Below are 113,262 nucleotides of genomic sequence, written 5' to 3'. Positions count from 1 at the left end.
GCATCAAAAGCGCGTTCGTTCTTTACTGATTTGGTCGTCCGTCAGTTGGACGGCGGCATTCAGCCCGCCGCTGCGCGTGTTCGCGCCGAAGACAGTCTGAAAACCCTGCTCGACAATCTGACCATTCTACCGCCTGCCGTCCGTTCGGTAGGTTTGGATGCTTCGGACGACGACATCCGCGGTCTTGCTGATAGCGCAGCCAAGGACATCTATTTTAAACAACGTATCGGCTGGAGTCTCGCCGGTCTGATCCACTATGCCGCTTCCGAATACGGCATCGATACCCAAAAAATATTCAAGGACAAAATCCCCGAAGCCATCGAAGCCCGCCTGAAAGCTCCTAAATTCTGGCGTCGCCAGCTTCGTCGCATTTTCGCGCGCGCCGCCGAACGCTACCGTCGAGAGGCTGGCTTTGTATCCCGAAAAACGGGGCTTTATGCCTCTGATGAAGCAGTTTTCCGCCGCTTGTCTCAAAAGCGTCGCAATCTTGCCATGTTGCAAACCATGATTGCCATCAATGAGCTGGGGCAAGAATTCACGCTCGAGGCACTGTCTGAAGTCTCTGTATCTAATCCCGCCCTGCGTCGCGCCGAATTGATGGTGCGTATTCGCGGCTTCGAGGAAATCGCCCGTCTGAAAAACCACGTCGGCGAATTTTTTACGATTACCTGCCCTTCCCGCATGCACCGTATGCACCACTTCGGCAAGCCAAACGAGAAATTCAGCGGCGAAACGCCGACGCAGGCGCAGGAATACTTAAATAAAGTATGGGCGCGTGTCTGTGCGGAATTAGGCCGTCTGAAAATCAAAATCTACGGTTTCCGCGTTGCTGAGCCGCATCATGACGGTACGCCGCACTGGCACGGCCTTGTCTTCATGGAAGAGCAACACCGCCTTACCTTCCGCCGCGTCGTGGCAAAACACGCTTGCCGCGAAAACCGCGAAGAGCTGGGTTTGAAATACTTGGCGACTGCGAAAGAAGCGGACGCGGAAGCCCGCCGAATCCAATCAAAAATCCGTGAAAAACAAAGCAGCGCACCTACGCTCGCCGCCATCCGCGCCGGTCTGAAAACCGAGGCGAAATTCTGGGAATCCAAATATTTTAAATTTTGGAAGCAAAGCCCTGCCTCTGCCCGCGTTGACTTCGAAGCCATCAACTGGGCGCACGGCTCGGCTGCCGGTTATATCGCCAAATATATCGCCAAAAACATCGACGGCAAAAGTCAAAGCGGCGATGGCTTGGGCGTTGACTATGAGTCTGACGCGCTGTTGAGCATGGCGGAAACCGCCGTCCGCGTAGACGCATGGGCAAGTCATCACGGTATCCGCCAGTTCCAGCAAATCGGCGGCTGCCCCGTTACCATTTGGCGCGAGCTGCGCCGAATCAACCCCGACGCTTCAGACGACCTTTTAATGCTTGCCCAACAGGCTGCCGACATGGGCGACTGGATGCGTTTTACCGTCCTTTTGGGCGGCGAGTCCGTATCGCGCAAAAACGTCCGTCTCGGACTATACCGCGAAGAGGCGAAAGAGCCGAACTGCTACGGTGAAATCCCTGCCGACCGCATCATGGGCGTTTACGAAAAAGCCACCGGACGCGTCGAAATTTCGCGCGTCCATTCGTGGGTTTTGAAAAAAAACGGCGGCACCGCCGCCGCTTGGACTTGTGTCAATAACTCTACGAAAATGAAATTCGACCCTGAATCTGCGCAAAATTTAATCAATCGCCCAGCAGCTGCAACCCTGGCCGACCTAGAAAAAACCGAGCCTGTAGAATGGCTTATTTGGAAACACGGATTTTCGGTGCAAACCGCCGTTGATTTAGTTCAGACAGGTTTAAGTCCTGAATTGGCGAAAGAATATAAAAAAGACATGCTCGATTTAGACAATATCGAAGAGCTGAGATACATGAGCCGTGAAACCCGCGAAAAAATCGAAAAAGCGGCGAAAGATAATGCCTTCCATAGCGAATCAGCCAGCAAAAAACAAAGAAACTACCGCGAATACATCCGCAGTATTGAAAAACTACGCCGTCCGCTCGTCAGCGGACTGACTCCGCAAGAACCTATTTTTGACTTCGCCGCCATCAAGGCCGCAAACGAAGCCAATATCCGCGCCAAAACCGTCCGCTACACCAAGCCGCAGTACGACACCGTTGAAAGCGCCATCGAATCTGCCCGCGCCGCCATTAAAGCGTCGCAGGCGATGAATGACAAATTGATTAACCGAAACTGAATGACAAATTGATTAACCGAAACTGACCAACAGGAAAGGAACAAAAATGGGTGAATACATCACGTTGGATGAAGTGAAAAAACTATGGACAATACCGGGCAAAAAGCCGCCGTCCACGACAACCATTTGGGCGCGCCGCCGGGCGGGGCTGATACCGCAGCCGAAGCTGCTAGGGCGGGACAACCTCTATAAGAAGGATGATGTTATCAGAATGAGGGATGAGTACTTCGCCAAATAAAAAAGGCCGTCTGAAAAGTTTCAGACGGCCTTATCCTATTTCTCCACCTTGGCCGTTGCCAAAGTGTACGGCTTAAATTTAAAAACCTCCGCGCCGAATGCGTCGTTTGCTTCGAGAAACGCCGCCTGTATCGGCTCGATTTCATTCGCGGCGAATACTTCCGCCGCCGTCCGGGCATCACCCAAGCCGCCCGCCGCCGTCGGGACGACCCCCATCAATGAAGGAGGCATGCGGTGTATTGTCAGCATATCTTGAGAGGTTACTCCTTTAATATTTAAAAATTCATCCTTGGCGGCGACCTCTGAAATCGGAATCAATTTGATACCTTCAGGTTTACCGTCAGGCGAGCGCAAAAAGACATTGCGGAAATTGCCTTCGCGTTGCGCTTTTTTAAATTGGTCCTTGAGATTATTCCAGTCATCGTTATTCATATTGTTGTCGGTTGCGTACACGATAAAGCCTGCATGGCTGCCGTTGTCGTAGTAGCGCCGTCTGAATGTCGTGGCCGAGTGGTTAAGCTCTGCCGAACTTAAACCCGCTAAATAATCGGGGATGCCGTAAATCTCCTGCACCAAATCCGGTTGCATCAAATGAATAATATCTGATTTCGGGATAAAGTCCGAAGTCTCGAAAACATGGTCGCGCAGGTAGAAATAGCCGTCTTTGTCGTATTTTTTCGAAGAGCGGCGCATATAGACGGACAGTCGGTTTTTAAATCCCAAGACCTTGCCGAATCGGTTGCGCTCCGCCGCCAGATAGCCGTTGCCGGTGACTAGGAAATTAAATGCCAGCTTTTTAAATTCGGCGCGGCTCAAAAGCTTGGTTGGTTCGAATGTGGAAGTTAGGACGTTCAGTTTGCAATGTAGCGCAGACGAATGATGTACACCTACTCGGAGTAAACCAATCAAGTCCTCCTGATTGACGGGCAGTTCATAATAATGGCCGTTGTCGGTACACTCCCACGCCGCACCGAGCCAAGACAAACGCTCGTCGTAGCCCCAACTGAAAATCTCTAAATCTGTACGTGGTTCATTGCCTGTCGAATTTAAATCAGACATAAAAATCCTTTAACTATCAATCTCAAATCGTCCGCTGACAACATTGTCCAACGGCTCTTGATAAAACAACATCATCGCTGCCCAAGCCAAGTCGCCATGACTGGCAGCTTGGCTGCGCGTCGATTCGTAAGTGATGTTCCGTCCGCTGGCGGTAATTGCGCGTCGGACGGACATAAACGCCATCTGCAAATCAATTTTGCCCGCGTCCCACTCGATACGTTTGTTTTTGAGCAGGTTCTGCGTTTTTAAAACCATCATCCCTTTAATGTCGGGCGTGTAAGTCATGCCGATGGCGGGCGGGTAGAATTTTTTAACAAGGTCGTACACCGCCGCGCCGATACCGTTTGCGTCGATGACGATTTTGGTAACGTTGAATTTCTCCGTCATGCCGCGAATGATTTGGGCCTGTGATTCGAAATCCGCCCCGTTAATCATGTGTGTTTCTAAAATTCGGAATGGTTCGCCGTTGCGTTGCGGCGGGACGGCGACCACCAAGCCGGACGCGTCGCCGGTATAGCTCGGGTCGTAGCCTATCCATACGGGGATATTCCCCGCCGGACGCATCATGTCAGGTTTGTACCAAGTCCAATCCCACGATTCGACACCGCAGGCTTGCAGGTCGGCAAAGTGAAACACGCCCTCGCCGTCCGGGACGAATTGACACTCAAAGAGCTGTGCGAACTTGTCGGGCGAGTTGCGCTGGCGCAGATAATCAATATCGAAGAGGTTGCAGCCCGACTCCTGCGCATCATGAATCGTAACGATTTGCCGCCATTGCGCGTCGGCATCCTGACGACCGTTTTTTAAAGCGGCATGACTCAAATCGAGCTTGATATGCTCGCTTCGAGGGCGGCCTTCGTTAAACATCGCGCCCGACCAAAAACCATAAGCGGGGTGGCCTTCGGATGACGGCGTGGAGAAATAGGTCGTCTTCAGGTGCTTTTGACTCGCCATCGGCTCGGCCAGTGTTTGCAACCGCTCGAAATCGGGAATCCAGAAGTATTCGTCGACGTACAAGTTACCGTTGCGACCTTGTGCCGTCCGTGAATTGGTGCCTAAAAAATGCAGTTCCGCGCCATTGTGCAAAGAAATCACATCCCCGCCTTTAAGCTCGACATCGACCATCTTGCAGAGGTTGAGGATGTATTGCTTGAACTGATAGGCCTGTGCGCGGGACGCAGACAGGAAAATGGAGTTGATGCCCGTTTTTAGGCTGGTTAGGAAGGCTTCGCGGGCAAAATAGAAAGTCGCGCCGATTTGGCGGCTTTTTAAGATATTTCGAAAACGGTGCGTCCGATAAATCTCGCCCCAATACCGCTGATAATCGAAACACTGCTCTTCAAAAATCTCAACCATGCGCTGCTGCTGCTCGGGTGCGATATAGTTTTTCGGCGGTTTTTCGACGGAGCGGGTGCGGCTGCGTTCGGTGCGCTCGGTACGTTCACGCGGTGGGCGATCTATGGTCGGCACGCTGTCAAAAGGCGGCTTGTCTGCGCCGTCAAATCGGTTGTTTTTCGGCGTTTCCGATTTTTCAGACGGCCTTTTGCCTTCGCCGCCCATTAATGCGGAAAGTTGGCGCATTTCTTTGTAAACGCCGTCTGATTTGTTCGGCAGGTTGACGAGTTGGATCAGGCGCGCTTCAATAGATGAGGCAACACGCTGCATCGGTGTTCCGCCATCCCAGTTTTCCCGTTGCTTCCAAGAATGTACCGTGGCGGGCTTCAGTCCCAAATGCCGCCCGATGGCGGTAATTTTCCATCCCTGCCAGTAAAGAGACCGCGCAACAAGGCGCGGGTCGATATTTTGGGCAATTTCAATATTCTGACGTTTTTCCATGTCTTCAAAAAATAGCGGCAATACCCGATTTTCGGGCAAAAATGCCAATCCTACCCGTGCCGCATGACTTGAAAAACCCACCTAAAACCCCTGTCGCTTGCCGTCTTTTCCGTAAATGCCAAAATAAAACGGACAAACACCCGAGCGCATACGCATGAATAAATCCGCCAAAAATTCCACCGAAAAATTCAGCGACCGATGGTTCTGCATCGGCAAATCCGGTGCAACTGCCGACGGTCGAACGATCGAATCAGCCGACCTCATCGCCGCCGCAGAAGCTTACGACCCACAAATCTACGGCGCACGCATCAACCTTGAGCATTACCGCCCATATTCTCCCAAAAACGACTATTCAGGCCTGGGGGACGTCCTCGAGCTGAAAGCAGAGACTTCAGACGGTATTACCCGCCTTTACGCTCGCATCGACCCTACTGAAAAAATGTTGGGCTACATCAAAGAGCGCGAAAAAGTCTATACATCCATGGAAATCATGAAGCCATTCGCCGACACCGGCAAAGCTTATCTGGTCGGCCTTGCGATGACGGACAGCCCTGCATCTCTTGGTACGACTATGCTCAAGTTCCGTCAGCTCAATCCGGAAGACACCAACTACACCGCCGCCTACACCGAAATGGAAAGCCTGCCAATGACCCAACCTGCCAACCAACCCCAACACGAGAAAAAAGGCTTTTTTGCCGCCCTCCACGACAAAATGTTCAATAAGAAATCAGATCCCGCCCCTGTCGAAACAGAAAAAAACGACTACACCCAAGCCTTTGCCGACCTGAACAAAGAATTGGAGCAGTCTGCCCAAATTACCCAAAAACTCGCCGATGACTACACTGCCCTGCGCAAAGAATTCGATGCCTTTAAGGCCGCTATTGAATCCGCTCCGATCAATCAGGCAGAGCCGCATACCGGCGCGAATACAACCCCTGCTTCCGAATTTTAAGAAAAGGTAAGCCATGCACCCGTATATCCAGCAATATATCAACGCCGTCGCCAAAGCCAACGGTACAACTGCCGAAGGCGTATCCCGCCATTTCAGTGTAACGCCCGCCGTTTCTCAAAAAATGCGCGAAGCCGTCCGCCTGGAGTCAACATTCCTGCAAAAAATCAACATCATCAGCAAAACCGAAATTGCCGGCTCAATCATTGGTTTATCAACAGGTCTGAATGCCTCGCGAACTGATACTAAAAACGGCGACGGTACTGTACGCCGTCAGCCCAAGCCATATCACAACCTGACTGACCGCCAATATTTGTGTAAAAAAGTAAATTTTGACACTCAAGTCAGCTACGACGATATGGACTCTTGGAGCAGTCAACCTGAATACGTCAAGTTGATCAATAACCAGCTCATCAAATCCAAAGCTTTGAGCCTGATTGCCATCGGTTTCAACGGTACGTCTGCCGCCGCTACATCCGACTTTGCGGCAAATCCTCTCTTGCAGGACGTACAAACCGGCTGGTTGCAGCATATGCGTACCAATGCAGCATCCAACGTCATGGGCAGCGCAACCAATGCCGTCGAAATCGGCGAAGGTAAATCCTATACCTCTCTCGACCATTTGGTTACGGACGTTGCCGAAAGCTTGATTGACGAAGAGTTCCACGACATGCCGGGCATGACCGTTATCTGCAATCAATCTTTGCTGTCTGAAAAATACTTTGCCGTTATCAAAGAAGCAGGCAACAAGGCAAGTGAGCTGCGTCCTGCCGACATCATCATGTCTGAAAAACGCTTGGGCGGTCTGCCGGTCGTAACTGCACCGTATTTCCCCAAAAATACGATTTTGGTTACTCCGCTGAAAAACCTGTCCATCTACTTCCACAAAGGCGGCCATCGCCGCAAGCTGGCGGACGAACCTGAATTCGACCGCATCGCCGACTACCAGTCAGAAAATATCTGCTATGTCGTCGAAGAGTACGGCGCAGCAGCTTTGGTCGAAAACATCAAAATCGTGAAGTAGAAAAAAAGGCCGTCTGAAATTTCAGACGGCCTGATGAAAGGGATCCAATGACTCCAGCCCAGGCACACAAACAACAGGTTTTAGCAGAGAAGGCAGCAAAAAACGGCGAAAACATCCATGTCGCCGAACCCTACCGCCGACTGTTGGCAAGCCTTAACACCGATCGCGCCTTCCTACACCAAATTAAATCCGTATCCGACAAAATCCAAGCCAAAAAAGGAATGGTAGAAAAATATCTTCCATGGCTGGAAGACGTCTATCTCTCCGGTTCGGCCGCTGAAACCGATCCAGTCTTCACTACCGCCCTGCTTTGGTTGATTGACATTGGCGAGCTTGACCAAGCCGTGCCATACATCCTATTTGCCATCGAGCATGACATGAAAGTCAAAGATGACTACCGTCGTGATCTGCCCGACCTCTTAATTGAAGAGCTGGCTGAACAGTATGGATACGGTGCTGACTTGAGTAAAGCCAACCATACTGATCTGCTCACACTCATCAGCACCGTCAACCCAGACACGGGTATGCATACCTTAAATCTGACAGACATCATCCGCGCCAAGTTCTACAAAGCCTCTGGAGAACGTGCGGAAGAAGCCGAAGACCTCGAAAGTGCGGCGAGTTACTACGAAAACGCACTGAAGTATTCTGAAAAAATCGGTGTCAAATCCCGCCTTGCAGCCATCAAAAAACAGCTTAAAGGCTGACCTAGCTCCCCTCGCCGGGCGCAAGCCTGCGGCAAGTCCTCCAGAAATATCATGGACGGCCTTAGCATGCAAAGCCTCTGCGCCTCCTTTCCAAAGCCCGCCTAAATATCGGGCAGGCTTCTTCCGTAAGGAAATGAATCATGACTATTGTTTTCGCCGACACCCCAGATCAAGGGCGGCAAGCATTAGACCAATCTGAAGTTCGCAGTATTCCTTTTTTCCCAATCATCGACCTTGCCAACTTTCGCGAAGTAATGAGGATTGAAGCGAACATTTCAAGCAGCCGTGTTTACCATGCCGTCCTCGAAGCCGTCGCACACGTCAACGGCCAGCTTAAGAAATACCGCATTGCCGCCGTACAGGTTGGCAGAGGCACTCTTGCCGAAACAGGCGATTCAGACGACGTCATTAATGGCGAATCGGTTAAAGCCATCCATTACCGCCGCGCCGTCTATTGCTATGCCAAATCACTTCTGCTGGAAAAATACGCAGATACAGAACCATCGGGAAAAGCGGGCGAGCGTGCCGAAATGAAACAACATCAAGCCGAAGACTTCCGCCGTGAAGCACACTATGCCACCGCGGCAGTCATGGGCGAGCGCCGCTGCGATTCGGAATTAATTTGATGGAATACACGACCCGTGAAGGCGATACCGTCGCCAATATCGCTTGGAACCATTACGGGACGTCCGCAGGCTACACCGAACAAATCCTGACCGCCCCTGAAAATTACGGCTTATCGAAATATCCTGCCCTCCTACCTGCCGGTTTGACTATCCGACTGCCTCAAGCCAACCACGAAGAAGCACAACAAAAATCCACCCTGAATCTATGGGACTGAAAACGTCATGACCCAAGACAAAACTACCACTGCTGTCAACGCCGCCGTAATTATCATCGGCAGCTACCACGTCCACGCCTCCGTAGCCTTCGGTGCACTCATAGGCGCATCGCTGTTCGTATTAAGCCAAAAGGCAGAGCGACCGATTAATAAGGCATGGCTTTTTGCTGTGTCTTTCATCGGCGGCATTTTCGGTTACGACGGCGCAGAAGGCCTAATCAACTGGCTGCTGCCGGGTGAAACACTGACCATCAATAGCTTTACCGCCGCTGCCATTTTTTCTGCCGGACTGGTTTTAGGTTTACAGCGTGTCATGCGCCTGATTGAAAAAGGCCGTCTGAAAACCCTGGAAGAGGAAAAAGAATCATGAATACAGTCCAATCTGCTGCCGTCATTGCCCTGTCCCTGACCGCGGCCATTCGTATCATCCTTTTTGACACCCGCGGGAAAACACATAAGCCGTTAAGTGCGGCAATCGCCTATTTATCTATCGTATGGTTTTGCAGTCTCGCCCTGGCCGCTGCCTTTTCCATTAAATCACTGACTATATGGTTGCTTATCTTCGGACTGGCCCTGCACACGGGCGCAGTGCTATGGAGTGGCGGCAATATCAGCAAAATCCACCCAAAGAAAACACGACCAAGCACAGAAAATCAAGGTTTTTTGAACCGCGTATCAAAAAAAATACCGCAAGAAAATATTTAAACACACGAATAAAAAAGGAAGAAAGCATGACTGAATTGCCCTGGATGGCAGAAGCCCGCCGACACGTCGGATTGAAAGAAATCGTCGGCGCGAAACATAACCCGATTATCCAATCTTGGCTCAAAGAAATGGGAAACTTTCCCAATGCGGCAAAAGCATGGTATGCGGACGATGAGACACCATGGTGCGGCCTATTTGTTGGTTACTGCCTCGGTAAAAGCGGCCGCGGCGTTATCAAAGATTGGTATCGCGCCAAGGCATGGGCGGAGGCTGGTCTGACTAAGCTGGCTAAACCCGCCTATGGCTGTATCGCCGTGAAATCCCGCAAAGGTGGCGGCCATGTGTTTTTCGTCGGTGGCAAAAACGCTAAAGGGCAAATTATGGGATGGGGCGGTAATCAGGGCAATGCCGTATCAATCGTGCCGTTTAACGGTGCAGACATTGATGGCTACTATTGGCCGTCTAAATTGGTTGATGGTAAGCCGGTTAAATCGTACCCATCCGCAGAACGTTACAACCTGCCTATTGTTACCGGCACTGCGGCAGCAGGCGTAAGCGAAGCCTGAAACGGAGGAATCATATGAAAACAGCTATTGTTGTTGCCGTATCTTATATCCTGACCGTCGCCGTCCTCGGATATAGCTTGATGCACATGCGCAAAAGCAATAAGGCACTGACACAAACAGTCGCCGCGCAGGAAGACGCCATCAAATCAAAAGACGCAACAGTCAAGATTTATAAAGCCCGCGCCCAAAGCTTGCAGGCGCAGGTAGACCAAATGATGAAGGTGCAGGCTGAAAAAAACAGCCAAGTCGAAGCAGCACTGACTAAGCATCATGAATGGTCGTCTGAAAAACTGCCCGAAGATGTAGCCCAAACCATCAATAAAAAATAACAGCGGGGCGCATGATCGCGCCCTTTTAAACATCAAACTATGAAAGATAAAAATGAAACGTCTCTCCGTTCTCGTTGCCGCCGTTGCCCTTGCTGCCTGCGCCCATAATCCGCCGGTATCCGTACAGGCTGCCGAGTCATGCCCGCCGGTGCCGAAATGTGAAGCCTACCCGCCTGAAGAGATTGCAACCAATGCGGACATGGTTCGCGCATTGATTGCCTATCGCTCGGCTTTTGAGCAGTGCCGCCTCTATCGGGACGCTTTGTCAGCCTGCCTAAAAGGGGACGGACACCATGACTGACATCATCGACCAAGCCTGCGACTTAGAGCAAAAAATGCGCGAATACTGGTTATTACGCCACAAAGAACAAGAATCCGCCGCGCCATCCGCCCAAGAGTGCGAAGAGTGCGGCGAAATCATCCCCGAAGCCCGCCGAGAAGCCGTGCCGGGGTGCCGTTTATGTATAGACTGCCAGCGCGAAGAAGAGCAACGGTGGAAATTCAAAAGATAAGAGGCCGTCTAAAATGGAAAAGCCAAAAAGCCTGCGTCTTGCTATCCAGGAAACACTGCTGGAATTTAAAGCTGCACCTGACCGTCTTCGTATGATAGTTTTGTCCGGACAGATTATTCCGAAACGCAATACATTGAGTTATGAAGCGAAGTACACGCTTAATATTTTTGTTCAGGAGTTCCATCGCGATCCTGCGTATCTCTTTTTGATTGTGAATAAGTGGCTGCAAGAAAATCAGCCGGATATTTTGTGCCCGGGCGCAGACGCATCATCAAGAGCCTTTGTTTTCGAGGCAGAGCCGATAGAGTCGGATGTCTGGGATGTAATGATCGAATTAAAATTGACAGAAACAGTCATTGCCGGTTTGGATGAAAACGGCTTAGTCTCCTACAAAACAAAATCCGAGCCGCCGCGCCCCGTTTTTTAAACAGATAAAGGACGCATAATGCGTCCTTTGCTTCAAGTGCAAGAGGAAATATGGAAGAACTGGAAGCACTCGTTGCCCAAATCGAACATTTAGCGCTAAAGATTCAGCCGTCTGCCCGTGCCAAACTTATGCGCAATATCGCGACGGAGCTACGCCGCCGCAACCGAAACCGCATTAAAGCCAATATCGAGCCTGACGGAAATCCGATGGCAAAACGCCAAGGCGACCGTTTTGCTTTCCGACGCCTACGGGATGGAGAGGAACTACACCGCCGCCCGTTTCGTTTTTTTGGAGAGAAATACGGAGATAGCTACACCGGCCGTATTGCATATAGTCGCACAGAAAACGGGAATGAATTGGTACGGTTCGAGGGCGAACGCAGGCTTTTGGGATTTCGGCGCGAATATTTGTACCTGAAAACGCCAACAATATCCCGTATGGTAATGTTCCGCCGTATCGGTGCCGCACGCTGGCTGCGTCAAAAAGCAGACGCGAATCATGCAAAAATCGGATGGTTTGGAGGTAAAGCCGCGCAAATTGCAACAGAACACGAAGACGGTAGTACGGCAAAAAACCTGCCATCCCGCCTGCTATTGGGCTTACCGAAAGAAGACTTGGAGTACATTACAGACCAAATACTAAACGCCATAAAAATGGAGTAAAAAAGGCCGTCTGATTTATTTCGGACGGCTTTATTATTATATTTTACAAGTAGCGCATAAATCAGCATAAAAATGTTAAATCTTGCATAAAAACGCATAAAAAACCAGTGTTCGAAAATCGCCGAAAACCCTATGAAATATCAGGATTGCAGTAGGGGCCGCCGCTGCATAAAAAAACACACCCCCACAGAGTCCCCGCGGAGGGAGGGGGAGCGCGCGCCACCTGCTGTCAGTGTAGAACAGAGAGACCTTCCTAAATTCAGTAAGGCTGGTTTAATCCATATCGTGGGAAATAAGATTTTATATGTTACCTTATGTGTTACTTATACTTTTCAAAAAAATAATCATCAATAAATCATATAGGTATGATTAAATTTCAATCCCTTCCTCTCTGCCAGATACTAAAGACACCAGCTAACGGTGTCTTTTTTCATATCCGCCCTTCTTAAAAATATTACACCACACTTTTATTTCTATTACCCTCTAATCAGAAACCTGCCACTCATTCTTATCTTATACTAAACCTTAATGATTAAAGGCCGTCTGAAAGTTTTCAGATGGCCTCTTTCTTAAAATCTACCAAATCCCGAACCATTGTTTATCAGACTGCTTTTTATCACCGTTCTGCTGCTCATGATTTTGACGGCGAAATTGCCAAGGCTCTTGCGGATTGTCTTTTTTCCATAAGCCTTTACGCTTTTCCTTGGCTTGTTTTTGCGCGGCCGAATAGTCGGTGTAGGCGGTTTTACTTTGTTGTTTTTTGGCATAACTTTCATAATGCCATGCGGCGCCATCCCTTATCTGCATCAAATTCAGGTCAATCGTGCCGACTGATACTTGGGCGACTTCGCGCTGATAGCGGTCGCTTTCAAACACGCGCACTTTAGCTTTTTTACTCAATGCGGCATCAATCAGATTGTCTCGTGATTGCGTACCATAGGCTTGATTGATTTCCGGTGCATCAATATAAGCCATACGGATTTTGTGTTTCCGGCTGTCGCTATCGATAATATGCACGGTATCGCCATCATGGATTTTGATTATTTTTCCGTTGTATGTGTAGGATTGTCGCGATGGCTTTTGTTTTTGTTCCGGTTTGGGTTTAGCTTCGGCTTTGGTATCAGATGTGGCTTTGACGACATTTTCTCCCAGCCATTCATTGACCTTTTCCAAACCGATATTGTCGCCTTGTGCCAATGTTGCAGCAACGCTTACCCCGGTACGAATCAACTCGGTATCGCGTGAGCTGTAACCAAGCGCGCCCAAAACGGATAAAACAACGGGCAACCATTTTATAATTTTACTGATTTGCATATTTTGCCAAATTGAAGGCCGTCTGAAAGACCTGATGCACTTTCAGACGGCCTTTAAGATTGATTAATCTCCATTAATCCTGACAAGGCAGGATGACTTTTGCTCCTTCTGCCGTACCCAAAACCAACACATCGGCGGCATCGCGAGCAAAAATACCGTTTTCGAGTACGCCGGTGATTTTGTTGATTTCGTCTTCCATTTTCAGGGCTTGGTCGATATTGAGGCCGTGAACATCAACGATTTGATTGCCATAGAAAGTAGTATAACCGACACGCAGCTCAGGCTGTCCGCCCATCGCAAGCAGTTTGCGCGACACCAGCGAACGGGCATTTTCAACCACTTCTACCGGCAATGGGAATTTACCCAAACGAGAAACATATTTGCTTTCATCGGCGATACAGACAAATTTATCGGATGCGCTGGCCACGATTTTTTCGTTCAAATGCGCACCGCCGCCGCCTTTAATCATTTGCAGCGCGTGGTTGACTTCGTCTGCGCCGTCAACATAAACCGCCAAACCCATCACTTCATTCAGTGAAACTTCTGGAATCTCGTATTTTGCCAAAAGCTCGCTGGATTTTTTAGAAGTAGACACGGCACCCTTAATTTTCTTACCGCTTTTACCCAAAGCTTCGATAAAGAAGTTGATGGTAGAGCCGGTACCGATACCGATGTATTCGTTTTCAGGAACAAATTCCACCGCTTTTTCGGCGGCAATACGTTTGAGTTCGTCTTGAGTTGCCATGTTGTCAGTCTTTCAGTTTGAATAATAAAGTAATTTTAAGCTCTTAGGCCTTAATCAGCAATACTGCCGCTTGCGCTTCAATGGCTTCCATGCGCCCCAGATAGCCAAGTTTTTCGTTGGTTTTACCCTTGATGTTCACGCAGTTTTCAGGCAGACCCAAATCTGCGGCAATATTGGCGCGCATTGCCGAAATATGTGGCGCAAGTTTTGGCTTTTGCGCAATCACGGTCGTATCGACATTAACCACCTTCCAACCCAATGCCTGCACGCTTTGATAAGCCTCGCGCAACAGCACACGGCTGTCGGCATCTTTGAATTCAGCTGCGGTATCGGGAAAATGGCTGCCGATATCGCCCAAACCGGCCGCCCCCAACAAGGCATCGGTAATCGCATGCAACAGCGCATCGGCATCGGAATGACCCAGCAAGCCTTTTTCAAACGGAATGTTGACGCCGCCGAGTATCAAATCTCGGCCTTCAACCAACTGATGGACATCGTAGCCCTGTCCGACACGGATATTCATGTTTGTTTCCTTAAATAATGGGTTTTGATTGTTCAGACGGCCTTGAGCAACAATCTGACAATGTATTCGTCTTGCGGCAGCGTCAATTTCAAATTGCGCGTATCGCCCTGCACCAAGCGCGGCCGGATACCCAGTTTTTCAACCGCTGATGCTTCATCCGTAATCTCACTTAAATCATCAACCGATAAAGCACGGTCTAACAAGGCCGTCTGAAAAAGCTGCGGCGTTTGCGCCTGCCATAACCCTGCGCGCGCAACAGTTTCATCAATATGATGATTGCCGTCTGAGCGCTTAAGCGTATCGGCCACCGGTATGGCCAAAATACCGCCTTCATCATTCTCGCCTGCCTCATCAAGCAAACGCGTTAACGCTTCGGTAGGCAGGCAACAGCGCGCGGCATCATGAACCAAAATGTTATCTTGCGCCTCGGCCAAACCTTGCTCCAATAAAACGGACACACCATTGCGTACCGTTTCGGCGCGACTTGCTCCACCTACTCGAAAGACGCGTACTTTCTCAGACAGGGCCGTCTGAAAAACCGAATCTTCCGGCGAAAGAATAACAACAATTAAATCTATGCTGGGGTGTTGCTCAAAGATTTCTATGGTATGTTGCAATACGGTTTTACCATTGATTTCAACATATTGTTTTGGCTTTCCTGCGCCAAATCGCGCACCGACACCGGCAGCAGGAATCAAAGCGATATTGCGGCGCATCATGCTGACGCTCCGGCATTGGCCTCATCTGGTGTTTCGGCCTTGCGCCATACACACGCATCGCCCAAATCATCCAAATATTTTTCATGTGCGGCCAGCTCATCCGCATTGGCTTTGATGACTTTCAACTGCGACGTACGTTTGGTTTCAGCAATAACGGTTTGTTTGACTTCGCCCTCTTCTTCCGCTTCACCCCCCATCAGGTCGAACTGCTGACGCGTCATGGCAAGATAGACTTCACCCAAAAGCTCGCAGTCGATTAACGCGCCGTGCAAAACCCGTTTGCTGCGGTCAACGGAAAAACGGTTACACAACGCATCCAAACTCGCCTTTTGCCCCGGGAACATTTCACGCGCCATAGCCAGCGTGTCGGTGACTTTGCAACCCAGTTCCTCGATAGAAGGCAAACCCATGCGGCGGAACTCCATATTCAGGAAGCCGACGTCAAACTTAGCATTATGGATGATCAGCTCTGCGCCACGTATAAAGTCGGCAATCTGTTTACCCACTTGGGCAAACGGCGGCGCATTCTTCGCTTCCAATACTTCAATCGTCAAACCATGCACCTTCGCCGCTTCCTCCGGCATATCGCGCTCGGGGTGGACATATAAATGAAGGTTGGAGTCGGTCATTTGGCGGTTGATCATTTCCAAGCCGGCAAATTCGACCAGACGGTCGCCGTTTTCAGGATAAAGACCCGTGGTCTCCGTATCAAGGATAATCTGACGTTGGCTCATGGTTGGTGGTTTCTGCAATTATCAAAACGCCTTGAATCATACTGAAGGCCGTCTGAAATGTATAGTCAGCAAAACTTTAGCTGCTTTTCAAATGCCCTTTTAACGCTGAATTTGTTCAGACGGCCTTTATTCTTTTTTCATCTATTGGCCAGCTATTACTCCAATTTTGAGTAGAAAACCCAATTTCTACAAAATTTTTTAAATTTAATTTCTTTAATAATGAATACCTTACTTATTATTTAAATAATAGGAACAATTATCATTTGCAAATTTAAAAAATCGCCGTATAATACAACCCATCGAAACAAAACAACCGCACAACAGAATGAAAGGAGAAGAAAATGCCCGAAAGTATTTTTAAGCAAGTCTCCCTCGACATTCTGAGACTGCATCAACAAGCCATCCGCTCTTTGATCGCCACCAAGTGTTGCGACGAATGCGAAGTACATGACGCAGTATTCATTACTTTAGATGGCCGATATTATGTTTGGCTCCCTTGTATGGGCAAATCGCCCCAATCAGAAACCGGCATCCTGCTGATTGAAGATGAAGACGGTAATACGCGCTTAAGCTGGGTTGCCGGTACACGCGAAGTCAAACAAAAAGACAGTCTGTACAACCGCGTTGTGTCCGCCCTGCAAAGAAAAATGCAGCGCACGAAAAACAAGTTTATCCAGTCGGCAAACGCCCGATTGCTTGAACTTACGCCTCAGCAAGGCCGTCTGACGACAAATAGCAAAGATTTCTCGCTTTCACCACATGACTTGATGAAAGCACTTTATCCGGCAACACATCAAATAGGAGAATTTGCCCTGTAACAGTTTTTGGTAGTGGTTTGTGTTCCTTTTGCGCCCCTTAAAATTTTAAAGGGGCGATTTTTTTTGCCCCTACTTTTCAGACGGCCTAAACATCGGTTTTCCAGTACAATAAAGGCCGTCTGAACATTTCCTACTTTTCAACCATGCAACTGCTCAAATACATCCAATCGCAAGGCCTCGGCAGCCGCAAGCAATGCCAATGGCTGATAGACAATGACTGCATTGCCATCAACGGCGAAATCCATAATCATGCCAAAGACGATATTGACCCGTCTCAAGTGCACACCCTGTCTGTTGACGGCGAAGAAATTGCCTCCGTCCCCATGCCCCATTTCTACATTCTGCTTCATAAGCCTGCAGATTACGAGACTTCTCACAAACCCCAGCAATATCCGAGCATCTTCAGCCTTTTTCCCGACCATATGCGCAATATCGATATGCAGGCAGTCGGCCGCTTGGATGCAGACACAACCGGCATTATTCTAATTACCAACGATGGGCAATTTAACCACCGCGTTACCTCGCCCAAACACAAAGTTCCAAAGCTCTACCGCGTCACTTTGAAACATCCTGCCGACGATACCCTTTGCGCTACGCTGAAAAACGGCGTCCTCCTGCATGACGATAATGAAACCGTCGCCGCGGCCGAAGCAGTATTGGCCGACCCAACCACACTGATGATGACCATTACCGAGGGTAAATACCATCAGGTCAAACGCATGGTTGCAGCCGCAGGCAACCGTGTCGAGCAGCTCCACCGTGAAAAATTCGGCGACTGGAATGTCGATGATTTGGCCGCAGGAGAATGGAAATTTATCCAAATCTAAAAAAATTCCAAATTTTTTCGATAATTTTTTAAACAATATGGATTTTTTATATATTTAAAATCAAATATCTAAACCTTATTATTTTTATTTAACAAAATTTAACATTTCAAAGACTGAACTATTGTATAATTCGCCTGTCTGAGTAACACTTGCTTCGAAAGAAGTGAGTAAGTGAGTAAGACGTTTTCCCCGTAATGTGTTTGGCCATCTATACTTTCCCCTTAGTATAGATGGTTTTTTTTATCTAAAATTTGGCAACCAAACGAATGTACTTTCAGACGGCCTTTCTCATCTAAAGAAGCCATCATTACTAAACCTCATCTCCCACTCATTAACTTGCCATTATCCCTTTTCTCTTTCTCGTCTCTTCCGCATCAATCTGTGCCGTTCCAATTTCAGACAAATCGTTTTATAGAAAGAAAAACCATCGGCAACTATCCAAGCTAAGGTTACAGGATGTTATTAGACAACCTTAGATAGATACCATCTTTGTTGCCGGCATATTTGAAAGCACACCTTAGTGCTATCCAATCTCCTCACAACAACCCTTTCCCATATCCCACTTTTCAGACGGCCTTTATCGTTACGGCTCTTTCAATTATTCGTATCGCTTCAGACAAATTCTCTGTTTGCAGGTTTCAATACCAAGCAAACCAGAGAAACCCACTAAAAATTCTTCATTACATAGTTTTTTTAACTAATTTTCTTTTCAGACTTTAGTCAAGATTCGTTAAATCTTTGCGGTAAAATGTTGTCTTTATTTTTATGCATCTGAGTATTTATGTCTTCCAATCAACCCCGTCAAACCTGGTCCAACCGTTTGACTTACATCCTTACTGTTGCCGGCGCGACTGTCGGCTTTGGTGCAACATGGCGTTTCCCGTATTTGGTCGGTGAAAACGGCGGCGGCGCGTATGTGTTTTTGTTCTGTATCGCCATGCTGGTCATCGGTATTCCGATGATTCTGGTGGAAAACGTCATCGGCCGCCGTAAAGGCGTGAACGCGCTGGATGCGTTTGGCGGCACAATGAATGGCAAACCCGTTGCCAAAGTTTGGAAATTGGTCGGCTGGATGGGCCTGCTCGGCGCATTCGGCATCATGGCCTATTACATGGTACTCGGCGGCTGGGTTATCAGCTACATCATCAATATCATCGGCGGCAATTTGGACATTTCCAGTCCGGTTTCCGGAGAAGTCACCAAAAGCTTCTTTACCGAACACATCGAAAACAGCCCTTGGGAAATTGCGTTTTACACCTTCCTATTTGTGGTCGTAAACCAATGGATCTTGGTCAAAGGCGTGATCGGCGGTATTGAAAAAGCGGCAAAATACCTGATGCCTTTGCTGTTTTTATTCCTGATTGCCATGGTCGTGCGCAACGTTACCCTGCCGGGCGCTATGGAAGGCATTACCTTCTATCTGAAACCTGACTTCAGCAAAATTACAGCCGAACTGTTCGTCTTCGTTTTAGGACAAGTATTCTTCGCCTTGAGCTTGGGTTTCGGCGTGATGATTACGTTATCCAGCTATCTGGATAAAAACGAAAATTTGGTTCAGACGGCCGTGATTACCGCGATTACCAACACTTTGATTGCCGTGTTGGCCGGCTTTATGATTTTCCCTTCCCTCTTCAGCTTTGGCGTCGCCCCAAATTCTGGCCCAACTTTGGTGTTCCAAAGCCTGCCGATCGTGTTTTCCAATATGTGGGCAGGCCCGGTGTTTGCAGTGATTTTCTTCTCACTGCTTCTGATTGCCGCGCTGACGACTTCTCTGACCATTTATGAAGTGTTGATTACGACCATTCAGGAGAAAACCAAAATCCGCCGCGCAGCCGCGATTACCATCGTACTGGCAGGTATTTTTATCTTCGGCAATATCCCGTCCATCTTGAGCTACGGCCCATGGAAAGATATTTCCGTATTTGGTAAAAACATTTTTGATGCCTTTGACTATATCAGCGGCAACATCCTGTTTATGCTGACCGCGCTTGGCTCGGCCTTGTTTGTCGGTTTCGTGATGAAAGATGAAGCGAAGGACGAATTGCTCTACAAAGGCAACCAGACCACCGTCAATATCTGGTTTGCTTATGTAAAATACCTCGTACCGTTGGTGATTCTGCTGATTTTCATCAGCAACCTGTTCTGATAAGCAAACATATAAAAAGGCCGTCTGAAATGTTCAGACGGCCTTTGTTTTTTTACTATGCCTTATTCAGCCCAGTTTTTCTTCTTACTGGTTTTACCGATACCTGGATTGAAGCTGTTGGTCGGGTCAAGTTTTTTATAGAACTGTTTCAGTTCAGGCTTGGCTTCATACAGATGACCGACGTTGTGCTCGGCAGGATATTGCGCGCCGCGTTGGTCAAGCAGATGGAGCATTTCATGTTCCAAAGCCATGCAGTCGTTGCCTTTTTTAATGATGTAGTCCTGATGGAACACATGACACATAAAATGTCCGTAATACAATTTATGGATGATTTTATTGTCGATTTCAGGCGGCAGTGTTTCAAACCAATCACGATCATCACGGCGCAAGGCGATATCGAGTGCAACCAAATCCTCTACTTCATCATCATGTACAGAACGGTAACGGATCGCGGCAGAAGCTACGGCGAAACGATGCAACATAGCCGCCTGCGTTTCTTCAGCATTACATTCAAAGAATGCGCCGCCATGGGTTGCAAAATATTCCTTCAAGAAAGCACGCGCTTCTTCTACGCCCTCGCCACCCATTTTTAAAATCAGGTGATGTTCATATTTATCCCGATAGTTGCGCATAGACTTCGGCAAGTGATCGGGCAAAATCTTACTGACCAGCTGCATGAATTTATCAGAGAAGTGTTTTGGTAAGAAACTTATCTTTTTGCTGAATCTATCCACACGGGCCTTCAGATCAAACAGTTTCGGAAGTTGGTGGGTACCGAACGTCTTGATGATATAAAACGTATCTTTACCATAAACGGCAGCAATATCAAAAGCATGACGATGGATATACTCACCGGAAATAGGCAGGTTTTTAAACTCACTCAAAGCAGCACGACGAATATCGGTCAGCTCATTAATATCATTGGTGCCGATATAGAACACGGCAGTCTGTTTTTCTTGCGGGAAAGTATCCAAGCGTACGGCAAACACCATCAGCTTGCCCGCGCAACCTGATGCTTCGTAGTGACGCGCAGGGTCGGCATTAAAACGGGCGGCAGTCGGTTCATTCACTTGGCGGACATGATCGCAATACGCATGGTCATGCCCTTTGCCTGCATTTTGAACAATGTCTTTTTTCTGATAATGGAAACCTTGCAAGTTGGTCAAAATTTCTTCAGGGGTTTCACCCAAATCAATGCCCAAATGGTTGACCAGCTCTAGTTTGCCCTCTTCGTTGATTTGTGCAAACAGGGCCATTTCCGTATAAGCCGGGCCACGCTGTACCAATGCACCGCCCGAGTTATTACATACGCCACCCAATACAGATGCGCCGATACAGGACGAACCGATCACGGAGTGCGGCTCACGGCCTAAAGGTTTCAGCAGCAGCTCCAATTGATTCAGGGTAGAACCAGGCAGGCAGACAACTTGCTCGTTATTATTAATTGGCTGAATGATGTTCAGTCGCATGGTATTTACAATCACGATATCGCGGTCGTAATCATTGCCGTCAGGAGTCGAGCCGCCGGTCAAACCGGTATTGGCGGCCTGCGTAATCACGATAACATCAGCCTCAACACACGCCTGCAAGATTTGCCACATTTCTAACACCGTACCCGGACGGACAACTGCCAACGCCTTGCCTTCGCCAAAACGGTAGCCTTGACGGTATTGTTCAGTTTTTGCCGGGTCTGTGATGATATATTTTTCGCCGACGGTTTGCGTCAGCCGACTGATTAATTGTGTAGCATTCATTGCATACTCCTTAAGAAATGAATATATTTATTAAATTACAAACATTGTAGTAATCCCTTTTATCAAAGTAAAGGCAAACTCATTTTTAAATTCATCATTCAAATAAACAAAAGGCCGTCTGAAATTTTCAGACGGCCTTTTGTTTCAAGCTTGAACAATCAAATTATTCAGCTGCTTTCTCTTCGCGAGCAGGAGCTTCCAGCAAAGCTTTGATAGACAGGCGTACGCGGCCTCGATCGTCTACTTCCAATGCTTTCACGTTCACAACCTGACCTACTTGCAGGTAGTCGCTGACATTGCGTACGCGCTCGTGGGCGATTTGGCTGATGTGTACCAAACCGTCTTTGCCCGGCATCACGCTGACAATCGCGCCAACGTTGTTGTCGAGGATTTTAACCACAGTACCTTCGTACACTTTGCCCACTTCCACTTCGGCAGTGATTTCTTCGATACGTTTTTTCGCTGCATCGCCTGCTTCTTGAGTAGTCGCAGCGATAGTGATGGTACCGTCTTCAGCGATGTTGATTTCAGTACCGGTTTCAGCAGTAATCGAACGAATGGTTTCACCGCCTTTACCAATCACATCACGGATTTTGTCTTGGTTGATTTTCATGGTGAACAAGCGTGGCGCGTGTGCAGACAGTTCTTGCGGGCCTGCAACGGCGGCTTTCATCTGATCCAAGATGTGCAAACGTGCTTCTTTGGCTTGAGCCAAAGCAATTTGCATGATTTCTTTGGTAATACCTTGGATTTTGATGTCCATTTGCAGCGCGGTCACACCTTCGGTTGTACCGGCTACTTTAAAGTCCATATCGCCCAAATGGTCTTCATCACCCAAGATGTCGGTCAGGACGGCAAATTTGTTGTTGTCCAAAATCAGGCCCATGGCGATACCGGCAACGTGTGCTTTCAAAGGCACACCGGCAGACAGCAGGCTCAAGCAGCCGCCGCAGACGGAAGCCATAGAGGAAGAGCCGTTGGATTCGGTAATTTCAGAAACCACGCGCATGGTGTAGCTGAAATCTTCAGGTTCTGGCAATACGGCCAACAATGCACGTTTAGCCAAGCGGCCGTGACCGATTTCACGACGTTTTGGCGCACCTACGCGACCCACTTCACCGGTAGAGTATGGAGGGAAGTTGTAGTGCAGCATGAAGCGGTCGGTGTATTCGCCGGACAGCGCATCAATGATTTGCTCGTCGCGTGAAGTACCCAAAGTTGCAACAGCCAAAGCTTGGGTTTCGCCACGGGTAAACAGTGCAGAACCGTGAGTGCGTGGCAATACGCCGGTTTGAATGTTCAACGGACGGACGGTGCGGGTGTCGCGACCGTCAATACGCGGTTGGCCGTCCAAAATTTGGCTGCGGACAACATCGGCTTCCAAGTGTTTGAAAATGCCTTTGATTTCGTTGGCTGCCAAAGTGTCGGTTTCTTCGGTAATCAACGCTTCTTTTACAGCATTCCAAGCTTCGTCCAATTTGGCAGAACGCGCTTGTTTTTGACGGATTTTGAATGCTTCTTTAATGGTTTCGCCGGCAATTTCGCGTACTTTTGCAACCAATTCTTCATTGGTTTCAGGTGCTTTCCAATCCCAAACTTCCGGGTTGACTTCGTCGGCAAACTCATTGATGGCATTAATGGCCACTTGCATTTGATCGTGACCGTAAACAACCGCACCCAACATTACTTCTTCAGACAAGATGTCGGCTTCGGATTCCACCATCAACACGGCTTTAGAAGTACCGGCAACAACTAAGTCCAATTGTGATTTGGCCAACTCGGCTTTAGTCGGGTTCAGAACGTACACGCCGTTTACATAACCTACGCGTGCCGCACCAATCGGACCGGCAAACGGTACGCCGCTCAACACCAGCGCGGCAGATGCACCCAACATTGCAGGAATGTCAGAATCAATTTCAGGGTCAACAGACACCACCATCGCTACGATTTGGATGTCGTGGTAGAAACCTTCAGGGAACAGAGGACGAATCGGACGGTCGATCAGACGGCTGGTCAGGATTTCTTTTTCGCTTTGTTTGCCTTCGCGTTTGAAGAAACCACCGGGGATTTTCCCTGCTGCGTAAGTACGCTCAAGGTAATCGACAGTCAGAGGAAAGAAGTCTTGGCCTTCTTTCACTTCTTTGTTGGTAGTCACAGCAACCAAAACAACGGTGTCGCCCATGGATACTTTAACGGCAGCAGCGGCTTGGCGGGCGATTTCGCCGGTTTCCAAAGTAACGGTTTGATTACCGTATTGGAAGGTCTTAACGTGTTTATTGAACATTATTGTTCCTTTCAAAATACCGCACTGCTAAAACACTAATAATGCACACTAAAATCCGAATGTGCATAGTTAGGGTTTCAGACTGTGCGGCAGGTTATAAACAAGCTTTCAGACGGCCTTTCAGTCGCTGAAAACAACTTTCGATTATAAAGGCAACCATCCTTAAAATCCAGTATTTATACAATAAAAGGCCGTCTGAAACATATCTCTTTCAGACGGCCTTCAAACTTAAAAATCAATCCTGAGTCAGCAAAGTCAATGCTTCCTGATATTTTTCGACTGTTTTTTGAATCACATCGGCAGGCACTTTAGGCGCAGGCGCTTTTTTATTCCAACCGCTTTGCTCCAGCCAGTCGCGGACAAATTGTTTGTCAAAAGACGGCGGATTGGTGCCGACTTTGTATTGGTCTGCAGGCCAAAAACGGCTGGAGTCTGGCGTCAATACTTCATCCATCAAAGTCAGCGTACCTTCTTCATCCAAACCAAATTCAAACTTGGTATCGCAAATAATAATACCGCGAGATTTCGCATATTCGGCCGCTTCCGTGTAAAGCTGAATCGCCTTGGCGCGTACTTCCGCCGCCAGCTCTTTGCCAATGATGCGTTCGCATTCTTCAAAGCTGATGTTTTCATCATGATCGCCGACTGCGGCTTTGGTCGATGGCGTAAAAATCACTTCAGGCAGTTGTTGTGCTTCTTGCATACTTTCAGGCAGTTGAATACCGCAGACAGAGCCAGTTTTTTGATAATCTTTCCAACCGCTGCCTGCTAGATAACCGCGCACAATAGCCTCCACTTTCACCGGAGTGAGTTTTTTAGCCACGACGGCGCGTTTCTCCAAAGCTTTAGCTTCGTTTTCAGGCAAAACATCGTAAACCGTCTGACCGGTAAAATGGTTAGGCATGATATGAGCCAGTTTTTTAAACCAAAAATTGGAAATCTGCGTCAGAATCTCCCCTTTACCCGGAATCGGGTCATCCAAAATCACATCGAATGCAGACAGGCGGTCGGAAGCAACCATCAACATACGTTTATCGTCAATTTCGTACAAATCGCGTACTTTGCCAGAGTAGATTTTTTTCAAGCTGATTTCAGACATTTCGGGTATCTCTTAGGTAGACAGAAGAATACGGTATTTTAGCCCAATTTGGAATTTTTCGTCAGATTGTTTACAAAATAAAGGCCGTCTGAAACCTTATATTTTGGTTTCAGACGGCCTTATCCATTGATTTCAGAGAAGAATCCTGAAAATCACCATCCTATCAGATTACAGAAACTTGAGTCTGATCTTGGATGTGGTTTACAGCAGACAGAGAGTAGTAGTCGCCGTGGCCGGTTACTTGGTAAGTGCTACCGTCAGCAAACTTGAAGTTTTCAACTTTGTGATTGTTACCGGTGAACCAGTCGTCGATGGTGATGCTATCGTTAGTACCAACGGAAACAGTCAGGTTAGCACCAGATTTGCTCAGCAATACGTCGGAAGCTGCAACGCCTTTACCGAACAACAGGGTGTCATTACCGCTTTCCTCACGGATAGTGTCGTGACCATGACCTTTGTCGAAGAAGTAAGTGTCGTTACCGGTACCGCCGATCAGGATGTCGTTGCCGACACCACCGTCGAGGTAGTCGTTACCATCTTTGCCAACCAGGCAGTCGTCACCGGCCAAACCGTACAGATGGTTGTTGCCGCCGTTACCTTCGATGTTGTTGTTCAAAGAGTTACCGGTACCGTTCAGGTTTTGCATACCTTGCAAGAACAGGTTTTCAACGTGATCGGTCAAGGTGTAGTCAATAACGGTACGAACAGTATCGATACCGGCTTGTGCATTGCCGTACTCGATAACTTGGTCGTTGGCATTGTCAACGAAGTAAACGTCGTTACCGTCGCCACCGCGCATGATGTCAGCACCGGAACCACCGTTCAGGTAGTCATTGCCAGCACCACCTTGCAGGTAGTCTTTACCCTCTTCACCGTACAGAGAGTCACCGTCAGCATCACCGTAAATGGTGTCGTTACCAGCACCGGCGTAAATTACGTCTGTGCCGTTGCCACCGTAGATGATATCTTCGCAAGCAGTACCATAAATGGTATCTTTAGCATCAGTACCGCGGATAACGTTACCGTCTTTGCAGTCTTCAGCTCGAATGACATTACCTGGGTTTTTGTCTTCCTGACCGTATGAGTTGTTTTGGTTATGGTCGTCAACACAGTCTTTGCAGTCTGGCTCAGGTTTCGGTTCTGGTTTAGGCTCAGGTTTTGGCTCTGGCTTAGGTTCTGGTTTAGGCTCAGGTTTTGGTTCTGGCTTAGGCTCAGGTTTTGGTTGAGGTTTTGGTTCTGGTTGCGGTTCTGGTTGTGGCTCAGGTTTAGGCTCAGGTTTTGGTTGAGGTTTAGGCTGAGGTCGTGGTTTTGGTTGTGGTTTCGGTGGTGTCGGTTTGATTGGATCACAGTTGTAAGGTGGGCAAACCGGAACACATTTGTAAACGGTGGTTTTTGCTGGTGGGCAGAAAGCCGCAATAGCAGAAACCAAACCAGTTACCGCATTAACTACTGACACGCCGACGCTGGCAATGCTAGCGATGCTGCCGATAGAAACAGAAGTTTTCGCTGCAGGAGCGCAGTAGTAAGATGAGAAGGAAGCCTTAGGCGCAGGAGCGCAGTAAGAACTAACCAGGGGTCTAGCATAATACCCCCCGTAACAGTATGCCATAATAATTACTCCCAAAATAGTTAATAAAGATATTGAGCTGACGGAACGAGCAAATTCCGCCCTTGCTCAATTATTATTTTAGTAATATTTTTCAAAATATTTACTCAAAAATATCAAACGGTAGAATTTGCCGATAAAAGGACGGAGTTTCGCCTTTTTTTAAATCCCATTATCCTAGAAACAATAAAAACATTAACATTGATTCACAATCTCTCAAAAAGCATAGATCCTTTATCTATCTTGTTAAAAGCTAAATTTTAACTATAGTTATAGTAAACAAACATAATACCAATAAGAAGTTATTATTATGAATAGATAATATCGACAATTTACCCAAATACATCCGCATCCGGATTTTGTTCTACGCTAATAATGTGAATTTGTCTTATTTACACTATAATGACACGAACACCTATTCAACAGCTATCAGAGGAGATACTCAACCATGCGTACTTTATTGACCGGAGCAAAAGGTCAGCTTGCCCGTTGTCTGCGCGACCGCCTGCCCGAAGATTGGGAACTGATTGCTACCGACTCTACTTCGCTGGACATTACCGATACCGAAGCCGTGCATCACATGATCAAAAACTTCCAACCAGATGCCATCGTTAATGCCGCAGCTTACACTGCCGTCGATAAAGCAGAAGAAAATGCAGAGGCTGCTTTTGCCGTCAACGCAACCGCTGTTCACAACCTAGCCGCAGCTGCCCGCGCCACACACGCCCGCTTTATCCATATTTCCACTGATTATGTATTCGACGGCGAAGGCAAACGCCCTTACCGCGAAACCGACTACACCAATCCGCGCAGCACTTACGGTCAATCCAAAGTAGCAGGCGAGCTTTTGGCTTTAGCCGCACATCCGGAAAGTACAATCGTCCGTACTTCGTGGCTGTTTAGCGAATACGGCAGCAATTTCGTTAAAACCATGTTGCGCCTTGCTAAAGAGCGTGATTCCCTCTCCATTGTCCACGACCAAACCGGTTGCCCGACTTATGCAGGCGACTTAGCTCATGCCATCATCAGTTTATTGCAACAGTCCACTTCCCCACGCGGTATCTTCCATTACTGTGGCAACAAATCGGCAACATGGTACGAATTTACCAAAGCCATCTTTCAGACGGCCCACCAATTAGACGACAGCTTCCGCATTCCGGAACTGAACGCGATTACTACCGATCAATACCCCCTGCCCGCTCCGCGTCCTGCATACAGCATTATGGATTGCTCACGCCTAGAGACCGAATTCGGTATCAAACCGTCCGACTGGCAAAAAGCCCTGCGCGAAATTCTCCGCAAAATCAACTGATAAGTTGATTCATCTGTATCAAAGGCCGTCTGAAAACATATTTTCAGACGGCCTCTTTGTTTCTTTTATATCAAATGCTTTATCTATCCAGTCTGTCATTTGAAAAGTGCTACAATAGCCGTTTATTTTATTTTTCAGACGGCCTGACAATATGTGCAACCATCATCCTAAACATTCACACGATAACGACACCATCCGCATCCGCGGCGCGCGTACACATAATTTGAAAAATGTCGATTTAGACATTCCGCGCCACAAGCTCGTGGTGGTAACAGGATTGTCAGGCAGCGGTAAATCATCGCTGGCGTTTGATACTTTGTATGCCGAAGGGCAACGCCGTTATGTTGAGAGCCTTTCCGCCTATGCCCGTCAGTTTTTACAGATGATGGACAAACCCGATGTCGATTTGATTGAAGGCCTGTCGCCCGCAATTTCCATCGAGCAAAAATCCACCAGTCACAATCCGCGCTCAACCGTCGGCACGGTTACGGAAATCCACGATTACCTGCGCCTTTTGTACGCACGCGTCGGCACGCCGTATTGCCCCGAACACAATCTGCCGCTATCCAGTCAAACCGTATCACAGATGGTCGATGCCGTCTTGAAGCTGCCGGAAGACACGCGCGTGATGATTCTGGCGCCGGCAGTGCGCGAGCGTAAGGGCGAGTTTGTCGATTTCTTTGCCGACTTGCAGGCGCAGGGCTTTGCGCGGGTGCGCGTAGACGGCGAAGTCTATCAGCTTGACGAAGTACCGAAGCTGGAAAAAAACATCAAGCACAATATCGACGTCGTCATCGACCGCGTGAAAGTAAAAGCCGACATCAAACAACGACTGGCAGAAAGTTTTGAAACCGCGCTTCGCCACGGCAACGAGCGCGCGCTGGCAATGGAAATGGACAGCGGCGAAGAGCATTGGTTCTCCGCGCGTTTCGCCTGCCCCGTATGTTCATACAGCCTGCCCGAATTAGAGCCGCGCCTGTTTTCCTTCAACAACCCTATGGGTTCCTGCCCGACTTGCGACGGCTTGGGCAACACCAATTTCTTCGACCCCGAAAAAGTGGTCGCGCATCCCGAATTATCCTTAGCCGCAGGCGCGATTGACGGCTGGGACAAACGCAACCAATTCTATTTCCAAATGATTCAATCGCTGGCGCATCATTATAAATTTGATGTCAACGCCGCTTGGGAAACCCTACCGGAAAAAGTCAGAAAAGTTGTCTTGCACGGCTCAGGCAAAGAAGTCATCGACTTCACTTACCTGTCCGAACGCGGTACCACCTTTAACCGCAGCCATGCCTTTGAAGGCATCATCCCCAATCTCGAACGCCGCTATCGTGAAACCGACAGCGAAACCGTGCGCGAAAAACTGCGCGAATACCAAAACCACCGCGCCTGCCCGAGCTGCGGCGGCGCACGTTTGCGCAAAGAAGCGCGCTACGTTTACGTCAGCGGCGAACCTCTGCACGAAGTCTCTGCCTGGCCGCTGACCAAAACCCACCAATTCTTTGAAACGCTGGATTTGGACGGCAACAAAAAACAAATCGCCGAAAAAATCCTCAAAGAAATCACCGAGCGGCTCGGCTTCCTGATTAACGTCGGACTGGACTACCTGAATTTAAGCCGCTCCGCTGAAACCCTTTCCGGCGGCGAAGCCCAGCGCATCCGCCTTGCCAGTCAAATCGGCAGCGGCCTGACCGGCGTGATGTACGTTTTGGACGAACCCTCCATCGGCCTGCACCAGCGCGACAACGACCGCCTGCTCGCCACCCTCAAACGCCTGCGCGATTTGGGCAACAGCGTGATTGTGGTCGAACACGACGAAGACGCCATCCGCGAAGCCGATTTCGTCGTCGATATGGGCCCCGGCGCGGGCGAACACGGCGGCAACGTACTGATTGCCGACACGCCCGAAAACGTCGCCCAATGCGAAAAATCTGTTACCGGACAATACCTCAGCGGCAAAAAATCCATTGCCGTACCGTCTGAACGCACGCCCGTCAATCCCGACCGAATGCTCGTCCTCAAAGGCGCGCGCGGCAACAACCTCAAAAACGTTACCCTTGAGCTGCCGCTTGGTTTGATTACCTGCATCACCGGCGTATCCGGCAGCGGCAAATCCACCCTGATTAACGACACCCTCGCCAAAATCACCGCCCGCGAACTCAACCGCGCCCAAGAAGAACCCGCCCCATACGACGACATCCACGGCCTCGAACACCTCGACAAAGTCATCAACGTCGACCAATCCCCCATCGGCCGCACCCCGCGCTCCAACCCCGCCACCTACACCGGCCTGTTCACCCCCATCCGCGAACTCTTCGCCGGCGTACCCCTCTCACGCGAACGCGGCTACAACGTCGGCAGATTCTCCTTCAACGTCAAAGGCGGCCGCTGCGAAGCCTGCCAAGGCGACGGCGTAATTAAAGTCGAAATGCACTTCCTGCCCGACGTGTACGTCCCCTGCGAAGTCTGCCACGGCAAACGCTACAACCGCGAAACCCTCGAAATCCAATACAAAGGCAAAAACATCAGCCAAGTCCTCGACATGACCGTCGAAGAAGCCCGCGAATTTTTCGACGCCGTCCCCACCGTATCGCGCAAACTGCAAACCCTGATGGACGTAGGTCTCGGTTACATCCGCCTCGGCCAGTCCGCCACCACCCTCTCCGGCGGCGAAGCCCAGCGCGTCAAACTCGCCTTGGAACTCTCCAAACGCGACACCGGCAGAACGCTCTATATCCTCGATGAACCCACCACCGGCCTGCACTTCGCCGACATCGCCCTGCTGCTGGAAGTCATAGGCCGTCTGAAAGGCAAAGGCAACTCGATTGTGATTATCGAGCATAATCTGGATGTGATTAAAACTGCGGATTGGATTGTGGACTTAGGGCCGGAAGGCGGCGACGGCGGGGGCAGGATTATTGCTTCAGGTAGCCCCGAGGAAGTTATAAAAATCAAAGGTAGCTATACTGGGAAATACTTAAAACTCATCTTAAATTAAATACTTAAGGAGGTGATCAAATGGCCTTTAAAAAAATGATTAAAGAGACAAAAAGTTATAACTCTCCATCTGAAATATTCAGGGACTTGACGCGAAGAAAACTGCCTGATGTTCTACCACACCAAGATGAAATTATGAGGTCTTACGCTGCTGTCGCTGATAAATATTCTGATATAGCTCTGCAACTGCCAACCGGAAGTGGAAAAACTCTAGTCGGTCTACTAATTGCTGAATGGAGGAGAAGGAAAGGAGAAAAAATTGTTTATTTATGCCCAACAAAACAATTAGCACACCAGGTTGCAGAACAAGCCACAGAAAAGTATGGTTTATCTGTAGCATTATTGATTGGATCACAGAAAGATTTTAATCCTTCTGAAAGTACTGCATATAAACAAGCAGATAAAATAGCAATAACCACCTACTCTGGATTATTCAACTCAAATCCTTTCTTCAAAGATGCAGACGTGATTTTATTGGATGATGCACACGCTGCTGAAAATTACATTTCATCTCAATGGAGTGTTTTTATTGATCGTTATAATCATGAGCATAGTAGCTGTTATAACGCCCTATGTTCTTTAATAAAACCTTTCTTGGATCACATTAGTACTACCAAACTTATGGATGATGAACAGGTAGACAAGAACTGGACGGATATGTTACCAGTAACTATAAAATGTAAAATTGAAAAAGATTTGATAGATATACTTAATACATATACTAAAAAATTAGACTTGCACTACTCATGGGAGTTAATTAAATCTAACTTAGATGCATGCCAAGTTTTTTTATCTTCAATAGGCATTTTAATTCGCCCATTGATTCCACCAACTTTCACACATTCGCCTTTTTCTAATGCAAAACAACGTATTTATATGTCTGCTACATTAGGGAATGGGGGAGACTTAGAGCGTTTAACGGGAAGAAAAAATATACATAAAATTCCTACTGTTAATAGTTTGAATACTCAAGGCGTTGGGAGGAGATTCTTCATGTTTCCTGAAATGTCTTTAGATAGTAATGATTTAAAAAATTTGAGAGATGGCTTATTAAATTTAGTTAATAAAAGTGTATTTTTGGTGCCAAATTATAAGATTGCAGAGGAAATAAAGAATACTTTAGATAATTCAATTAGTAAATTTGATGCAAATGATATTGAGAAAACTAAATTGGATTTCAAACAATCATCAAAGGCTTCTGCTATTTTGGCTAATAGATATGATGGAATTGACTTTCCTGGAGATGAGTGTCGGTTACTGTTCATTGAAGGACTACCAAAAGCAACTAATTTACAAGAAAAATTTTTAATGTCCCAGATGGGAGCTCATATTTTATACAATGAAAGAATTCAGACACGAATTATTCAAGCTATCGGTAGATGTACTCGTTCTTTAGAAGATTATTCTGCTGTCGTAATTACTGGAGAAGATTTACCTGATTATTTGACAAATCAAAAATTTATTACATATCTCCAACCAGAACTCCAAGCTGAAATACAATTTGGAATCAATCAATCAAAAGATGTATCAAAAGATGATTTTTTAGACAATTTTGAAATATTTATTAAAAATGACCAGGATTGGGAAGAAGCTTATCAAGAAATAATTGAACTTCGTGAGAATGCAAAACAAAATAAATTACCATGTCTTGATAATTTATCTGATATCAGTAAATTTGAAATAGAATTTCAAGAATCATTATGGCAAAAGGATTATTTAAAAGCCTCTGACATTGCTGCTACTATAATTGGAAAATTAACTCATAATGACTTGAGGGGATATAGGGCTTTATGGAATTACTTAGCTGGTTATGTAGAATATTTAGAATATTTGTCTAGTCAAAACAATTCTATAAAAGCAAAAGCGATTCAACATTTTAAAGAATCTCATAAATCTGCTCCATATGTACAATGGTTGACTAAGTTGCAAAAGTTAGAATTAGATGATGTGTCAATTTCTGAGGATATTAATCTACAATTACTTTTACAATCTCAAATTTCTGGAATTGCTTCATGCTTGGAACATTTAGGAACTAGTCATAATAGAAAATATGACAAAATAGAGATGGAGATTCGAGAAGGGCTAAAAAAACCAGAAACTTTTGAGGAAGCACAAAAACAGCTTGGGAAGCTTCTTGGATTTAATGCTGGAAATCAAGAAAGTCAGGGAGCGCCAGATCCTTGGTGGATATGTGAAAATCGATGTATTGTATTTGAAGACTATATAAATACGACAAAAGATCAGTCATTATGTATCACGAAGACTAGACAAGCAGCCAGTCATCCAAATTGGATTAGAGAAAACTGCTTTAAAGATTGTTCTGACGCAGTTATCACTCCTGTTGTTGTAAGTCCGATTCAGCAGATTGATTCAGAGGCTACTATTCATGCTCAAAATCTATTTTTTTGGTCACAGGATGATTTCTTAAGGTGGTCAGAAATTGCGTTATCAACAATTCGTGAATTACGCCAAACATTTAATTTAGGTGGAGATTTAGATTGGCAAGCGCAAGCTTCACATATTTTACAGGATAAAAAAATAGATTTTTTGTCTATTGAACAAATGGTACGAAATAATCCAATTAATAAGGTATTAAGTAAACCATAGTCTGCTTACCCAACCGATCGCGTGTGTGGCACAGCCACGCACGCGGTTGTTTGATTGACGGTTTGCCGTTTCAACTTTTAACTTCGTTGAAGCCAGCGCTTTCAGACGACCTCAAAGGTCGTCTGAAAGCGTTAAATTTAACAAAGTTAAAACCCTAAAAAACAAACCATTCCTTTTTCAACACCCAAACCACAAACAAAAATCCTATGGCGCGTTATCGCAGAAACCTCATTGCCGGCGGCACATTCTTTTTCACCGTCAAACTCGCCAACCCGAAATCGCGCCTGCTTGTCGAACATATCGACTTATTGCGTGCGGCCTATATGGATGTGCAAAAACAATATCCCTTTGAAACCATCGCCGTATGCGTACTGCCGAACCACATTCACGCCATTTGGTCGCTGCCGCCCGATGATGCGGATTATTCCCTGCGCTGGCGGCTGATTAAAACCAAATTCTCCGCACATTTCCCTCGTGCCGAAAATCTGTCCGCCAGCAAACAGCAGCGGCACGAACGCGGTATTTGGCAACGACGTTTTTACAAACACACCGTGCGTGACGAAACGGACTTACAACGTTGCGCGGACTACATCCATTTCAATCCTGTCAAACATGGATTGTGTGGTAATGTCCGCGATTAGCCGTTTTCGTCATTTCACCGTTATGTGCGGGATGGATGGTTGCCGTTGAATTGGGGCGGAACGAAAGAAACGGCGGTAATGAGTTTTGGAGAGTGAATGCGCTATAAAACACTACCGACCGCGTGCGTGGCTACGCCACACACCCTACCTGCGAATCACACGGAACTTCAAAATATTAAAGTATCAAGCATTGTTATTTAATTTAATTAAAATCATGAAGTTGAAAGAGTCAGTCTATCTAAACAAACTAAATGCCGTCTGAAATTTCAGACGGCCTTTACTTTTTTAAGTAATCCTTTTTTCAATGATTACGCCGCTTTACGGTGATAATGCCTGAGTGCGTGCTCTTTACGTCGTCCGCTTGAAAAGGCGGATACGCGTTTCAGATAGCCGATCACTCGGGTGCCGTAGTCGATATCGTGGCTGCCGCAAGCAGAACAGGCGTGCAGGGTGCGTTTGTCGATGTGGCCGCATTCGTTGCAAATGGTGATGCGCACGTTCACGCAGAAGTAGTTGCAGCCGGTTTGCGCGGCAATGTCCAAGAGAGAGCGGTAGCCGGATTCGGGCAGGGCTTCGTCGAGGTTTAGGTGCAGCGCAGAGCCGCCGTCGAGCCAGTCCACCAGTTCTTTGCCGTGCAGCAGGAATTTGTCGAGCGCGTTGATTTCTTCGTCTTCGACAACGTAGAAATAGGAGTTGTAGCATTCGCGGCTGACTTTGTAGCCGTCGGCTTTGTCCCATTTGGCGTTTTTCACGCCGAGGTTTTCGGCAGGGACGAACTCGGTGTTGAATTTCACACCGTAGTGTTTGCTGGCGGCTTGGTTGGCTTCGAATATGGTTTTCAGACGGCCTTGGACGAAGTTGATGTAGTCGTCGTTGTAGCCGACTTTGATGCCTTGCGATTCGGCTGCTTCCGCCATGCCGTTGATGCCGATGGTGAGGAACTGTTTGTCCAGCGTGATGAAGCCTGCATCGTACACGGGCAGCATTCCGGCAGCTTGGTATTCTTCCATCAGTTTGCGGTAGGCGTATTGGTATTTGTGGATTTTGGCGACTTCGGCGGCAAGGTCGCGCCCGTCTTGTTCCAGCCGGTTCATGTTGATGGTGATGACGTTGATAGACCCGGTCGCCACGCCGCCCGCGCCGAGGGTGTAGCTGAAAGTGCGGTCTTCGATGGCGTTGCGCAGACGGCAGCAGGAAGCCAAGGAGTCGGGGTTGTCGGAAAGATAGACGAAGAAGGAATTACCTTCCGCCAATTCTTTCGCCATTTCGTCGGCAAACACGGTGTCTTTGCATTTGCCGCCATCAGTCAGCATCGCAGCGGTCACGACAGGGAAAGTCAAAACGGCTTTGGTGCGTTCCTGATTGAACCATTTGAGGAAGAAGTTTTGCAGCTTCGCCACGCTCGCCCACACCGGTTTGCTGAAATCGGGGAAGACGAAATCGCCGAACATCGCGTCAAAATAGTATTGATCGTAAACGGAAATATTCCAGAATACGCTCTGATAACCGCGTGCGGCGGCAGGCTGGTTGATGCTGTACACCACCTGCTGCATATGGTTGGCGATTTCTTTGGCATGGGTTTCCAAATAATCGTCGCCGTAGTCTTTGCGGGCGAAGTAGTCGAAATAAGTCAGAAATTCTACTGTCGCCACTGCGCCGGCAAACTGCGCGCTGATGGCAAACACCAAGTTGATAAACGAGCCGCAAAACGATGCCAGATGTTGCGGCGCTTTGGATTCGCCGCCGAGTTTGCTTAAGCCGTCGAGCAGGAAGGGATACAGCGTAACCGACACGCAATAAGGCTTGAGGCTGGTTTCGTCATGCACATAAATCTCGTGCGCCTCAATCTGACGGATGTATTCGTCGGCAACAGATTGGTCGAAAATTTCGGCGATTTTGCGCGACACTTGGGCGCGGTTAATCTGCACGAAAAAGTCTTTCATGATCTCCGCTTCCATCGTAGCGATGTTTTTCTGGGTAACGTTGGCGTTGGCATCCATTTTCGAGCCGTCCGCCGCGTTTTGCGCGCTGATGTAGTCGCGCATGAATTGTAGTTTTCCGTTTAACTGTTCGGGATGCAGCCGAATCATGTTAATTCTCCTGTATGGTTTGGTTGATTTATTAAACAATGACGGTTGGGCCGTCTGAAACATCGCTGTCAGCGAATACAATAAATTCAATTTAAATCAGTGCAATACAACACTGGGCTAAATTGAAGCCACTGGAAAAACCTTAGACACAGGTTTGTCTTTGATAAACAAGCGGTTCAACACTTCGCCCGTGCGCAAATCGATAAACTTTTGATTGGTGACCGGACTTTCTAAACCGCCTAACTCCATCTGCCAGCGGCCGGTTTTCAGATACGTCAGATAAGGCAGGATGCCGTCTGAAACCGCCTCCAGCTCTTCACGCTCCAGGCCGGTGTACAAGCAGGCTTTCAAACCCGCCTGCGTCACGATGTCCAGCATTTTCTGCAAGGCTTCCGGCTGCCATTCCCCGCCCATAAACAACACGCACGTAATCAATCCGCGATAGCGTTTCAGACGGTCTTTTAAATAATCCTCGGTCAATTCCGTACCAATACCCTCTTTCCATGTATCGGCACTGTGACAGCCTTTGCAACGCAACAGACAGCCTGAAAACAGAAATGCCAACGATACTTCGCCCGGCACTTCCTGCCATACAATTTGCTCGATTGTGAATTTCAAACCGCTCATTGCAATGCCATAAAACACAAGATATGGTGTGAATTAAAGCACAAGACTACTAGATATGGTATTTTTATTTAACAATGTATTTTACTTATATAATAGATTTTTATTATTTAACTAATTGCGAATTACTATAAAGCAGTAGTTTTAAACCAATAAAAAGGCCGTCTGAACACGATTCAGACGGCCTGTAATTAAAAAAAGAAAAGCAAACTCCGTTATAGTAAAGTCTATAAAAAGGCCGTCTGAAATCATCTTTCAGACGGCCTCTATTTCAGGTTTTAGCCCCGATTTGAGCCTTTAACCATATCCATCAAAAACAATCGGCAATCCAAGTTGCCATTAAACAGCGGAATTTTACGCTTCGGAGAAAGGCGCATAAATTTCGGCATATCGCGATCGCCGGTAAACATCCCAACCAGCCAGCCTGCGTAATGCTGTTTCAACCATGTCCCCAGTTGCGGATAAAGCGCCTGTAAAGCCTGAATTTCGGCAAGGCGCACGCCATAAGGCGGATTGGAAATCATAATGCCGTGTTCGCCGTTTGGTCGAGCGGTCTGCGCATCTTGCACGTCAAAGCGGATGAAATTATCCACTTCGGCGGCTTGGGCATTGGCCAATGCGGCGCGGATCATATAACGGTCGTTATCACTGCCGGAAATTGGCGCGACGGCTGGTTTGATTTGTTTTTCAGCCTCACGGCGCAGAGCTTGCCATTTTTCTTTGTCGAAGTTTTGCAGTTTTTCAAAACCGAAACGGCGCATCAAGCCCGGCGCACGGTGTGTCGCAATCCATGCAGCCTCAATGGCAATCGTGCCGCTGCCGCAAAACGGGTCTTGGAAAGGTTGCGTACCGTCGTAGCCAGCCAAAAGCAGCAAACCTGCCGCCAAGTTTTCCCTTAATGGCGCTTCGCCGGTATCCTGACGATAGCCACGTTTGAAGAGTGCTTCGCCGGAAGTATCGATAAAGATTTCCACATTGCGCTCATCGATAAAGGCATGAATGCGGATATCGGGATTGATTTTGCCCACGCTCGGACGCGCATCATAAATATCGCGGAAGGCATCGCAGACGGCATCTTTGATTTTCAAACCGACAAAATCCAAGCTTTTCACATTGGCGCGCTTGCCTTCGACTTTGACTTTAAAGGTCTGCTCCAGCTTAAACCAACCTGTCCAATGCAGATTTCGTGCCAGTTTGTAGATATCGTGTTCGTTGCGATAACCGCCTTTGGTCAAGCGCAGCAAAACACGGCTGGCAACGCGCGAATACAGGTTGATGCGGTACACCTGCTCCATCGTGCCTTTACATGCCACACCGCCGTCAACAGCGCGGATATCCTGACATGCCATGCTTTCGAGTTCCTGCGTCAAAGGCGCTTCCAAACCGCGAGGACAAGTGATAAAAAGTGAATAAACCGTCATATAAAACCTTTCCGGGTAGGGCTATCCGAACCACTCGGATAATAAATAAAAACAATATTATAGCCGAAAAACCAAAGGCCGTCTGAAACTTCAGACGGCCTTTGAATAAAGCTTGCTTAGTGATCCAAACTGTCGGTTTCCACCTTAACCGCTTTATCGGTTTTATCCTCCGGCAAAACCAAGTTCAACAATACCGCCATAATACCGCCGGCGGAAATTGAGTTTTGGAACAATACCGGCAGGTTTTTGAACACTTCCGGCTCAAACGCCACGCCCAAACCCAAACCGACAGAAGTAGCCGCGATGACCGCTTCACGACGGCGAATACCGTGGCTGACCAGAATCCGCACGCCGGCAATCGCAATCAGGCCAAACATCAATACCATCGCGCCACCCAAAACCGGACTCGGAATCGTGGTAAACGCACGGCCGATAACAGGGAACAAACCCAACAATACCAAAATAGCCGCGATATATTTGCCCACATGGCGCGAAGCCACACCGGTCATTTGAATCACGCCGTTATTTTGCGCAAAAGTAGTCAAAGGCAAAGAGCCCAACGCAGTCGCAATCACAGACACCAAACCATCTGCCAATACGCCGCCGCGTAGACGTTTGGTGTATTCCTCACCCTCAATCGGCTGCTCGGAGACCATCGCAGTCGCCGTCAAATCGCCCACTGCTTCAAATACGCTCAACAAGAAAATCGCACCGGCAACGATAAACGCGTGCCAATCAAATGCAAAGCCATATTTAAACGGAACAGGCAGGGTAATCAGCGGCAGGTTTTGCAGGGCGGAAAAATCTACTTTGCCCAAAAACAGCGCAACAATATAACCGACAATCAAACCCACCGCGATGCCGCTCATGCGCAGCAAAGGATTTTTCAAGCAATTGAAAACCAATACAATCAGCAACACCAGCGATGCCAGACCTAAGTTTTCCATCGAGCCGAACGTACCGTCTGCTTTCGCACCGAAGCCGCCGCCGAAATCGGTAATGCCGACATGCACCAAACTCAAGCCGATCAACATGACGACCACGCCGCTTACAGTCGGCGTAATCACTTTTTTCAGATAAGGCAGAAGCCAAGCGGAGAAGCACACCAAAAACGCGCCGACAAAGGACACACCCAAAAGCGTTGAAATCATCGCATCTTCAGTCAAACCGCCCTCTTTCATGCCGGTACCGAGCGCAATCATCACGGTAACAAAAGAGAAGTTGACCGACTGAATCGACAACATACCCGAACCGACCGGCCCGAAACGGTTGACCTGCAAATAAGTGCCGACACCGGAAGCCACCATTGCCATCGACACCAAATAAGCCGTCATTTCAACCGGCAGCTCCAACGCCCCGCCGACAATCAGTGCCGGAGTAATCATCGGGACAAAAATCGCCAGAAGGTGCGTAACCGCACTCAACAACGCATTCCCAAACGGCGGCTTATCTTCCAAACCATAAACCAAATCAAGCGGTTCCGCTTGTTTTTCAGTCATTCCGGCCATGTTGAACCTTCTCTCAAGAATCGTTAAAAAATATTAAGATGCGTATTTTAACCAATTTAAAATGTATCAGCAAATTCAAAACCATCAGGCCGTCTGAAAGTTCCGCCCAACCGTTTTCAGACGGCCTCAAACCGCCTTAACACATTTTAATTCTTGACATCATTTTTCCATCTCAAAACAAACAAACCAATGATTTAAAAATGTATTATTCATTAAGATAATGACAAGTCACCATTAAACGGCAAAGCCGCTTAGCGGATATGTTTCACACAAACAACAAAGTAAGCTACAATCCACTGCATAATTCACCCACACCATAAAATTAAAGGTTTCCGTATGTTAAAAGGCAGTCTGGTTGCCCTGATTACTCCGATGAATCAAGACGGCAGCATCAACTACGAACAACTTCGCGACTTAATCGACTGGCACATTGAAAACGGCACCGACGGCATCGTCGCAGTCGGCACTACCGGCGAGTCAGCCACCCTGCCTGTCGAAGAACATTTGGCCGTTATTGAAGCTACTGTTAAATACGTCAACAAGCGCGTTCCCGTTATCGCCGGCACAGGAGCCAACAATACTGTCGAAGCCATCGCCCTTTCCAAAGCCGCCGAGCAAGCCGGTGCGGACTACACCTTATCTGTTGTTCCCTACTACAACAAACCTTCGCAAGAAGGCATTTACCAACATTTCAAAGCCATCGCCGAAGCCACTTCGATTCCGATGATTATCTATAATGTTCCCGGCCGTACCGTCGTGAGCATGAGCAACGACACTATTTTGCGTTTGGCCGAGATTCCGAATATCGTCGGTGTGAAAGAAGCCAGCGGCAATATCGGCAACAACATCGAATTGATCAACAGCGTTCCTGAAGGTTTTGCCGTGTTCTCCGGTGACGATCCTACCGGCCTGCCTTTCATGCTGTGTGGCGGTCATGGCGTGGTAACCGTCGCAGCCAACGTTGCACCGAAACTCTTTGCCGATATGTGCCGAGCCGCCCTTGAGGGCGATATTGCGACCGCCCGTCGTCTAAACGAGCAACTTATCCCAATTTATAACACCATGTTCTGCGAGCCCAGCCCGGCCGCGCCCAAATGGGGCCTGAGCTTATTGGGCAAATGCGAACCCCATGTTCGTCTGCCTTTGGTAGCACTGACCGAAGCCGGTCAAGCCAAAGTCCGAGCCGCTCTGGAAAAATCAGGACAAATCTGATCCGGAAATAAGGCCGTCTGAATCCAAACGCCCTTTTTCAGACGGCCTCCCTGTTAAGAACTCCATCCACAGGAAAACAAGATGACCTATATTAAACCCATCGTAGTAGCCCTCGCCCTGATTAGCATGACTGCCTGTTCCGGCAGCAAAAAAGAACAACCCAAACTCGACTATCAAAGTCAATCTCACCGCCTAGTCAAACTGGAAGTACCACCTGATTTGAACAACCCAGACCAAGGCAACCTCTATCAATTACCGGCAGGCAGCGGCGCCGTCCGCGCCAGCGATTTCAACAAACGCCGCACCCAAGCCGTACAGCAGCCTGCCAATGCAGAAGTCTTGAAATCCGTTAAAGGCGTACGCCTTGAGCGTGACGGCAACCAACGCTGGTTGGTTGTCGAAGGCAAATCGCCTCGCGAAATTTGGCCTTTGCTGAAAGTGTTCTGGCAAGAAAACGGTTTCGACATCAAATCTGAAGAACCGGCCATCGGCCAAATGGAAACCGAGTGGGCTGAAAACCGAGCCAAAATCCCTCAAGACAGCCTGCGCCGTCTGCTGGATAAAGTCGGCTTGGGCGGCATCTACTCTACCAGCGAACGCGACAAGTTCATCATCCGCATCGAACAAGGTAAAAACGGTTCGACCGACATCTTCTTTGCCCACAAAGGCATGAAAGAAGTTTATGCCGACCGTAAAAAAGACACTACGATGTGGCAGCCGGGTGAAAACGACCCTAACCTCGAAGCCGCATTCCTCGCCCGCTTTATGCAATACTTAGGCGTTGACGGTCAGCAAGCCGAACAGGCTCTGACCCAAAGCGTTGCCGCCCGCAGCAATGCTTCTGAATTGGCCCGTGTGGACAACGGCACTCTGTTGCTGGCAGGCGATTACGGCCGCAACTGGCGCCGTACCGCCCTTGCGCTTGACCGCATCGGCCTGACTGTTATCGGTCAAAATGCCGAACGCCGCGCCTTCTTGGTTCAACAAGCGCCAACCGAAGGCGAAGCAGTTGCCAATAAAAAACCAGGCCTGTTCAAACGCGTATTTGGCAAAGGCAAAGCAGAAGCGCCAAAAACGTATCCTGAAATCATCGTGTATGTTGAGCCTATCAACAATGGCGCACGCCTCCATCTGTTGAACAAAGACGGCAGCCCATACAAAGGCAGCGATGCCTCCACATTGCTGAGCCGCCTGCACACAGAATTGCGTTAATCCGTTATTCGACTTAAGGCCGTCTGAAATATTCAGACGGCCTTTTTAACGAATCCGGCATGGTTTCAAATTCCCAATCTGACGTTATAATCAGAACATTTTCCCCCTCCCCCAAGCTGCCATGACCCGACAAAAAGCCTATCTGCTCCTGACCGCCCTGTTTACCCTGATGTTTATCGTACTGATTCTGTTGGGCGCTTATCTTCTGAGCATTCACAGCAAACAATTTGCCGTTGCCGCCTTTCTGTTTGCCTTTGCAGCCGTTTTTGCCCAAATCGGCAGCCTTGCCCTTTACATCCGCCACAAAGCACGCGCACAAATGGCTCGTATGCAGCAAACCGAAAACCATTAAGGAAAAACCATGTTTGAAAAAATCGTCCTTGCCAGTGGCAACGCAGGCAAACTCAAAGAATTTTCCCGCCTCTTTGCCGACTTAAACATCGAAGTCCTGCCGCAATCGCAGTTCAATACGCCCGAATGTCCCGAGCCGTACCATACCTTTATTGAAAATGCCCTGGCTAAAGCACGTCATGCCGCCCAATACAGCGGCTTACCGGCACTTGCCGACGACTCCGGCATCTGCACCAACGCCTTAAACGGCGCACCCGGTATTTTCTCCGCACGTTATGCAGGCGAAAACCCCAAATCCGATGCCGCAAACAACGCCAAACTGTCTGCCGATCTTGCCGATAAAGACGACAAAAGCTGCTACTACGTCTGCGTCCTTGTCCTCGTCCGCCACGAAAACGACCCGCAACCCATCATCGCAGAAGGCATCTGGCGCGGACAATGGCAGACCGAGGCAGCCGGTACAAACGGCTTCGGCTACGACCCGCATTTCTATCTTGCCGAACACGGTTGCACCGCTGCCGAGCTTGATCCTGAAATCAAAAATGCCGAAAGCCACCGCGCCCAAGCATTGCGTGAACTATTAAGAAAAATCGAATCCTTATAAATCAATAATAGGCCGTCTGAAAACCTGAAACGTTTTTTTAGATGTTCTAAATCCAACAAATAATGAAAGAAATCCATGTCCCCTAAGCAAATCCTGATTGTCGCCATCCGCTTGGTCGTTTTAATCGGCATCGTACAAACACTTGGCGGCATTGCTACCATATTCGCACAGTCAGAAAGCATGTATGACAGCAAACAAATTCCGCCCGTACTGATGTTCTACGGCTTGTATTTAATTGCATGGCTGCTGCTATGGTGTTTCCCTGCCACCATTGCCAACCGCCTATTGCCCGAACATCTGCAAACCGTACAGGAAGCCCCAAAACGCCCTGCACCATGGCTGACGACCGGTATTGTATTAATAGGCATATATACTGTTTTCCAAGCCATCCCCGACCTAATTTACCAGTTCTCTCTCTATCTTTTTGTACAGTCTATCGCTATCGACACACACACATCTGTTTGGGCGAATCTCGGCGCACAAAACCAAGCTGGTATACTTGCTAACATCGCGCAGCTTTTTATCGGCATTTTTCTGCTATTCGGCGCACCCAAACTCTCGTCTTGGATACGCAAAAGACTTTAATACATAAAAACAACAGGCCGTCTGAAACCTTCAGACGGCCTACCTCACATTCATTCCCATGCCCAAACCCTCACCTGAAGAATTGGCAGCCTTTGCAAAACACGTCGCTGCCTTCATCCCAACCATACCTGACGAACTTCTGCAACTCATTGACAGTCAAGAAACTGCTATCGTCTTTTTAGGCAAACCAAGCTGTTCATACTGTCGCCGTTTTGTTGCAAAACTGTCTACCGTTTCCTTAAACAAACAGCTTACCATCCACTTTACCGACAGCAGCAACAAAGCAGCTTTAAAAACTTTTCGTGAACAACACGGCATCCAAACTGTTCCCGCTCTACTCAAAATCTCACAAGGCAAAATAAAAGCCGTCTGCAATTCCAAATTATCAGAAGAAGAAATTGAAGCCTTTTTGAGCGCTTAGACTTCGCAAATTTCCTACTGATTACTTTCCCTGCCGACATTTCAGTTAAAATAACGGCCTAAAAATTTCAGACAGCCTTGAGCCTCAACACATACCATGACCCAAATCACTTTCCAACGCCCCGGCCAGCTAACCGCCCTGCCTCCTTTATCACTCTATATCCATATTCCTTGGTGCATCAAAAAATGCCCATATTGCGACTTCAATTCCCACAGCCTGAAAAACGGCCTGCCGGAAGAAGCCTATATCGATGCCCTATTAACCGACTTGCAACTTGAATTGCCCAATATTTGGGGCAGACCGGTAGAAACCATATTCTTCGGCGGCGGTACACCCAGCCTGTTTCAAGCGAAATCGATTGACCGTTTGTTAAGCGGCGTGCGTTCGCTGTTGCGTTTACAACCCGAAGCGGAAATTACTTTGGAAGCGAACCCGGGCACATTTGAAATTGAAAAATTTCAAGGATTTAAAGATGCAGGCATTACGCGTCTGTCTATCGGCGTACAAAGTTTTAACGACGATATGCTTACTCGATTGGGACGCGTTCACAATGGCAAAGAAGCCCTGACAGCCATTGATACTGCATTGAAATTATTTGACAAAGTCAATATCGATTTGATGTATGCCCTGCCAAACCAAACAGTTCAGACGGCCTTAAACGATGTGCAAACCGCTATCGCAACAGGCGTATCGCATATCAGCGCATATCATCTGACCATGGAGCCGAACACGCCTTTTGGTCATACGCCGCCCAAAGGATTGCCACAAGATGAAGCAGCATTGGATATTGAAGATGCCGTACATGGCGAATTGGAAGGCGCAGGCTTTATCCACTACGAAACATCAGCTTTTGCAAAACCTGGTATGCAATGCCGCCATAATTTGAACTACTGGCAGTTTGGCGATTACTTAGGCATAGGTGCAGGTGCACACGGCAAAATCTCCTATCCTGACCATATCGAACGCACCGTCCGCCGTCGTCATCCCAACGACTATCTTGCCGCCATGCAGAGCAATCCGCATGAAGCAGTTGAACGAAAAACCATTGCCGCCGAAGACCTTCCATTCGAATTCATGATGAACGCCCTGCGCCTGACCGACGGCGTACCTGCCGCAATGTTGCAGGAACGTACTGGCGTACCCACTGCAAAAATCATGGCACAAATCGAAACCGCCAGACAAAAAGGCCTGCTTGAATCAGACCCGACCGTGTTCCGCCCGACCGAACAAGGCTGTTTGTTCTTAAACGATTTGTTACAGTGTTTTTTATAAGTGCGATTTTACAACAGCTGACACATTTTTAGATTTGCTTAATTTTCCACAAGAAAATACAATCAGAATAATTGTTGGGAATGAACAATCCCGGCGATTATCCACTACTCCTAATCCTACATTAAGGACAAAACAATGAAAAAAGTTCTGGTAACACTGATTGCTCTTTCCCTGCCTGCATTTGCATTGGCTGATGAAACCAAAGGTTTTTATGTTCAGGCTGATGCTGGTCATGCTACTGTAAAACTGGGTGGCGCATCAATTAAAGGCTTTAGCCCTCGTATTTCTGCAGGCTACGATTTCGGCGATTTCCGTGTTGCTGCCGACTATACGCATTATAAATCTGCAAAGATTAATGTACCTTCGGTATATGCTGAGGCTAAATATCACAGTGCCGGTGTATCTGCTATTTATGATTTTGACCTGCAAGCTCCTGTAAAACCTTATGTAGGTGTTCGCCTGGGTCTTAACCACTCTACTCATAAATATCAAACAGCCGAACAAACAGCTGAACGTAAGGATACTAAAATTGGCGTAGGTGCAATGGCTGGTGTAAGTTACGATGTAACTCAAAATGTAGCACTGGATGCAGGCTATCGCTATAACCACTGGAGCAAGATCAATAACGTTAAGCTCCATTCCCACGAAGTATCTGCCGGTGTACGCGTAAAATTCTAATATTTAAATACTTGGCATGAAGTAACGATTGCTTCATGCATCAAGTAACAAAAGGCCGTCTGAAACCTGTTTCTCAGGATTTTAGACGGCCTTTAAGTTGTTTAAATATGTCTAACTTTTTGCTGCTTTTACTTTTGCTGCAAACCACAGCGCCGCAGCCGTACCTGCCATATCGGCAATGCCGTCCGCGATCGAACCCTGGCGCGTAGTAGTCAGAAATGCCTGAGCCAGCTCGCTTCCTATTGCAAACAATAAAGCGGCAAACAGAATGCCTTTATAGGGAATATTCCTATTGTCTTGAATAAATATTTTTGCGCACAGCCATGCCTGTCCGAAAAACAGTCCGAAATGGCCAACTTTATCAAAATGGGGAAATGGTGGAGCGCTATTGCCGCCCTCTTTGAAAAGTAAGGCATAAATGGCGGCGGCAAACCAGATAAAGGCAGCGGCAGTGAATTTGTTTAATGGTAAGGCTTTCATTTGTCGGCCTCTTCATCCAGCCATGTTTGGCAGATATCTGCCAAGCGGACAAATTTCCCACCCCGCGCCTTCAAAATATCACGCCATTGTGCCACTTCTTCTGCATCCGGGGCATCTTCAATACTGCATTCGTAAAGGCAGAAGTCTAATGTTTCGCCAACAATGCCCGGGGGTTCGGTCTGCATAAGGCTGGTCAGTTCGTTCATATTTACTGTTTCTTCTGTTTCTTCGATTGGTTTATCGCTAGCCAGACTGCGCCGTCTGTTTTCAGGCCGTCTGAACATGATGTACAAGGTTGCCCGTTTGATTCGGGTACGCTTACTTACTGTGTAAAAAACGTGTTGCCTCTTCCCATTCGCCATTCAACACGGCCGGCAATCCTTGCAGAGATTTGGCGATGGAGTCATCAATTTGTTGTCTGTGTTCTGCCGACGGTTTATTCAACACATAACCGACAACCAGATTACGGTCGCCCGGATGATCAATACCCAAGCGCAGGCGGTAGAAATTAGGCGTACCTAAACGAGCCTGAATGTCTTTGAGACCATTGTGTCCACCGTTGCCGCCGCCAAGTTTGAATTTGATACGACCGCATGGAATATCCAGCTCGTCATGAACCACCAAGATTTCCTCCGGCTTGATTTTGTAAAACTGAGTCAAAGCGGCAACAGCCTGACCGGATCGGTTCATAAAGGTCATGGGTTTGAGCAGCCAAACATCACCATCAGGCGTAGTGGCGCGCGCTACTTCGCCGTAAAATTTCTTTTCGTCTTTAAAATTGACTTTCCATTTCCACGCCAGTTCGTCCAACAGCCAAAAGCCTACATTATGGCGCGTTTGTTCGTATTCTTGGCCTGGATTGCCCAAACCGACGATTAATTTAATTTTCAAGCTCATTACTGTTCTTTCAGTTTGACAGGCCGTCTGAAAAAGTTTCAGACGGCCTTCGATTTATTCTTGCCCGGCACGTTTACGTCGTGCTTCTTTCGGATCAATCAACAATGGACGGTAAACCTCAATCCGATCGCCATCGCGCAAAACAGTCTTGTCTTTTACTGCCTTGCCGAAAATACCCAAAGGCGCTTGCTGTAAATCCAACTCTGGGAACTCTACCTCCAAACCGCTTTGCAGGGCAGCTTCGCGTACTGTTGTCCCTTCGGCAACGGTCATGCCCTTCAACACTTGCCTATCGGCCAGTCCGTAAACAATTTCAATCTCAAGCATAGCGGCGGTCGGCCTCTTTAATAAAAGCATCCACCAGCGTGCCGGCAAGATGGCCGAATACCGGAGAAATCATGGCGGAGAGTACGGCATTGGAGAAATCGTATTCTAATCTGAATTCGACTTTGCACATATCATCGCCCAAGTCGATAAATTTCCAAGTGCCGCGCAGGGTTTTAAACGGCCCTTCGAGCAAATCCATGCGGATTTCCTGCCCCGGGATATTGTGGTTGTGCGTCGCAAATGACTGTTTGACGCGCATATAGTCCATAAACAGGCGCGCTTTTAGCTCATTGCCTTTGCGTTCGATGACTTCGGTCTTGCTGTACCACGGTAAAAATTTTGGATAGTCCTCAACTTTGTCCACCAGCTCAAACATTTCCTTAGCGCTATGCAGCACCAATACGTTTTTCTCGACTTTTTTCATGTTGGTTGTAGACCTTGTTTTTGAATATTCGGGGTTCAGACGGCATGATTTAGAAAAATATCTGCCCTACTTTGGGACAAAATTCCTAATTTAAACCGCTTCGCCATTTTGTTTCGCTTCCAGCCATTCCCAGCGTTCCAGCTTTTCCAAAAGCGACATCTCAATTTCTTCAGCCCTGCTTTGCAATGCACCTGCTTTTTCGTAATCTTTGAAAATTTCAGGATCGGAAAGCTGGGTATTGATTTCAGCCTGCTCGGTTTCCAAAGCGGCGATTTCATCAGGCAGGGCATCGAGTTCGCGCTGTTCTTTATAAGAAAGTTTGACCGTGCGGTTGGCTTTGGGTTTGATTTTTTCAGGCTCGGCAACCGCTTTAGGCGCAGAGGCCGTCTGAATTTTATCTTCCCGCGATTTTGCGTCGATATAGTCCTGATAGCCGCCGATGTATTCTTTCAGACGGCCTTGTCCTTCGAAAACAATGCTTTGAGTAATCACATTATCCAAGAACATACGGTCATGCGAGACAAGGAATACCGTGCCTTGGTAATCTCGCAACAGGTCTTCGAGCAGCTCTTGGGTATCGATGTCCAAGTCGTTGGTCGGTTCGTCCAAGACCAGGATATTGGCAGGGCGGGTAAAGAGTTTTGCCAACAGGAGTCGGTTGCGTTCGCCGCCGGAGAGTGATGAAACGGGACTTTGTGCGCGGGCTGGATGGAACAGGAAATCTTCCAAATAGCTCATCACATGCTTTTTCTTACCACCGACTTCAACGTAATCATTGCCCTGTCCGAGCGTGTAAAACACGGTGTCGTTTTCGTTCAACGCGCTGCGGAACTGGTCGAAATAAGCAACTTCCTGTTTACTGCCGATACGGATTCTGCCGTAGGTCGGCTGCAATTCGCCCAAAATCAGCTTAAGGAAGGTGGTTTTACCGATACCGTTTGGACCGATTAAGCCGATTTTGTCGCCGCGCTGCAAAATGGCGGAGAATTTGTCCATGATGACTTTGTCGCCATAGGCAAAAGAAGCGTGTTCCAATTCGGCGATGATTTTGCCGCTTTTTTCGCCGCTGTCGAGCTTAAAGTTGACCTGCCCTTGTACATTGCGGCGCTCGGCGCGCTGGCGGCGCAGCTCTTCCAAACGGCGCACGCGGCCTTCATTACGGGTACGGCGCGCTTCTATGCCTTTGCGTATCCATGCTTCTTCCTGAGCATGGAATTTATCAAACAAGCGGTTATGTTCCGCCTCGACTGCCAACTCTTGCGCTTTTTTCTCGCTGTATTTGGAGAACGATCCGGGATAGGAGCGCAGAGTGCCGCGGTCGAGTTCGACGATGCGCGTGGCGATATTGTCCAAAAAACGGCGGTCGTGGGTAATCACAACCAAGCTGCCTTCAAATGCTTTGAGCAGGTTTTCCAGCCAGATAATCGCGTCGATGTCCAAATGGTTGGTCGGTTCGTCCAGTAGCAATACGTCGGGCTTTTGCACCCAAGCCTGCGCCAGGGCGACGCGCTTTTTCTGCCCGCCGGAGAGGTTGCCGATTTTTTCGTTTTCCGGCAAACCGAGTTCGCCCAATGTCTGCTTGACTGCCGCATCCAGTTTCCAGCCGTCCTTCGCTTCGATTTCAAGCTGCAATTCGTTGAGCTCTTTCAACAAAGTCTCACTCGAACCATTTTCCAACTCATGGCTGACATGATGATAACGGCTCAATAAATCGCGAATTTCGCCCAATCCTTCGGCAACGGTATCAAATACGGTTGCATCCTTATCAAAAAAGGATTCTTGCGGCACATAAACGATTTTGAGGTTGTTTTGAACAATAATCTGTCCATCGTCAAGCTTTTGTACACCGGCGAGGATTTTTAAAAACGAAGACTTACCCGCACCGTTGCGGCCGATTAAACCGATTTTCTCGCCGCTGTCGAGTTGAAAAGAAGTTTTGTCGAGCAAGGCGACATGACCGACAGCAAAAGAAGCATTTTCTACGGATAAGATATTCATGGGGAAACTTCAAAAAAGAAAAGGGGAACATTTTAACCAATTATCGGCAGATATTTGCCGACAATCATATGAAATTGAAAGTATCAGGCCGTCTGAAAGCAGTTTTCAGACGACCTTCATTATTATTCTTGAACCTTCAAGCCAAAATGCAGATAGGCTCGTTCGGTTGCTACGCGTCCGCGCGGTGTACGTTGCAAAAAGCCCTGCTGAATCAGATATGGTTCAATCACATCTTCGATGGTATCGGTCGATTCGCCAATCGCAGCGGCCACGTTTTCCAACCCGACAGGACCGCCGCTGAACTTGTGCAAAATCGCCTCAAGGAATTTCCTGTCCATCACATCCAAACCTTGCCCGTCCACATCCAGCATACTCAAAGCCGCATCGGCAATTTCCGCATCAATGACGCCGTTGTTTTTCACATCGGCATAATCGCGCACACGTCGCAAAAGGCGGTTGGCAATACGCGGCGTACCGCGGCTGCGCTTGGCCACTTCCATCGCACCCTCGTCGCCCATATCCAACTGCAATAGTTGAGCAGAACGGGCAACAATAGTTGCCAAATCTTTGTTTTGGTAAAACTCCAATCGGGACACGATACCGAAACGGTCGCGCAAAGGGTTGGTCAGCATGCCGGCACGGGTCGTTGCACCCACCAATGTAAACGGCGGCAAATCTATTTTGACCGAACGCGCAGCCGGTCCTTCGCCTATCATGATATCCAACTGATAATCTTCAAGCGCAGGATAAAGGATTTCTTCAACCACGGGGCTTAAGCGGTGGATTTCATCGATAAACAGCACATCATGAGGCTCGAGATTGGTCAACAAGGCTGCAAGGTCGCCGGCACGTTCCAAAACCGGGCCGCTGGTTTGACGCAAATTAACGCCTAACTCTTTGGCGATAATATGCGCCAAAGTAGTTTTACCCAAACCCGGAGGGCCAAACAACAAAGTGTGGTCAAGCGCTTCGCCACGTTTTTTCGCTGCCTGAATAAAAATAGCCAGCTGCTCTTTTGCTTTATCCTGCCCGATATAGTCGTCTAAAGTTTTCGGACGTAAAGCGCGTTCAAGCAATTCTTCCTGAGCGGAAATATTTTGAGCAGTGATAATGCGCTGAGGTTGTGCAGAAGTAAGATTATCGGTTTGTAACATAGTGTTTCTAAATTCTAAGACCGTTCCCGACCCGTTATTTCAGACGGCCCGAACAATCAGATAAAGCGGTTAAATTATGATTTTGGCCATTATACCTGATAAGGCCGAGCCGCTTTTCCCTCAAATCTAAATCACACAAAAATTTTCGTTTTCAGACGGCCAAAGCAACGTATAATAAACGGTTAATTCAAATACCTATCGCATTCAGGAGAACACATGAGCCTCAAGCAAAAAGTTATCGCCATCGACGGCCCCAGCGCATCCGGCAAAGGGACGGTTGCCTCACGCGTAGCCGAAGCCTTGGGTTTTCTTTACCTCGACTCCGGTGCGCTTTACCGCCTGACCGCGCTTTATGCACAAAAACAAAATGTTGCCTGGACAGATGAAGATGCCGTCAGCACACTGGCAGAAACTTTGCCCGCACAATTTGAAGGCAGCGCCGTATTATTAAACGGCGAAGATGTATCCGAGCAAATCCGCACCGAAGCAATCGGCATGGGCGCATCTGCTGTCGCGCAGTTGCCTAAAGTGCGTGCCGCCCTTTTACAACGCCAACGCGACTTCCTGACCGAAAAAGGTTTGGTCGCCGACGGTCGTGATATCGGCTCGGTTATTTTCCCTGATGCCGCATTAAAAATTTTCCTGACCGCAAGTGCCAATGTCCGCGCCCAACGTCGTGCCAAACAACTCGGTATCCCATGCGAAGGCGTTGCATTCGAGCGCATTTTGTCGGACATTGAAGCGCGCGACGAAGCAGACCGCCGCCGCCCTGTTGCTCCGTTGAAACAACTGCCCGACGCCCTGCTTTTAGATACCGATAACCTTTCTATCGAAGAAGCTGTAAAAAAAGTGCTTGATTGGTATCATAAAGTTTAAAATTTGGAGTATAATCGCGAAGTTTTCATTTCAGGCGGCCTGTTAATCCTATAACAAGGCCGTCTGAAAACATTTCCCAACCTGCCGCGCCAAGGACGGCAGGTCATTTCAAACCTAACCCACACCCCTTGGCGGTGTACCGAAAAGAGTATATATGACTATGGAAAATTTTGCCCAGCTGCTGGAAGAAAGCTTTACCCTGCAAGAGATGAACCCAGGTGAAGTGATTACTGCCGAAGTAGTCGGCATCGATCAAAACTTCGTTACTGTTAACGCAGGTCTGAAATCAGAATCTCTGATTGATGTTGCTGAATTCAAAAACGCTCAGGGCGAGATTGAAGTTAAAGTTGGCGATTTCGTTACCGTTACCATCGAATCTGTTGAAAACGGCTTCGGCGAAACCAAACTGTCCCGCGAAAAAGCCAAACGCGCTGCCGACTGGATCGCTTTGGAAGAAGCTATGGAAAACGGCGACATCCTGTCCGGCGTTATCAATGGCAAAGTCAAAGGTGGTCTGACTGTTATGATCAACAGCATCCGCGCATTCCTGCCGGGTTCTTTGGTTGACGTACGTCCTGTAAAAGACACTTCTCACTTCGAAGGCAAAGAAATTGAATTCAAAGTGATCAAACTGGACAAAAAACGTAACAACGTTGTTGTGTCCCGCCGCGCTGTTCTTGAAGCTACTTTGGGCGAAGAACGCAAAGCCTTGCTGGAAAACCTGCAAGAAGGTTCAGTTATCAAAGGTATCGTTAAAAACATCACCGATTACGGTGCATTCGTTGACTTGGGCGGCATCGACGGTCTGTTGCACATCACCGACTTGGCATGGCGCCGTGTGAAACACCCAAGCGAAGTTTTGGAAGTTGGTCAAGAAGTAGAAGCCAAAGTCCTGAAATTCGACCAAGACAAACAACGCGTTTCTCTGGGTATGAAACAACTGGGCGAAGATCCTTGGAGCGGCCTGACCCGTCGTTACCCACAAGGTACCCGCCTGTTCGGTAAAGTATCCAACCTGACCGACTACGGTGCATTCGTTGAAATCGAACAAGGCATCGAAGGTTTGGTACACGTTTCCGAAATGGATTGGACCAACAAAAACGTACACCCAAGCAAAGTCGTACAATTGGGCGACGAAGTTGAAGTAATGATCCTGGAAATCGACGAAGACCGCCGCCGTATCTCTTTGGGTATGAAACAATGCCAAGCCAATCCTTGGGAAGAATTTGCCGCCAACCACAACAAAGGCGACAAAATCTCCGGTGCGGTTAAATCTATCACTGACTTCGGCGTATTCGTAGGTCTGCCTGGCGGCATCGACGGTCTGGTTCACTTGTCTGACCTGTCTTGGACTGAGGCTGGCGAAGAGGCTGTACGCAAATACAAAAAAGGCGAAGAAGTTGAAGCCGTTGTATTGGCCATCGACGTTGAAAAAGAACGCATCTCTTTGGGTATCAAACAACTGGAAGGTGATCCGTTCGGCAACTTCATCAGCGTAAACGACAAAGGTTCTTTGGTTAAAGGTTCTGTGAAATCTGTTGACGCCAAAGGTGCCGTAGTTGCTCTGTCTGAAGAAGTTGAAGGCTACCTGCCTGCTTCTGAATTCGCCGCTGACCGCGTTGAAGACCTGACTACCAAACTGAAAGAAGGCGACGAAGTTGAAGCCGTTATCGTTACCGTTGACCGCAAAAACCGCAGCATCCGTCTGTCTGTTAAAGCGAAAGACGCTAAAGAAAACCGCGAAGCGCTGAATTCAGTTAACGCCGCTGCAACTGCCAATGCCGGTACTACCAGCCTGGGCGACTTGCTGAAAGCCAAACTGTCCGGCGACCAAGAATAAGGTTGCAGACATGACGAAGTCTGAATTGATGGTTCGCCTCGCAGAAGTGTTTGCCGAAAAAAATGGCAACCAACTGCTGGCTAAAGATGTCGAATACAGTGTAAAAGTCTTGGTTGATACCATGACCCGCTCACTGGCTCGTGGACAACGTATCGAAATCCGTGGCTTCGGCAGCTTCGACTTGAACCACCGCCCTGCCCGTATCGGGCGCAACCCGAAAACCGGCGAACGCGTGGAAGTGCCAGAAAAGCATGTTCCTCACTTCAAACCGGGTAAAGAGTTGCGTGAGCGTGTAGACTTGGCATTGCAAGAAAGTGCTCATTAATACTTAGTAGCAAAACGCCGCAGAAATGCGGCGTTTTTTTGTTTTCACCAAAAATACCAAAGCCGGCTCTTTTCACGCATACCTCAATCACACACTATTTCAACTATATTTACTACAATGCTTTTGCAAAAAACGCAGGCCGTCTGAAATCATTTATAATAGACCGACTATTCTGTAATGAAAACATCATTCCAACTACTGTCCAAACTATTGCGGATGATGTTTCAACTATCGCCAGTAAAGCATAATAAAGGTTACACATGAGCAATAGAGACCAACTATTCACACCACCTCCATTTGAAAACCACAGCCCATTGACTTGGTATCAAGCTGCAGCCGAACAGCCCAACTTTATCCGCGACGAAGCCCAAGCGCGAGCCATTGAATATTTGGATCGTTTATGGACCGAGCTGATGATGTTCAAACGCAAACGCAACCGTTTTCTCGGCCGTAGCTTGCGTTCCCCTCAAGTACCTAAAGGACTCTATTTTTATGGCGGCGTAGGACGCGGTAAAAGCTTTTTGATGGATGCTTTTTTCGGCTGTCTCCCTTATCGTCGTAAGCGTCGCGTGCATTTCCATGCCTTCATGGCCGAAATCCATCAACGCCTTAAAGTCTTGAAAAGCGAAGCCAATCCCTTAAAAGCCGTTGCAACAGAAATTGCCAAAGAAACACGCGTATTATGTTTTGACGAGTTCCACGTCAGCGATATTGCCGATGCCATGATTCTAGGCCGTTTGCTGGAAAACCTGTTGAGTGAAGGTGTAGTCTTGGTAGCCACTTCCAACTACGCTCCATCCGAACTCTATCCTCAAGGCCAAAACCGCAGCAGCTTTCTACCAACCATCGCCCTTATCGAGTCCAACCTGACCGTTTTAAATGTGGATGGCGGCGAAGATTACCGCTTGCGTACGCTGCGTCCTGCCGAAATTTTCTTTGTCCCAAATAATGAAGAGAACGAGCAAAAACTGGCTGCTTTATTTAAGGAAATGAGCGGAATCTCTGAATTAAACCCAGGCATTAGCATTATTCATGGACGGGAAATTCCTCATAAAGCCCAGTCAGAACGCGCCATCTGGTTTGATTTCCGCGCATTATGCTTCGGCCCGCGCTCACAAGCTGACTATCTGTATTTAGCCGAACATTACGAGATGGTTTTCCTTTCAGGATTAGAACGTCTAACTCCTCAAGAAAAAGCAGAAGCACGCCGTCTGACATGGTTAATTGACGTTTTATATGATTTCCGTGTGAAATTGTGCGCCACCAGTGCAGTTGGCGTAAACGATATTTATGTCGAAGGCGATTTCGCCGAAGAATTTACCCGTACAGCCAGCCGTATGATCGAAATGCAATCCGAAGTCTATTTGGAACAACCACACCTGACTTTAAGCAAATAATGCCTTTCCCAAAAAGGGGCGAAATTTGGTAGAATACACTTCCCTTGCCTCTTGGCTGCAACAACTTACCTATCAATAAAAACAAGGACATAATATGGCCATCGAACGTACGATTTCCATCATCAAACCCGATGCAGTAGAAAAAAACGTCATCGGCAAGATTTATAGCCGCTTTGAAGAAAACGGCTTGCGCATTATTGCGGCGAAAATGAAACATCTCTCTGAGCGTGAAGCAAAAGAGTTTTATACCGTACATAAAGATCGCCCTTTTTATGAAGACTTGGTTAAATTCATGACTCGCAATCCTGTCATGATTCAAGTATTGGAAGGTGAAAATGCCGTTGCCAAAAATCGCGAATTGATGGGCGCAACCAACCCAGCCGATGCAGCTCCGGGCACAATCCGTGCCGACTTTGCAGAATCTGTCAGTGTTAATGCCGTACATGGTTCTGACAGCGTTGAAAATGCTGCAATTGAAATTGCTTACTTCTTCAGCCAAAGCGAAATCTGCCCGCGCTAAGAGTAAAAGCCTGTAGCCGCTCTACGGCCGTCCGATTCATATCGGACGGCAAAACTGCTTTGTATGTCCTACAAATTAAAGGCCGTCTGAAAACCCAAAGGCTTTTAAAGCAAAGCTGCCCAATAAGCCCCTTTGCTTTAAAAGCTTTACTGAGAAACATAAAAATACATGAAAACCAATCTACTGAATTACGATTTAAACGGACTGACGCAACACTTTGCCGAAATGGGTGAAAAGCCTTTTCGTGCCAAGCAGGTAATGCGTTGGATGCATCAAGCGGGTGCACAAAACTTTGAAGAAATGACTGACTTAGCCAAATCATTGCGTGCCAAGTTAAATGAACAAGCCACAATCGAAGTGCCTAAATTAATGATGGCACAAGAATCTACTGATGGCACACGCAAATGGTTGCTGGATGTAGGCACGGGCAACGGTGTAGAAACCGTCTTTATTCCCGAAGCCGAACGCGGTACTTTGTGCATCTCTTCCCAAGTAGGTTGCGCATTGGAATGCACTTTCTGCTCTACCGGACGACAAGGTTTCAACCGTAACCTGACTGCCGCTGAAATTATCGGTCAGCTTTGGTGGGCCAATAAAGCCATGGGCGTTACCCCTAAAAATGAACGCGTTATCTCCAATGTTGTGATGATGGGCATGGGCGAACCCATGGCAAACTTTGACAATGTTGTTACCGCTTTAAGCATTATGCTGGATGATCACGGCTACGGCTTGAGCCGTCGCCGCGTGACTGTTTCCACTTCGGGCATGGTTCCACAAATGGACAGACTGCGTGATGCAATGCCTGTTGCTTTGGCTGTATCTTTACACGCATCCAACGATGAAGTGCGCGATCAAATTGTTCCACTCAACAAAAAATACCCGCTCAAAGAATTGATGGCAGCTTGTCAACGTTATCTAGTCAAAGCCCCCCGCGACTTTATTACCTTTGAATACGTTATGCTCGATGGCATCAACGATAAAGCACAACATGCGCGTGAATTGATTGAATTGGTTAAAGACGTACCCTGCAAATTCAATCTGATTCCATTCAATCCTTTCCCAAATTCCGGCTACGAACGTTCTACCAACGAAAATATCCGTGTCTTCCGCGATATTCTGCAACAAGCCGGCTTTGTCGTTACTGTCCGCAAAACCCGCGGCGACGATATTGATGCCGCTTGCGGACAATTGGCCGGACAAGTACAAGATAAAACACGCCGCCAACAAAAATGGCAACAAATTTTGGTCGAACAATAAGGTTAATTATGAAAATCAAGTTCGGATTCGCTTTACTTACCGCACTGACTCTTTCTGCCTGCGCATCCTCTTCCGGACCAAGCCCCAAAGAACGTGCCATTCAGGTTTCCAATATCAAAACCCAGCTTGCCGTAGAATATATGCGCGGCCAAAACTATCGCCAAGCTACCGAAAGTATCGAAGAGGCGCTTAAATTCAATTCAAAAAACGATATTGCTTGGTTGGTACGCGCTGAAATTTATCAGTATCTGAAAGTCCGCGATAAAGCTCAGGAAAGCTTTCTTAAAGCATTGTCTTTAAAACCGGATAGTGCTGAAGTCAACAACAACTACGGTTGGTTCTTATGCAATCAAATGAATGCACCTGCCGAATCTATGGCTTATTTTGATAAAGCACTGGCCGACCCGACCTACCCGAGCCCCTTTATTGCCAATATGAATAAAGGCATTTGCAGCGCAAGGTTAGGCCAATACTCTTTGGCTCAAGCCTATTTGGAAAGGTCTTTGGCGGCCAATCCACAATTCTTCCCTGCTTTCAAAGAACTTGCCCGAACCAAAATGATGGCAGGCAATCTGAACGATGCCGACTATTATTTCCGCCAATACCAAAGCAAAGTTGATGTCCTTCAGGCTGACGACTTGCTTTTAGGCTGGCGTTTGGCTACCGCCCTAGGCAATAAACACGCCGCATACGAATACGAAGCCCAACTTAGGGCAAACTTCCCTTATTCAGACGAACTGCAAACTGTCACAACAGGCCACTAAATGGAAAATAACGATAAAATCAACTACGACACACAAGCCGCCAAAACATTGGGGGATGAATTACGCAAACACAGAACTGATGCCAAAATCGATATTCAAGATGTCGCCTCACGTTTGAAACTGTCTGCCGAACAAATTGATGCTTTGGAAAAAGGGGAATATTCAGGCTTTCCCGGTTTAGTCTTTGTTTCAGGCTATCTGCGTTCATATGCACGATTTCTGAAAATCGATGAACAAACCATCGCCAAACATTTACTCTCCATTACTCCGCAACTTGAAGACCATGTATACGCGGTAACACGCAGTGCCAACACAGGCTTAAGCTACAAAGACACTGAAAAGCAAGGCTTTCCAAAATGGATATTGGGAGTAGCCGCATTGGCTTTAGCAATAGGCAGTGTTTACTTTTGGCAAAGCAAATCCAGTTTTGAAAACGAGCAGGCAAATATTCAAAACAGCAAAGATGTTGCTGATACGATGAAAACGCCTGACTTAAAAACGGATAATGTTGCCGTTAGCGAAATGACGGAAGACGGCAAAAAAGAAATCACCAATAAGCCTGAAGTGGCTAATGATCAAGCAGCTTCTGAAGCTTCTGCCGTCGTACAAGAAGAGAAGCCTGCCGTCAAAGTTGAGAAAGACGAACTTTGGATTAAAGTCCAATACCGAAGCAATCTGATCATTACAGACAAAGATGGAAAAGTAGTATTCAGCCGTATCGTTCCGGCCGGAAGCGAACAACGTCTGAGAGGCGGCGCGCCTTACAATGTTTGGATCGGTATTGCAGCCGGCTCGGAAGCCAATTACGGCGGCACACCTATCGAACCTTTGAAATACCGTGTTGCCGGTGAAAAATCCGCCTCTTTTGTTGCAGGAAAAAACTAAAATGACCACACCTAAACGCCGTCAGACACATCAAGTCAAAATTGACCATCTCATCATCGGCTCCGATGCGCCCGTTGTTGTGCAATCTATGACCAATACCGACACCGCAGATGCAGAAGCAACCGCCCGACAGGTCAAAGAGTTGAGCGATGCCGGCTCAGAAATGGTACGCATCACGGTCAATACTCCGGAAGCTGCTTCCAAAGTCGCCGAAATCCGCAGCCGCTTAGATGATATGGGTTATACCACGCCCCTGATCGGCGACTTCCATTTTAATGGCGAACGCTTATTGGCTGAATTTCCCGAGTGTGGAAAGGCTCTGTCTAAATACCGCATCAACCCGGGCAATGTCGGCAAAGGTGCAAAAGGCGATGAGAAATTTGCCTTTATGATTCGTACAGCGGCAGAAAACAATAAAGCCGTACGCATCGGTGTGAACTGGGGTTCGCTTGATCAAAGCCTTGCCAAACGTATGATGGATGCCAACCTAGCTTCTGCTACACCGAAGCCGCCTGAAGAAATCATGAAAGAGGCTTTGATTGTTTCGGCGCTGGAATCGGCAGAAAAAGCCGTGGCTTTGGGCTTGCCTGAAGACAAAATCATTTTGTCGTGCAAGGTCAGCGCCGTACAAGACTTGATTCAGGTTTACCGCGAATTAGGCAGCCGTTGCCGTTACCCGCTCCATCTCGGTCTGACTGAGGCAGGCATGGGCAGCAAGGGCATTGTAGCCTCCACAGCAGCTTTGGCCGTATTGCTGCAAGAAGGTATCGGTGACACCATTCGAATCTCCCTAACCCCCGAGCCCGGCAGTTCTCGCACTCAAGAAGTCATTGTCGGCCAGGAAATCCTGCAAACCATGGGCTTGCGTTCCTTCACACCAATGGTTACAGCCTGCCCAGGCTGCGGCCGTACCACCAGTACTGTATTCCAAGAATTGGCGCAAGACGTACAAAACTATTTACGCCAAAAAATGACTATTTGGCGCACTAAGTATCCAGGCGTTGAATCATTGAACGTTGCCGTAATGGGGTGTGTGGTAAATGGTCCGGGCGAAAGCAAGCTTGCCGACATCGGTATCAGCCTGCCCGGCACAGGCGAAACTCCGGTTGCGCCGGTTTATGTAGACGGCGAACGGAAAGTTACCCTCAAAGGCGACAATATCGCTGCCGAGTTTTTACAAATCGTTGAAGATTATGTCAAAACCAACTACTGCGAAGGTGGTGCAAAACGTAAGCAAAACCGTATCATTCCGATTCAATCTGCCTAAAACATTTTTAAGATAAAGAGGCCGTCTGAAAATATGTTGGGCAAACTGGATACTTGGCTGACTGAGCATCCCAAGCGCAAGGATTTGCATGGTTGGCGACGCTTTATCGTTGAATTTTGGTTCTTCGGTTTGAAAGAAGCACGAGCCTGCTTATTTGCAGGCTTGTTTTTCATTGCCATGTTCCTCGTTCCGAAAACAGGCTGGTTGGGAATTTCACGCTACGACCTGCTGCTGATTTTTGCCGTCTCCGTACAAGCAGCCATGCTGTATTTCAAGCTGGAAACTTGGGATGAAGTGAAATCGATTACACTGTTTCACTTGGTGGGCTTTGCTTTAGAATGGTTCAAAACATCAGGCGATATCCAGTCTTGGAGCTATCCGGATGAGGCTTACACTAAAATCGGCGGCGTACCGCTGTTTGCGGGCTTTATGTATGCCGCAGTCGGCAGCTATATCATTCAAGCATGGCGGCTGTTTGACCTCAAAATCAAAAGCCATCCGCCATATTGGTTGGGTACTTTGTGCGCACTGGCGATTTATATCAATTTTTTCACCCATCACTATATTGGCGACTATCGCTGGTATCTTGCTGCTTTTGCTCTCGGCCTATACGCTCGGACAACGGTCTTATACACGCCCTATGACACCACTCGCAAAATGCCGCTCCTGCTTGCTTTCGTCCTGATCGGATTTTTTATTTGGCTGGCAGAAAATTTGGGAACTCTATTTGGCGTTTGGCGCTATCCCAACCAAATCGGCGCGTGGGCATCGGTACACATCAGCAAATGGAGTTCATGGGCTTTACTGGTGATGATGACTTTTACCATCGTTGCGAATTTAAAACACATCAAACATACCATCAGTGTATCAAAAGATTAGTTGCTTAATATTTTAAAAGGCCGTCTGAAACTTTCAGACGGCCTTTAATTTTCAACAATTAATTAAACAAACTTAAGGCTTTCACAAAAACCATAATGACGCCATAGCCCAAAGGGATACAGACCAAAGCCCAGCGCCACCATACTCCGATACCGCCCGCTGATACTTTCTTGCTGATCAGATAGGCATCGGATACAGCGGTTTCATCATCGGGGTTGCCGCTATGTGCCGCTACTTTAATGTCTTTCTCGTGATGCTTTTCATGAACCGAACGAACACTCAAGTTACACAGTAAACCGACAATCAACAAACCTGCCATAATGTACATGGTAATGCTATAAGCCTCGGCAGCCGGAACACCGCTTTCAATTTGGCTTTGGCGGATATAGTTGACCAACACCGGACCAATAACGGCAGCAGTTGACCATGCCAGCAAAATCCTGCCATGGATTGCACCGACTTGATAAGTACCGAACAAATCCTTCAGATACGCTGGAATCGCTGCAAAACCGCCGCCATACATGGAAATGATGATGCAAAACCCAATAACAAACAAAGCCTTGTTACCGCTCTCGCCAATCGACGGAATGGCAAAATATAACAGCGAGCCGAGCACAAAGAAAATAGTATAAGTATTTTTACGCCCGATTTTGTCGGACACGCTGGACCACAAAAAGCGCCCCCCCATATTAAACAGACTCAACAGGCTTACAAAACCTGCCGCCGCACCCGCACCAATGGCAGCCTGTTTACCGACAGAAGTTTCAGAAAACAGCTCCTGAATCATGACAGAAGCCTGACCTAGAACGCCGATACCCGCTGTCACGTTCAAGCACAACACCCAAAACAAGAGCCAGAATTGCGGCGTTTTCATGGCTTGTGAGACATTGACATGATTACTGCTGACCAATTTGCTTTTGTTTTTCGGCGCAACATAACCTTTAGGTTTCCAGCCATCGGCAGGTACACGGATCGTAAACGCGCCGAACATCATCAACACCAAATAAAACAATCCTAAAACGACAAAAGCCTGAGCTACGCCAACCGAAGTTTCACTGGAGAAAAAACTCATCAGCGACACGGATAAAGGCGAAGCCAACATCGCGCCGCCGCCAAAACCCATAATTGCCAAACCTGTCGCCATACCCGGTTTATCGGGAAACCATTTCATCAGCGTCGATACAGGCCCGATATAACCCAAGCCCAAACCAACCCCGCCAATCACTCCATTGCCCAAATAAAGCAAAAACAGATTGTGCGTATGGACGCCGATCGCCGACACAAAAAAGCCCAAACTAAAGCAGCAGGCAGCAACAAACATCGCCTTACGCGGCCCAACGCGTTCCATCCAAGTACCGAACATAGCGGCAGACGCGCCCAACATCGCCAAGGCAATACTGAAAATCCAACCGACCGTAGTCAGCTTCCAATCTCCTGCAGCCGACTCAGTGATACCGATAAGTTTGGTCAGCGGCGCATTGAACACGGAATAAGCGTATATCTGCCCGATGGCAAGATGCACGGCCAAAGCGGCAGGCGGTACCAGCCAACGATTAAAGCCGGGTTTGGCAATGGTCGCCTCACGGTCTAGAAATTTCATAAAATCCTCTTGTGTGATATGTGTCAAACGCTGATTCCATATCATGTGGAATCGAAAAATTGTTGACAATATTTTAGCATAATCTCTCGTTTATCCTTTTTTCTGCTCCATGATAATTTTGCGCATCAAACAGAAAAAACATTCATCTAAACCATTTCATCACGCCCATATCGACAAAAAGGCCGTCTGAAAATTCTTCAGACGGCCTTTTCATTCATATCGTTTTATGCGGCAAAGCGTTTGGCAACTTCATCCCAGTTAACGATTTCCCAGAAACCTTTCAGGTAGTTAGGACGGCTGTTACGGTAGTCGATGTAGTAGGCATGTTCCCATACGTCGCAAGTCAACAGCGGAGTATTTTCAGTAGTCAGCGGAGTACCTGCATTGGAAGTAGAAACCAGATCCAATTCGCCGGCAGGCGTTTTCACCAACCATGCCCAACCGGAGCCGAAAGTACCGGCCGCGCAAGCATTGAACGCTTCTTGAAATTTCTCGAAGCTGCCCCATTTGGCGTCGATGGCCGCAGCCAATTCACCGGCAGGTTTGCCTTGGCCTTTAGGGGTAAAGCCCAGCCAGTAGAAAGTGTGGTTCCAAGTTTGAGCAGCGTTGTTGAACATACCGCCGGAAGATTTTTTCAGGATTTCTTCCAAAGGCATTTCTTCAAACTCAGTGCCTTTGATTTGATTGTTCAAATTGGTGATGTAAGTTTGATGGTGTTTGCCGTAGTGAAACTCCAAAGTTTCTTTGGTCAGATGTGGGGACAATGCGTCCAGTTCATAAGGCAATTGTGGCAGCTTGTGTTCCATTTTTATGCTCCTAATTATTGATATTTATATTTTGGTAGTGTGTGTTGTCAAATCGACAACATTGCTATTTTACCTGCTTTAGCCTAAACAAACCAATTGAACTTACACTGCGCTATAATAGTGGATTGCAATTTTCCAGCCAGAGATGCCCGTCATGAGCAATTATTCCGATATGCCGTCTGAAGACCGTGAAATCAGCGCATTGTCACTGCCGCCACATTCCACAGAAGCGGAGCAATCCGTTTTGGGCGGCCTGATGCTGGAAAATTCTGCTTGGGACCGTATTGCCGATGTCGTTTCCGGCGAGGATTTTTACCGCCACGAACACCGCCTGATTTTTCGTGCCATTGCCAACCTGATTAATGAAAGCCGTCCTGCCGACGTCATTACCGTTCAGGAAAGTTTGGAACGCAATGAAGAATTGGAAGCGGCAGGCGGATTCAACTATCTGATTACGCTGGCGCAAAACACGCCATCCGCTGCCAATATCCGCCGCTACGCCGAAATCGTGCGTGAGCGTTCCATCATGCGCCAGCTTGCCGAAGTCGGCACGGAAATTGCACGCAGCGCATACAATCCGCAAGGGCGCGATGCAGGCCAGCTTTTGGACGATGCGGAAAACAAAGTATTCCAAATCGCCGAAAGTACAGCCAAATCCAAACAAGGCTTCCTTGAGATGCCCGACCTTCTGAAAGAAGTGGTCGAACGCATCGATATGCTTTATTCGCGCGACAATCCTGATGAAGTAACCGGCATATCGACAGGTTTTATCGACCTCGACAAAAAAACATCAGGCCTTCAACCGGGCGATTTGATTATCGTCGCAGGCCGTCCGTCTATGGGTAAAACTGCCTTTTCGATCAATATTGCGGAACACGTTGCCGTAGAAAACAAATTACCTGTCGCCGTATTCTCTATGGAGATGGGCGGTGCGCAGCTGGTTATGCGTATGCTGGGTTCAGTCGGACGTTTGGACCAAAGCGTTTTAAAAACCGGCAGATTGCAAGACGAACACTGGGGCCGTCTGAACGAAGCGGTCGTTAAACTCTCCGATGCACCCATGTATATCGATGAAACGCCGGGCTTGACCGCGCTCGAACTCCGCGCCCGCGCCCGCCGTCTTGCTCGCCAGTTCAACGGCAAATTGGGTTTGATCGTCATCGACTACCTGCAATTAATGTCAGGCTCCGGCCGTTCTGACAACCGTGCTTCCGAGCTTGGCGAAATTTCCCGCTCCCTCAAAGCATTGGCTAAAGAATTGCAAGTTCCCGTCATTGCCCTGTCGCAGTTGAGCCGTACAGTTGAGCAGCGTACTGACAAACGCCCGATGATGTCCGATTTGCGTGAATCCGGCGCAATCGAACAAGATGCCGACTTGATTATGTTCATGTATCGTGATGAATACTACAATTCAGAATCACCCGCAAAAGGCTTGGCGGAATGTATTATCGGCAAACACCGTAACGGTCCAGTCGGGAAAGTATTCCTCACTTGGATGGGTCAATTTACCAAATTTGATAATGCCGCCTATGTTCCAGAATCCATGTTGATGGAAGATTGAGACAGATTGTCTGAAAAACTAACCGAATTTCATATTTCATTAGTCACGCATTACAAAATCGTTTAAAATAAATCTAATAAAAGCAAAAGCATTGCCGCAGGCAAGTGCAAAAGAGAAAACGTCAGTTACCCAACACATTACTACCAAAAAATCACTCATGTATCAGACACAAAAAGGCTTCACCCTAATTGAGTTGCTGATTGTCATTACTATTGCAGCAGTAATGGCCGTCATCGCACTTCCCAATATGAATCAATGGATTGCCTCCAGACGTGCAGCATCGCAAGCAGAGCAAATTGCCAATCTGCTGCGCTTCGCGCGAAATGAGGCCGTCCGTCTCAATCTTCCCGTTTACATCTGCCCGGTCAAAATCAAATCCGATGGCTCGCCCAATAATGGTTGCGATTCCAAATATGCCGGTAATGGTATGTTGGCCTACGCCGATAAAAACGGAGATTCCAACTATAAAAACGATACAGTCGATTTATCCGTCCGCTCCATTATTCTCAATGGAGGCACCGACAAAGTAGAATACAGCTTCGACTACATCCCTATCGGCAATGACCGTTCTGCCCTCTCTACTTCGGCTTCAAACGAAGTCTGGTGGAGGTTTCTTCCCAATGGTACATTTGGCCATTCGACCGATGGCAAGAATTATCAATTTTCAGACGGCCACATCAAAATCAGCCTGACGGATAAATCCGCTACCGATGCTGAAACCAAGAAAGCCCGTGCTACCGTACTTTTAATCAATGGCAATGGGCATGTCGAAATCTGTGCTAAAAACGATGAGCGCAAAATGTGCGAATACACTTCCAAAAAATAACAACGGTATCTTATGAACATTACTAATCCTACTCATCTCAGATCATTTAAAGGCCGTCTGAAAATGAGCTCATCAAGCTTTACCCCAGAACTTCAATCAGGTATGACCCTGATTGAAGTTTTGATTGCCATGTTTGTCCTTGCCATCGGTGTGCTGGCCCTTCTGGCTGTCCAACTGCGTACCGTATCCAACGTGCGCGAGTCTGAAAATCAAACCACCGTCGCCCAAATTACACAAAATCTGATTGAAGGCATGCTCATTAATCCGACGTTCCCTAAAGAAAAAGAAGTCGATAAGATGACAGGCGAAAAAACTCCCCGTTATAAAAAATCCTACAAAGCTTATGAACAGCTTAAAGATTCAAATCAAACTACTGAATTTGAAGACAAAATGACGAAAGAACAACTTGCGCAGGCGCAAATTGCCCAGTTTAAGGCTGACTTAACCAAAGCCCTTCCCGAAGCCCAAGTCTTCTCGACCATCTGCAAAGATTCTTCCGGTGCAGAGCCGACTTACGAAAATGGCTTCCAAGCAAACTGCGATGGCAAAGGCGACACAACCATCGTTAAAGTTTTATGGTTGCAAGATGTCGAAGAAGAAAATACCGCAAAAAATCTCAACACATCGGGGCATCACGTTGTCTATACCTACCAATCACGCGTAAGAGACTAACAATGAACAATAAACGCTTACTCAACCATATTCCCAATAAAACCGCCATTCGCGGTTTTAGCATCCTTGAATTTTTGGTTGCCAGCCTGCTTAGCATGATTGTCTTAATGGCTGTCAGCTCCACTTACTTTACTGCACGCGGATTAAACAAATCTGCCAACGCCCGCATCGGTATCCAACAAGATTTGCGCAACGCTGCTAATATGATCGTCCGCGATGCGCGTATGGCAGGCAATTTCGGCTGCTTCAATATGGCGAATTTTCCTGCCTCTGCAGTAATAGAAGACAAAAGCTCAGATGAATATACCTTAAAAACAGCTGGTGTGAATAATCTGTTGCCGGTTAAAGAAATCAATAAATTAAGCTATAGCGGCTTTGCTCAAACCGGTAAAGACCCAATCCTGCTGTTTCAATACGGTATCGACAAAGCAGACTCAACTGAAAAAACTGCCATTGCCAGCAGCTGCTCCGGCATTGCCAAACCTCACACAGAAATTAAAGATTTGGCTGCGGCAAAATCGGCTTTAAAAATTACCAACTCTGATCAAGACGGCAGTATCGCCATCATGAAACATGAAATGATTGCCTACGCTGTCGGTAAACTTGGTGAAGAGAGCGGTTTGTTCCGTTTCCAATTATCAAATGATGGCTCATGGAGTAATCCGCAGCTGTTGATTAAAGGCATTACAACCATGGATATCCACTATATCTATGCGGAATGTTCTGATTCTGAAAATGCATCAGCAAGTGGAGCAAATGCGGAAACCTTTAAGTATGCAGATCAATTGGATACCTCAATTGAGGCCAAGTCTCCGGCTTCTATCCAAATCGTACTGAATAACGGCAGTATTGACCCATCAAAAGAACAAGACAATAAAGTCGATATCTATAATATTAATGCCACCATCCGCGGAGGAAACGTATGCGCCGACCGATCACTCTAATCAAGCCCGACCAGCAACAAGGCTATGCTTTGTTTATCGTCTTAATGATGATGGTCGTCATCGCCCTGCTCGTGGTCACAGCTACCCAATCCTACAATACTGAACAGCGTATCAGCACCAATGATGCCGACCGCAAACTGGCAACCACTTTGGCCGAAGCGGCATTGCGTGAAGGTGAAAATCAAATTTTTGATATTGAAGGGAAAAAGACTAATTTTACTAAAGAGTGTAAAGACGGTTTATGCTTTACACCATACGTTAAATACGACGGTAACTTTCAAACACAAGAAAATGACAATAAGATAGGATATGCTTGGGATCGTATACTCCCTGAATGTATAGATAAAAAAAAGAAGAATAAAAAACCTCAAAAATGTATTGATGTTAACGGCACAGAATATTCTCTAGGTGAAAATAGTAGCATCGCAAAAAATCCCCGCTACATCATCGAATATCTAGGCACTAACTCTGCCGACAACCGTACTATTTACCGTGTTACAGCCAAAGCATGGGGTAAGAATGACAATACACAGGTCGTTCTTCAATCTTACGTTGCCAGCGAATAATATAATGAATACCACCTCTACCAAACAACTAGGCTTTACGCTGGTTGAGATGATGATTGCCGTCGCCATCTTAGCCATCCTGAGCGTCATTGCCATTCCGTCTTACAACCGCTACATTGAACGAGGCTACCAATCACAAGCGCATGCCGAGTTAGTTGCCATCAATTCTGCTTTTAAAAATAAGATGGTTAAAAATCCAAATTGGGAAACTAAAAGGATTGAAAAAGAATTAGGTACATTTATTGCCTCATACAAAGGCCATAAAGATTTGGCAGACAAATACCAATACTCTGCTGAAATGATTAATGCCAGTACAAGCCGAGCCTATCGTTTGAAAGCCATTCCCACAAAAACAGGCTATACCCTTTCCGTTTGGATGGATAGTTTGGGCAATACTTACAAATGTACTGATATTAATTCCGCCAAAGATTCCAAAACCACAATGACCAATGGAAAAGGTTGCGAATCGGTTTCCAAAAAGAAATCTTCTTAGTCTAACAACTATAAAAAAGCAGTGTCATCTTACTGACACTGCTTTTTATATTTTACTGCTTCCAATCATCGTCTCGGCGTTGGCGTTTCAACAAGATCCTGACTGCACCATCATTACCTTGTCGAGGCTCAACATAAGCCAACACATCAGGATGCTGCATCAACCAGCGGCGCGTCATATTTTTTAAAACCGGTTTATAGCCTGAAGAACCCAAGCCACTACCGTGGACAATCTCGCCGCAAACGCCGCGTTTTTTTGTAAACTCAATAAATTCGTTCAATACCTGCTGCGCTTCCTCCTGCGTATAGCCGTGCAAATCCACATCAGCCACAACAGGATAATGGCCGTTTCGCAAACGCATCAAATCATTTTTACCCTGCCCGTTTTTACTGAACGAAGCCGGCGGTTCTTCCCAGCCGCCGCTACCCACATAAAAATAATCTTCCTGCTCCAAAGTCGCCATTTCTTTAGGTCGCGGCTTGATCGGAGATTTATCACGGGGCTGTTCATAATAGTTACCGGCATTTTTCAACGGCGTAACCTTACCAACTGCCTTACTGAAATCCACATCTTCTGCCTGCTTTTTAGTCTTTGCTTCCGCTTCCCGCTCCGCTGCTTCCTTTTTTGCCTGTTTGCCCAAAGCCTTTAACGTTTCTTGAAAGTTTGCCGTCATGGTTTGTCCTTTCCAAAAAATTGATTGAGCCCATTATAGCAAACCCGGCTACAAGGCCGTCTGAAAGACTCTTATCATCGCTTCTTGTTTAGGGTATAGTATTAACGCATTGCCAGTCTTATAAAAGAGAGAAAATATGTTTAAACGCCCGGAAGAAATCATCGTCTTGATACTTGCCCTATTATGGGTCGGACTCAGCTACTACTTTGCCGCCATCCTGATTTCAGATGCCTACACCATCCTCCTGATTACCGTACTGACTTTCGTTTGGGCAGCCATCTGTTTCCTTTTATGGCAACGCAACTTAAGCCGTCATATTTGGCCGCTGTTCCTCGGCAGCCTGGTTGCCTGCTGGTGGCCGTACTTCACTTGGCTTGCAAGCGATGTTCCCGAAGGTACATGGTATTCAGGCTGGACATTCAAATCCATTATCGCCCTGATTCCCGTTGTTGCCGCTTATGTTTTCAAGTGGAAACGAAACCGGAAAAACAAAATCTCCAACACCATTGCCTGATACCTCGCGCCGTCTTTTTCAGACGGCGTTTTCCATATCTGACATAACGCTCAGACTGTCAACAATTCCAATAAAATGCTATACTCTTCACACGATTTAACACCCTAAAACAGGCCGTCTGAAAGACTTATCAAGATGATCAGCAAACAAGAATACCAAGCCCAAGCCGCACAAGGTTACAACCGCATTCCACTCGTTCAAGAGCTGCTTGCCGACTTGGACACACCGCTCTCAATCTACCTCAAACTTGCCAACAAGCCTTTCACCTACCTACTCGAATCCGTTGTCGGTGGCGAACGCTTCGGCCGCTATTCCTTTATCGGTCTGCCTTGCAACCACTATCTCAAAACCAGCGGCAAACATGTCGATGTGTATCAAAACGGCGAAATCGTTGAACAACACGACGGCAATCCCCTGCCCTTTATCGAAGCCTTCCACAACCGCTTCAAAACGCCCGAAATCACAAGCCTGCCGCGCTTTACCGGCGGCCTGGTCGGCTACTTTGGTTATGAAACCATCTACAATTTCGAACATTTTGCCCACCGCCTGAAACATACGGCTAAAGCCGATCCGCTTGGTACGCCCGACATCCTCCTGATGCTCTCGCAAGAGCTTGCCGTAGTGGATAACCTAAGCGGCAAAATCTACCTGATTGTTTATGCCGATCCCTCTCAGGCCAACGGCTACGAACGCGCGCGCGAACGTCTTGAAGACATCCGTACCCAGCTACGCCAAAGTTGCGCCATCCCGCTTTCCCTCGGCAGCAAGCAAACCCAAGCAGTCAGCGAATTCGGAGAAGAACCTTTCAAAGCCTGTGTCAACAAAATCAAAGACTACATCTTTGCAGGCGACTGCATGCAGGTTGTCCCCAGCCAACGCATGAGTATGGAATTTACCGACAATCCGCTTGCCCTCTACCGCGCCCTGCGTACGCTGAACCCATCGCCGTATATGTTCTACTACGATTTCAGCGATTTCCATATTGTCGGCTCTTCGCCCGAAATCCTCGTCCGCCGCGAACGCGACGATGTCATCGTCCGTCCTATCGCCGGCACGCGCCTGCGCGGCAAAACACCAGCCGAAGACCTCGCCAACGAGCAAGACCTGCTGAGCGATGCCAAAGAGATTGCCGAACACGTCATGTTGATTGACTTAGGACGCAACGACGTCGGCCGTATCAGTAAAACCGGCGAAGTCAAAGTCACCGACAAAATGGTGATTGAAAAATACTCCCATGTGATGCACATCGTCTCTAACGTCGAAGGCCGTCTGAAAGACGGCATGACCAACATGGACATCCTCGCCGCCACCTTCCCCGCAGGCACACTTTCAGGCGCTCCAAAAGTCCGCGCCATGGAAATCATCGAAGAAGTCGAACCAAGCAAACGCGGCATCTACGGCGGCGCAGTCGGCGTATGGAGTTTCAACAACGACATGGACTTGGCCATTGCCATCCGCACTGCCGTGATTAAAAACAATACCCTCTTCGTCCAAAGCGGCGCAGGCGTAGTTGCCGACTCCGACCCAACCTCCGAATGGCAAGAAACCCAAAACAAAGCCCGCGCCGTCGTGCGCGCAGCGCAGATGGTGCAAGAAGGGTTGGACAAATAATTTTCAGACGGCCTGCGCTCTGAAATGACTAAACAACAAGATTATGATACTAAACGAAAAACAACTAAAATCCATCAGCAAATTCCTCAGCTTTATCTTGCGCCATCATCCCGAGCAAATCGGCATTACTTTGGATAAAGACGGCTGGGTGGATATTGATACCCTGCTGACACAGGTAAACCATCCCGAGCGCGGCTTTACGGGCAATCCGCTGACCTACGAAGTATTGCTGGAAGTGGTCGAAAACAACGATAAAAAACGGTTTACCCTTTCTGAAGACGGCAAACGCATCCGCGCGGCGCAAGGTCATTCGACGGCACAAGTTCAGGTCGAACACAAAGTGGCAACGCCTCCTCAGATTTTGTATCACGGTACGGCTGAGCGCTCTGTTCCGTCTATTTTGGAGCAAGGCCTGCATTCTGCCTCGCGCCATTTTGTCCATCTGTCTGCCGATGCTACAACAGCCGTCAACGTCGGCTCTCGACACGGCAAGCCGGTTGTATTGACCATCGACACTGTTGCCATGCTTGCGGCAGGTCATCAATTTTATTTGGCAGACAACGGCGTATGGTTAACCGAAAACGTTCCGCCGCAATTTATCGGCAAACTTTAAAACATCAGGCCGTCTGAAACCCATAAACCCTTTTCATACGGCCTGCAAACACCCTACCCAATTTCTTCATAAAGCGATTATCCATGAACACATCTCCCATCCTCCCTCCTGCTATGCTCGGCATTCTTGGCGGCGGACAATTAGGCAGAATGTTTACTGTTGCTGCCAAAACTATGGGCTACAAAGTAACTGTACTCGATCCCGACCCGAATGCGCCGGCAGCAGAATTTGCCGACCGCCATTTGTGCGCGCCGTTTGACGATGAAGCAGCTTTGGAAGAATTGGCAAAATGCGCGGCGGTTACGACCGAGTTTGAAAACGTCAATGCCGATGCGATGCGTTTTCTCGCCAAACACACCAATGTTTCCCCCAGCGGCGACTGCGTTGCCATCGCTCAAAACCGCATTCAGGAAAAGGCATGGATACGCAAAGCAGGCCTGCAAACCGCGCCGTATCAAGCAGTTTGCAAAGCCGAAGACATCACTGAAGAAAGCGTACAATTTCTGCCCGGCATCCTGAAAACTGCCACTTTGGGCTACGACGGCAAAGGCCAAATCCGCGTAAAAACATTGGATGAACTCAAAGCCGCATTTGCCGAACACGGCGGCGTGGATTGCGTTTTAGAAAAAATGGTGGACTTGCGCGGCGAGATTTCCGTTATCGTATGCCGTCTGAACAATGACAACGTGCAAACTTTCGACCCTGCCGAAAACATTCACGAAAACGGCATCCTCGCCTACTCCATCGTCCCTGCGCGACTGAGTGCCGACGTGCAGCAACAGGCGCGACAAATGGCGCAGCGTTTGGCCGATGAATTGAACTACGTCGGCGTATTGGCAGTAGAAATGTTTGTTGTCGGCGATACACATGAATTAGTCGTCAACGAAATCGCCCCGCGTCCGCACAATTCCGGCCACCATACCATCGATGCCTGCGCGGTAGACCAATTCCAGCAACAAGTCCGCCTGATGTGCAACCTGCCTCCGGCTGACACCAAATTGCTGAGTTCTTGCTGTATGGCGAATATTTTGGGTGACGTTTGGAAGGAAGACGGCGGCGAACCCGAATGGCTGCCGCTGCAAAGCAATCCAAATGCACATCTGCATCTTTACGGGAAAAAAGCCGCGCGCAAAGGCCGAAAAATGGGCCATTTTACCGTCTTGGCCAACGATGCGGACAACGCGTTCCAAACCGCACAAACCTTACATCAAAGCCTGTAACCCTACCCACTTTTTCAGACGGCCTTTGATTGCTAAGGGCCGTCTGAAATCAATTTTTCCGACCATCCGCCATGAGCCTTCTGACCATCCTCCGTCCGGCAACCGAAAAAGACTGCCAAGCCATACACAACGCCCATCTGCATGCCGTTCAATACGCCTGCATCCGCAGTTACGATGAAACCATTATGCACACATGGGAAAGTCTGCTCGACATCAACAGCTATTTGGAAACTATCTCCGATAAAAACAAAGCCTTGTGGGTGGTCGAATACAAAGGGCTGATTCAAGGTTTCTTCCAAGTCGATTTCAAAGAAGCGCAACTGGACGCCTTATACGTCCATCCGCTCTTCCACAATCTCGGCTTGGGCACGGCCCTGCTCGGTCGCGCCGAAGAAATGGCACGAAATGCAGGCCTCAGCTTTCTCAAACTGTATGCCTCGCTCAATTCCGTGCCTTTCTATCGCATCAACCGCTACGAATCGCTCGGTACTGCCGTGTTGCAGCTGAACAAAACCGTCCGTGTCGAATGCGAATTGATGCGCAAGTACCTGTAATTTTCCCCTTCCGCTGTTGCTTTTTTGAAAGAAACCGATGTCCCGAATTGCCGCCCTGCCCGACCATCTTGTCAACCAAATCGCCGCCGGCGAAGTGGTCGAACGCCCTGCCAACGCCTTGAAAGAAATCGTTGAAAACAGTATCGATGCAGGTGCGACGGCGATTGATGTCGAGCTGGCCGGCGGCGGCATCCGCCTGATTCGCGTCAGCGACAACGGCAGCGGTATCCATCCGGACGACATCGAGCTTGCGCTCCACCGCCACGCCACCAGCAAAATCAAAACCTTAAACGACTTGGAACACGTCGCCAGCATGGGCTTTCGCGGCGAAGGCTTGGCCAGTATCGCCTCCGTCAGCCGCCTGACCCTGACCAGCCGCCAAGACGGCAGCGCGCACGCGACCCAAGTCAAAGCCGAAGACGGCAAACTCAGCAGCCCCACCGCTGCCGCCCACCCCGTCGGCACCACCATCGAAGCCGCCGAACTCTTCTTCAATACCCCCGCGCGGCGCAAGTTCCTCAAATCCGAAAACACCGAATACGCTCACTGCGCCACCATGCTCGAACGCCTCGCGCTGGCGCATCCGCACATCGCCTTCTCGCTCAAACGCGACGGCAAACAAGTGTTCAAATTCCCCGCCCAAAGCCTGCACGAACGCATAGCCGCCATCGTCGGCGAAGACTTTCAGACGGCATCCCTAGAAATCGACAGTGGCAACGGCGCGTTGCGGCTCTACGGCGCCATCGCCAAACCCACCTTCGCCAAAGGCAAAACCGACAAACAATACTGCTTCGTCAACCACCGCTTCGTGCGCGACAAAGTTATGCTCCATGCCGTCAAACAGGCATACCGCGACGTATTGCACAACGCACTGACACCCGCCTTCGTCCTCTTCCTCGACCTGCCGCCCGAAGCCGTGGATGTCAACGTCCACCCGACCAAAACCGAAATCCGCTTCCGAGACAGCCAACAGGTGCACCAACTTGTGTTCCACACGCTCAACAAAGCACTTGCCAACACGCGCGCCGACTTGACCGAAAGCGTCAGCAACGCAGGCGAAGTGTTGCATGACATTACCGGCGTTACGCCTGCACCAATGCCGTCTGAAAACGACAGCGAAAATCTGTTTGATAGCGCATCCAACTACCCGACGGGCAACAAATCCGATACACGCAATGCCTTTGGCTCATCAGGCAAAACCTCGCCCATGCCTTACCAAGCCGCGCGTGCACCGCAACAACGCAGCCTGTCCCTGCGCGAAAGCCGCGCGGCCATGAATACTTATGCCGAACTCTACAAAAAAACCGACGACATCGACCTTGAATTGAGCCAATTCGAGCAGGCACGTTTCGGCAATATGCCGTCTGAAATGCCTACTCCCAAAACAGATACGCCGCTTTCAGACGGCCTTCCCTACCAATCCGAACTGCCGCCGCTCGGCTTTGCCATTGCTCAATTACTTGGCATCTACATTCTTGCCCAAGCCGAAGACAGCCTGTTGCTCATCGATATGCACGCCGCTGCCGAACGCGTCAACTACGAGAAAATGAAACGCCAACGTCAAGAAAACGGCAACCTGCAAAGCCAGCGCCTACTTATCCCCGTAACCTTTGCCGCGTCCCACGAAGAATGTGCCACCCTTGCAGATCATGCCGAAACACTGGCAGGCTTTGGCCTGGAATTGTCCGATATGGGCGGCAATACCCTTGCCGTCCGTGCCGTCCCCTCCATGCTCGGCAAAGCCGACGTCGTTTCACTGGCCAAAGATATTTTGGGAGAACTCGCCCAAGTCGGCAGCAGCCAAACCATCGAGGAACACGAAAACCACATCCTCGCCACCATGTCCTGCCACGGCTCCGTCCGCGCCGGCCGCCAACTGACTTTGCCCGAAATGAACGCACTCCTGCGCGATATGGAAAACACACCGCGCAGCAACCAGTGCAACCACGGCCGTCCGACTTGGGTCAAACTGACTTTAAAAGAATTGGATGCGTTGTTTTTACGCGGACAGTAATGCCAATAAAAAGGCCGTCTGAAAATGCTTTCAGACGGCCTTTTAACTTATTTGCCCTTAACGAATATCCATAGGCGCAAACGATTTCACAGTTTCATCGATTGCTTTAACACGGGTCAGGAAGTCTTCCAATTGTGCAAGCGGCAATGCACTTGGGCCATCGCATTTGGCTTGGTCGGGATTAGCATGAGATTCAAGGAACAAACCGGCCAATCGGGTTGCCATACCGGCAAGCGCCAAGTCCAATACTTGGGCACGACGACCGCCAGATGCGGCGGCCCCGGATTCGCGCGTTTGCAGGGAATGGGTTACGTCAAAAATAACCGGCAGGTTGTGACACGTTTTTTTCATCACGCCAAAGCCGAGCATATCGACCACCAAATTGTCGTAGCCGAAGTTTGCGCCGCGTTCGCACAAAATGATTTGATCGTTGCCTGCTTCTTGGAATTTCTCCACAATGTTTTTCATTTGAGACGGGCTGAGGAATTGCGGCTTTTTGATGTTGATGACATTGCCGGTTTTCGCCATTGCTACCACCAAATCGGTTTGGCGTGCTAAGAAGGCGGGCAGCTGGATGACATCGCAGACTTCGGCAACCGGTTGGCATTGGTAAGGCTCGTGAACGTCGGTAATCACGGGAACGTTAAACTCGCGCTTCACCGCTTGAAAAATCTTCATACCTTCGTCCAAACCCACACCGCGGAAAGAGTGGATGGAAGAGCGGTTTGCCTTGTCAAAAGAGGCTTTGAAAACGTAAGGGATGCCGAGTTTATCGGTTACTTTAACGTATTGCTCACAGGCTTTCAGCGTAGAGTCGAGGTCTTCAAGGACATTGATGCCGCCGAAAAGGGTAAAGGGCGCATCGTTGCTGACGGTGATGTTGTTGATTTGGATATTCACGGCAAAGCCTTTCAGATAAGTTGAATTTGGGAAACAGGCCGTCTGAAACGTTTCAGACGGCCTTTGTTTGAATATTACAACACGGTGTGCGGCGGCTCATAAGAAATCACGTCGCGGATTTTATTGTTCTCATCGACGAGGACGACTTTTGGCTCATGCGCTGCAATTTCGGGTTCGGACAACATGACGTAAGACATGATAATCACGATGTCTCCTTTTTGAACCAAACGCGCGGCCGCGCCATTGAGACAAACGACACCGCTGCCGCGTTCACCGGGGATAGTGTAGGTTTCAAGACGTTCGCCGTTGTTATTGTTGACGATAGCGACTTTTTCGTTCACGCAAATACCTGCCGCATCCAGCAGGTCTTGGTCAACGGTAATGCTGCCGACGTAGTTGAGGTCGGCTTCGGTAACGGTGGCACGGTGGATTTTGCCGCCGAGCATGGTACGGAACATGGGTTTCCTTTTTGATTGTGGGTTGATTTGCGGTTTTAACTTCAGTGAAGCTAAAACCGCTGTTTGTGTGATTGAGGATTAGTTATTGGGAAAGTCTGCTTCGTCAAACTCGGGTTCCGGGTCGCTTTGAAGGACTTTTCCGTTTAATTTCAACTCGCTGTTTTGCAAAGTCAAATGGGTTTTGACATTATCGTCTTCTAAGGTCAGATATTTCTCACTTGCCATGCTTTTAATGGTGCTGTCCACCATCAGGCGCAAGGTCTCGTTGATATCATCGATGCTGGCACGGCCTGCGGCTTCATCTTCGGCATTGACGCTAAACAGGCTGCTTACTTGGTTGACGGCGAGCTGCTCCAACAATTTTTGCGGTACGCTCATGTTGAAGTCGGCTTCGGTTTTCTTCAGCATATCGCCCAAGTTGTTGAGGTCTTTGGCTGCCAAACCTTTAAAGGCAAGCTTGCCGCTGACATCGACATCACCATTAGGCATGGTAAATTTGAAGGTTTTGACGTTCAAAACCGGATTGTTGGTAAACAGGCCCGAAGCCTCGTTTTTGGCCGTCTGAATCAAGGAAGCCTGAATTTCTTCTTCGCTCATTTTCTTCACGGACACTTCGGCAATTTTGTTTTTCAATGCCAAAAGTGATGCGGCGTCCAAATGCTCGGCAGCGACATTGATGTCCAGAGGGCCGTATTTATCTTCGCCATAGGTCAGGCTTTCAAATTGGAAGCGGCCTTCGCTGTTGATGAATTTATCGACTTCGCCGGTCTGGGTATCGAAACGCAGTTTGTTGACTTCGATTTTAGACGGAGCAATCGTACCGGTCGGATTGATAAACGCACCGATTTGTAGATTGGTTACAAGGTTGACCAACTCATTCAACTTAACGTTGTAATCAATGTTTTCTTTCCATTGCAGCAGGAATTTATCCAGCGTAATGCTACTCTTGCCCAAAGAAAGCTTGGTCAGGCCGTCTTCCGTTTCGGATTGGAAGCGCAGGTTTTCCAAAGACACATCGCCTTTGTCGGCCAATTTGACTTGTAAAGACGGCGCAAGGTAATCGTGGCGATAGCTTTTGAAGCCTTGGCTGTAATCGGTATTGCCGCTAAAGCCTTTCCAGTTAAGTTTGATACCGGAAAGCTCTTCATAGTCGAAGGCGGGGATATTGAGGCTGAGTTTGCCGTCACCGGAAAGGTAAACCGTATTAGTCATGGTCAACGGCGTTTGCTGGCCGAAGAAGCGGTCCAAAACTTTTTTGGTTTCCGGATGGTATTGGAACTCGGTTTCCACGTGCGCACGCGTACCGAAGCCGCCGGCAAACGGGCCGTGTGTCACATGGTTAATGACCGTAATCGGCTCTTGCAGGACGGTTTTCAAATTGTCCGGCAGGTATTTTTGCGTATTTTGAAGCAAGGTCGGTTTGAGGCGGATGACGGTCGTCTCGGTTGAACTGAACCAGCCGCGATCGTATTGGTGGGACTCAACGGTCAGGAAGCCGGATTCCTGCAACAGCTTTTGTTGCTCGGTCAGGCTTTCTTCCGCTTTGACACCAAGATAATAAGGCGTGCCGAGCGCAGCGGCGACAACAACGGCGGCAGTCGGGATAAGATACTTTTTCATCACTTCAAACAGATTAGGTTCAAAGCGTAAAGCATAGCATTTTTTAGCTGTTTTGTCTTATCCGCCGTTTCAGACGGCCTTTAGGTAAAGATTGTGATATTATGCAAACATAAACGATTTTTACACTTTTGGCAGGCCTTACCCTGACTGCCAAAATGTCATTAAAGGTTTGCAAATGCTTTTATTCATTGATAATTACGACAGCTTCACCTACAACATCGTCCAATACTTTGCCGAATTGGGGCAGGAAGTTTTGGTTCGCTGCAACGATGAAATCACCATCGAAGAAATCGAAGCCCTGAAACCTCAATATCTGGTCATCGGCCCCGGCCCTTGTTCCCCTAAAGAAGCAGGCATTTCTGTTGCGGCCATGCAGCACTTTGCCGGCAGGCTGCCCGTCATGGGCGTGTGCCTCGGTCATCAAACCATGGGCGAAGCGTTCGGCGGCAATGTCGTGCGCGCGCAAACGATGATGCATGGCAAAGTCTCCCCCGTTTTCCATCACGGCACAGGCATGTTTAAAGACCTGCCCAATCCGGTCAACTGCACGCGCTACCACAGCCTGGCCATCGACCGCGCCACCCTGCCCAACTGCCTCGAAATTACCGCATGGACGGAAGACGGCGAAATCATGGGCGTACGCCACAAAGAATATGCCATCGAAGGCGTACAGTTCCACCCCGAAGCCCTGCTGACCGAACACGGCCACGATATGCTGAAAAACTTCTTGGAAGAATTCAAAGACTATCGACCGCAAAAATCTTAATGAAAGGCCGTCTGAAAGGCGTTTGACTGTGTTCAAACCGCATTTTCAGACGGCCTGAATCACATCGGACACGAACAAAGGAAAAATCATGATTACCCCTCAACAAGCGATTGAACGCCTCATCAGCAACAACGAACTTTTCTACGATGAAATGACCGATCTCATGCGCCAAATCATGAGCGGCCAAGTTCCTCCCGAGCAAATCGCCGCCATCCTGACCGGCCTGCGGATTAAAGTTGAAACCGTTTCCGAGATTACCGCCGCAGCCAGCGTGATGCGTGAATTTGCCACCAAAGTGCCTCTGGAAAACGCCGATGACTTGGTCGATATTGTCGGCACGGGTGGCGACGGTGCCAAAACCTTCAATATTTCCACGACTTCCATGTTTGTCGCGGCTGCGGCAGGTGCGAAAGTCGCCAAACACGGCGGCCGCTCCGTTTCTTCATCCAGCGGTGCTGCTGATGTTATGGAACAAATGGGTGCCAACCTCAACCTCAACCCCGAACAGGTTGCCCAAAGCATTCAGCAAACCGGCATCGGCTTTATGTTCGCGCCCAACCACCACAGCGCCATGCGCTATGTTGCTCCTGTCCGCCGTTCGCTCGGCTTCCGCAGCATCTTCAATATCTTGGGCCCGTTGACCAATCCTGCCGGCGCGGCAAACCAACTCTTGGGCGTGTTCCACATCGACTTGTGCGGCATTCTTTCCCGCGTATTGCAACAGCTTGGTTCCAAGCATGTTTTGGTTGTGTGCGGCGAAGGCGGTTTGGATGAAATCACGCTGACCGGCAAAACCCGCGTTGCCGAACTGAAAGACGGCAAAATCACCGAATACGACATCAGCCCGGCCGATTTCGGCATGGAAATCCGCCGCAATTTGGACGAAATCAAAGTCGAAAACGCGCAAGAATCCCTGCAAAAAATGAACGAAGTGCTGGATGGCAAAGTCGGTGCCGCACGCGACATCGTCGTCCTCAATGCAGCCGCCGCGCTCTACGCAGGAAATGTGGTCGCATCGCTGGCGGACGGTGTCAAAGCCGCGCAAGAAGCCATCGACTCCGGCAAAGCCAAAGCCAAAAAAGACGAGTTTATCGAATTTGGCAAACAGTTTGCCTAAACTTTAAAACCATAAACAAAGGCCGTCTGAAAAATCTTTCAGACGGCCTTTTATTCTTTAAATATTAAAATTTGCTTTTAATATCATTAATCAAGCCTTCAGCTTTTTCTTTGGCTTCTTCAGCCAAGTGTGCTACTTTCTCTTTGGCTTCACCGGCTAAATGAGCTGCTTTTTCTTTAGCTTCACCTGCAAAGTTTTCTACTTTTTCTTTAGCCTCGCCTGCGAAGTGCGCCGCTTTTTCTTTGGCTTCACCTGCAAAGTTTTCTGCTTTTTCTTTAGCATCCGCAGCAACTTCTTTTGTCTTACCGACGCCTTGTTGAACTACGCCTTCAGCTTTGAGTTTGGAATCGTCAAGAACTTCGCCGGCTTTCTCTTTTACTTCACCGCTGATTTGATCTAATTTGCCAGTCATCATTTATTCCTTCTTAGTTTCATGTTGATAAGAGTAATCACTATACCCCAATAGATATTGGGTTGCAACTTAAAGTCTGTCTCAATATTAAAAACATAATAAAAATGGATTACGTCAAGTTAGCACAACTGTTTCAATATCGCTTCGGCTACTGCCTCGCCTATCATCTTGCTGCCGAACTCATTGAAATGAAGTCCATCGCACAGCATCACATCGGTCAAATCCTGCTCAAACATCAGACTGTATAAATCATTGACGGTAAAACCATATTGCCTTGCCAAATCCTCCGCCACACGGTTATAGGCCTTCAAGTCGGCCAGATAGCGGCGCGAGGGTTTGACGATATTGTGTACGCTTTCCAAAAACGGCGTACTGCTCGCCCAAATAATTTTTGCCCCTGTCTGTTTCAGATAATCGAAAATTTGGATCAGGTTGTTGCGGTAGGTTTTTATATCGGCCACCGGCTCATTACAGCCTTGATTATGGCGGATGTCGTGCAAACCGCAATTGATGTGGATAATGTCTCCCACAGTCGCGCCCTCTGTCCATTGCCTGATATGCTCTAACACATCATGCGACGAACGGCAGTTTTCCGATGGAGAAACAATATCCACCTCAGGCAAAGCGGCGCGCGTGTAAGGCTCCGAAGCAAGCCGAACGGAGTCGCCGATTAAGTAAACGGTCATTTTTGTTCTCCTCCCTTTATTTGAATCAACAGCAAGGCCGTCTGAAATATCACTTATATTATTATAAGAGTGCTATTTCAGACGGCCTTAACTTCAGTCAAGTTCTATCGTTAAATCATCAATTAGAGCTGACTGTTTTTATAAAAATCAATTAATTGCTTGGCCTGCAACATGGGCAGCCCAAAACGGTCGCTCACGGCTTTCAAATCCTTCCATTCCTGACCGGTCAGATTCTGCCCAACCCATTTGAGGTTTTCCGGATTGCTTTTGATTTTCTCAAAATACGCCTGCTTGCGTTTCCAGTTACGCGACCACACCAGCAACATGGTAAAAATACATAAAACAATCAATACAATATTGGTAAACAACATCATGTCCATACGACATACTCCCGCTTGAGTCTCGAAATCAGAAAATATGGATTAAAGGCCGTCTGAAAAACAATCTTCAAACGGCCTCAGCGTGACGCTCAACGTTGCATTTCCATCATTAACGCCTGACAAGCGGATTCGTTTTCCAAAGCACAAGATTCGCTCAGTTGGTTTAAACGGCTGTCGCGGTCTGGTGTATTGCCTTGCGCCATCTCTGCTTTAGTTTCTTCAAAATTGGTACAGGCATTTTCATAACCGCCTTTACAGGCTCGCTCGTAGAGCTTGACTGTGGCGGCATAATCCATGCCCAAACCGCTGGACGGATTGAGATACAGATTACCCAAAACATTGCAGCCGCGCATATTGCCGCCATCGCAGGCTTTTTTCAGAAACGGATACGCATGAGCAGGCGCTTCAAGATAATCGCGCATCCAAATGGCCGCAGTGACGCAACTCTCCAGATTGTTCCGATTGCATTCCCGTATCAGCTTATCGTGCTGCTTCTCGCTGTAATCCTCAGCCTGCACGCTAAATGCAGTGGCAACCAATGCTAAACCAAACAATAAACGAAGTGTTTTCATCTGATTATTTCTCCAAAAATATTTGATGACAGGCCGTCTGAAAAAACAGTCTTCAGACGGCCTTTATATTATCACTCAATATTCACCCGTTTCAGGCGCAAGGCATTACCCAATACCGAAACCGAGCTTGCCGCCATTGCCGCGCCTGCGATGACGGGGTTTAAAAAGCCGAGCGCGGCGAGCGGAATGCCCAAGATATTGTAGAAGAAGGCGAAAAACAGGTTTTGCTTGATGTTTTTCAAAGTTGCCTGCGACACCAGCAGGGCATCGGCGAGCTGATTGACCGAATGTTGCATCAACGTGGCAGATGCGGTGTGTTCGGCAACGTCCGCGCCGCCTTTCATCGCGAAGCTAACATTGGCGGCGGCGAGCGCGGGGGCGTCGTTGATACCATCGCCGACCATCGCCACGGTTTTGCCGGCGGCTTTGAGTTTCTGCACTTCGGCAGCTTTATCGCGCGGACTCATATTACCGAAGGCGTGTGCGATGCCCAGTTGTTTGGCGACATATTCAACCGTTCCTTGGTTGTCGCCGCTCATGATGTAAACGTTGATGCCGTGTTTTTTCAGACGGCCTATGGCTTCGGCGGTATCGGCTTTCAATGCGTCGGCAAGTGCGAATGCGCCGATAGGTTTGTTATCGACCGAGACTGCAACAATGCTTGCAATGTCCCAAACGCCGTCTGAAAACTTCGGCAAGGTCAGTTCGGCAAATTCGGCTTTGCCTGCTTTCACCAAACCCACGCCTTCCACTTCGGCGGTAATGCCTGCGCCGACAACGGTTTGCGCGTTTTGTGCGGCGGGAATGTCCAAACCGCGCGCTTGGGCGGCGGAAACGATGGCTCGGGCGAGCGGATGAGCGGCGTTTTGTTCGACGGCGGCGGCGATGCGGTACAAAGCGTCTTCGTCAAAGCCGCTGTCGGGAACGCAATAAACGGCGGCAACCTGCGGCTTGCCTTCGGTCAGCGTGCCGGTTTTGTCCAGCACGACGGCATCGACGTGGGCGGCTTCTTCCATTGCCGCCGCGTCTTTAAACCAAATACCGTGTTTCACCGCTTTGCCCATGCCGACCATAATCGCGGCAGGGGTTGCCAGACCGAGCGCGCACGGACAGGCAATCACCAAAACGGCAACGGCGTGCATCAGCGCAACCGTCCAATCACCTTTTACCAGCCAAGTGGCGATAAAAGTCAAAAGCGCGATGCCCACGACGGCAGGCACGAACACCGCCGCCGCTTTATCGGCCACACGCGCAATCGGTGCTTTGCTGCCTTGTGCTTCAGAAAGCGCGTTCATCATGTCGCCGAGCAAGGTTTGGCTGCCTAGCTGAGTGGCGCGGTACACCACGCTGCCTTCGGTCATCAGCGCGCCTGCCAACACTTTGCCGCCCGCCTTTTTCTCTTCGGGGTTGGATTCGCCGGTAAGATGGCTCTCATCCGCCCAGCCGCTGCCGCTTTCGATGATGCCGTCGGCAGCAATACGTTCGCCGTGGTTGGCGCGGATAAGGTCGCCGATTTGTACTTGGTCGATGGGCAGTTGTTTCCATTCGCCATCGCGTTGCACGTTGACTTGGGTCGGCGTGAGCTTGAGCAGCAAGCCCAAGCTGTTCAGGCTGGATTTTTTGGTGCGGTGTTCCAAAAATTTGCCCAGCGACACAAAACCGATCACCATCACGCCTACTTCAAAATACACGTGTGCCATGCCGTGCGCCGCGTGCGGGCTGAAAAACAGCATATAAACGGAATACAGGTAAATCGATACCGTGCCGATGGTAACCAGCACGTCCATGTTCGCCAACCCGCCCTTAATGCTTGCCCACGCGCTTTTGTAAAACGGGATGGCCAGCCAAAGCTGCACCACGCTTGCCAGCACAAACTGCCATACAGGCGGAATCATCCAATCGTGCCGCCCGATCATCATGCCTGCCATGCCGATTAAAAACGGAATATTAATGGCCAGCAAAAGCCACAGCCTCCAGCCGATATGGTGTTCTGCTTCAGGTTGCGGCAATGTATCTTCCGTTTTTTCCTTTGCGCCGTAACCGGTTTTCTCAATGATTTTGGCGATGTCGGCAGCGGAAGTTTTGCTGTCGTCAAACGTAACCTGCGCCTCCTCGCTGGCAAAGTTTACCCCTGCCGATTCGACAAAATCTTTTTTGTTCAACACTTTTTCAATGCGCGAAGCGCAGGCCTGACAGGTCATGCCTTCGATTTGGAAACGGACTTTTTGTTGCATGGTTTCTTCCTTCTGAATGTGGTTGGGCTACCTGAAAAAAGCGGAGCAGGGTTTTCAGGTAGCCTTTGGGGTGTTGCAGTCGATTTGTTGCGATTCGATTTACAAAGCCGCATCAAAGCCGCCGTCTTCCACCGCTTCTATCAGCGCGGCGGGGTTGGTTTGGGCGGGGTCGAATTCCACGACGGCGTTCTTGTTTTCCAGGCTCACTTCGGCCTTGTCCACGCCGTTTACGCCTTCGAGGATGCTGGTAACGCTTTTCACGCAACCGCCGCAGGTCATGCCTTCGATGTTTAATGTGATGGTTTGCATAGGGTTTCCTTTCTGTTGGAATGAGGCTGAGGTTTTAAAGCCCGTTGCAGCCAAAGCTTTCAGGTAACCTGAAATGATGGGTCTGCTCTTGCTTTCCCGCTAAGTGCCGCCACTATAAAGCTTTACCCGAAGTAAAGGTCAAGCATCATGATGAACATCAGCCAGGCCGCGGCCGAGAGCGGCCTTTCCGCCAAACAAATCCGCGACTACGAAAAGCACGGCCTAATCGCCCCGGCCACGCGCAGCGAAGCGGGCTACCGCCGCTACGGACAGGCCGACCTTGTCCGGCTGCGCTTTATCCGCCATGCGCGGGAAGTGGGCTTTTCGCTGCCGCAGATCGGGCAGCTTTTGAGCCTGCAACACAACCCGCAGCGTACCAGCCGCGAAGTGAAAACACTCACCGCGCGGCACATCGCCGAGCTGGAAGCCAAAATCGAACGCTTGCAGGGCATGGTGGCTGAGCTGCAACGTTGGCACGATGCCTGCACGGGAGACGACTTCCCGGATTGTGCGATTTTGGCCGGGCTGGAGGAGCGTTAGGCGGCTTGGGCAGAATAGAAACAGGCTACCTGAAAAGTTTCAGGTAGCCTTAGTCGGCCGCTAACGGTTTGGTACAGGCCTCGTCGTAATACGGCAGCCACTTGCCGCCGCTTTGCTTCAGATATGCGCGAAAACTTTTGTTTACCCGTGTGGCGGTGTAATCCAAATAATGGCAAAAAGTAAGTTATCAAGAGACAGAGGCCGTCTGAAGCGTTTCAGACGGCCTTTTCAAAATACGCTTATCGGTTACAAAGCCACATCGTAGCCGCCGTCTTCTACGGCATCAATCAGCGCATCGGTATCTGTCTTGCTTTCATCAAAAGTAATCACTGCATTTTTGTTTTCCAAGCTGACTTCTGCTTTTTCCACGCCTTCTACGCCTTCCAAAAGACGGGTTACGCTTTTCACGCAGCCGCCGCAGGTCATGCCGTCGATATTGAGGGTAACAGTTTGCATTTGTATTTCCTTTCATTCAAACAAATATAGTTGCCAAATACTTTACTCCTTACACAAACAGCTTGCAAATTCTTCATTAAGGCCGTCTGAAAAATGCAGATAGGCGTACAATAACGACCTTTGCTTCATCAAACGGACATAATAATGACTTCAACATTCAAACAATGGGTTAGCGTATGCGCGCTGGCGGTGGGTGCGTTTATTTTCAATACCACCGAATACATTCCGATTGCGCTTTTGAGCGACATCGGTCAGAGCTTTGGCAAACCGGCAACGGAAGTGGGCATGATGATTACGGTGTATGCGTGGATTGTTGCGCTCCTATCACTGCCGCTGATGCTGATGACGAAAAACATCGAACGGCGCAAATTATTGCTGATGCTGTTTGCACTGTTTGCGCTGTTTCACGCGCTGTCGTTTTTTTCTTGGAACTTCAACATCCTTTTGGTCAGCCGTATCGGAATTGCGCTGACACACGCGGTCTTTTGGTCAATTACGGCTTCTTTGGCAGTACGGCTTGCTCCCGCCGGCAAAACCAATCAGGCTTTGGGCTTGCTCAGTACGGGTACGGTTTTGGCGATGGTTTTGGGTATTCCGCTGGGGCGCGTGGTCGGGCAATACTTCGGCTGGCAGCTCAGCTTCCTGCTGATCGGCGTCTGTGCTGCCGGCGTAATGCTGGTGTTGGCCAAAAACCTGCCTGCTTTACCCAGCCAAAATACCGGCTCTTTAAGCAGCCTGCCGAGTTTGTTCAAACGCCGCAACCTGATGTTGCTTTATGCCATGACGGTGTTAATTATTACGGCACACTTCACGGCATACAGCTATATCGAGCCTTTTGTGTTGCAAGTTGGCGGATTTAAGGCTGAACAAGTTACCATCGTTTTGAGCCTGTACGGTTTGGCAGGATTTGCCGCTTCTTATCTGTTTGGCAAATGGTTTGCCAAATCGCAACGCCTGTTTATGCTTGGCGCGGTGGCGGTCATCCTGCTCTCTGCCCTGCTGCTTCTGCCGTTTGCCTCTTTCCCTTATGCGGTGTACGCGCTGGTATTTATTTGGGGCGTGGCCATCGTCATCGTCAGCTTGGGCATGGTATCGAAGGTCTTGGCATTTGCCTCGGATGCAACAGATGTGGCCAACTCGATTTATTCAGGTTTGTACAATGTCGGCATCGGCGGCGGTGCGCTTTTGGGACATTATGTAACCGTCTGGTTCGGCCTTTCCAATATCGGCATTGCCGGAGCCTTGCTGGCGGCGGCAGGTTTGGCCGTTTGCGGCTTATTGTTTAAGGAACAAGACAATCTGACGCAAAATGTTTAAATCCATATAAATCAGGATGGTATTACTGACCCGGCCGTAATTTTGGTAGTTTTACCGATTTGTCCTGATGCTTATTAACCCACGATGGGTCTTCATTCCGCCGGATAAGCAGTTTTCTTGCTGCTTATCCGGTTTTCATTCCATTTCTAAAAAACAATTTACAATTTGTTTACACTACATCAAATTACAAATATACTGTCGCCTATTAGGCCGTCTGAACGTACGGCTGAAAAGAAAAACCAATCATGTTTCAGAGGAATACATCATGGACTTAAACGCCAAGGATAAGACTCAGCATCCTGAGAACGTCGAGCTTCTCAGTGCGCAGAAGCCGATTACCGACTTTAAAGGACTGCTGACGACCATTATCTCTGCTGTTGTCTGCTTCGGCATTTATTACATCCTTCCCTACAGCCCCGATGCCAACAAAGGTATCGCGCTGTTGATTTTCGTTGCGGCACTTTGGTTTACCGAAGCCGTACACATTACCGTTACCGCACTGATGATCCCTATCCTTGCCGTTGTACTCGGTTTCCCGGATATGGACATCAAAAAAGCGATGGCCGGTTTCTCCGACCCGACGATTTACATCTTCTTCGGCGGCTTCGCGCTTGCAACCGCCCTGCACATGCAGCGTCTCGACCGTAAAATCGCTGTCAGCCTGTTGCGCCTGTCCCGTGGCAATATGAAAGTTGCCGTGTTGATGCTGTTTGCCGTTACCGCCTTCCTGTCTATGTGGATCAGTAACACTGCGACTGCCGCGATGATGTTGCCTTTGGCAATGGGTATGATGAGCCACCTCGACCAAAAAAAAGAACGCAAAACCTACGTTTTCGTCCTGCTCGGTATCGCCTACTGCGCCAGTATCGGCGGCTTGGGCACCGTGGTCGGTTCTCCGCCGAACATGATTGCCGCCAAAGCGCTGAACTTGGACTTCGTCGGCTGGATGAAGCTCGGCCTGCCGATGATGCTGTTGATTCTGCCGCTGATGCTGTTCTCCATGTACGTCATCCTCAAACCTAATTTGAATGAGCGCGTGGAAGTTAAAGCTGAATCTATCCCTTGGACTTTGCACCGCGTGATTGCGCTGTTGATTTTCTTGGCCGCAGCCATCGCTTGGGTATTCAGCTCCAAAATCAAAGCCGCATTCGATATTTCCAACCCTGATACCGTTATTGCCCTGATTGCCGCCGTTGCCGTCGTCGTATTCGGCGTGGCGCAATGGAAAGAAGTTGCCCGCAATACCGACTGGGGTGTATTGATGCTCTTCGGTGGCGGTATCAGCTTGAGCGCATTGCTGCAATCTTCCGGCGCATCTGAAGCTCTGGGTCAGCAAGTTGCTTCCACGTTCTCCCATTCTCCTGCATTGCTGGTGATTTTCGTGGTTGCCGCCTTCATCATCTTCCTGACCGAGTTCACCAGTAACACGGCTTCCGCCGCCTTGCTTGTGCCTATTTTCGCCAGCATCGCCGCGCAAATGGGCCTGCCGGAACAAGTCTTGGTATTCGTCATCGGCATTGGTGCATCTTGTGCCTTCATGTTGCCGGTTGCCACACCGCCTAACGCGATTGTGTTCGGTACAGGCTTGATTAAGCAACGCGAAATGATGAATGTCGGCTTATTGCTGAATGTCCTCTGTATCGTATTGGTTGCGCTGTGGGCTTATTTCGTCCTGATGCCGTAAACCCGTAAACATAGTCCAGGCCGTCTGAAAGAATATTTTTCAGACGGCCTTGAAGTTTCTCGTTCAGACACAATTTAACGAATGATTCAAAACCGGATTCTAACGAAAGGAAACCCATGATTATCCTGCACACCAACAAAGGCGACATCAAAATCGAACTGGATTTCGACAAAGCCCCCGTTACTGCTAAAAACTTCGAGCAATACGTTAAAGACGGCTTCTACGACGGCGTAATCTTCCACCGCGTCATCAAAGGCTTTATGATTCAAGGCGGCGGCATGGATGAAAACATGAACGAAAAAGAAACCCGCGATCCGATTCAAAACGAAGCGTCCAACGGTTTGCCTAACGAGAAATACACCATCGCCATGGCGCGTACTTCCGATCCTCATTCTGCCAGCGCGCAATTCTTCATCAACACTGCCGACAACGCTTTCTTGAACTTCCGTTCTAAAGAGCTGTACGGCAAAACCGTCGTTCAAGACTGGGGCTATGCCGTATTCGGTAAAGTCGTTGACGGTTTTGACGTTGTTGATGCCATCGAAGGCGTTTCTACCAAACGTCACGGCTACCACGACGACGTACCGAGCGAACCAGTCATCATCACTAAAGCCGAAGTGGTTTAATTGATTTGATTTCCCATAAAAACAGCCTGTCCGAATTAAAACCGGACAGGCTGTTTTTCAATAATGACGCATACCGTCACACATCATAAGTACCGACCACGCATGCCGAATCCAAGACATGACCCTGCATGGCAAAATGCAGCTCATTAAAGCGGAAACCGCGCGGTAAATCCAAAACAGTATCCAGCGCGTACACAATCAGTTCATAACGATGGCGGTTGTTCGGTGGTGCCATACCGCCGTAAAAAGAAGCCTCTTCAATTTCAAATTTACCCAACGCACTCGCCCAAGTGTTCGCGCCCTGTGTGAAATCTGTTGCAGAAATACTTTCATTTTCTGCCACGGAAGTGCGTTTCAAATCCGAAATCAACCAATGCGTCCATACGAAGCCGGATGCTGAAATGGCATCTTTGTCTTCCAACACCACGGCAAACGATTTTGTTCCTTCAGGCGCATCTTCAATCTCAAAAGGAATCGAATAAGAAGGCATACCGCTCGGGCTGAACTGGCTGCCGCGCTTGCCATATTTGTCTTCAAATTCGCCGTTGACAATAGCTTTACTGCTGACTTTCATCTTATATCTCCCAATAGTAGGTTTGTTCATTCTAACAAACACCAAGGCCGTCTGAAAGATACTGCCGTTTTCACTTTCCCGATGTCGCATTTTCAGACGGCCAAAAGCAATATTCACAATTCGATCAAACACATTTGACATTCCATAGTATAATCCGCCGCATGAAAACTACACAGGATACGCATTATGGATTGGAAAGGTCGTGAACAAAGCCAAAACGTCGAAGATCTCCGCGGAAGCCGTGGCGGCGGCGGCGGTAAAACGCCGGGCATACTCGGCATTATCGTGGTTTTGATCGGCGCATATTACGGCGTGGATTTGAGCGGTTTGGTTGGCGGCTCATCTTCGATGGGCATTCCTACCCAGCAAGCTTCCCGACTCGACAGCCAACAAGAAGCCGAGTTGAAAGAACTGTCCCGTGTCGTCCTTGCTAATACCGAAAAAACATGGAGTAAATATTTCCAGCAACACGGCCAACACTACACACCGACAACCATGGTGTTGTATGAAGGCAGTACGTCCACCGCCTGCGGTACGGGCCAATCTGCCATGGGCCCGTTTTACTGTCCGGGCGACCAAAGAGTTTATTTGGATTTGAGTTTCTACGAAGACATGCGCACCAAGCTCGAATCCGCCAGCGATGCCGCGTTTGCCTACGTTATTGCCCATGAAGTCGGCCATCACGTTCAAAACCTGCTCGGCATTCTGCCTAAAATCCACAAAATGCAACAGCAAGTCGGCAAAAAAGAGGCCAATGCCCTTTCCGTCAAACTCGAATTGCAGGCCGACTGTTTCGCTGGTATTTGGGGACACTACGCCATCAACAACAATATCTTCAAAACAGAAGACATTCAAAAAGCGATGCTTGCCGCCGAATCCGTCGGCGACGACCGCTTGCAGAAACAGGCCCAGGGCTATGTCGTTCCCGACAGCTTTACCCATGGCTCGTCCGAAGAACGCATGACTTGGCTCAAGCGCGGTTTGGAAAGCGGCGACATCAACCAGTGCAACACTTTCAACAATTGATTCGTCCAAACAACACTGTTCTTTGATGTAACGACAAAAGGCCGTCTGAATTCTTCAGACGGCCTTTTAGCCGTGTTAAAATAACGCCTATTATTTTCCCTTAAATTTAAAGGAAATCCACATGGCAAATATCGCCCGCGACATTTTCAAAGCCTACGACATCCGGGGCATCGTCGGTAAAACCCTGACCGACGAAGCTGCCTACTTAATCGGTAAAGCTATTGCTACCAAAGCCTCCGAAAAAGGCATTACCCGCATCGCACTCGGTCGCGACGGCCGTTTGAGCGGTCCCGGCCTGATGGCACAAATTCAACGCGGTTTTACAGACAGCGGCATCGACGTTCTCAATGTCGGCATGGTTGCCACCCCTATGCTCTACTTCGCAGCCATCAACGAATGCGGCGGCAGCGGCGTAATGATTACCGGCAGCCACAATCCGCCCGATTACAACGGTTTCAAAATGATGCTCGGCGGCGACACGCTCGCAGGCGAAGCCATTCAAGAACTTTTAGCTATTGTTGAAAAAGATGGTTTTGTTGCTGCCGACAAACAAGGCAGCGTAACCGAAAAAGACATCTCCGGCGAATACCACAACAACATCGTCGGCCACATCAAGCTCAAACGCCCGATGAAAATCGCCATCGACGCGGGCAACGGTGTCGGCGGCGCATTCGCGGGCAAACTCTACAAAGGCTTGGGCAACGAAGTGACCGAACTTTTCTGCGAAGTGGACGGCAATTTCCCTAATCACCACCCCGACCCTTCCAAACCGAAAAACCTGCAAGACCTCATCGTCGAGCTCAAAAACGGCGATGCCGAAATCGGCTTGGCATTTGACGGCGATGCCGACCGCTTGGGCGTGGTTACCAAAGACGGCAACATCATCTATCCGGACCGCCAACTGATGCTTTTCGCACAAGACGTGTTGAGCCGCCATCCTAAAGCCAAAGTGATTTTCGACGTCAAATCCACCCGCCTGCTCGCACCTTGGATTAAAGAACACGGCGGTGATCCTGTCATGGAGAAAACCGGCCACAGCTTCATCAAATCCACCATGAAAAAAACCGGCGCACTGGTTGCCGGCGAAATGAGCGGACACATCTTCTTTAAAGAACGCTGGTTCGGCTTCGACGACGGTATGTATGCCGGCGCACGCCTCTTAGAGATCCTGTCTGCCTTCGACAATCCGTCCGAAGTATTGAACAAGCTGCCGCAAAGCATTTCCACTCCGGAACTCAACATCGACCTGCCCGAAGGCAGCAACGGCCACAAAGTGATTGAAGAGCTGGCTGCCAATGCCAAGTTTGAAGGTGCGACCGAAATCATCACCATCGACGGCTTGCGCGTTGAATTCCCCGACGGCTTCGGCCTGATGCGTGCTTCCAATACCACACCGATTTTGGTGTTGCGTTTTGAAGCGGATACACAAGAAGCGATTGAGCGTATTCAAAACCAATTCAAAGCAGTCATTGAAAGCAATCCTGCATTGAAATGGCCGCTGTAAGGGTTTAGGCTAAAACAAAAGGCCGTCTGAAAATTATTTCAGACGGCCTTTAATATTAAACATTGATTATTTAAAGTTTGGAAACTAAGAATATCCCGGCTTGGTTATCCGACTTGCGCCAACTGTTGACGCATTTCATCGATAACGGCTTTGTAATCCGGTTTGCCAAAAATCGCCGAACCGGCCACAAACGTATCCGCACCTGCCGCCGCAATTTCAGCAATATTGTCTGTCTTCACGCCGCCATCGACTTCCAATGCGATACGGCGGCCGCTTTGCCGTTCATACTCGTCCAACATCTCGCGCACTTTGCGGACTTTCACCAGCGTATTCGGGATAAAGCTTTGTCCGCCGAAGCCCGGGTTGACCGACATCAGCAACACCATATCCAGTTTGTCCAAAACGTTTTCCAGAATATTGACCGGCGTGGCAGGATTCAATACCAAACCTGCCTGACAGCCGTATTCTTTAATCAAACCCAAGCTGCGGTCGATGTGGCGACTGGCTTCTGGATGAAAAGTAATGATATTGGCACCGGCTTTGGCAAACGCATGAATCAAATCGTCCACCGGCTCAACCATCAAATGCACATCGACCGGCACGGTTGCATACGGTTTCAAAGCCGCGCAAACCATAGGGCCGAAAGTCAGATTCGGCACATAATGATTGTCCATCACGTCAAAATGAATCAAATCCGCGCCGGCGCGGATAACTTCGGCAACCTCTTCGCCCAAGCGGGCAAAATCGGCAGACAAAATACTGGGGGCGATACGGTAGTCGGTCATGTTTGTTCTCCTAAAGTGTGTTCCTTTGTCATTATCGCATTTTTGCCCCTATGTTGTATGCTACCGACAACATCTCTGCCGTCATTTTTATGAATTTACATTTCACATACATTAATGAAACTTAAAATCAAATTGTAAGGCTTTGAAAATAAATTATTTGAATACATACATATGCAGAAAAATCCAATATCATTAACAAAAGTTAACTGCTTTGATACTGCCTTTCACACGCTAATCGGTTATATTTCCAAACCTGATGAAACATTAGGAAAACACCGTGTCTGTCGCACTTTCCCGCTATCCGACTTTTACTTTCTTAGCACTCGCCCTACTCTGTTCCAGCCTGCCTGCACATGCCGGTCCATTTCTGGCCACTTTGGACGACTTCCACCCGAATTGCGACATCCGACAGCTCAATTTATCCTCCGACCAACACGCCGCCCTGCGTCGCCTGCGTACCGACTTCAAACAAATCAACGATAAAGCCTACCGTAAAACCGTACGCTCCGACCGCAACCGCCGTCAAACCATCATCAAAATCCTCTCCGGCGACTCATTCGACTCAAACGCCGCCCGCGATTATGTTGAAAACCGCTACCTCTCCAGCATGGACTATGCGGTGGATGAAATGGAAATCCAATACCGCCTCTATCATCTGCTCAATCCGCGCCAACGCCAGCAATGGTTATCTTCATGCTTGCGCTGATGGATAAATAAAAATACAAGAAAGCCGTCTGAAACCATATTCAGACGGCCTTTGCTTTTTTCAGCCTTAATCCAGCACTCTTTCTTCCGGCAACCGACCTGCCCAGTCGCAGGCAAACTGCCATGCCGAACGACCCGAACGGCTGCCGCGCATTTGCGCCCATTGCAACGCGGCTTGGCGTGCCGTGTCATCAAAAGGCACATTGAAATCGTCCAACCAGTTGGCAACAGCGGTCAGATAATCGTTTTGGTCGAAAGGATAAAAACTCAGCCATAAGCCGAAGCGGTCGGAAAGGGAAATTTTCTCCTCAACAGCCTCTTTCTGATGAATTTCGCCGCGAATGCCCGTAGTACCGCCGTTTTCATCCATGTATTCTGGAATTAAATGACGACGGTTGGATGTGGCATAAACCAAAACATTGGTGCAACGTTGCGACAGTCCACCGTCTAAAGCAGTTTTCAAGGCTTTATAGGTCTCATCGCCGGTTTCAAACGACAAATCATCGCAGAAAACGATAAACTTCTCAGGGCGCTCGGACAACAACGTCAACAAAGCCGGCAGACTGATCAAATCGCTTTTGTCCACTTCAATCAGTCGCAGGCCACGCTCAGCGTATTCGTGCAACAACGCTTTAACCAAGGAGGATTTCCCCGTACCGCGCGCGCCGGTCATCAAGACATTATTTGCCGGACGACCTGCCAAAAATTGCTCGGTATTGCGTTTCAGCCGGTCGGTTTGCGAACCGACTGCCGCCAATCTGCTCAAAGGAAACGTATGCGGACGCGGCAGGCTTTCCAAAATACCTTTTTTGCCCACACTGTGCCAACGGTAGGCCAAAGCGCGCCAGTCGGTTTTACCGGCTTCGTCAGGCAGGATTAAATCCAGACGGTTTAAAACGGAATTCGCTTTTTTCAAAAAATTGGATAATTTCATTTTGGCTTTCTTTTTTTCAGACGGCCTTTTGAGCCAATACACGCATCACGGTATCGACAACGGCTTGGGTTTGCGGATCGATTTCAATATTGATGAGGTCGCCTTCTTTGCGACTGCCAAACAGGGTACGCTCCAAAGTCTCCGGAATCAGGTGTACACAAAATTCGCTGTCGCTGACTTCGCCTATGGTCAGGCTGCAACCATCCAAACCGACAAAGCCTTTGGTCAGGATGTAGGGCTTGAGGTTTTCCGGCAGCTCAAACCAAACTGTACGGTTGAACTCGCTGGATTCGATACGTGAAATTCGGGTAACCGCCATCACATGGCCGCTCATCACATGACCACCGATTTCGTCACCAAACCGCGCCGCGCGTTCCAAATTGACACTGTTGCCGACTTTCAAGCTGCCGAGATTGGTTTTGCGTAAGGTTTCGTCCATCAAATCAAAGCTGACTTTGTTGCCGTCGATTCGGGTAATGGTCAGGCAGCAGCCGTTGTTGGCGACAGAGGCGCCAGTTTGCAGATTGTCGGCGATTTCGGGGGGCAGCTCGACTGTGTGGGTACGAAAGTCGGGCGAAGGTTGGGCGATGTCTGTAATTTTGCCCATACCTTGTACGATGCCTGTAAACATGATGTCTTCTTTCCGATGGTACGATAAGGCGGATATTGTAGCATTTTCCAGGCACAAAGGCCGTCTGAAAGCAGTGATGGCGATGGTTTGGGGTATAATCGGATTTTTATTTCCGCAGCCCGATCATGCTCAGCTACCGCCACGCCTTCCATGCCGGCAACCATGCCGATATGCTCAAGCACTTTACCCTCTTCCTCGTCCTCGAATATTTCAACCGCAAAGACAAGCCTTATTGGTATATCGATACGCACAGCGGTGCCGGTTTGTATGATTTGAGCGGCGATGAAGCGCAAAAAGTCGGCGAATACAAACAAGGCATTACGCTCTTGGAACAAGCTGACAAGCTGCCTGCCGAATTGGCCGAATTTATGGGCCGTCTGAAACAAATACTGCCGCAAGACAACCTTTACTGCGGCTCGCCTTGGCTGGCACAGGCGCTCACGCGCGACAGCGACAAAATGCGCCTCTTTGAGCTGCACCCTGCCGATTTTGTCCATTTGCAAAACAATATGCGCGAAGTCCGTCATGCGCGTAAAGCACAGGTCAGCCAAGCGGACGGTTATCAGGGCTTGATTTCATTATTGCCTCCCCCGCCCCGCCGTGCCGCAGTCTTGATTGATCCGCCCTACGAAGAAAAACAAGACTACCGCCGTGTCGTCCAAGTTTTGAAAGATGCCTTGAAACGCTTTGAAACCGGCTGCTATATGGTTTGGTATCCCTGCCTGAGCCGCGAAGAAAGCCGCAAACTGCCGGACGAACTCAAAAAAATCGCTCCCGACAATTACCTGCACGCCGAGCTCCATGTCCATACGCCGCGCAGCGACGGCTTCGGTATGCACGGCAGCGGCATGTTCGTCATCAACCCACCCTATATGCTTGCCGAACAGTTGCAAAACAATCTGCCCGAACTTTCCAAAATTTTGGCGCAAGATGCAGGCGCGCATTATGTATTGGAAAGCAAAACGAAATAAACGCTGCCGTCTGAACGCATACCCAAGCGCTTCGATTTTGCCACCATACCTGTTCAGACGGCCTTAACCCTTTATACTTAAGCCTTTTTCCACTACAATTCACAACATAACAATTAACGACCGTCCACTCATGAATATACGCACACCCCTAGCCTGCACGTTCCTGCTTTGCGCGTGCAGCGAATCAGTAAAAAACGAATTTAAAGAAGAATTTACCCAAAGTTTCCGCACCGAATTTGTCCGCTCAGCAACCGAAGCCTGCGTAGAAAAAGCCGCAGGAAAAAGCCCGTTTGATTCCGCGACTACTGAAAAAATCTGCCGCTGCATCGGCGAAAAAACAGTCGACCAAATCAATCCTGAAGAAGCGACCTCACTTTTGGGCGGCAGCGACTCCATGAGCGACGAGCTAAAAAAACGCATCAAAGACACCAGCATCGCCTGCACTAAAGAAGTTTTAGGCATGGCCGAAAGCAAAATCAAATGAACACGCCGTTTTCAGACGGCCTGAAATTGAAAAATATTCGATTCAAACTTAGGAAAAGAGTGAAGCCATGAATACATTGAACCAATTCTTAGCCCAACACCTGCCCGAACACAAACTGCCGCAAGAGCTGGCGAGCGTACTGGAATCCGTAGCCACCGCCTGTTTGGACATCAACGCCAAAGTCCGCCTCGGCGCGCTTTCCGGCGTTTTGGGCATGGCAGGTACCGGCAACATCCAAGGCGAAGACCAAAAGAAACTTGACGTCATCGCCAACAACATCATGATTGATGTTTTAAAAGCCAATACCAACATCGCAGGCCTTGCCAGCGAAGAAGAAGACACCTATGTCGCCACACACGAAAACGGTGGCTATTTGGTATTGTTTGACCCGTTGGACGGCTCTTCCAATATCGACGTCAACATCTCCGTCGGCACCATTTTCTCCATTTTAGCGAAACCAGAAGGCGCATTGACTACCGAATCCTTCCTGCAAAAAGGCCGCGACCAAGTAGCCGCAGGTTATGTTTTATACGGTCCGCAAACTCAACTGGTACTGACTGTCGGTCATGGCGTATTTGTTTTCACTCTGGACGATGCCAACCAATTCCTGCTGACCAAAGAAAATCCGCGCGTTCCCGAATCCACTAAAGAATTCGCCATCAATATGTCCAACCAAAGACATTGGTTCGCCCCTGTTCAACAATACATTGACGAATTGCTGGCAGGCGAAACCGGCGTACGCGGCAAAAACTACAATATGCGCTGGGTAGCCAGCATGGTTGCCGAAATTCACCGCATCCTGATGCGCGGCGGCGTATTCATGTATCCGCAAGACAAACGCGATCCATCCAAACCGGGCAAACTACGCCTGATGTACGAAGCCAACCCGATGAGCCTGCTTATGGAACAAGCCGGCGGCGCATCAAACAACGCCATCGAAGCCATGCTCGACATCCAACCTACCGGCCTGCACCAACGTGTTGCCGTATTCATGGGCAGCCGTGAAGAAGTCGAATACGTTTATAATCTGCATCAAAAATAATCAAATGTATTGATTTCAAAACAAAAAAGGCCGTCTGAAATATGATTTTCAGACGGCCTTTTGTTAAAAAATAGAAGAAACGAAAGATTAAAAGGACAGACTCAAATCCACCCTTTGCTGTTTTCCATCTAACCTTTATTGGATTACGCCGAATGAGCCAGCTCTTCCGCTGCTTTTTGCACCATATCCGGCGTCAGTTTGTTCAAACAATCCGTATGCCCCAACGGACATTCGCGCTTAAAACAAGGTGAGCAATCCAAATTCAAACTGACGATTTTTGCCTTTTGGCTGAGAGGCGGCGTATGGTCAGGGCTGGATGAGCCGTAAACCGCAACCAATTTCCGATCAAGCGCAGCCGCAAGGTGCATCAGACCGCTGTCGTTGCACACGACCGTATCGGCGCAAGACAACAGATCAATCGCCTCCGAAAGATTGGTTTTGCCGCAAAGATTGGTGCAAAGGCCATCTGAAAGCCGGTTGATTTCATCTGCAATATCGAAATCTTTTTGCGAACCAAACAGCCAAACCTGCCAACCTTCAGCCAAATAGCGGCGGCCAAGTTCGGCAAAATGACGCGCAGGCCAACGCTTGGCCGGGCCATATTCCGCACCGGGACAAAATGCCAAAATCGGTTTATCCGTCGTCAAACCATGTTTTGCCAAAGCGGCTTGACGGCTTTCGGAATCAATCGTGAAACACGGATTATCGGAATGCCCGTTAAAATCCGCTTGGGTCGGATGCGCCAGCGCAGTATAGCGGTCAACCATCAGAGGCAACGCGACCTTATCCAACTTACGGATATCATTCAACAAAAAATAGCGCGACTCGCCGACGTAGCCCGTACGCTGCTTGATGCCCGTAGCCAAGGCAATAATGGCGGATTTGAGCGAACCGGGCAAAACAATCACTTGATCATAGCCTTCTTTTCCCAATTCACGCCCGATATGCCAGCGTTTTTTCAATTCCAATGCACCATGTCCAAACGGGTTTTCCATCACACGGTTGATTTCAGGCATACGCTCAAATACGGCCATCGACCATTTGGGTGCAAAAGCATCAATGGTGCAGCCGGGATGCAGCTCATGCAAACGACGATAAAGCGGTTGGGTCATGACACAGTCGCCAATCCAGCTTGGGGTAATAATCAGGATTTTTTTGGACATAATGGAATGTGTTTTTAATTTTAGCTTATTGTAATACGATTTTTAAAAGGCCATCTGAAACTCGGTTTAATCGCTCAGTTCAAAACGTACTAGTTGATACATGTCATTTTAGCGCGTGAAGCGTTTGTCTTCCCAATTTATCCGGCAAGTTCTGCAAATACCTAACCTGAAACACCAGACCAAACAGCGGCAAGTAATATTCTCTTCATTTTTAAAACCTTATAAAAACAGAAAGGCCGTCTGAAATATTTTCAGACGACCTTTTTATACTCGTTTAACGATGGTAGTTAGGCGCTTCTTTAGTGATTTGTACGTCGTGAACGTGGGATTCGCTCATACCGGCAGAAGTGATTTCCACAAATTCTGCTTTCTCGTGCATTTCAGCAATATTGGCGCAACCCAAATAACCCATGCTGGAGCGCAGACCGCCGGTCAATTGGTGGATGATGTTCACAATCGGGCCTTTGTAAGGAACGCGGCCTTCGATGCCTTCAGGAACATATTTGTCTGTGCTGTCGGTTTTGTCTTGGAAGTAGCGGTCGGCAGAGCCTTGACTCATCGCACCCAACGAACCCATGCCGCGGTAAGACTTGTAAGAGCGGCCTTGGTAGAGTTCGATTTCGCCCGGTGCTTCTTCCGTACCGGCAAACATACCGCCGAGCATGACGCTGTATGCACCTGCTGCCAGAGCTTTGGCAATATCGCCGGAGAAGCGGATACCGCCGTCGGCAATCAGGGGAACGCCTGTACCTTTCAGTGCTTCGGAAACATTGTGAATCGCAGTCAGTTGAGGCACGCCCACGCCTGCTACGATACGGGTCGTACAAATCGAGCCCGGGCCGATACCGACTTTAACGGCATCCGCACCGGCAGCCACCAAATCCAAAGCGGCTTGGGCAGTCGCGATGTTGCCGCCGATGACTTGAATGTGCGGATAAGTTTCTTTTACCCAGCGCACGCGATCGATAACACCTTGGCTATGACCGTGGGCAGTATCAACCACAATCACGTCCACACCTGCTTCTACCAATGCTTTGACGCGCTCTTCGGTATCACCGCCGGTACCCACCGCGGCACCGACGCGCAGACGGCCTTCAGCATCTTTGTTGGCATTAGGGAATTCGGTTGTTTTCAGAATATCTTTAACTGTAATCAGACCTTTGAGTTCGTCTTGGTCGTTCAATACCAAAACGCGCTCAACTTTGTGCGCATGCATGATTTCGCGGGCTTCATCGATGCTGGTACCTTCAGGTACGGTAACCAAACGGTCGCGGGGGGTCATGATGGCAGAAACTGGCAGGTCGACACGGTTTTCAAAACGCAGGTCACGGTTGGTCACGATACCGACCACTTTGCCGTTTTCTACAACAGGCAGACCGGACATTTTGCGTTTGCGTTGTGCGCGCATTTCCAAGACTTCGCGGATCAATGCGGTCGGCGCAACGGTAACGGGATCTTTCACCACGCCGCTCTCATGGCGCTTCACTTTGGAAACGGCACGCGCTTGCAACTCCGGCGTCATGTTTTTATGGATAATGCCGATGCCGCCTTCTTGAGCCATAGAAATGGCCAGACGCGCTTCGGTAACGGTATCCATTGCAGCAGAAAGTAGAGGGAGGTTGAGCGTGATATCGCGGGTGAGTTTGGTTTGAAGTTTGACATCTCGAGGCAGCACGTTTGAGTGCGCTGGAACCAACAAAACGTCGTCGAAAGTATAGGCTTTTTCTACAATACGCATGATGCTCGGTCTTTCAGTTTGTGCAAGATGCACGGCATTATATCACACCGGCTTGACGCTAACATTGGCAATACATGTTTTAACGTTATTTTTTTACATGATTTGATCTACAGTACAAAAATATGCCAACGCATTGCAGTTTCAAGTAGAATAGGTCGAATGAAAACATCATTTACATAAGGGAAACCCATGAAATCTTCCGCACTCAAAACCTGTCTGACAGCAGCCCTTCTCTCTTCCGCCGCCCTGACCGGCGCGGCCGAGGTGTACACTTGGAAAGGCACGTCGGGCAACAGCTATTCCGATACGCCAAACCGTCTGCAACCGAAGCGTTCCGGCGTGGTCAACATCCGCACGCACAACGTCAAACCTGCCGTTGCGCCTGCTGTTGCGGCATCTGAGCCGGTTGTCGAGCAGCCTAATGAGCAGGTTGCGGAACAAAACAAACAAATCGAAGAGCGCAATAAAAAAATCGAAGAGCAAAACCGCCAAAACAAGCTGGAAAACTGCAAAATCGCCAAAATCAACCGCCAAGTCGCCGAAAGCGCACGCTTGGCCAATCGCGACAGCCTAATTAAACAATACCAAAACGACGTTAATAAATACTGCAATTAAGCTCTCGAATAACAATATCAAAAAGGCCGTCTGAAATTTAATTTCAGACGGCCTTTATTTTTTCAGCCTATCAATAATACACCTGAACCAACAACAAGCCGATGGCTAAGCTGAATGCCATGCTCAACAGGCCTGGAATCATGAAGCTGTGGTTGAAGATAAATTTGCCGATTTTGGTCGAGCCGGTTGTATCGAAGTCGATAGCGGCAATAATCGGACCGTAGTTCGGAATGAAGAAATAGCCGTTTACCGCAACAAATGTGCCGATAATGATGGGCGCAGGAATACCTAGTTTAATGGCGATTGGGAACAGCGTCGCCACTGTCGCGCCTTGGCTGTTGACCAATACCGACAAGACAAACAGGGCAAAGGCAAAAGTCCATGGTGCAGATTCAACCAAATGGCTGACGGTCGATTCTACTTCTGTTAAGTGGCCGCTCATCAAGGTATCGCCCAACCAAGCCACGCCAAACACCGCAATCACGGCACGCATACCGGCGTGGAATACCGAACCTCGGGTAATCGCATCGCCATTGGGTTTACACGCCAAAATAATCAGCGCAGAAGCAGACAACATCACGATTTCAATCGTATGCGCCATGCCCATAGGCTTGATCGCGCCATCGTGTTCAAAAGCCGGACGCAGCTCAGGCAGCGCACCCATTACAACCACCAGCAATGCCGCAGTCAAGAAAATACCGACCGACAATTTGGATTTCGGCGAAATGGCGACATCGGTTTGTTGTTCCTCCACATCGATGTATTCTTTCACATAGTTCGGGTCTTTCAGCAAAGCCTGATAATGCGGATCATCTTTCAACTCTTTGCCCAGTTTGTTTACGAACACGCAAGCCAAACCGATACCCAAAATCGTGGAGGGAACGGTAACTTTCAACACATCCGCCATCGTGATGTGTTGCGGCTCAAGCATGGTGACGCAGGCAACAACTGCGGCGGCAATCGGGCTGGCGACAATCGCAAATTGGGAAGCGATAACAGCCATCGTCAGCGGACGGGAAGGACGGATGCCATTGCGACGGCTGACTTCGGCAATCACGGGCAAGACCGAGTAAGCCACATGGCCCGTACCTGCCAATACGGTAAAGGTGTAAGTTACCGCCGGCGCGATAAAGGTGATGTATTTCGGATTGCGGTGCAACACGCGCGTGGCAATCTTAATCATATAGTCCAAACCGCCGCTGGCCTGCATGGCCGCGGCGGCAGACACTACCGCCATAATCATCAGCATCACATCAATCGGAGGGCTGGTCGGCTGAAGATGGAAACCAAAAGACAATACGGCCAAGCCGATACCGCCGAGCACGCCCAAACCAATACCGCCAACCTGCGCACCAATCAGGATACACAGCAACACAACGGCAAACTGGATAAAAAACATAGTTGACATCACAACTCCCAAAATCCGGCTTTGACCGAAATAAAATTACAAACGGTTGGATTATAGAGTAAACCCTCTTCCATAACCATACTTTACCTAATTATACATACTGATCTATATCAAATAAATAATATTCTCATTTAACCGCTAGGTTTTTAAAAACACAAAAAAGGCCGTCTGAAGATTTTCAGACGGCCTCTATGATTCTAAAAGATGATAAAGCTATTTTCCGGCTACTTCTTCATCTTTTATAAAATCCGATACGCCATGAACACAGCGGATTTTGCGTTCCGACAACGTTGCCTCCAACAAGGCATCGTTTTGCGGCAATGAATCGCGTTCTGCCTCATTGTGCCAGAGGTGGTACGCAATGCCGGCAAATTTCAAATTATGGCGTTTCATACCGTTATGATAGCAACGGGCGACAAATTCGCTGTCTTCCCTGCCCCAACCGACAAAGCTATTGTCAAACCCGTTGACGGCAAGCGCATCGCTGCGGAAAAAGCCCATATTGCAGGTTTTGATGCCTTTGTGTTTGCGGTTGCCTTTTCGGCCTGCCAGTTTGGCCAAACAACGGCAGCGCAGGGCGGAAAGCCGTTTTTCTATTCCCGAGCTGAACATGGACAAGGCAGGCAAATCGCCTTCGTTCAAAATATCCTGCGTTTTATCCTCAGTCAAAATCACGCGGGAACCCTGTATCAGACGGCCTTTGCGGGCAATCTTCAAATGATCGGCGATAAAAGACGGATCCAAGACCATATCGCCGTCAATCAACACAATATAATCGCTTTTCGCCTGCGCCAACGCACGGTTGCGCGATTCGGCAGCACGAAAACCTCTATCCGGCTGCCATGAATGCTTAACGGGAATACTTGTCCTGCGGCGGATAAAATCAACCACTTCGGCGGTTTCCTGCCTTGAGCCGTCATCCGCGACAATAATCTCATCAGGCAGACGTGTTTGCGATAAAGCCGATTTCAACACCAGCTCCAAAGCATCGGGGCGGTTGTAGGTGGTGATGATGAGGGAGACGGTTATCGTGCGGTTGCGCTCGTAGAGTTTGACATATTTGTAATACGAACCTTGTGCGTTGGAAACCGAAATCGTCAGGCCGTCTGCGCCATAGGCAAAACCGCGCTTGAGCAGATAATTTTTCACAAACGATACGCCGCCATGCAGCAAAGCCTTAAACGGCGAACTGTCTTTCTTAAAACGATTTTCTGCCGCATACAGCGAGCTATACTGCTGCATTTTTTGAATCAGCCCTTCGGCGTTTTCAAAAGAATAATGTTTCAGATGGCCATCGAGTTGTTTAACCTTAGCTTCCTGCGGCAACACCAAAGACTCATGCACCTGACGGTCGGAAAAACGGCTAAATCTGCGATGATAAAGGCGTGGAATAATATCTGGATACCAGCCGCAGCCTTTAATCAGTCTGCCGTGGTAATGGTTCAGACGGGAAAGTGAAAAAATATGCTCCTTCTCATTTTCCAAAACGGCCGCACGAATGGATTCGATTAAAGCCTCATCCACCACTTCATCGCTGTCTATGCTGAAAATCCAATCGTTTTGCGCCAGTCTGGCCGCCAGATTTTTCATCGGGCCAAATCCGATAAAGTCATGCTTGTAATAGCTGACATTGGAAAATCCCTTGGCAATTTCAAAAGTACGGTCGGTCGAGCCGTTGTCCAACAGCAGGACTTCGTCAAAGTCTTTCAGTGCACTCAAAACTTCTGAAAGATAACGTTCTGAATTTTTTACCAACATGGCGGCGGTTGCCGGAATTGTGTGCATCATAAAAAGGCCGTCTGAAAAAGGAAGCTGTATTTTAACCGATATACCGCTACAATATGTCCTCCTTTTTTCAGACGGCCTGACTCATGCAGCTTATTCTTGCCCCCATGCAGGGGCTGGTGGACGATGTGATGCGCGACCTGTTGACGCGCATCGGCGGATTTGACGAATGCGTCAGCGAATTTGTCCGCATTACGCACACGGTCCACTCACGCGCCACTTGGCTTAAATATGTTCCCGAAATCGCCCATGCCAACCGCACGCCGGCCGGCACGCCCTGTACTGTCCAACTTTTGGGCAGCGATGCGGAAAACATGGCCGTCAATGCTTTGGAAGCCGTGCGTTTCGGTGCGGACAAAATCGACCTCAACTTCGGCTGCCCCGCGCCGACGGTCAACAAACACAAAGGCGGTGCGGTCTTGCTCAAAGAGCCAGACTTGATTTACCACATCGTCCACACCCTGCGCCAACGCCTGCCGCAACACATTCCGCTGACTGCCAAGATGCGGCTAGGTTATGAAGACAAAAGTCTGGCATTAGAATGCGCTTCTGCGATTGAAAACGGCGGTGCATGCGCGTTAACCGTCCACGCGCGCACCAAGGTCGAAGGCTACGAACCGCCGGCACATTGGGAATGGGTGCGCAAAATCCGCGATGCTGCCAATATTCCCGTTACCGCCAACGGTGATGTGTTCAACCTTCAAGACTATCTCGATATTAAAACCGTCAGCGGCTGCAACAGCGTGATGCTCGGGCGCGGCGCAGTTATCCGTCCCGACTTGGCGCGGCAAATCAAGCAATATGAAAACGGTGAAACAGTGAAAGACACCGACTTTGCCGAAGTCTCCTCATGGATAGTCCAGTTCTTCGACTTGTGCCTTGCCAAAGAAGCCAACAACAAATATCCGGTTGCCCGTTTGAAACAATGGCTGGGCATGATGAAAAAAGAGTTTGAACAGGCGCAGATATTGTTTGACCGCATCCGAACCGTCAAAGAAGCGGATGAAGTAAAACAGATTCTGCTGTCGTTTGAACAAGAGATGCATTCATGATTCAAAAAGGCCGTCTGAATTTCAGACGGCCTTTAATATGATTACTGACAGATATAATCAGCCAACAGTCTGCCTTTTTCCGCACTGGCTGCATTGGCCATATTCACATGCCTGGTCTCAGGGCCATTCTTAGATTTCAGGGCTTCGCCATATTTTCTGGCAAATTCTTTATTGGCACTGGTCACCCTTGACTCAGTGGAATCCAATATAAACCCGTCTTGCTCATATTTGCCTTGCGCAGTAATAATCAAGATATTTTCAGGTGAAGGATAATCCGGAAAATTAACATAGTTGGTAACCAGCTTGTAGGAAACGCCTTTGCCGTGTTTCATATCCTGACAGATACCGTTAGGCGCGGTAAAGACTGCATGGCCGATACGGCCGTGGCCGAAATCGTAAAAATCGATTCTCTTCGCAGAAGCCAATTGTTTTTTATCGTTGCCGTCATTGATATTTAATGACTTGCCGTTTACCAGAAACAGGGTTGGCAACAAGGGGCTGCCATGAGAGGCTTCCAAATTATATGCTTCGCCCAACAGCTTGCCCTGACGATACACAGTCAAGACAGGCTTTTTCAGACCATTTTCCGGATTGCCGGTTTTCTTAAAAGAAATCTTCTGAACCACATTGCCAAATTCATAATAAGGCCGCGACTGCACGCCTGTTTTCGTATCCTGCAGGGCGCTCCAGCTGCCGTCCGTCGTTTGGGCGCATGCAGTCACAGCAACAAACAGAATACCCGATAGTAAAACTTTAGAATGTTTCATTCATAAACTCCTTCTCAAGTAAACAAAAAAACGGATGTGTGCCTTTACTGCCTAATTTTGTTTCTTTATTAAAATTTTAGAACCATTGCACTAACTTAGCAAGGGATTAAAGAACAGGCCGTCTGAACATTCAGACGGCCTTGATTAAGCTCAAATTTTAAGAAGCCAAAACGCGGTGGAACAAAATCTCATTTTCCAAATGGATATGGTCTTTCAAATCATCCACCATCTCTTTGGCCAAAGTGTACAAACGGGTCCAGCTGCCGCAAGCGCCTTCGGGAAGCTCAAAATTGTTGGTCAATTCTTCCAAACGCGCGATGGCTTGGTCGTGTTCTTCATGCTCGTGCATCATCACGCTGATGGGCATTGCCGCGCCACGACCCACGCCCTGATTAATCATCGGGAACAACATTCGTTCCTCTTTCATCATGTGCATCAACAGCTCGTTTTGCATATAGGCCAACAAATCGGCCACTTCGGCAGGAAAAGTATCGGCATGAACCTGAGCCACTTTTTGCGCCAGCGGTACCAACTCTTCAAACTGGGCGCGGTGAACGTTGTGATAACGTTGCAGGATATGGTCAATCGTAGAATTGAAAGGTGCGGTTTCCCAAACGGTAAAGTCGGTCATGGCTGTGTTCCTTTAAAGATTTATATTGAATGAATGTTAGGCGTAAGGATACACGCTGCAAACGGCTTTGTATAGTTTTTTAATCGTTTAATTAATTGATAATAAAAGTTATTTTCAAAATTAAAATACCAAACAGGCCATCTGAAACATAAAGTCAAAGTTTCAGACGGCCTGAGACCTTTGCAAAATCCCCCAAAATCCCCTAAATTACCACCAAGACATTTAGGAGATTTTTCATGAGTACCTTCTTCCGGCAAACCGCACAAGCCATGATTGCCAAACACATCGACCGTTTCCCGCTATTGAAGTTGGATCAAGTGATTGACTGGCAACCGATCGAACAGTACCTGAACCGTCAAAGAATCCGTTACCTTCGAGACCACCGCGGTCGTCCCGCCTATCCACTGCTATCCATGTTCAAAGCCGTCCTGCTCGGACAATGGCACAGCCTCTCCGATCCCGAACTCGAACACAGCCTCATCACCCGCATCGACTTCAACCTGTTTTGCCGTTTCGACGAGTTGAGCATCCCCGATTACAGCACCTTATGCCGCTACCGCAACTGGCTGGCGCAAGACAACACCCTGTCCGAACTGCTGGAACTGATTAACCGCCAACTGACTGAAAAAGGCCTAAAAGTAGAGAAAGCATCCGCCGCCGTCGTTGACGCCACCATTATTCAGACCGCCGGCAGCAAACAACGCCAGGCCATAGAAGTCGATGAAGAAGGACAAGTCAGCGGCCAAACCACACCGAGTAAAGACAGCGATGCCCGTTGGATAAAGAAAAACGGTTTATACAGACTCGGTTACAAACAACATACCCGTACCGATGTGGAAGGCTATATCGAGAAACTGCATATTACCCCCGCCAATGCCCATGAGTGCAAACACCTGTCGCCGTTGTTGGAAGGACTGCCCGAAGGTACGACCGTCTATGCCGACAAAGGCTACGACAGTACGGAAAACCGGCAATATCTGGAAGAACATCGGTTGCAGGACGGCATTATGCGCAAAGCCCACCGTAACCGTCCGCTGACGGAAGCGCAAACCAAACGTAACCGATATTTGTCAAAGACCCGTTATGTGGTCGAACAAAGCTTCGGCACGCTGCACCGTAAGTTCCGCTATGCCCGGGCAGCCTATTTTGGTCTGCTCAAAGTGAGTGCACAAAGCCACCTGAAGGCTATGTGTTTGAACCTATTGAAAGCCGCCAATAGGCTAAGTGCGCCTGTAGCTGCCTAAAAGGCGGCCGGATGCCTGATTAATCAGGTATCCAAGGGGGATTAAGGGGGTATTTGAGTAGAATCAGTGGATATTTGAAACAAAAACAGCCGAAAACCTGTGTTTGGATTTCGGCTGTTGGGGGAAAGGAATTTTGCAAAGGTCTCGGCCTGTCCTTTTCTTAAATAATCCAACGATATAACGCCATCATGACCGGCATGGTTACCACACAAAGCAAGGTTGTCAGCCCATAAATCGCGCTGGCTTTTTGGGCATTTTTACCGTAAACAACCGCCATTTGGGTAACCGTCGCAGCGGCAGGCGAAGTCGTTGCCAAAAAGCTGATTAAAACAACCGTATCCGCATGCGCATCATGATGGGCAAAACCACAGACTTTGACGGCAAAAAGCAATAATATCGGAATCAAAATCAACCTTAAAAAAGCAACGAGATAAAGCCTCGGCGTCCACACAATCGAACGCAACGGCAAGGAAGCCAAAAGCATGCCCGCCACCAACATGGCAACCGGGCCAATCATACTGCCCACCGTCGCCAAAGTATTATCGACAATGTGCGGCAGCTTGATTTGAAAGGCAAACATCATCAGCCCAACCAACATGGATAAGATGTTGATATTGGTAAAAATAGTTTTCCAAGCCACATTGCCTTGGCCGCAAATCAACAGGCGCAGATGCGTCCAAAACAAAAACGTCTGCACCAAGATAAAACCAGTGGTGTAAATCACCCATTCCGCACCAAATACCGACATTACCAAAGGGATAATCAGGTTGCCCGAATTACTGTACACCGTCGCTGCGTGTTCGAGTGCATCGAGTTTGAACAAGTGTTTAAACAACCTGCCCAGAACAATCAACACCACATGGAAAAACACCGCCAGCATGACGGAAAGCTTCAACCCTTCGATAATCTGCGGCGTATTGTCCATCTGAAAAGCGTGAATCATGACGGACGGGCTGATCAGGTAAAGCGCGATAACGGAGAGCGTGTAGCTGTTTTCCGATTTCAACAGCCCTGCCTTCACCAAGGCCACGCCCATCAAAACAATCAGCGTCAGCTCGGTAATTTTTCCGGCAAGCAGGAAAGAGGTTTCCATAATAAAAAAAGCGGTAAAAACGTTGATTTTACGCTTCTACCGCTTCGCATGCCAAATTCAGACGGCCTCAACATTCAAGGCCATCTGAAATTTTCTACCACAGATAGGTTACGCTGGCTCCACCGCCTGCACCACCCTTAGATGCGCCGACAGCCGAACCTTTCACCAGCCATTTGCCGCTGGCGGATACTTTCGATACTCCGACAGCAAAACCGGTCTTTCCGCGCCAAACGCCGCTGCCAATGGATACCGCACCCTGTCCCGGCTGATAAGCTTGTCCCAGATTACCCACCGCAATCGCAGCGGCAGAGCCGGCATCCGCACGGTCTTCCAGTTTTTTCATTTCTACGCGTGTTTCAGCGCGTATCTGATTGATTTGAGCGGCTACTGCCGACTCTTTTTGCTGACTGTCGGCCTGCCATCTTTCCGCAAGCCTTTTGACCTGAGCCACATTTACCGCATCCGTATCCTGAGTACCGGCAGCCACATGGGTAATTTGACGGCTGTCCTTTTCATTGCCAACCGAAACCGCGCCCAATGTCGATTTCCATGCCTTTTCTTCAGATTGACTTGCCGACTGTGTCGCAAAATCATAGCCTGCCTGACCTGCAGCCAAATCTGCGATGCTTTGCGCACCCAGAGCCACCGCTTTCTCGGCTTTACCTTTGGCTTGGAAACCGAGTGCCAAAGATTTCTCTTCCAAAGCCGATGCACCGCCACCGACTGCCGTACCACCTTCTTTACGCACGCTGGAGCTGGTGCCGACAGCCAAACCATTCAAGGCCGTGGCGGAAGACTCGACACCCAAAGCTACACTGTTTACGGCATTCGATACCGCACGCGTACCAACCGCCACTGCTTGATAACCTTCTGCTTCAGCAGCCGATGCCAGCGCAAGTGATTGAGTTCCACGTGCTTTAGCTCGATCACCTAAGGCCGTCGCGCTGAGCGCATCCGCCTCACTATCTCTGCCGATAGCTACTGCATCAATATTACTTGCCTGAGCGCCATTACCTACCGCAACGGCACGCAAAGCCGAAGCCTTGGACAGCAGACCGACTGCAACGGATTGACCGCCAGAAGCAGCCGCTGCGCCACCGACTGCTACATCATTTGTTCCCTTGGCATGGGCCCGAAAGCCAACCGCCACCGACCGCAATGCCTCCGCTTTGGATTCGCCACCCAAAGCAGTTGCGCTCAAACCGGAAGCGGCAGAATCATAACCCAAAGCCACCGCCTTATAGCCATTTGCTTTAGCCTTGTCGCCAACTGCAGCGGCATTTTCGCCCGATACGGATTCCTTACCGACAGCCAAAGAACCCATCTTGTGCATGGTTCCAGCAACAATACCTCCGTCCGCATACGCAGTACCGAAAAAAAGCGCTAAAGCCAAACACAAAGGACTGAGCGATACATTCAGTTTCATCTTTATATTCTCCATTTTTTAAATATTAAAAATATCTCGCTCAATCGAATTAATACTTTTGAACTAGTTATATTGTATATATTTTTATTCTTATATTAAATAGTTTGGATAAATATTTTGATTTGTGTCATAAATTTCAAACATCCTGGCAAATGTTCCTGGCCATCTTTCTAAACAACCATCAGTTTCAGACAGCCTGAAGCCTTTTTCCAACAACCCGACATAATTTGCCCTACCGCAAAGCAAATCAATATAAATCTGTCCGTATATCCGCTATAATCAGCCATTTTCTTCAAACAGGAAACATCATGTCCCCCAGCCGTTTCAATCAAACGGGCCCCAAAATCGGCCTGAGCGTACGCCTTGCAGAAACCCAAGCTGAAATCGAAGCCGCCCAAAGATTGCGCTATCAGGTTTTTGCCCAAGAGTTGGGTGCGGAAATCGAAAGCGATGACGGCCGCGATGTCGATCCTTATGATGAACATTGCCACCATCTGCTCGCCTTCGACGATGCAACGGGCGAAGTTATCGGCTGCTACCGCCTGATTACCGAAGAAACCGCAAAAAAAGTCGGCGGCTGGTACAGCGAGCATGAATTTAACCTTGAGCCTTTGAAAGACATCCTGCCGCAAACCGTCGAACTCGGCCGCGCCTGTACCCACCCGGACTACCGCAACGGCGGCTTGGTCATGCTGTTGTGGACCGGTTTGGTCAAATTCATGAAAGACGAAAACCTGCGCTTTATGATTGGTTGCGGCAGTATCGAAATGCGTGACGGCGGCAACGATGCGGCCGGCCTGTATCATGCTTTGAAAGACAAATACCTCGCTCCGGCACAATGGTGTGTCAAACCGCTCAACCCGCTCAAATGGGACAGCATCACGCCGTCTGAAAATCCGCCTGTACCCGCCCTGATCAAAGGCTATCTCAAAGCAGGCGCGTGGTTCTGCGGCGAGCCTTGCGTCGATGAAGCATTCAACTGCGCGGATGTGCTGATCATGATGGACATCAACCACCTTTCCGACCGCTACTTGCAGCGTTTTGCCCCTAAAACCGATTCATAATAAAAGGCCGTCTGAAACTTCAGACGGCCTGCCTAATCTTTATAAAAACACACACAATGACCGCCAAAATCCGTTTTATCTTCCGTCTCCTCTGCATTGCCGGCTGCCTTTTGTACGGCATGGCCGAAATGTTTTTTCTGTTTCCCTTTTACAGCAGCAAACGCAAACTGCGCGCGATCCAATTATGGTCGCTGCGCGTGCTCGCTTCCTGCGGTATGAAACTGCAAACTTTCGGCACGCCGCCGCAAGAAGGCCGCGGCCAGATGCTTATCAGTAACCATATTTCATGGTTGGACATTATGGCGGTCAACGGTACTTTCCCCGGCCGTTTTGTGGCTAAAGACGATGTGGCCAAATGGCCTGTGGTCGGTTATCTCGCCACACAGGCGC

General features: G+C 48.6%; 116 protein-coding genes (2 of these 116 cut by a window edge). 69 read left to right on the top strand and 47 right to left on the bottom strand.

Annotation, left to right across the window (positions count from 1 at the left end; genetic code table 11):
• On the top strand, positions 1-2,235 hold the 3' portion of the coding sequence (locus tag ACTHRE_RS01490; protein ID WP_377072903.1) for a replication endonuclease. It extends 120 nt beyond the left edge of the window; the window shows 2,235 of its 2,355 coding nt (coding positions 121-2,355); the start codon falls outside the window, past its left edge; the stop codon is at positions 2,233-2,235.
• 46 nt (positions 2,236-2,281) lie between these two features.
• Complete coding sequence (locus ACTHRE_RS01485) at positions 2,282-2,473, top strand: hypothetical protein (protein WP_063075550.1); 192 nt, start codon at positions 2,282-2,284, stop codon at positions 2,471-2,473.
• Positions 2,474-2,508: 35 nt separating this feature from the next.
• On the opposite strand, the gene ACTHRE_RS01480 is transcribed toward ACTHRE_RS01485, so the two are convergent.
• Together ACTHRE_RS01480 and ACTHRE_RS01475 are read right to left on the bottom strand one after the other, a co-directional pair.
• Positions 2,509-3,531, bottom strand: coding sequence for a phage portal protein (locus ACTHRE_RS01480; protein ID WP_440344765.1), 1,023 nt, complete (start codon positions 3,529-3,531; stop codon positions 2,509-2,511).
• A gap of 9 nt (positions 3,532-3,540) precedes the next feature.
• Complete coding sequence (locus ACTHRE_RS01475; protein ID WP_231900125.1) at positions 3,541-5,448, bottom strand: terminase large subunit domain-containing protein; 1,908 nt, start codon at positions 5,446-5,448, stop codon at positions 3,541-3,543.
• Positions 5,449-5,521: 73 nt separating this feature from the next.
• On the opposite strand from ACTHRE_RS01475, the gene ACTHRE_RS01470 reads away from it, so the two are divergent.
• From ACTHRE_RS01470 to ACTHRE_RS01410, 13 genes are all read left to right on the top strand, one after another.
• Entirely contained in the window at positions 5,522-6,319 is a 798-nt protein-coding gene (locus ACTHRE_RS01470) for a GPO family capsid scaffolding protein (protein ID WP_063075548.1), read from the top strand.
• A 13-nt stretch (positions 6,320-6,332) separates the two neighbouring features.
• Positions 6,333-7,340: a phage major capsid protein, P2 family gene (locus tag ACTHRE_RS01465; protein WP_063075547.1), complete on the top strand. Its 1,008-nt coding sequence runs from the start codon at positions 6,333-6,335 to the stop codon at positions 7,338-7,340.
• Between the two features lie 47 nt (positions 7,341-7,387).
• Entirely contained in the window at positions 7,388-8,047 is a 660-nt protein-coding gene (gpM, locus tag ACTHRE_RS01460) for a phage terminase small subunit (protein ID WP_063075546.1), read from the top strand.
• A 140-nt stretch (positions 8,048-8,187) separates the two neighbouring features.
• Positions 8,188-8,673, top strand: coding sequence for a head completion/stabilization protein (locus tag ACTHRE_RS01455; RefSeq protein ID WP_063075545.1), 486 nt, complete (start codon positions 8,188-8,190; stop codon positions 8,671-8,673).
• Entirely contained in the window at positions 8,673-8,888 is a 216-nt protein-coding gene (locus ACTHRE_RS01450; protein ID WP_063075544.1) for a tail protein X, read from the top strand. The genes ACTHRE_RS01455 and ACTHRE_RS01450 overlap by 1 nt, the downstream gene beginning before the upstream one ends.
• A 7-nt stretch (positions 8,889-8,895) precedes the next feature.
• Complete coding sequence (locus ACTHRE_RS01445) at positions 8,896-9,258, top strand: putative holin (protein ID WP_063075543.1); 363 nt, start codon at positions 8,896-8,898, stop codon at positions 9,256-9,258.
• Positions 9,255-9,593, top strand: coding sequence for a phage holin family protein (locus tag ACTHRE_RS01440; RefSeq protein ID WP_107792047.1), 339 nt, complete (start codon positions 9,255-9,257; stop codon positions 9,591-9,593). Before ACTHRE_RS01445 ends, ACTHRE_RS01440 begins: the two co-directional genes overlap by 4 nt.
• Positions 9,594-9,619: 26 nt before the next feature.
• Positions 9,620-10,159, top strand: a complete 540-nt coding sequence (locus ACTHRE_RS01435; RefSeq protein WP_063075542.1) for a TIGR02594 family protein — start codon at positions 9,620-9,622, stop codon at positions 10,157-10,159.
• Between the two features lie 14 nt (positions 10,160-10,173).
• Positions 10,174-10,488, top strand: a complete 315-nt coding sequence (locus ACTHRE_RS01430) for a hypothetical protein (protein ID WP_063075541.1) — start codon at positions 10,174-10,176, stop codon at positions 10,486-10,488.
• A gap of 52 nt (positions 10,489-10,540) precedes the next feature.
• Positions 10,541-10,789 (top strand): Rz1-like lysis system protein LysC, encoded by a 249-nt coding sequence (gene lysC, locus ACTHRE_RS01425; protein ID WP_063075540.1) that lies wholly within the window; start codon positions 10,541-10,543, stop codon positions 10,787-10,789.
• The gene (locus ACTHRE_RS01420) at positions 10,782-11,000 is read left to right on the top strand and encodes a TraR/DksA C4-type zinc finger protein (protein WP_063075539.1); all 219 of its coding nucleotides are present in this window, start codon (positions 10,782-10,784) and stop codon (positions 10,998-11,000) included. The genes lysC and ACTHRE_RS01420 overlap by 8 nt, the downstream gene beginning before the upstream one ends.
• Before the next feature lie 13 nt (positions 11,001-11,013).
• Complete coding sequence (locus tag ACTHRE_RS01415; protein ID WP_107792048.1) at positions 11,014-11,427, top strand: phage tail protein; 414 nt, start codon at positions 11,014-11,016, stop codon at positions 11,425-11,427.
• A 50-nt stretch (positions 11,428-11,477) separates the two neighbouring features.
• Positions 11,478-12,089, top strand: coding sequence for a phage virion morphogenesis protein (locus ACTHRE_RS01410; protein ID WP_377072910.1), 612 nt, complete (start codon positions 11,478-11,480; stop codon positions 12,087-12,089).
• A 576-nt stretch (positions 12,090-12,665) separates the two neighbouring features.
• On the opposite strand, the gene ACTHRE_RS01405 is transcribed toward ACTHRE_RS01410, so the two are convergent.
• The 5 genes from ACTHRE_RS01405 to dnaQ all read right to left on the bottom strand — a co-directional run bounded on the left by ACTHRE_RS01405 (position 12,666) and on the right by dnaQ (position 16,124).
• Positions 12,666-13,403 (bottom strand): thermonuclease family protein, encoded by a 738-nt coding sequence (locus ACTHRE_RS01405; RefSeq protein WP_377072911.1) that lies wholly within the window; start codon positions 13,401-13,403, stop codon positions 12,666-12,668.
• A 73-nt stretch (positions 13,404-13,476) separates the two neighbouring features.
• Positions 13,477-14,148 carry a ribose-5-phosphate isomerase RpiA gene (gene rpiA, locus ACTHRE_RS01400; RefSeq protein ID WP_003679072.1) on the bottom strand — a complete coding sequence of 224 codons (672 nt, stop codon included), beginning with the start codon at positions 14,146-14,148 and terminating at the stop codon, positions 13,477-13,479.
• A gap of 43 nt (positions 14,149-14,191) precedes the next feature.
• Entirely contained in the window at positions 14,192-14,671 is a 480-nt protein-coding gene (gene ispF / locus ACTHRE_RS01395) for a 2-C-methyl-D-erythritol 2,4-cyclodiphosphate synthase (protein WP_377072913.1), read from the bottom strand.
• Positions 14,672-14,703: 32 nt separating this feature from the next.
• The gene (ispD, locus tag ACTHRE_RS01390; protein ID WP_377072915.1) at positions 14,704-15,390 is read right to left on the bottom strand and encodes a 2-C-methyl-D-erythritol 4-phosphate cytidylyltransferase; all 687 of its coding nucleotides are present in this window, start codon (positions 15,388-15,390) and stop codon (positions 14,704-14,706) included.
• Positions 15,387-16,124 carry a DNA polymerase III subunit epsilon gene (gene dnaQ, locus ACTHRE_RS01385; RefSeq protein ID WP_377073261.1) on the bottom strand — a complete coding sequence of 246 codons (738 nt, stop codon included), beginning with the start codon at positions 16,122-16,124 and terminating at the stop codon, positions 15,387-15,389. Before dnaQ ends, ispD begins: the two co-directional genes overlap by 4 nt.
• A 341-nt stretch (positions 16,125-16,465) precedes the next feature.
• Here dnaQ and ACTHRE_RS01380 point away from each other — a divergent pair, with 341 nt between their 5' ends.
• The 3 genes from ACTHRE_RS01380 (at position 16,466) to ACTHRE_RS01370 (ending at position 19,915) form a co-directional block, all read left to right on the top strand.
• Entirely contained in the window at positions 16,466-16,942 is a 477-nt protein-coding gene (locus tag ACTHRE_RS01380; protein ID WP_003683363.1) for a hypothetical protein, read from the top strand.
• Positions 16,943-17,085: 143 nt separating this feature from the next.
• Positions 17,086-17,769 carry a 16S rRNA pseudouridine(516) synthase gene (locus tag ACTHRE_RS01375; protein WP_377072917.1) on the top strand — a complete coding sequence of 228 codons (684 nt, stop codon included), beginning with the start codon at positions 17,086-17,088 and terminating at the stop codon, positions 17,767-17,769.
• Positions 17,770-18,550: 781 nt separating this feature from the next.
• Positions 18,551-19,915: a sodium-dependent transporter gene (locus ACTHRE_RS01370; RefSeq protein WP_314591787.1), complete on the top strand. Its 1,365-nt coding sequence runs from the start codon at positions 18,551-18,553 to the stop codon at positions 19,913-19,915.
• Between the two features lie 62 nt (positions 19,916-19,977).
• On the opposite strand, the gene dld is transcribed toward ACTHRE_RS01370, so the two are convergent.
• From dld to ACTHRE_RS01350, 4 genes are all read right to left on the bottom strand, one after another.
• A complete protein-coding gene (gene dld / locus ACTHRE_RS01365; protein ID WP_377072919.1) occupies positions 19,978-21,669 on the bottom strand; it encodes a D-lactate dehydrogenase in 1,692 nt (563 codons plus the stop codon).
• A 163-nt stretch (positions 21,670-21,832) separates the two neighbouring features.
• Positions 21,833-23,953, bottom strand: a complete 2,121-nt coding sequence (pnp, locus tag ACTHRE_RS01360) for a polyribonucleotide nucleotidyltransferase (protein ID WP_003683274.1) — start codon at positions 23,951-23,953, stop codon at positions 21,833-21,835.
• A gap of 235 nt (positions 23,954-24,188) precedes the next feature.
• The gene (locus ACTHRE_RS01355; RefSeq protein ID WP_377072921.1) at positions 24,189-25,052 is read right to left on the bottom strand and encodes a phosphoribosylaminoimidazolesuccinocarboxamide synthase; all 864 of its coding nucleotides are present in this window, start codon (positions 25,050-25,052) and stop codon (positions 24,189-24,191) included.
• A 163-nt stretch (positions 25,053-25,215) separates the two neighbouring features.
• Positions 25,216-26,661, bottom strand: a complete 1,446-nt coding sequence (locus ACTHRE_RS01350) for a calcium-binding protein (RefSeq protein ID WP_377072923.1) — start codon at positions 26,659-26,661, stop codon at positions 25,216-25,218.
• 445 nt (positions 26,662-27,106) lie between these two features.
• Here ACTHRE_RS01350 and rfbD point away from each other — a divergent pair, with 445 nt between their 5' ends.
• The 4 genes from rfbD to ACTHRE_RS01330 all read left to right on the top strand — a co-directional run bounded on the left by rfbD (position 27,107) and on the right by ACTHRE_RS01330 (position 34,218).
• Positions 27,107-27,970, top strand: coding sequence for a dTDP-4-dehydrorhamnose reductase (rfbD, locus tag ACTHRE_RS01345; protein ID WP_070646898.1), 864 nt, complete (start codon positions 27,107-27,109; stop codon positions 27,968-27,970).
• Positions 27,971-28,121: 151 nt separating this feature from the next.
• Positions 28,122-30,971 carry an excinuclease ABC subunit UvrA gene (uvrA, locus tag ACTHRE_RS01340; RefSeq protein WP_377072925.1) on the top strand — a complete coding sequence of 950 codons (2,850 nt, stop codon included), beginning with the start codon at positions 28,122-28,124 and terminating at the stop codon, positions 30,969-30,971.
• Between the two features lie 20 nt (positions 30,972-30,991).
• Positions 30,992-33,577 (top strand): DEAD/DEAH box helicase, encoded by a 2,586-nt coding sequence (locus ACTHRE_RS01335; RefSeq protein ID WP_377072927.1) that lies wholly within the window; start codon positions 30,992-30,994, stop codon positions 33,575-33,577.
• A gap of 206 nt (positions 33,578-33,783) precedes the next feature.
• On the top strand, positions 33,784-34,218 hold the full coding sequence (locus ACTHRE_RS01330) for an REP-associated tyrosine transposase (RefSeq protein ID WP_377072929.1): 435 nt from the start codon (positions 33,784-33,786) through the stop codon (positions 34,216-34,218).
• A gap of 308 nt (positions 34,219-34,526) precedes the next feature.
• Here the strand turns inward: ACTHRE_RS01330 and nrdD are convergent, their stop codons facing one another.
• The 4 genes from nrdD to ACTHRE_RS01310 form a co-directional block, all read right to left on the bottom strand.
• On the bottom strand, positions 34,527-36,371 hold the full coding sequence (nrdD, locus tag ACTHRE_RS01325; RefSeq protein ID WP_107811011.1) for an anaerobic ribonucleoside-triphosphate reductase: 1,845 nt from the start codon (positions 36,369-36,371) through the stop codon (positions 34,527-34,529).
• Between the two features lie 54 nt (positions 36,372-36,425).
• Positions 36,426-36,935, bottom strand: a complete 510-nt coding sequence (gene nrdG, locus ACTHRE_RS01320) for an anaerobic ribonucleoside-triphosphate reductase activating protein (RefSeq protein ID WP_440344767.1) — start codon at positions 36,933-36,935, stop codon at positions 36,426-36,428.
• 275 nt (positions 36,936-37,210) lie between these two features.
• Entirely contained in the window at positions 37,211-38,353 is a 1,143-nt protein-coding gene (locus ACTHRE_RS01315; RefSeq protein ID WP_377072933.1) for a THUMP domain-containing class I SAM-dependent RNA methyltransferase, read from the bottom strand.
• Between the two features lie 116 nt (positions 38,354-38,469).
• Positions 38,470-39,861, bottom strand: a complete 1,392-nt coding sequence (locus ACTHRE_RS01310; protein ID WP_070712691.1) for a nucleobase:cation symporter-2 family protein — start codon at positions 39,859-39,861, stop codon at positions 38,470-38,472.
• Positions 39,862-40,197: 336 nt separating this feature from the next.
• On the opposite strand from ACTHRE_RS01310, the gene dapA reads away from it, so the two are divergent.
• The 8 genes from dapA (at position 40,198) to ACTHRE_RS01270 (ending at position 46,196) form a co-directional block, all read left to right on the top strand.
• Positions 40,198-41,073, top strand: a complete 876-nt coding sequence (gene dapA, locus ACTHRE_RS01305) for a 4-hydroxy-tetrahydrodipicolinate synthase (RefSeq protein WP_285069935.1) — start codon at positions 40,198-40,200, stop codon at positions 41,071-41,073.
• A gap of 81 nt (positions 41,074-41,154) precedes the next feature.
• The gene (gene bamC / locus ACTHRE_RS01300) at positions 41,155-42,285 is read left to right on the top strand and encodes an outer membrane protein assembly factor BamC (RefSeq protein WP_003683593.1); all 1,131 of its coding nucleotides are present in this window, start codon (positions 41,155-41,157) and stop codon (positions 42,283-42,285) included.
• Between the two features lie 121 nt (positions 42,286-42,406).
• Positions 42,407-42,637 carry an NGO_0222 family membrane protein gene (locus ACTHRE_RS01295; RefSeq protein WP_003679018.1) on the top strand — a complete coding sequence of 77 codons (231 nt, stop codon included), beginning with the start codon at positions 42,407-42,409 and terminating at the stop codon, positions 42,635-42,637.
• A 9-nt stretch (positions 42,638-42,646) separates the two neighbouring features.
• Positions 42,647-43,240 carry an RdgB/HAM1 family non-canonical purine NTP pyrophosphatase gene (rdgB, locus tag ACTHRE_RS01290; protein WP_377072936.1) on the top strand — a complete coding sequence of 198 codons (594 nt, stop codon included), beginning with the start codon at positions 42,647-42,649 and terminating at the stop codon, positions 43,238-43,240.
• Positions 43,241-43,315: 75 nt separating this feature from the next.
• A complete protein-coding gene (locus tag ACTHRE_RS01285; protein ID WP_377072938.1) occupies positions 43,316-43,825 on the top strand; it encodes a hypothetical protein in 510 nt (169 codons plus the stop codon).
• Between the two features lie 58 nt (positions 43,826-43,883).
• On the top strand, positions 43,884-44,246 hold the full coding sequence (locus tag ACTHRE_RS01280; protein ID WP_219088634.1) for a thioredoxin family protein: 363 nt from the start codon (positions 43,884-43,886) through the stop codon (positions 44,244-44,246).
• 96 nt (positions 44,247-44,342) lie between these two features.
• Positions 44,343-45,518 carry a radical SAM family heme chaperone HemW gene (hemW, locus tag ACTHRE_RS01275; RefSeq protein ID WP_377072940.1) on the top strand — a complete coding sequence of 392 codons (1,176 nt, stop codon included), beginning with the start codon at positions 44,343-44,345 and terminating at the stop codon, positions 45,516-45,518.
• A gap of 135 nt (positions 45,519-45,653) precedes the next feature.
• Positions 45,654-46,196 carry an opacity family porin gene (locus tag ACTHRE_RS01270; protein WP_049344773.1) on the top strand — a complete coding sequence of 181 codons (543 nt, stop codon included), beginning with the start codon at positions 45,654-45,656 and terminating at the stop codon, positions 46,194-46,196.
• Positions 46,197-46,307: 111 nt separating this feature from the next.
• On the opposite strand, the gene ACTHRE_RS01265 is transcribed toward ACTHRE_RS01270, so the two are convergent.
• From ACTHRE_RS01265 to ruvB, 7 genes are all read right to left on the bottom strand, one after another.
• Positions 46,308-46,676 carry a VanZ family protein gene (locus ACTHRE_RS01265; RefSeq protein ID WP_293206514.1) on the bottom strand — a complete coding sequence of 123 codons (369 nt, stop codon included), beginning with the start codon at positions 46,674-46,676 and terminating at the stop codon, positions 46,308-46,310.
• Positions 46,673-46,882 (bottom strand): dioxygenase, encoded by a 210-nt coding sequence (locus ACTHRE_RS01260; RefSeq protein ID WP_315039242.1) that lies wholly within the window; start codon positions 46,880-46,882, stop codon positions 46,673-46,675. Before ACTHRE_RS01260 ends, ACTHRE_RS01265 begins: the two co-directional genes overlap by 4 nt.
• Before the next feature lie 112 nt (positions 46,883-46,994).
• Positions 46,995-47,573, bottom strand: coding sequence for an aminoacyl-tRNA hydrolase (pth, locus tag ACTHRE_RS01255; RefSeq protein WP_377072942.1), 579 nt, complete (start codon positions 47,571-47,573; stop codon positions 46,995-46,997).
• Between the two features lie 54 nt (positions 47,574-47,627).
• A complete protein-coding gene (locus tag ACTHRE_RS01250; protein ID WP_070608259.1) occupies positions 47,628-47,900 on the bottom strand; it encodes an RnfH family protein in 273 nt (90 codons plus the stop codon).
• Entirely contained in the window at positions 47,893-48,324 is a 432-nt protein-coding gene (locus ACTHRE_RS01245; RefSeq protein ID WP_003683270.1) for a type II toxin-antitoxin system RatA family toxin, read from the bottom strand. Before ACTHRE_RS01245 ends, ACTHRE_RS01250 begins: the two co-directional genes overlap by 8 nt.
• A gap of 90 nt (positions 48,325-48,414) precedes the next feature.
• A complete protein-coding gene (locus ACTHRE_RS01240) occupies positions 48,415-50,322 on the bottom strand; it encodes an ATP-binding cassette domain-containing protein (protein WP_070460843.1) in 1,908 nt (635 codons plus the stop codon).
• A gap of 122 nt (positions 50,323-50,444) precedes the next feature.
• The gene (gene ruvB / locus ACTHRE_RS01235; RefSeq protein WP_039862144.1) at positions 50,445-51,476 is read right to left on the bottom strand and encodes a Holliday junction branch migration DNA helicase RuvB; all 1,032 of its coding nucleotides are present in this window, start codon (positions 51,474-51,476) and stop codon (positions 50,445-50,447) included.
• 216 nt (positions 51,477-51,692) lie between these two features.
• Between ruvB and cmk the strand changes: the two genes are divergently transcribed.
• From cmk to ACTHRE_RS01185, 10 genes are all read left to right on the top strand, one after another.
• Complete coding sequence (gene cmk, locus ACTHRE_RS01230) at positions 51,693-52,352, top strand: (d)CMP kinase (protein WP_049344765.1); 660 nt, start codon at positions 51,693-51,695, stop codon at positions 52,350-52,352.
• A gap of 154 nt (positions 52,353-52,506) precedes the next feature.
• A complete protein-coding gene (gene rpsA / locus ACTHRE_RS01225) occupies positions 52,507-54,192 on the top strand; it encodes a 30S ribosomal protein S1 (protein WP_003678994.1) in 1,686 nt (561 codons plus the stop codon).
• 10 nt (positions 54,193-54,202) lie between these two features.
• Positions 54,203-54,517, top strand: coding sequence for an integration host factor subunit beta (locus tag ACTHRE_RS01220; protein WP_003678992.1), 315 nt, complete (start codon positions 54,203-54,205; stop codon positions 54,515-54,517).
• Positions 54,518-54,777: 260 nt separating this feature from the next.
• Positions 54,778-55,914, top strand: coding sequence for a cell division protein ZapE (gene zapE, locus ACTHRE_RS01215; protein ID WP_049333700.1), 1,137 nt, complete (start codon positions 54,778-54,780; stop codon positions 55,912-55,914).
• Positions 55,915-56,008: 94 nt separating this feature from the next.
• Positions 56,009-56,434, top strand: coding sequence for a nucleoside-diphosphate kinase (gene ndk, locus ACTHRE_RS01210; RefSeq protein ID WP_377072945.1), 426 nt, complete (start codon positions 56,009-56,011; stop codon positions 56,432-56,434).
• A gap of 168 nt (positions 56,435-56,602) precedes the next feature.
• Positions 56,603-57,691: a 23S rRNA (adenine(2503)-C(2))-methyltransferase RlmN gene (rlmN, locus tag ACTHRE_RS01205; RefSeq protein WP_003683577.1), complete on the top strand. Its 1,089-nt coding sequence runs from the start codon at positions 56,603-56,605 to the stop codon at positions 57,689-57,691.
• A gap of 8 nt (positions 57,692-57,699) precedes the next feature.
• Positions 57,700-58,455 carry a type IV pilus biogenesis/stability protein PilW gene (gene pilW, locus ACTHRE_RS01200; protein ID WP_003683469.1) on the top strand — a complete coding sequence of 252 codons (756 nt, stop codon included), beginning with the start codon at positions 57,700-57,702 and terminating at the stop codon, positions 58,453-58,455.
• Positions 58,456-59,340 carry a helix-turn-helix domain-containing protein gene (locus ACTHRE_RS01195; protein WP_377072947.1) on the top strand — a complete coding sequence of 295 codons (885 nt, stop codon included), beginning with the start codon at positions 58,456-58,458 and terminating at the stop codon, positions 59,338-59,340.
• A 1-nt stretch (position 59,341) separates the two neighbouring features.
• Complete coding sequence (gene ispG, locus ACTHRE_RS01190) at positions 59,342-60,607, top strand: flavodoxin-dependent (E)-4-hydroxy-3-methylbut-2-enyl-diphosphate synthase (protein WP_377072949.1); 1,266 nt, start codon at positions 59,342-59,344, stop codon at positions 60,605-60,607.
• A 33-nt stretch (positions 60,608-60,640) separates the two neighbouring features.
• Positions 60,641-61,486: a DUF817 domain-containing protein gene (locus tag ACTHRE_RS01185; RefSeq protein ID WP_070589759.1), complete on the top strand. Its 846-nt coding sequence runs from the start codon at positions 60,641-60,643 to the stop codon at positions 61,484-61,486.
• Between the two features lie 58 nt (positions 61,487-61,544).
• On the opposite strand, the gene ACTHRE_RS01180 is transcribed toward ACTHRE_RS01185, so the two are convergent.
• The gene (locus tag ACTHRE_RS01180) at positions 61,545-63,086 is read right to left on the bottom strand and encodes an L-lactate MFS transporter (RefSeq protein ID WP_377072951.1); all 1,542 of its coding nucleotides are present in this window, start codon (positions 63,084-63,086) and stop codon (positions 61,545-61,547) included.
• A 224-nt stretch (positions 63,087-63,310) separates the two neighbouring features.
• The gene (locus tag ACTHRE_RS01175) at positions 63,311-63,892 is read right to left on the bottom strand and encodes a superoxide dismutase (protein ID WP_070646879.1); all 582 of its coding nucleotides are present in this window, start codon (positions 63,890-63,892) and stop codon (positions 63,311-63,313) included.
• Between the two features lie 154 nt (positions 63,893-64,046).
• Here ACTHRE_RS01175 and dnaB point away from each other — a divergent pair, with 154 nt between their 5' ends.
• From dnaB to ACTHRE_RS01145, 6 genes are all read left to right on the top strand, one after another.
• The gene (gene dnaB, locus ACTHRE_RS01170) at positions 64,047-65,453 is read left to right on the top strand and encodes a replicative DNA helicase (RefSeq protein WP_440344768.1); all 1,407 of its coding nucleotides are present in this window, start codon (positions 64,047-64,049) and stop codon (positions 65,451-65,453) included.
• Between the two features lie 157 nt (positions 65,454-65,610).
• Positions 65,611-66,279, top strand: a complete 669-nt coding sequence (locus tag ACTHRE_RS01165) for a GspH/FimT family pseudopilin (RefSeq protein ID WP_219088641.1) — start codon at positions 65,611-65,613, stop codon at positions 66,277-66,279.
• A gap of 12 nt (positions 66,280-66,291) precedes the next feature.
• Entirely contained in the window at positions 66,292-66,951 is a 660-nt protein-coding gene (pilV, locus tag ACTHRE_RS01160; RefSeq protein WP_377072954.1) for a type IV pilus modification protein PilV, read from the top strand.
• A gap of 2 nt (positions 66,952-66,953) precedes the next feature.
• On the top strand, positions 66,954-67,895 hold the full coding sequence (locus tag ACTHRE_RS01155; RefSeq protein ID WP_296184211.1) for a PilW family protein: 942 nt from the start codon (positions 66,954-66,956) through the stop codon (positions 67,893-67,895).
• Positions 67,874-68,461, top strand: coding sequence for a pilus assembly PilX family protein (locus ACTHRE_RS01150; RefSeq protein WP_377072956.1), 588 nt, complete (start codon positions 67,874-67,876; stop codon positions 68,459-68,461). The genes ACTHRE_RS01155 and ACTHRE_RS01150 overlap by 22 nt, the downstream gene beginning before the upstream one ends.
• Positions 68,462-68,465: 4 nt before the next feature.
• Entirely contained in the window at positions 68,466-68,954 is a 489-nt protein-coding gene (locus tag ACTHRE_RS01145) for a PilX family type IV pilin (protein ID WP_070646875.1), read from the top strand.
• 52 nt (positions 68,955-69,006) lie between these two features.
• Here ACTHRE_RS01145 and ACTHRE_RS01140 read toward each other — a convergent pair whose 3' ends face one another.
• Positions 69,007-69,627: a Smr/MutS family protein gene (locus tag ACTHRE_RS01140; RefSeq protein WP_070646874.1), complete on the bottom strand. Its 621-nt coding sequence runs from the start codon at positions 69,625-69,627 to the stop codon at positions 69,007-69,009.
• A gap of 136 nt (positions 69,628-69,763) precedes the next feature.
• Here ACTHRE_RS01140 and ACTHRE_RS01135 point away from each other — a divergent pair, with 136 nt between their 5' ends.
• From ACTHRE_RS01135 to mutL, 6 genes are all read left to right on the top strand, one after another.
• Positions 69,764-70,141, top strand: coding sequence for a hypothetical protein (locus ACTHRE_RS01135; protein ID WP_377072958.1), 378 nt, complete (start codon positions 69,764-69,766; stop codon positions 70,139-70,141).
• A 135-nt stretch (positions 70,142-70,276) separates the two neighbouring features.
• Positions 70,277-71,752 carry an anthranilate synthase component I gene (trpE, locus tag ACTHRE_RS01130; protein WP_377072960.1) on the top strand — a complete coding sequence of 492 codons (1,476 nt, stop codon included), beginning with the start codon at positions 70,277-70,279 and terminating at the stop codon, positions 71,750-71,752.
• A 43-nt stretch (positions 71,753-71,795) separates the two neighbouring features.
• The gene (locus ACTHRE_RS01125) at positions 71,796-72,365 is read left to right on the top strand and encodes an RNA 2'-phosphotransferase (protein WP_377072962.1); all 570 of its coding nucleotides are present in this window, start codon (positions 71,796-71,798) and stop codon (positions 72,363-72,365) included.
• An 83-nt stretch (positions 72,366-72,448) separates the two neighbouring features.
• Positions 72,449-73,585 carry a 5-(carboxyamino)imidazole ribonucleotide synthase gene (locus tag ACTHRE_RS01120; protein WP_440344769.1) on the top strand — a complete coding sequence of 379 codons (1,137 nt, stop codon included), beginning with the start codon at positions 72,449-72,451 and terminating at the stop codon, positions 73,583-73,585.
• Between the two features lie 71 nt (positions 73,586-73,656).
• Positions 73,657-74,139, top strand: coding sequence for a GNAT family N-acetyltransferase (locus ACTHRE_RS01115; RefSeq protein ID WP_377072966.1), 483 nt, complete (start codon positions 73,657-73,659; stop codon positions 74,137-74,139).
• Between the two features lie 37 nt (positions 74,140-74,176).
• Positions 74,177-76,153, top strand: a complete 1,977-nt coding sequence (mutL, locus tag ACTHRE_RS01110; RefSeq protein WP_377072967.1) for a DNA mismatch repair endonuclease MutL — start codon at positions 74,177-74,179, stop codon at positions 76,151-76,153.
• 57 nt (positions 76,154-76,210) lie between these two features.
• Here mutL and kdsA read toward each other — a convergent pair whose 3' ends face one another.
• The 3 genes from kdsA to ACTHRE_RS01095 form a co-directional block, all read right to left on the bottom strand.
• Positions 76,211-77,053 carry a 3-deoxy-8-phosphooctulonate synthase gene (gene kdsA, locus ACTHRE_RS01105; protein WP_377072968.1) on the bottom strand — a complete coding sequence of 281 codons (843 nt, stop codon included), beginning with the start codon at positions 77,051-77,053 and terminating at the stop codon, positions 76,211-76,213.
• Between the two features lie 74 nt (positions 77,054-77,127).
• Complete coding sequence (panD, locus tag ACTHRE_RS01100; protein WP_003678944.1) at positions 77,128-77,511, bottom strand: aspartate 1-decarboxylase; 384 nt, start codon at positions 77,509-77,511, stop codon at positions 77,128-77,130.
• Between the two features lie 78 nt (positions 77,512-77,589).
• Positions 77,590-79,131, bottom strand: coding sequence for a YdgA family protein (locus tag ACTHRE_RS01095; protein WP_377072970.1), 1,542 nt, complete (start codon positions 79,129-79,131; stop codon positions 77,590-77,592).
• A 175-nt stretch (positions 79,132-79,306) separates the two neighbouring features.
• Between ACTHRE_RS01095 and ACTHRE_RS01090 the strand changes: the two genes are divergently transcribed.
• On the top strand, positions 79,307-79,897 hold the full coding sequence (locus tag ACTHRE_RS01090; RefSeq protein ID WP_377072972.1) for an aminodeoxychorismate/anthranilate synthase component II: 591 nt from the start codon (positions 79,307-79,309) through the stop codon (positions 79,895-79,897).
• Between the two features lie 88 nt (positions 79,898-79,985).
• Positions 79,986-81,014, top strand: coding sequence for an anthranilate phosphoribosyltransferase (trpD, locus tag ACTHRE_RS01085; RefSeq protein ID WP_003747072.1), 1,029 nt, complete (start codon positions 79,986-79,988; stop codon positions 81,012-81,014).
• 64 nt (positions 81,015-81,078) lie between these two features.
• Here trpD and ACTHRE_RS01080 read toward each other — a convergent pair whose 3' ends face one another.
• The 6 genes from ACTHRE_RS01080 to ACTHRE_RS01055 all read right to left on the bottom strand — a co-directional run bounded on the left by ACTHRE_RS01080 (position 81,079) and on the right by ACTHRE_RS01055 (position 85,607).
• On the bottom strand, positions 81,079-81,426 hold the full coding sequence (locus tag ACTHRE_RS01080) for a CsbD family protein (protein WP_036490595.1): 348 nt from the start codon (positions 81,424-81,426) through the stop codon (positions 81,079-81,081).
• 119 nt (positions 81,427-81,545) lie between these two features.
• Positions 81,546-82,112, bottom strand: a complete 567-nt coding sequence (locus ACTHRE_RS01075) for an SGNH/GDSL hydrolase family protein (RefSeq protein ID WP_049333328.1) — start codon at positions 82,110-82,112, stop codon at positions 81,546-81,548.
• Between the two features lie 122 nt (positions 82,113-82,234).
• Positions 82,235-82,492: a hypothetical protein gene (locus ACTHRE_RS01070; RefSeq protein ID WP_049333330.1), complete on the bottom strand. Its 258-nt coding sequence runs from the start codon at positions 82,490-82,492 to the stop codon at positions 82,235-82,237.
• Positions 82,493-82,581: 89 nt separating this feature from the next.
• Positions 82,582-83,064: a sel1 repeat family protein gene (locus ACTHRE_RS01065; protein WP_440344770.1), complete on the bottom strand. Its 483-nt coding sequence runs from the start codon at positions 83,062-83,064 to the stop codon at positions 82,582-82,584.
• Between the two features lie 71 nt (positions 83,065-83,135).
• A complete protein-coding gene (locus tag ACTHRE_RS01060) occupies positions 83,136-85,298 on the bottom strand; it encodes a heavy metal translocating P-type ATPase (protein ID WP_377072976.1) in 2,163 nt (720 codons plus the stop codon).
• A gap of 99 nt (positions 85,299-85,397) precedes the next feature.
• The gene (locus tag ACTHRE_RS01055) at positions 85,398-85,607 is read right to left on the bottom strand and encodes a heavy-metal-associated domain-containing protein (RefSeq protein WP_003674677.1); all 210 of its coding nucleotides are present in this window, start codon (positions 85,605-85,607) and stop codon (positions 85,398-85,400) included.
• A gap of 147 nt (positions 85,608-85,754) precedes the next feature.
• Here ACTHRE_RS01055 and cueR point away from each other — a divergent pair, with 147 nt between their 5' ends.
• Complete coding sequence (gene cueR / locus ACTHRE_RS01050; RefSeq protein WP_377072978.1) at positions 85,755-86,147, top strand: Cu(I)-responsive transcriptional regulator; 393 nt, start codon at positions 85,755-85,757, stop codon at positions 86,145-86,147.
• A gap of 246 nt (positions 86,148-86,393) precedes the next feature.
• Here the strand turns inward: cueR and ACTHRE_RS01045 are convergent, their stop codons facing one another.
• A complete protein-coding gene (locus ACTHRE_RS01045; protein WP_004519826.1) occupies positions 86,394-86,603 on the bottom strand; it encodes a heavy-metal-associated domain-containing protein in 210 nt (69 codons plus the stop codon).
• 144 nt (positions 86,604-86,747) lie between these two features.
• Here ACTHRE_RS01045 and ACTHRE_RS01040 point away from each other — a divergent pair, with 144 nt between their 5' ends.
• The 3 genes from ACTHRE_RS01040 (at position 86,748) to ACTHRE_RS01030 (ending at position 90,230) form a co-directional block, all read left to right on the top strand.
• On the top strand, positions 86,748-87,920 hold the full coding sequence (locus ACTHRE_RS01040; RefSeq protein WP_377072980.1) for a sugar transporter: 1,173 nt from the start codon (positions 86,748-86,750) through the stop codon (positions 87,918-87,920).
• A gap of 265 nt (positions 87,921-88,185) precedes the next feature.
• Positions 88,186-89,604, top strand: a complete 1,419-nt coding sequence (locus ACTHRE_RS01035) for an SLC13 family permease (protein WP_377072982.1) — start codon at positions 88,186-88,188, stop codon at positions 89,602-89,604.
• 116 nt (positions 89,605-89,720) lie between these two features.
• Positions 89,721-90,230, top strand: a complete 510-nt coding sequence (locus tag ACTHRE_RS01030; RefSeq protein WP_004519830.1) for a peptidylprolyl isomerase — start codon at positions 89,721-89,723, stop codon at positions 90,228-90,230.
• 76 nt (positions 90,231-90,306) lie between these two features.
• Here the strand turns inward: ACTHRE_RS01030 and ACTHRE_RS01025 are convergent, their stop codons facing one another.
• Complete coding sequence (locus ACTHRE_RS01025; RefSeq protein WP_002232090.1) at positions 90,307-90,804, bottom strand: YbhB/YbcL family Raf kinase inhibitor-like protein; 498 nt, start codon at positions 90,802-90,804, stop codon at positions 90,307-90,309.
• A gap of 186 nt (positions 90,805-90,990) precedes the next feature.
• On the opposite strand from ACTHRE_RS01025, the gene ypfJ reads away from it, so the two are divergent.
• Complete coding sequence (ypfJ, locus tag ACTHRE_RS01020; RefSeq protein WP_377072984.1) at positions 90,991-91,830, top strand: KPN_02809 family neutral zinc metallopeptidase; 840 nt, start codon at positions 90,991-90,993, stop codon at positions 91,828-91,830.
• 121 nt (positions 91,831-91,951) lie between these two features.
• Positions 91,952-93,334 (top strand): phosphomannomutase/phosphoglucomutase, encoded by a 1,383-nt coding sequence (locus ACTHRE_RS01015; RefSeq protein ID WP_377072986.1) that lies wholly within the window; start codon positions 91,952-91,954, stop codon positions 93,332-93,334.
• Positions 93,335-93,438: 104 nt separating this feature from the next.
• Here the strand turns inward: ACTHRE_RS01015 and rpe are convergent, their stop codons facing one another.
• Positions 93,439-94,119: a ribulose-phosphate 3-epimerase gene (gene rpe, locus ACTHRE_RS01010; RefSeq protein ID WP_377072988.1), complete on the bottom strand. Its 681-nt coding sequence runs from the start codon at positions 94,117-94,119 to the stop codon at positions 93,439-93,441.
• 277 nt (positions 94,120-94,396) lie between these two features.
• Here rpe and ACTHRE_RS01005 point away from each other — a divergent pair, with 277 nt between their 5' ends.
• Positions 94,397-94,825 (top strand): Spy/CpxP family protein refolding chaperone, encoded by a 429-nt coding sequence (locus tag ACTHRE_RS01005; protein ID WP_377072990.1) that lies wholly within the window; start codon positions 94,397-94,399, stop codon positions 94,823-94,825.
• A 66-nt stretch (positions 94,826-94,891) separates the two neighbouring features.
• On the opposite strand, the gene ACTHRE_RS01000 is transcribed toward ACTHRE_RS01005, so the two are convergent.
• A complete protein-coding gene (locus ACTHRE_RS01000; RefSeq protein WP_049329674.1) occupies positions 94,892-95,758 on the bottom strand; it encodes an ATP-binding protein in 867 nt (288 codons plus the stop codon).
• Between the two features lie 16 nt (positions 95,759-95,774).
• Positions 95,775-96,389, bottom strand: a complete 615-nt coding sequence (locus tag ACTHRE_RS00995) for a riboflavin synthase subunit alpha (RefSeq protein WP_377072992.1) — start codon at positions 96,387-96,389, stop codon at positions 95,775-95,777.
• A gap of 125 nt (positions 96,390-96,514) precedes the next feature.
• Here ACTHRE_RS00995 and ACTHRE_RS00990 point away from each other — a divergent pair, with 125 nt between their 5' ends.
• The 3 genes from ACTHRE_RS00990 to ACTHRE_RS00980 all read left to right on the top strand — a co-directional run bounded on the left by ACTHRE_RS00990 (position 96,515) and on the right by ACTHRE_RS00980 (position 98,886).
• Positions 96,515-97,360 carry a 23S rRNA (adenine(2030)-N(6))-methyltransferase RlmJ gene (locus ACTHRE_RS00990; RefSeq protein WP_377072994.1) on the top strand — a complete coding sequence of 282 codons (846 nt, stop codon included), beginning with the start codon at positions 96,515-96,517 and terminating at the stop codon, positions 97,358-97,360.
• A gap of 130 nt (positions 97,361-97,490) precedes the next feature.
• Positions 97,491-97,844: a hypothetical protein gene (locus tag ACTHRE_RS00985; RefSeq protein ID WP_377072995.1), complete on the top strand. Its 354-nt coding sequence runs from the start codon at positions 97,491-97,493 to the stop codon at positions 97,842-97,844.
• A gap of 67 nt (positions 97,845-97,911) precedes the next feature.
• On the top strand, positions 97,912-98,886 hold the full coding sequence (locus ACTHRE_RS00980; protein WP_377072997.1) for a class 1 fructose-bisphosphatase: 975 nt from the start codon (positions 97,912-97,914) through the stop codon (positions 98,884-98,886).
• A gap of 143 nt (positions 98,887-99,029) precedes the next feature.
• Here ACTHRE_RS00980 and waaF read toward each other — a convergent pair whose 3' ends face one another.
• On the bottom strand, positions 99,030-100,049 hold the full coding sequence (gene waaF / locus ACTHRE_RS00975; protein ID WP_377072999.1) for a lipopolysaccharide heptosyltransferase II: 1,020 nt from the start codon (positions 100,047-100,049) through the stop codon (positions 99,030-99,032).
• 274 nt (positions 100,050-100,323) lie between these two features.
• Positions 100,324-101,787: an IMP dehydrogenase gene (gene guaB / locus ACTHRE_RS00970; protein WP_049344697.1), complete on the bottom strand. Its 1,464-nt coding sequence runs from the start codon at positions 101,785-101,787 to the stop codon at positions 100,324-100,326.
• A 189-nt stretch (positions 101,788-101,976) separates the two neighbouring features.
• Here guaB and ACTHRE_RS00965 point away from each other — a divergent pair, with 189 nt between their 5' ends.
• The gene (locus tag ACTHRE_RS00965) at positions 101,977-102,402 is read left to right on the top strand and encodes a DUF4124 domain-containing protein (protein ID WP_377073001.1); all 426 of its coding nucleotides are present in this window, start codon (positions 101,977-101,979) and stop codon (positions 102,400-102,402) included.
• A 70-nt stretch (positions 102,403-102,472) separates the two neighbouring features.
• Here ACTHRE_RS00965 and ACTHRE_RS00960 read toward each other — a convergent pair whose 3' ends face one another.
• Entirely contained in the window at positions 102,473-103,801 is a 1,329-nt protein-coding gene (locus ACTHRE_RS00960) for an anaerobic C4-dicarboxylate transporter family protein (RefSeq protein WP_377073264.1), read from the bottom strand.
• 222 nt (positions 103,802-104,023) lie between these two features.
• A complete protein-coding gene (locus tag ACTHRE_RS00955; protein ID WP_377073003.1) occupies positions 104,024-105,598 on the bottom strand; it encodes a glycosyltransferase family 2 protein in 1,575 nt (524 codons plus the stop codon).
• Between the two features lie 83 nt (positions 105,599-105,681).
• Here ACTHRE_RS00955 and ACTHRE_RS00950 point away from each other — a divergent pair, with 83 nt between their 5' ends.
• Positions 105,682-106,647, top strand: a complete 966-nt coding sequence (locus tag ACTHRE_RS00950; protein ID WP_377073005.1) for a tRNA dihydrouridine synthase — start codon at positions 105,682-105,684, stop codon at positions 106,645-106,647.
• A gap of 41 nt (positions 106,648-106,688) precedes the next feature.
• Here ACTHRE_RS00950 and ACTHRE_RS00945 read toward each other — a convergent pair whose 3' ends face one another.
• Entirely contained in the window at positions 106,689-107,414 is a 726-nt protein-coding gene (locus ACTHRE_RS00945; protein ID WP_377073006.1) for a hypothetical protein, read from the bottom strand.
• A 157-nt stretch (positions 107,415-107,571) separates the two neighbouring features.
• On the bottom strand, positions 107,572-108,045 hold the full coding sequence (gene dnrN, locus ACTHRE_RS00940; RefSeq protein ID WP_377073008.1) for an iron-sulfur cluster repair protein DnrN: 474 nt from the start codon (positions 108,043-108,045) through the stop codon (positions 107,572-107,574).
• Positions 108,046-108,281: 236 nt separating this feature from the next.
• Between dnrN and ACTHRE_RS00935 the strand changes: the two genes are divergently transcribed.
• Complete coding sequence (locus tag ACTHRE_RS00935; RefSeq protein WP_377073010.1) at positions 108,282-109,289, top strand: IS5 family transposase; 1,008 nt, start codon at positions 108,282-108,284, stop codon at positions 109,287-109,289.
• Positions 109,290-109,449: 160 nt separating this feature from the next.
• Here ACTHRE_RS00935 and ACTHRE_RS00930 read toward each other — a convergent pair whose 3' ends face one another.
• Entirely contained in the window at positions 109,450-110,382 is a 933-nt protein-coding gene (locus tag ACTHRE_RS00930) for an AEC family transporter (protein WP_377073012.1), read from the bottom strand.
• 94 nt (positions 110,383-110,476) lie between these two features.
• Positions 110,477-111,808, bottom strand: a complete 1,332-nt coding sequence (locus ACTHRE_RS00925) for a YadA-like family protein (protein WP_377073014.1) — start codon at positions 111,806-111,808, stop codon at positions 110,477-110,479.
• 308 nt (positions 111,809-112,116) lie between these two features.
• On the opposite strand from ACTHRE_RS00925, the gene ACTHRE_RS00920 reads away from it, so the two are divergent.
• The gene (locus ACTHRE_RS00920; RefSeq protein ID WP_107867562.1) at positions 112,117-112,872 is read left to right on the top strand and encodes a GNAT family N-acetyltransferase; all 756 of its coding nucleotides are present in this window, start codon (positions 112,117-112,119) and stop codon (positions 112,870-112,872) included.
• A gap of 56 nt (positions 112,873-112,928) precedes the next feature.
• Positions 112,929-113,262, top strand: the beginning of a protein-coding gene (locus tag ACTHRE_RS00915; protein ID WP_377073016.1) for a lysophospholipid acyltransferase family protein. Its footprint extends 416 nt past the window's final position; 334 of the gene's 750 nt are visible here — the first part of the coding sequence; it begins with the start codon at positions 112,929-112,931; its stop codon lies off the right edge, out of view.

The organism is Neisseria sp. P0001.S007 (assembly GCF_051963655.1).
Classification (GTDB): domain Bacteria; phylum Pseudomonadota; class Gammaproteobacteria; order Burkholderiales; family Neisseriaceae; genus Neisseria; species Neisseria subflava_A.
The sequence above is the reverse complement of the archived record's forward strand: the minus strand, read 5'-3'. Positions and strand labels throughout refer to the sequence as shown.

Coding starts and splice junctions, on each gene's coding strand:
- ACTHRE_RS01485 (WP_063075550.1), top strand. CDS start 2,282: ATGGGTGAATACATCACGTTGGATGAAGTGAAAAAACTATGGACAATA.
- ACTHRE_RS01480 (WP_440344765.1), bottom strand. CDS start 3,531: ATGTCTGATTTAAATTCGACAGGCAATGAACCACGTACAGATTTAGAG.
- ACTHRE_RS01470 (WP_063075548.1), top strand. CDS start 5,522: ATGAATAAATCCGCCAAAAATTCCACCGAAAAATTCAGCGACCGATGG.
- ACTHRE_RS01465 (WP_063075547.1), top strand. CDS start 6,333: ATGCACCCGTATATCCAGCAATATATCAACGCCGTCGCCAAAGCCAAC.
- gpM (WP_063075546.1), top strand. CDS start 7,388: ATGACTCCAGCCCAGGCACACAAACAACAGGTTTTAGCAGAGAAGGCA.
- ACTHRE_RS01455 (WP_063075545.1), top strand. CDS start 8,188: ATGACTATTGTTTTCGCCGACACCCCAGATCAAGGGCGGCAAGCATTA.
- ACTHRE_RS01450 (WP_063075544.1), top strand. CDS start 8,673: ATGGAATACACGACCCGTGAAGGCGATACCGTCGCCAATATCGCTTGG.
- ACTHRE_RS01445 (WP_063075543.1), top strand. CDS start 8,896: ATGACCCAAGACAAAACTACCACTGCTGTCAACGCCGCCGTAATTATC.
- ACTHRE_RS01440 (WP_107792047.1), top strand. CDS start 9,255: ATGAATACAGTCCAATCTGCTGCCGTCATTGCCCTGTCCCTGACCGCG.
- ACTHRE_RS01435 (WP_063075542.1), top strand. CDS start 9,620: ATGACTGAATTGCCCTGGATGGCAGAAGCCCGCCGACACGTCGGATTG.
- ACTHRE_RS01430 (WP_063075541.1), top strand. CDS start 10,174: ATGAAAACAGCTATTGTTGTTGCCGTATCTTATATCCTGACCGTCGCC.
- lysC (WP_063075540.1), top strand. CDS start 10,541: ATGAAACGTCTCTCCGTTCTCGTTGCCGCCGTTGCCCTTGCTGCCTGC.
- ACTHRE_RS01420 (WP_063075539.1), top strand. CDS start 10,782: ATGACTGACATCATCGACCAAGCCTGCGACTTAGAGCAAAAAATGCGC.
- ACTHRE_RS01415 (WP_107792048.1), top strand. CDS start 11,014: ATGGAAAAGCCAAAAAGCCTGCGTCTTGCTATCCAGGAAACACTGCTG.
- ACTHRE_RS01410 (WP_377072910.1), top strand. CDS start 11,478: ATGGAAGAACTGGAAGCACTCGTTGCCCAAATCGAACATTTAGCGCTA.
- ACTHRE_RS01405 (WP_377072911.1), bottom strand. CDS start 13,403: ATGCAAATCAGTAAAATTATAAAATGGTTGCCCGTTGTTTTATCCGTT.
- rpiA (WP_003679072.1), bottom strand. CDS start 14,148: ATGGCAACTCAAGACGAACTCAAACGTATTGCCGCCGAAAAAGCGGTG.
- ispF (WP_377072913.1), bottom strand. CDS start 14,671: ATGAATATCCGTGTCGGACAGGGCTACGATGTCCATCAGTTGGTTGAA.
- ispD (WP_377072915.1), bottom strand. CDS start 15,390: ATGATGCGCCGCAATATCGCTTTGATTCCTGCTGCCGGTGTCGGTGCG.
- dnaQ (WP_377073261.1), bottom strand. CDS start 16,124: ATGAGCCAACGTCAGATTATCCTTGATACGGAGACCACGGGTCTTTAT.
- ACTHRE_RS01380 (WP_003683363.1), top strand. CDS start 16,466: ATGCCCGAAAGTATTTTTAAGCAAGTCTCCCTCGACATTCTGAGACTG.
- ACTHRE_RS01375 (WP_377072917.1), top strand. CDS start 17,086: ATGCAACTGCTCAAATACATCCAATCGCAAGGCCTCGGCAGCCGCAAG.
- ACTHRE_RS01370 (WP_314591787.1), top strand. CDS start 18,551: ATGTCTTCCAATCAACCCCGTCAAACCTGGTCCAACCGTTTGACTTAC.
- dld (WP_377072919.1), bottom strand. CDS start 21,669: ATGAATGCTACACAATTAATCAGTCGGCTGACGCAAACCGTCGGCGAA.
- pnp (WP_003683274.1), bottom strand. CDS start 23,953: ATGTTCAATAAACACGTTAAGACCTTCCAATACGGTAATCAAACCGTT.
- ACTHRE_RS01355 (WP_377072921.1), bottom strand. CDS start 25,052: ATGTCTGAAATCAGCTTGAAAAAAATCTACTCTGGCAAAGTACGCGAT.
- ACTHRE_RS01350 (WP_377072923.1), bottom strand. CDS start 26,661: ATGGCATACTGTTACGGGGGGTATTATGCTAGACCCCTGGTTAGTTCT.
- rfbD (WP_070646898.1), top strand. CDS start 27,107: ATGCGTACTTTATTGACCGGAGCAAAAGGTCAGCTTGCCCGTTGTCTG.
- uvrA (WP_377072925.1), top strand. CDS start 28,122: ATGTGCAACCATCATCCTAAACATTCACACGATAACGACACCATCCGC.
- ACTHRE_RS01335 (WP_377072927.1), top strand. CDS start 30,992: ATGGCCTTTAAAAAAATGATTAAAGAGACAAAAAGTTATAACTCTCCA.
- ACTHRE_RS01330 (WP_377072929.1), top strand. CDS start 33,784: ATGGCGCGTTATCGCAGAAACCTCATTGCCGGCGGCACATTCTTTTTC.
- nrdD (WP_107811011.1), bottom strand. CDS start 36,371: ATGTTTCAGACGGCCCAACCGTCATTGTTTAATAAATCAACCAAACCA.
- nrdG (WP_440344767.1), bottom strand. CDS start 36,935: ATGAGCGGTTTGAAATTCACAATCGAGCAAATTGTATGGCAGGAAGTG.
- ACTHRE_RS01315 (WP_377072933.1), bottom strand. CDS start 38,353: ATGACGGTTTATTCACTTTTTATCACTTGTCCTCGCGGTTTGGAAGCG.
- ACTHRE_RS01310 (WP_070712691.1), bottom strand. CDS start 39,861: ATGGCCGGAATGACTGAAAAACAAGCGGAACCGCTTGATTTGGTTTAT.
- dapA (WP_285069935.1), top strand. CDS start 40,198: ATGTTAAAAGGCAGTCTGGTTGCCCTGATTACTCCGATGAATCAAGAC.
- bamC (WP_003683593.1), top strand. CDS start 41,155: ATGACCTATATTAAACCCATCGTAGTAGCCCTCGCCCTGATTAGCATG.
- ACTHRE_RS01295 (WP_003679018.1), top strand. CDS start 42,407: ATGACCCGACAAAAAGCCTATCTGCTCCTGACCGCCCTGTTTACCCTG.
- rdgB (WP_377072936.1), top strand. CDS start 42,647: ATGTTTGAAAAAATCGTCCTTGCCAGTGGCAACGCAGGCAAACTCAAA.
- ACTHRE_RS01285 (WP_377072938.1), top strand. CDS start 43,316: ATGTCCCCTAAGCAAATCCTGATTGTCGCCATCCGCTTGGTCGTTTTA.
- ACTHRE_RS01280 (WP_219088634.1), top strand. CDS start 43,884: ATGCCCAAACCCTCACCTGAAGAATTGGCAGCCTTTGCAAAACACGTC.
- hemW (WP_377072940.1), top strand. CDS start 44,343: ATGACCCAAATCACTTTCCAACGCCCCGGCCAGCTAACCGCCCTGCCT.
- ACTHRE_RS01270 (WP_049344773.1), top strand. CDS start 45,654: ATGAAAAAAGTTCTGGTAACACTGATTGCTCTTTCCCTGCCTGCATTT.
- ACTHRE_RS01265 (WP_293206514.1), bottom strand. CDS start 46,676: ATGAAAGCCTTACCATTAAACAAATTCACTGCCGCTGCCTTTATCTGG.
- ACTHRE_RS01260 (WP_315039242.1), bottom strand. CDS start 46,882: ATGAACGAACTGACCAGCCTTATGCAGACCGAACCCCCGGGCATTGTT.
- pth (WP_377072942.1), bottom strand. CDS start 47,573: ATGAGCTTGAAAATTAAATTAATCGTCGGTTTGGGCAATCCAGGCCAA.
- ACTHRE_RS01250 (WP_070608259.1), bottom strand. CDS start 47,900: ATGCTTGAGATTGAAATTGTTTACGGACTGGCCGATAGGCAAGTGTTG.
- ACTHRE_RS01245 (WP_003683270.1), bottom strand. CDS start 48,324: ATGAAAAAAGTCGAGAAAAACGTATTGGTGCTGCATAGCGCTAAGGAA.
- ACTHRE_RS01240 (WP_070460843.1), bottom strand. CDS start 50,322: ATGAATATCTTATCCGTAGAAAATGCTTCTTTTGCTGTCGGTCATGTC.
- ruvB (WP_039862144.1), bottom strand. CDS start 51,476: ATGTTACAAACCGATAATCTTACTTCTGCACAACCTCAGCGCATTATC.
- cmk (WP_049344765.1), top strand. CDS start 51,693: ATGAGCCTCAAGCAAAAAGTTATCGCCATCGACGGCCCCAGCGCATCC.
- rpsA (WP_003678994.1), top strand. CDS start 52,507: ATGACTATGGAAAATTTTGCCCAGCTGCTGGAAGAAAGCTTTACCCTG.
- ACTHRE_RS01220 (WP_003678992.1), top strand. CDS start 54,203: ATGACGAAGTCTGAATTGATGGTTCGCCTCGCAGAAGTGTTTGCCGAA.
- zapE (WP_049333700.1), top strand. CDS start 54,778: ATGAGCAATAGAGACCAACTATTCACACCACCTCCATTTGAAAACCAC.
- ndk (WP_377072945.1), top strand. CDS start 56,009: ATGGCCATCGAACGTACGATTTCCATCATCAAACCCGATGCAGTAGAA.
- rlmN (WP_003683577.1), top strand. CDS start 56,603: ATGAAAACCAATCTACTGAATTACGATTTAAACGGACTGACGCAACAC.
- pilW (WP_003683469.1), top strand. CDS start 57,700: ATGAAAATCAAGTTCGGATTCGCTTTACTTACCGCACTGACTCTTTCT.
- ACTHRE_RS01195 (WP_377072947.1), top strand. CDS start 58,456: ATGGAAAATAACGATAAAATCAACTACGACACACAAGCCGCCAAAACA.
- ispG (WP_377072949.1), top strand. CDS start 59,342: ATGACCACACCTAAACGCCGTCAGACACATCAAGTCAAAATTGACCAT.
- ACTHRE_RS01185 (WP_070589759.1), top strand. CDS start 60,641: ATGTTGGGCAAACTGGATACTTGGCTGACTGAGCATCCCAAGCGCAAG.
- ACTHRE_RS01180 (WP_377072951.1), bottom strand. CDS start 63,086: ATGAAATTTCTAGACCGTGAGGCGACCATTGCCAAACCCGGCTTTAAT.
- ACTHRE_RS01175 (WP_070646879.1), bottom strand. CDS start 63,892: ATGGAACACAAGCTGCCACAATTGCCTTATGAACTGGACGCATTGTCC.
- dnaB (WP_440344768.1), top strand. CDS start 64,047: ATGAGCAATTATTCCGATATGCCGTCTGAAGACCGTGAAATCAGCGCA.
- ACTHRE_RS01165 (WP_219088641.1), top strand. CDS start 65,611: ATGTATCAGACACAAAAAGGCTTCACCCTAATTGAGTTGCTGATTGTC.
- pilV (WP_377072954.1), top strand. CDS start 66,292: ATGAACATTACTAATCCTACTCATCTCAGATCATTTAAAGGCCGTCTG.
- ACTHRE_RS01155 (WP_296184211.1), top strand. CDS start 66,954: ATGAACAATAAACGCTTACTCAACCATATTCCCAATAAAACCGCCATT.
- ACTHRE_RS01150 (WP_377072956.1), top strand. CDS start 67,874: ATGCGCCGACCGATCACTCTAATCAAGCCCGACCAGCAACAAGGCTAT.
- ACTHRE_RS01145 (WP_070646875.1), top strand. CDS start 68,466: ATGAATACCACCTCTACCAAACAACTAGGCTTTACGCTGGTTGAGATG.
- ACTHRE_RS01140 (WP_070646874.1), bottom strand. CDS start 69,627: ATGACGGCAAACTTTCAAGAAACGTTAAAGGCTTTGGGCAAACAGGCA.
- ACTHRE_RS01135 (WP_377072958.1), top strand. CDS start 69,764: ATGTTTAAACGCCCGGAAGAAATCATCGTCTTGATACTTGCCCTATTA.
- trpE (WP_377072960.1), top strand. CDS start 70,277: ATGATCAGCAAACAAGAATACCAAGCCCAAGCCGCACAAGGTTACAAC.
- ACTHRE_RS01125 (WP_377072962.1), top strand. CDS start 71,796: ATGATACTAAACGAAAAACAACTAAAATCCATCAGCAAATTCCTCAGC.
- ACTHRE_RS01120 (WP_440344769.1), top strand. CDS start 72,449: ATGAACACATCTCCCATCCTCCCTCCTGCTATGCTCGGCATTCTTGGC.
- ACTHRE_RS01115 (WP_377072966.1), top strand. CDS start 73,657: ATGAGCCTTCTGACCATCCTCCGTCCGGCAACCGAAAAAGACTGCCAA.
- mutL (WP_377072967.1), top strand. CDS start 74,177: ATGTCCCGAATTGCCGCCCTGCCCGACCATCTTGTCAACCAAATCGCC.
- panD (WP_003678944.1), bottom strand. CDS start 77,511: ATGTTCCGTACCATGCTCGGCGGCAAAATCCACCGTGCCACCGTTACC.
- ACTHRE_RS01095 (WP_377072970.1), bottom strand. CDS start 79,131: ATGAAAAAGTATCTTATCCCGACTGCCGCCGTTGTTGTCGCCGCTGCG.
- ACTHRE_RS01090 (WP_377072972.1), top strand. CDS start 79,307: ATGCTTTTATTCATTGATAATTACGACAGCTTCACCTACAACATCGTC.
- trpD (WP_003747072.1), top strand. CDS start 79,986: ATGATTACCCCTCAACAAGCGATTGAACGCCTCATCAGCAACAACGAA.
- ACTHRE_RS01080 (WP_036490595.1), bottom strand. CDS start 81,426: ATGACTGGCAAATTAGATCAAATCAGCGGTGAAGTAAAAGAGAAAGCC.
- ACTHRE_RS01075 (WP_049333328.1), bottom strand. CDS start 82,112: ATGACCGTTTACTTAATCGGCGACTCCGTTCGGCTTGCTTCGGAGCCT.
- ACTHRE_RS01070 (WP_049333330.1), bottom strand. CDS start 82,492: ATGGACATGATGTTGTTTACCAATATTGTATTGATTGTTTTATGTATT.
- ACTHRE_RS01065 (WP_440344770.1), bottom strand. CDS start 83,064: ATGAAAACACTTCGTTTATTGTTTGGTTTAGCATTGGTTGCCACTGCA.
- ACTHRE_RS01060 (WP_377072976.1), bottom strand. CDS start 85,298: ATGCAACAAAAAGTCCGTTTCCAAATCGAAGGCATGACCTGTCAGGCC.
- ACTHRE_RS01055 (WP_003674677.1), bottom strand. CDS start 85,607: ATGCAAACCATCACATTAAACATCGAAGGCATGACCTGCGGCGGTTGC.
- cueR (WP_377072978.1), top strand. CDS start 85,755: ATGATGAACATCAGCCAGGCCGCGGCCGAGAGCGGCCTTTCCGCCAAA.
- ACTHRE_RS01045 (WP_004519826.1), bottom strand. CDS start 86,603: ATGCAAACTGTTACCCTCAATATCGACGGCATGACCTGCGGCGGCTGC.
- ACTHRE_RS01040 (WP_377072980.1), top strand. CDS start 86,748: ATGACTTCAACATTCAAACAATGGGTTAGCGTATGCGCGCTGGCGGTG.
- ACTHRE_RS01035 (WP_377072982.1), top strand. CDS start 88,186: ATGGACTTAAACGCCAAGGATAAGACTCAGCATCCTGAGAACGTCGAG.
- ACTHRE_RS01030 (WP_004519830.1), top strand. CDS start 89,721: ATGATTATCCTGCACACCAACAAAGGCGACATCAAAATCGAACTGGAT.
- ACTHRE_RS01025 (WP_002232090.1), bottom strand. CDS start 90,804: ATGAAAGTCAGCAGTAAAGCTATTGTCAACGGCGAATTTGAAGACAAA.
- ypfJ (WP_377072984.1), top strand. CDS start 90,991: ATGGATTGGAAAGGTCGTGAACAAAGCCAAAACGTCGAAGATCTCCGC.
- ACTHRE_RS01015 (WP_377072986.1), top strand. CDS start 91,952: ATGGCAAATATCGCCCGCGACATTTTCAAAGCCTACGACATCCGGGGC.
- rpe (WP_377072988.1), bottom strand. CDS start 94,119: ATGACCGACTACCGTATCGCCCCCAGTATTTTGTCTGCCGATTTTGCC.
- ACTHRE_RS01000 (WP_049329674.1), bottom strand. CDS start 95,758: ATGAAATTATCCAATTTTTTGAAAAAAGCGAATTCCGTTTTAAACCGT.
- ACTHRE_RS00995 (WP_377072992.1), bottom strand. CDS start 96,389: ATGTTTACAGGCATCGTACAAGGTATGGGCAAAATTACAGACATCGCC.
- ACTHRE_RS00990 (WP_377072994.1), top strand. CDS start 96,515: ATGCTCAGCTACCGCCACGCCTTCCATGCCGGCAACCATGCCGATATG.
- ACTHRE_RS00985 (WP_377072995.1), top strand. CDS start 97,491: ATGAATATACGCACACCCCTAGCCTGCACGTTCCTGCTTTGCGCGTGC.
- ACTHRE_RS00980 (WP_377072997.1), top strand. CDS start 97,912: ATGAATACATTGAACCAATTCTTAGCCCAACACCTGCCCGAACACAAA.
- waaF (WP_377072999.1), bottom strand. CDS start 100,049: ATGTCCAAAAAAATCCTGATTATTACCCCAAGCTGGATTGGCGACTGT.
- guaB (WP_049344697.1), bottom strand. CDS start 101,787: ATGCGTATTGTAGAAAAAGCCTATACTTTCGACGACGTTTTGTTGGTT.
- ACTHRE_RS00965 (WP_377073001.1), top strand. CDS start 101,977: ATGAAATCTTCCGCACTCAAAACCTGTCTGACAGCAGCCCTTCTCTCT.
- ACTHRE_RS00960 (WP_377073264.1), bottom strand. CDS start 103,801: ATGTTTTTTATCCAGTTTGCCGTTGTGTTGCTGTGTATCCTGATTGGT.
- ACTHRE_RS00955 (WP_377073003.1), bottom strand. CDS start 105,598: ATGATGCACACAATTCCGGCAACCGCCGCCATGTTGGTAAAAAATTCA.
- ACTHRE_RS00950 (WP_377073005.1), top strand. CDS start 105,682: ATGCAGCTTATTCTTGCCCCCATGCAGGGGCTGGTGGACGATGTGATG.
- ACTHRE_RS00945 (WP_377073006.1), bottom strand. CDS start 107,414: ATGAAACATTCTAAAGTTTTACTATCGGGTATTCTGTTTGTTGCTGTG.
- dnrN (WP_377073008.1), bottom strand. CDS start 108,045: ATGACCGACTTTACCGTTTGGGAAACCGCACCTTTCAATTCTACGATT.
- ACTHRE_RS00935 (WP_377073010.1), top strand. CDS start 108,282: ATGAGTACCTTCTTCCGGCAAACCGCACAAGCCATGATTGCCAAACAC.
- ACTHRE_RS00930 (WP_377073012.1), bottom strand. CDS start 110,382: ATGGAAACCTCTTTCCTGCTTGCCGGAAAAATTACCGAGCTGACGCTG.
- ACTHRE_RS00925 (WP_377073014.1), bottom strand. CDS start 111,808: ATGAAACTGAATGTATCGCTCAGTCCTTTGTGTTTGGCTTTAGCGCTT.
- ACTHRE_RS00920 (WP_107867562.1), top strand. CDS start 112,117: ATGTCCCCCAGCCGTTTCAATCAAACGGGCCCCAAAATCGGCCTGAGC.